Origin of the sequence: Labedaea rhizosphaerae (assembly GCF_004362825.1) — a bacterium.
Lineage (GTDB): Bacteria > Actinomycetota > Actinomycetes > Mycobacteriales > Pseudonocardiaceae > Labedaea > Labedaea rhizosphaerae.
Window position 1 is genome coordinate 1410420 of sequence record NZ_SNXZ01000002.1, and the last position, 112374, is coordinate 1522793.

At 70.4% G+C, this 112374-nt stretch carries 112 protein-coding genes and 1 pseudogene (2 of these 113 running past the window's edge); 43 read left to right on the forward strand and 70 right to left on the reverse strand.

What is annotated here, in order from left to right; translation table 11 throughout:
- The 6 genes from EV186_RS15945 to EV186_RS15970 all read right to left on the reverse strand — a co-directional run.
- Nucleotides 1–579: the 5' end (the start) of a chitinase gene (locus EV186_RS15945; RefSeq protein WP_133849986.1), read on the reverse strand. Its footprint begins 816 nt before the window's first position; only the first 579 of its 1395 coding nucleotides appear in the window; it begins with the start codon at nt 577–579; the stop codon falls past the left edge of the window.
- A gap of 426 nt (nt 580–1005) precedes the next feature.
- Nucleotides 1006–1485, reverse strand: coding sequence for a hypothetical protein (locus EV186_RS15950; RefSeq protein ID WP_133849987.1), 480 nt, complete (start codon nt 1483–1485; stop codon nt 1006–1008).
- Between the two features lie 82 nt (nt 1486–1567).
- Nucleotides 1568–4615: a DNA gyrase subunit A gene (locus tag EV186_RS15955; protein ID WP_133849988.1), complete on the reverse strand. Its 3048-nt coding sequence runs from the start codon at nt 4613–4615 to the stop codon at nt 1568–1570.
- A 28-nt stretch (nt 4616–4643) separates the two neighbouring features.
- Complete coding sequence (locus tag EV186_RS15960) at nt 4644–6695, reverse strand: DNA gyrase/topoisomerase IV subunit B (RefSeq protein ID WP_133849989.1); 2052 nt, start codon at nt 6693–6695, stop codon at nt 4644–4646.
- 120 nt (nt 6696–6815) lie between these two features.
- A complete protein-coding gene (mgrA, locus tag EV186_RS15965) occupies nt 6816–7844 on the reverse strand; it encodes an L-glyceraldehyde 3-phosphate reductase (protein WP_133849990.1) in 1029 nt (342 codons plus the stop codon).
- 31 nt (nt 7845–7875) lie between these two features.
- Nucleotides 7876–8574: a hypothetical protein gene (locus tag EV186_RS15970; protein ID WP_133849991.1), complete on the reverse strand. Its 699-nt coding sequence runs from the start codon at nt 8572–8574 to the stop codon at nt 7876–7878.
- Between the two features lie 115 nt (nt 8575–8689).
- Here EV186_RS15970 and EV186_RS15975 point away from each other — a divergent pair, with 115 nt between their 5' ends.
- Entirely contained in the window at nt 8690–9178 is a 489-nt protein-coding gene (locus EV186_RS15975; RefSeq protein ID WP_133849992.1) for a hypothetical protein, read from the forward strand.
- Here EV186_RS15975 and EV186_RS15980 read toward each other — a convergent pair.
- The 3 genes from EV186_RS15980 to pcaH all read right to left on the reverse strand — a co-directional run bounded on the left by EV186_RS15980 (nt 9156) and on the right by pcaH (nt 11351).
- Nucleotides 9156–10076, reverse strand: coding sequence for an NAD-dependent epimerase/dehydratase family protein (locus EV186_RS15980; protein WP_133849993.1), 921 nt, complete (start codon nt 10074–10076; stop codon nt 9156–9158). The two genes, EV186_RS15975 and EV186_RS15980, sit on opposite strands and share 23 nt — an antisense overlap.
- A gap of 61 nt (nt 10077–10137) precedes the next feature.
- Nucleotides 10138–10659 carry a protocatechuate 3,4-dioxygenase subunit alpha gene (gene pcaG, locus EV186_RS15985; RefSeq protein WP_133849994.1) on the reverse strand — a complete coding sequence of 174 codons (522 nt, stop codon included), beginning with the start codon at nt 10657–10659 and terminating at the stop codon, nt 10138–10140.
- Nucleotides 10659–11351 (reverse strand): protocatechuate 3,4-dioxygenase subunit beta, encoded by a 693-nt coding sequence (gene pcaH, locus EV186_RS15990; RefSeq protein ID WP_243754057.1) that lies wholly within the window; start codon nt 11349–11351, stop codon nt 10659–10661. Before pcaH ends, pcaG begins: the two co-directional genes overlap by 1 nt.
- 289 nt (nt 11352–11640) lie before the next feature.
- Here pcaH and EV186_RS15995 point away from each other — a divergent pair, with 289 nt between their 5' ends.
- Nucleotides 11641–12864: an MFS transporter gene (locus EV186_RS15995; protein ID WP_133849996.1), complete on the forward strand. Its 1224-nt coding sequence runs from the start codon at nt 11641–11643 to the stop codon at nt 12862–12864.
- On the opposite strand, the gene EV186_RS16000 is transcribed toward EV186_RS15995, so the two are convergent.
- A complete protein-coding gene (locus tag EV186_RS16000) occupies nt 12818–13576 on the reverse strand; it encodes an IclR family transcriptional regulator (RefSeq protein ID WP_243754097.1) in 759 nt (252 codons plus the stop codon). The genes EV186_RS15995 and EV186_RS16000 overlap by 47 nt on opposite strands.
- Nucleotides 13577–13685: 109 nt before the next feature.
- Between EV186_RS16000 and EV186_RS16005 the strand changes: the two genes are divergently transcribed.
- Nucleotides 13686–14417: a DUF6973 domain-containing protein gene (locus tag EV186_RS16005; RefSeq protein WP_133849998.1), complete on the forward strand. Its 732-nt coding sequence runs from the start codon at nt 13686–13688 to the stop codon at nt 14415–14417.
- A gap of 52 nt (nt 14418–14469) precedes the next feature.
- On the opposite strand, the gene EV186_RS16010 is transcribed toward EV186_RS16005, so the two are convergent.
- On the reverse strand, nt 14470–14955 hold the full coding sequence (locus EV186_RS16010) for a MarR family winged helix-turn-helix transcriptional regulator (RefSeq protein WP_133849999.1): 486 nt from the start codon (nt 14953–14955) through the stop codon (nt 14470–14472).
- A 50-nt stretch (nt 14956–15005) separates the two neighbouring features.
- Between EV186_RS16010 and EV186_RS16015 the strand changes: the two genes are divergently transcribed.
- Nucleotides 15006–15506: a cupin domain-containing protein gene (locus EV186_RS16015; RefSeq protein ID WP_133850000.1), complete on the forward strand. Its 501-nt coding sequence runs from the start codon at nt 15006–15008 to the stop codon at nt 15504–15506.
- Here EV186_RS16015 and EV186_RS16020 read toward each other — a convergent pair.
- The 3 genes from EV186_RS16020 to EV186_RS16030 form a co-directional block, all read right to left on the reverse strand.
- Nucleotides 15503–16345 (reverse strand): TIGR04222 domain-containing membrane protein, encoded by an 843-nt coding sequence (locus EV186_RS16020; protein WP_133850001.1) that lies wholly within the window; start codon nt 16343–16345, stop codon nt 15503–15505. The two genes, EV186_RS16015 and EV186_RS16020, sit on opposite strands and share 4 nt — an antisense overlap.
- Nucleotides 16346–16429: 84 nt before the next feature.
- Nucleotides 16430–17266 carry a hypothetical protein gene (locus EV186_RS16025; RefSeq protein ID WP_133850002.1) on the reverse strand — a complete coding sequence of 279 codons (837 nt, stop codon included), beginning with the start codon at nt 17264–17266 and terminating at the stop codon, nt 16430–16432.
- Nucleotides 17267–17271: 5 nt separating this feature from the next.
- Nucleotides 17272–17883 (reverse strand): papain-like cysteine protease family protein, encoded by a 612-nt coding sequence (locus EV186_RS16030; protein WP_133850003.1) that lies wholly within the window; start codon nt 17881–17883, stop codon nt 17272–17274.
- Between the two features lie 251 nt (nt 17884–18134).
- On the opposite strand from EV186_RS16030, the gene EV186_RS16035 reads away from it, so the two are divergent.
- Nucleotides 18135–19079 (forward strand): hypothetical protein, encoded by a 945-nt coding sequence (locus tag EV186_RS16035; RefSeq protein ID WP_133850004.1) that lies wholly within the window; start codon nt 18135–18137, stop codon nt 19077–19079.
- 31 nt (nt 19080–19110) lie between these two features.
- Here the strand turns inward: EV186_RS16035 and EV186_RS16040 are convergent, their stop codons facing one another.
- The 6 genes from EV186_RS16040 to EV186_RS16065 all read right to left on the reverse strand — a co-directional run bounded on the left by EV186_RS16040 (nt 19111) and on the right by EV186_RS16065 (nt 23426).
- A complete protein-coding gene (locus EV186_RS16040) occupies nt 19111–19434 on the reverse strand; it encodes a hypothetical protein (protein ID WP_133850005.1) in 324 nt (107 codons plus the stop codon).
- 44 nt (nt 19435–19478) lie between these two features.
- Nucleotides 19479–19811 (reverse strand): hypothetical protein, encoded by a 333-nt coding sequence (locus EV186_RS16045; RefSeq protein ID WP_133850006.1) that lies wholly within the window; start codon nt 19809–19811, stop codon nt 19479–19481.
- 104 nt (nt 19812–19915) lie between these two features.
- Complete coding sequence (locus EV186_RS16050) at nt 19916–21121, reverse strand: acyl-CoA dehydrogenase family protein (protein WP_133850007.1); 1206 nt, start codon at nt 21119–21121, stop codon at nt 19916–19918.
- A gap of 3 nt (nt 21122–21124) precedes the next feature.
- Nucleotides 21125–22132 (reverse strand): phosphotransferase family protein, encoded by a 1008-nt coding sequence (locus tag EV186_RS16055; protein WP_208115615.1) that lies wholly within the window; start codon nt 22130–22132, stop codon nt 21125–21127.
- A complete protein-coding gene (locus EV186_RS16060) occupies nt 22129–22875 on the reverse strand; it encodes an SDR family NAD(P)-dependent oxidoreductase (protein ID WP_133850008.1) in 747 nt (248 codons plus the stop codon). Before EV186_RS16060 ends, EV186_RS16055 begins: the two co-directional genes overlap by 4 nt.
- Nucleotides 22872–23426, reverse strand: coding sequence for an AMP-binding protein (locus EV186_RS16065; protein ID WP_133850009.1), 555 nt, complete (start codon nt 23424–23426; stop codon nt 22872–22874). The genes EV186_RS16060 and EV186_RS16065 overlap by 4 nt, the downstream gene beginning before the upstream one ends.
- Before the next feature lie 108 nt (nt 23427–23534).
- Between EV186_RS16065 and EV186_RS16070 the strand changes: the two genes are divergently transcribed.
- The 3 genes and pseudogenes from EV186_RS16070 to EV186_RS16080 all read left to right on the forward strand — a co-directional run.
- The gene (locus EV186_RS16070) at nt 23535–24380 is read left to right on the forward strand and encodes a TetR-type transcription factor C-terminal domain-containing protein (protein WP_133850010.1); all 846 of its coding nucleotides are present in this window, start codon (nt 23535–23537) and stop codon (nt 24378–24380) included.
- A gap of 16 nt (nt 24381–24396) precedes the next feature.
- Entirely contained in the window at nt 24397–24606 is a 210-nt protein-coding gene (locus EV186_RS16075; protein ID WP_133850011.1) for a type II toxin-antitoxin system HicB family antitoxin, read from the forward strand.
- Between the two features lie 19 nt (nt 24607–24625).
- Nucleotides 24626–24838 (forward strand): annotated as a pseudogene (locus tag EV186_RS16080) (TetR-type transcription factor C-terminal domain-containing protein); the annotation flags it as partial.
- Here EV186_RS16080 and EV186_RS16085 read toward each other — a convergent pair.
- The 13 genes from EV186_RS16085 to EV186_RS16145 all read right to left on the reverse strand — a co-directional run bounded on the left by EV186_RS16085 (nt 24835) and on the right by EV186_RS16145 (nt 34850).
- Entirely contained in the window at nt 24835–25542 is a 708-nt protein-coding gene (locus EV186_RS16085) for a 2OG-Fe(II) oxygenase (protein WP_133850012.1), read from the reverse strand. The pseudogene EV186_RS16080 and the gene EV186_RS16085 overlap by 4 nt on opposite strands.
- Nucleotides 25539–26132 carry a methylated-DNA--[protein]-cysteine S-methyltransferase gene (locus tag EV186_RS16090; protein ID WP_133850013.1) on the reverse strand — a complete coding sequence of 198 codons (594 nt, stop codon included), beginning with the start codon at nt 26130–26132 and terminating at the stop codon, nt 25539–25541. Before EV186_RS16090 ends, EV186_RS16085 begins: the two co-directional genes overlap by 4 nt.
- Entirely contained in the window at nt 26125–26607 is a 483-nt protein-coding gene (locus EV186_RS16095; RefSeq protein WP_133850014.1) for an RNA polymerase sigma factor, read from the reverse strand. The genes EV186_RS16090 and EV186_RS16095 overlap by 8 nt, the downstream gene beginning before the upstream one ends.
- Complete coding sequence (locus EV186_RS16100; RefSeq protein ID WP_133850015.1) at nt 26608–27105, reverse strand: methylated-DNA--[protein]-cysteine S-methyltransferase; 498 nt, start codon at nt 27103–27105, stop codon at nt 26608–26610.
- Between the two features lie 35 nt (nt 27106–27140).
- Nucleotides 27141–27524, reverse strand: coding sequence for a VOC family protein (locus tag EV186_RS16105; protein ID WP_133850016.1), 384 nt, complete (start codon nt 27522–27524; stop codon nt 27141–27143).
- On the reverse strand, nt 27521–28351 hold the full coding sequence (locus EV186_RS16110) for a helix-turn-helix transcriptional regulator (protein ID WP_133850017.1): 831 nt from the start codon (nt 28349–28351) through the stop codon (nt 27521–27523). The genes EV186_RS16105 and EV186_RS16110 overlap by 4 nt, the downstream gene beginning before the upstream one ends.
- Nucleotides 28352–28385: 34 nt before the next feature.
- Nucleotides 28386–29174, reverse strand: coding sequence for an IclR family transcriptional regulator (locus EV186_RS16115; RefSeq protein WP_243754058.1), 789 nt, complete (start codon nt 29172–29174; stop codon nt 28386–28388).
- A complete protein-coding gene (locus EV186_RS16120) occupies nt 29167–29520 on the reverse strand; it encodes a carboxymuconolactone decarboxylase family protein (RefSeq protein WP_133850293.1) in 354 nt (117 codons plus the stop codon). The genes EV186_RS16115 and EV186_RS16120 overlap by 8 nt, the downstream gene beginning before the upstream one ends.
- A gap of 17 nt (nt 29521–29537) precedes the next feature.
- On the reverse strand, nt 29538–30311 hold the full coding sequence (gene pcaD / locus EV186_RS16125) for a 3-oxoadipate enol-lactonase (RefSeq protein WP_133850019.1): 774 nt from the start codon (nt 30309–30311) through the stop codon (nt 29538–29540).
- A 211-nt stretch (nt 30312–30522) separates the two neighbouring features.
- Nucleotides 30523–31812: a lyase family protein gene (locus tag EV186_RS16130; protein ID WP_243754060.1), complete on the reverse strand. Its 1290-nt coding sequence runs from the start codon at nt 31810–31812 to the stop codon at nt 30523–30525.
- A gap of 1 nt (nt 31813) precedes the next feature.
- Nucleotides 31814–32560, reverse strand: a complete 747-nt coding sequence (locus EV186_RS16135) for a CoA-transferase subunit beta (RefSeq protein ID WP_133850020.1) — start codon at nt 32558–32560, stop codon at nt 31814–31816.
- Entirely contained in the window at nt 32557–33366 is an 810-nt protein-coding gene (locus EV186_RS16140; RefSeq protein ID WP_133850021.1) for a CoA transferase subunit A, read from the reverse strand. The genes EV186_RS16135 and EV186_RS16140 overlap by 4 nt, the downstream gene beginning before the upstream one ends.
- Nucleotides 33367–33413: 47 nt before the next feature.
- On the reverse strand, nt 33414–34850 hold the full coding sequence (locus EV186_RS16145; protein WP_133850022.1) for an MFS transporter: 1437 nt from the start codon (nt 34848–34850) through the stop codon (nt 33414–33416).
- A gap of 91 nt (nt 34851–34941) precedes the next feature.
- Here EV186_RS16145 and EV186_RS16150 point away from each other — a divergent pair, with 91 nt between their 5' ends.
- Entirely contained in the window at nt 34942–35586 is a 645-nt protein-coding gene (locus EV186_RS16150; protein WP_133850023.1) for a TetR/AcrR family transcriptional regulator, read from the forward strand.
- 109 nt (nt 35587–35695) lie between these two features.
- Here the strand turns inward: EV186_RS16150 and EV186_RS16155 are convergent, their stop codons facing one another.
- The gene (locus EV186_RS16155) at nt 35696–36307 is read right to left on the reverse strand and encodes a hypothetical protein (protein WP_133850024.1); all 612 of its coding nucleotides are present in this window, start codon (nt 36305–36307) and stop codon (nt 35696–35698) included.
- A gap of 284 nt (nt 36308–36591) precedes the next feature.
- Here EV186_RS16155 and EV186_RS16160 point away from each other — a divergent pair, with 284 nt between their 5' ends.
- Nucleotides 36592–37182 carry a dihydrofolate reductase family protein gene (locus tag EV186_RS16160; RefSeq protein WP_133850025.1) on the forward strand — a complete coding sequence of 197 codons (591 nt, stop codon included), beginning with the start codon at nt 36592–36594 and terminating at the stop codon, nt 37180–37182.
- A gap of 30 nt (nt 37183–37212) precedes the next feature.
- Nucleotides 37213–37950, forward strand: a complete 738-nt coding sequence (locus EV186_RS16165) for an alpha/beta fold hydrolase (RefSeq protein WP_133850026.1) — start codon at nt 37213–37215, stop codon at nt 37948–37950.
- 13 nt (nt 37951–37963) lie between these two features.
- Here EV186_RS16165 and EV186_RS16170 read toward each other — a convergent pair whose 3' ends face one another.
- Both EV186_RS16170 and EV186_RS16175 read right to left on the reverse strand, forming a co-directional pair.
- Nucleotides 37964–38860 (reverse strand): hydroxymethylglutaryl-CoA lyase, encoded by an 897-nt coding sequence (locus EV186_RS16170; RefSeq protein ID WP_133850027.1) that lies wholly within the window; start codon nt 38858–38860, stop codon nt 37964–37966.
- Complete coding sequence (locus EV186_RS16175; RefSeq protein ID WP_133850028.1) at nt 38861–40090, reverse strand: CaiB/BaiF CoA transferase family protein; 1230 nt, start codon at nt 40088–40090, stop codon at nt 38861–38863. It abuts the gene before it with no gap.
- A 93-nt stretch (nt 40091–40183) separates the two neighbouring features.
- Here EV186_RS16175 and EV186_RS16180 point away from each other — a divergent pair, with 93 nt between their 5' ends.
- The 7 genes from EV186_RS16180 to EV186_RS38930 all read left to right on the forward strand — a co-directional run bounded on the left by EV186_RS16180 (nt 40184) and on the right by EV186_RS38930 (nt 46560).
- On the forward strand, nt 40184–41026 hold the full coding sequence (locus tag EV186_RS16180) for an IclR family transcriptional regulator (RefSeq protein ID WP_133850029.1): 843 nt from the start codon (nt 40184–40186) through the stop codon (nt 41024–41026).
- Nucleotides 41027–41252: 226 nt separating this feature from the next.
- A complete protein-coding gene (locus EV186_RS16185; RefSeq protein WP_133850030.1) occupies nt 41253–42638 on the forward strand; it encodes an MFS transporter in 1386 nt (461 codons plus the stop codon).
- A gap of 24 nt (nt 42639–42662) precedes the next feature.
- Nucleotides 42663–43838: a 4-hydroxybenzoate 3-monooxygenase gene (locus EV186_RS16190; RefSeq protein ID WP_133850031.1), complete on the forward strand. Its 1176-nt coding sequence runs from the start codon at nt 42663–42665 to the stop codon at nt 43836–43838.
- A gap of 63 nt (nt 43839–43901) precedes the next feature.
- Nucleotides 43902–45206, forward strand: coding sequence for an NAD(P)/FAD-dependent oxidoreductase (locus tag EV186_RS16195; protein ID WP_133850032.1), 1305 nt, complete (start codon nt 43902–43904; stop codon nt 45204–45206).
- Nucleotides 45207–45363: 157 nt separating this feature from the next.
- Entirely contained in the window at nt 45364–46104 is a 741-nt protein-coding gene (locus EV186_RS16200; protein ID WP_133850033.1) for a dienelactone hydrolase family protein, read from the forward strand.
- 100 nt (nt 46105–46204) lie between these two features.
- Complete coding sequence (locus EV186_RS16205) at nt 46205–46393, forward strand: hypothetical protein (protein WP_133850034.1); 189 nt, start codon at nt 46205–46207, stop codon at nt 46391–46393.
- Nucleotides 46393–46560 carry a hypothetical protein gene (locus EV186_RS38930; RefSeq protein WP_166659192.1) on the forward strand — a complete coding sequence of 56 codons (168 nt, stop codon included), beginning with the start codon at nt 46393–46395 and terminating at the stop codon, nt 46558–46560. Before EV186_RS16205 ends, EV186_RS38930 begins: the two co-directional genes overlap by 1 nt.
- Nucleotides 46561–46620: 60 nt before the next feature.
- On the opposite strand, the gene EV186_RS16210 is transcribed toward EV186_RS38930, so the two are convergent.
- The 4 genes from EV186_RS16210 to EV186_RS16225 are packed head-to-tail and all read right to left on the reverse strand — an operon-like array spanning nt 46621 to nt 51096.
- Nucleotides 46621–47967, reverse strand: a complete 1347-nt coding sequence (locus EV186_RS16210; protein ID WP_133850035.1) for a GH1 family beta-glucosidase — start codon at nt 47965–47967, stop codon at nt 46621–46623.
- Entirely contained in the window at nt 47964–48788 is an 825-nt protein-coding gene (locus EV186_RS16215; RefSeq protein ID WP_133850036.1) for a carbohydrate ABC transporter permease, read from the reverse strand. Before EV186_RS16215 ends, EV186_RS16210 begins: the two co-directional genes overlap by 4 nt.
- Nucleotides 48785–49795, reverse strand: a complete 1011-nt coding sequence (locus EV186_RS16220) for a carbohydrate ABC transporter permease (protein ID WP_133850037.1) — start codon at nt 49793–49795, stop codon at nt 48785–48787. Before EV186_RS16220 ends, EV186_RS16215 begins: the two co-directional genes overlap by 4 nt.
- Complete coding sequence (locus EV186_RS16225) at nt 49792–51096, reverse strand: ABC transporter substrate-binding protein (RefSeq protein ID WP_481808309.1); 1305 nt, start codon at nt 51094–51096, stop codon at nt 49792–49794. Before EV186_RS16225 ends, EV186_RS16220 begins: the two co-directional genes overlap by 4 nt.
- Before the next feature lie 163 nt (nt 51097–51259).
- On the opposite strand from EV186_RS16225, the gene EV186_RS16230 reads away from it, so the two are divergent.
- The 7 genes from EV186_RS16230 to EV186_RS16260 all read left to right on the forward strand — a co-directional run bounded on the left by EV186_RS16230 (nt 51260) and on the right by EV186_RS16260 (nt 58065).
- Nucleotides 51260–52285 (forward strand): LacI family DNA-binding transcriptional regulator, encoded by a 1026-nt coding sequence (locus tag EV186_RS16230; protein ID WP_243754098.1) that lies wholly within the window; start codon nt 51260–51262, stop codon nt 52283–52285.
- 228 nt (nt 52286–52513) lie between these two features.
- Nucleotides 52514–53245 carry a sulfite exporter TauE/SafE family protein gene (locus EV186_RS16235; protein ID WP_133850039.1) on the forward strand — a complete coding sequence of 244 codons (732 nt, stop codon included), beginning with the start codon at nt 52514–52516 and terminating at the stop codon, nt 53243–53245.
- Between the two features lie 42 nt (nt 53246–53287).
- Nucleotides 53288–53893 carry a TetR/AcrR family transcriptional regulator gene (locus EV186_RS16240; RefSeq protein WP_133850040.1) on the forward strand — a complete coding sequence of 202 codons (606 nt, stop codon included), beginning with the start codon at nt 53288–53290 and terminating at the stop codon, nt 53891–53893.
- The gene (locus EV186_RS16245; protein WP_133850041.1) at nt 53877–55511 is read left to right on the forward strand and encodes an acyl-CoA dehydrogenase family protein; all 1635 of its coding nucleotides are present in this window, start codon (nt 53877–53879) and stop codon (nt 55509–55511) included. The genes EV186_RS16240 and EV186_RS16245 overlap by 17 nt, the downstream gene beginning before the upstream one ends.
- Nucleotides 55508–56350, forward strand: coding sequence for a crotonase/enoyl-CoA hydratase family protein (locus EV186_RS16250; protein ID WP_133850042.1), 843 nt, complete (start codon nt 55508–55510; stop codon nt 56348–56350). Before EV186_RS16245 ends, EV186_RS16250 begins: the two co-directional genes overlap by 4 nt.
- Complete coding sequence (locus EV186_RS16255) at nt 56347–57099, forward strand: crotonase/enoyl-CoA hydratase family protein (protein WP_133850043.1); 753 nt, start codon at nt 56347–56349, stop codon at nt 57097–57099. The genes EV186_RS16250 and EV186_RS16255 overlap by 4 nt, the downstream gene beginning before the upstream one ends.
- Nucleotides 57100–57159: 60 nt before the next feature.
- Nucleotides 57160–58065, forward strand: a complete 906-nt coding sequence (locus EV186_RS16260) for a haloalkane dehalogenase (protein WP_133850044.1) — start codon at nt 57160–57162, stop codon at nt 58063–58065.
- Nucleotides 58066–58122: 57 nt separating this feature from the next.
- Here the strand turns inward: EV186_RS16260 and EV186_RS16265 are convergent, their stop codons facing one another.
- Nucleotides 58123–58932, reverse strand: a complete 810-nt coding sequence (locus EV186_RS16265; RefSeq protein ID WP_166659193.1) for a phosphotransferase family protein — start codon at nt 58930–58932, stop codon at nt 58123–58125.
- Between the two features lie 108 nt (nt 58933–59040).
- Here EV186_RS16265 and EV186_RS16270 point away from each other — a divergent pair, with 108 nt between their 5' ends.
- Both EV186_RS16270 and EV186_RS16275 read left to right on the forward strand, forming a co-directional pair.
- Nucleotides 59041–59646: an acyl-CoA-like ligand-binding transcription factor gene (locus tag EV186_RS16270; RefSeq protein ID WP_133850046.1), complete on the forward strand. Its 606-nt coding sequence runs from the start codon at nt 59041–59043 to the stop codon at nt 59644–59646.
- A gap of 59 nt (nt 59647–59705) precedes the next feature.
- A complete protein-coding gene (locus tag EV186_RS16275) occupies nt 59706–61241 on the forward strand; it encodes an FAD-dependent monooxygenase (protein ID WP_133850047.1) in 1536 nt (511 codons plus the stop codon).
- Here the strand turns inward: EV186_RS16275 and EV186_RS16280 are convergent.
- On the reverse strand, nt 61201–62316 hold the full coding sequence (locus tag EV186_RS16280; RefSeq protein ID WP_133850048.1) for an amidohydrolase family protein: 1116 nt from the start codon (nt 62314–62316) through the stop codon (nt 61201–61203). The genes EV186_RS16275 and EV186_RS16280 overlap by 41 nt on opposite strands.
- 56 nt (nt 62317–62372) lie before the next feature.
- Between EV186_RS16280 and EV186_RS16285 the strand changes: the two genes are divergently transcribed.
- Nucleotides 62373–63758, forward strand: a complete 1386-nt coding sequence (locus tag EV186_RS16285; protein ID WP_133850049.1) for a type I glutamate--ammonia ligase — start codon at nt 62373–62375, stop codon at nt 63756–63758.
- Here EV186_RS16285 and EV186_RS16290 read toward each other — a convergent pair.
- From EV186_RS16290 to EV186_RS16300, 3 genes are read right to left on the reverse strand one after another with little or no spacing between them, the layout of a single operon-like run.
- Complete coding sequence (locus tag EV186_RS16290) at nt 63752–64264, reverse strand: DUF6817 domain-containing protein (RefSeq protein ID WP_133850050.1); 513 nt, start codon at nt 64262–64264, stop codon at nt 63752–63754. The two genes, EV186_RS16285 and EV186_RS16290, sit on opposite strands and share 7 nt — an antisense overlap.
- Nucleotides 64261–65328: an ATP-dependent DNA ligase gene (locus tag EV186_RS16295; protein ID WP_133850051.1), complete on the reverse strand. Its 1068-nt coding sequence runs from the start codon at nt 65326–65328 to the stop codon at nt 64261–64263. The genes EV186_RS16290 and EV186_RS16295 overlap by 4 nt, the downstream gene beginning before the upstream one ends.
- A gap of 27 nt (nt 65329–65355) precedes the next feature.
- On the reverse strand, nt 65356–65724 hold the full coding sequence (locus EV186_RS16300) for a hypothetical protein (RefSeq protein ID WP_133850052.1): 369 nt from the start codon (nt 65722–65724) through the stop codon (nt 65356–65358).
- A gap of 61 nt (nt 65725–65785) precedes the next feature.
- On the opposite strand from EV186_RS16300, the gene EV186_RS16305 reads away from it, so the two are divergent.
- Nucleotides 65786–66199 carry a MarR family winged helix-turn-helix transcriptional regulator gene (locus EV186_RS16305; RefSeq protein ID WP_133850053.1) on the forward strand — a complete coding sequence of 138 codons (414 nt, stop codon included), beginning with the start codon at nt 65786–65788 and terminating at the stop codon, nt 66197–66199.
- Nucleotides 66200–66202: 3 nt separating this feature from the next.
- Here EV186_RS16305 and EV186_RS16310 read toward each other — a convergent pair whose 3' ends face one another.
- Together EV186_RS16310 and EV186_RS16315 are read right to left on the reverse strand one after the other, a co-directional pair.
- Complete coding sequence (locus EV186_RS16310) at nt 66203–66505, reverse strand: hypothetical protein (RefSeq protein ID WP_133850054.1); 303 nt, start codon at nt 66503–66505, stop codon at nt 66203–66205.
- Between the two features lie 58 nt (nt 66506–66563).
- On the reverse strand, nt 66564–67724 hold the full coding sequence (locus tag EV186_RS16315) for a pyridoxal phosphate-dependent aminotransferase (RefSeq protein ID WP_133850055.1): 1161 nt from the start codon (nt 67722–67724) through the stop codon (nt 66564–66566).
- Nucleotides 67725–67794: 70 nt separating this feature from the next.
- Between EV186_RS16315 and EV186_RS16320 the strand changes: the two genes are divergently transcribed.
- Nucleotides 67795–68661, forward strand: a complete 867-nt coding sequence (locus tag EV186_RS16320; RefSeq protein WP_133850056.1) for a LysR family transcriptional regulator — start codon at nt 67795–67797, stop codon at nt 68659–68661.
- A 264-nt stretch (nt 68662–68925) separates the two neighbouring features.
- On the opposite strand, the gene EV186_RS16325 is transcribed toward EV186_RS16320, so the two are convergent.
- The 6 genes from EV186_RS16325 to EV186_RS16350 are packed head-to-tail and all read right to left on the reverse strand — an operon-like array spanning nt 68926 to nt 76064.
- Nucleotides 68926–70332, reverse strand: coding sequence for a GH1 family beta-glucosidase (locus EV186_RS16325; RefSeq protein ID WP_133850296.1), 1407 nt, complete (start codon nt 70330–70332; stop codon nt 68926–68928).
- Nucleotides 70333–70359: 27 nt separating this feature from the next.
- The gene (locus tag EV186_RS16330; RefSeq protein WP_166659194.1) at nt 70360–71394 is read right to left on the reverse strand and encodes an ABC transporter ATP-binding protein; all 1035 of its coding nucleotides are present in this window, start codon (nt 71392–71394) and stop codon (nt 70360–70362) included.
- Nucleotides 71391–72335 carry an ABC transporter permease gene (locus tag EV186_RS16335; protein WP_133850057.1) on the reverse strand — a complete coding sequence of 315 codons (945 nt, stop codon included), beginning with the start codon at nt 72333–72335 and terminating at the stop codon, nt 71391–71393. The genes EV186_RS16330 and EV186_RS16335 overlap by 4 nt, the downstream gene beginning before the upstream one ends.
- Before the next feature lie 3 nt (nt 72336–72338).
- Nucleotides 72339–73319, reverse strand: coding sequence for an ABC transporter permease (locus tag EV186_RS16340; RefSeq protein ID WP_133850058.1), 981 nt, complete (start codon nt 73317–73319; stop codon nt 72339–72341).
- The gene (locus EV186_RS40790) at nt 73316–74386 is read right to left on the reverse strand and encodes an ABC transporter ATP-binding protein (RefSeq protein WP_133850059.1); all 1071 of its coding nucleotides are present in this window, start codon (nt 74384–74386) and stop codon (nt 73316–73318) included. Before EV186_RS40790 ends, EV186_RS16340 begins: the two co-directional genes overlap by 4 nt.
- A gap of 1 nt (nt 74387) precedes the next feature.
- The gene (locus EV186_RS16350) at nt 74388–76064 is read right to left on the reverse strand and encodes an ABC transporter substrate-binding protein (RefSeq protein ID WP_133850060.1); all 1677 of its coding nucleotides are present in this window, start codon (nt 76062–76064) and stop codon (nt 74388–74390) included.
- Between the two features lie 179 nt (nt 76065–76243).
- On the opposite strand from EV186_RS16350, the gene EV186_RS16355 reads away from it, so the two are divergent.
- Together EV186_RS16355 and EV186_RS16360 are read left to right on the forward strand one after the other, a co-directional pair.
- On the forward strand, nt 76244–77452 hold the full coding sequence (locus EV186_RS16355; RefSeq protein WP_133850061.1) for an ROK family protein: 1209 nt from the start codon (nt 76244–76246) through the stop codon (nt 77450–77452).
- Nucleotides 77453–77583: 131 nt separating this feature from the next.
- Nucleotides 77584–78414, forward strand: coding sequence for a lysozyme (locus tag EV186_RS16360; protein ID WP_133850062.1), 831 nt, complete (start codon nt 77584–77586; stop codon nt 78412–78414).
- A 61-nt stretch (nt 78415–78475) separates the two neighbouring features.
- On the opposite strand, the gene EV186_RS16365 is transcribed toward EV186_RS16360, so the two are convergent.
- Nucleotides 78476–78886: a hypothetical protein gene (locus EV186_RS16365; protein WP_133850063.1), complete on the reverse strand. Its 411-nt coding sequence runs from the start codon at nt 78884–78886 to the stop codon at nt 78476–78478.
- Between the two features lie 215 nt (nt 78887–79101).
- Here EV186_RS16365 and EV186_RS16370 point away from each other — a divergent pair, with 215 nt between their 5' ends.
- Together EV186_RS16370 and EV186_RS16375 are read left to right on the forward strand one after the other, a co-directional pair.
- Entirely contained in the window at nt 79102–80787 is a 1686-nt protein-coding gene (locus EV186_RS16370; protein WP_133850064.1) for a coagulation factor 5/8 type domain-containing protein, read from the forward strand.
- Nucleotides 80784–81701, forward strand: a complete 918-nt coding sequence (locus EV186_RS16375) for an LLM class flavin-dependent oxidoreductase (RefSeq protein ID WP_133850065.1) — start codon at nt 80784–80786, stop codon at nt 81699–81701. Before EV186_RS16370 ends, EV186_RS16375 begins: the two co-directional genes overlap by 4 nt.
- A 73-nt stretch (nt 81702–81774) precedes the next feature.
- Here the strand turns inward: EV186_RS16375 and EV186_RS16380 are convergent, their stop codons facing one another.
- From EV186_RS16380 to EV186_RS16415, 8 genes are all read right to left on the reverse strand, one after another.
- On the reverse strand, nt 81775–84042 hold the full coding sequence (locus tag EV186_RS16380) for a M4 family metallopeptidase (protein ID WP_243754061.1): 2268 nt from the start codon (nt 84040–84042) through the stop codon (nt 81775–81777).
- A gap of 312 nt (nt 84043–84354) precedes the next feature.
- A complete protein-coding gene (locus EV186_RS16385; RefSeq protein WP_208115617.1) occupies nt 84355–84759 on the reverse strand; it encodes a DnaJ family domain-containing protein in 405 nt (134 codons plus the stop codon).
- A complete protein-coding gene (locus tag EV186_RS16390; protein WP_133850066.1) occupies nt 84752–86104 on the reverse strand; it encodes a pyridoxal phosphate-dependent decarboxylase family protein in 1353 nt (450 codons plus the stop codon). The genes EV186_RS16385 and EV186_RS16390 overlap by 8 nt, the downstream gene beginning before the upstream one ends.
- Nucleotides 86105–86663: 559 nt before the next feature.
- On the reverse strand, nt 86664–87785 hold the full coding sequence (locus EV186_RS16395) for an HNH endonuclease signature motif containing protein (RefSeq protein ID WP_166659195.1): 1122 nt from the start codon (nt 87783–87785) through the stop codon (nt 86664–86666).
- A 246-nt stretch (nt 87786–88031) separates the two neighbouring features.
- On the reverse strand, nt 88032–88988 hold the full coding sequence (locus EV186_RS16400) for a hypothetical protein (RefSeq protein ID WP_133850068.1): 957 nt from the start codon (nt 88986–88988) through the stop codon (nt 88032–88034).
- Entirely contained in the window at nt 88985–91423 is a 2439-nt protein-coding gene (locus EV186_RS16405) for an AAA family ATPase (RefSeq protein ID WP_133850069.1), read from the reverse strand. Before EV186_RS16405 ends, EV186_RS16400 begins: the two co-directional genes overlap by 4 nt.
- On the reverse strand, nt 91423–92586 hold the full coding sequence (locus EV186_RS16410) for an exonuclease SbcCD subunit D (RefSeq protein WP_133850070.1): 1164 nt from the start codon (nt 92584–92586) through the stop codon (nt 91423–91425). Before EV186_RS16410 ends, EV186_RS16405 begins: the two co-directional genes overlap by 1 nt.
- Nucleotides 92587–92595: 9 nt before the next feature.
- Nucleotides 92596–94386, reverse strand: coding sequence for an ATP-binding protein (locus EV186_RS16415; RefSeq protein ID WP_243754062.1), 1791 nt, complete (start codon nt 94384–94386; stop codon nt 92596–92598).
- A 279-nt stretch (nt 94387–94665) separates the two neighbouring features.
- Between EV186_RS16415 and EV186_RS16420 the strand changes: the two genes are divergently transcribed.
- Together EV186_RS16420 and EV186_RS16425 are read left to right on the forward strand one after the other, a co-directional pair.
- Nucleotides 94666–94965, forward strand: a complete 300-nt coding sequence (locus EV186_RS16420) for a helix-turn-helix domain-containing protein (RefSeq protein ID WP_133850071.1) — start codon at nt 94666–94668, stop codon at nt 94963–94965.
- 46 nt (nt 94966–95011) lie between these two features.
- Complete coding sequence (locus tag EV186_RS16425) at nt 95012–95635, forward strand: L-threonylcarbamoyladenylate synthase (RefSeq protein WP_133850072.1); 624 nt, start codon at nt 95012–95014, stop codon at nt 95633–95635.
- On the opposite strand, the gene EV186_RS16430 is transcribed toward EV186_RS16425, so the two are convergent.
- The 8 genes from EV186_RS16430 to EV186_RS16465 all read right to left on the reverse strand — a co-directional run bounded on the left by EV186_RS16430 (nt 95625) and on the right by EV186_RS16465 (nt 105958).
- The gene (locus tag EV186_RS16430; RefSeq protein ID WP_133850073.1) at nt 95625–96377 is read right to left on the reverse strand and encodes a hypothetical protein; all 753 of its coding nucleotides are present in this window, start codon (nt 96375–96377) and stop codon (nt 95625–95627) included. The genes EV186_RS16425 and EV186_RS16430 overlap by 11 nt on opposite strands.
- 48 nt (nt 96378–96425) lie before the next feature.
- Entirely contained in the window at nt 96426–96860 is a 435-nt protein-coding gene (locus EV186_RS16435; RefSeq protein WP_133850074.1) for a DUF1203 domain-containing protein, read from the reverse strand.
- Nucleotides 96861–96883: 23 nt separating this feature from the next.
- Complete coding sequence (locus tag EV186_RS16440; RefSeq protein ID WP_133850075.1) at nt 96884–97609, reverse strand: putative protein N(5)-glutamine methyltransferase; 726 nt, start codon at nt 97607–97609, stop codon at nt 96884–96886.
- A complete protein-coding gene (locus tag EV186_RS16445) occupies nt 97606–98781 on the reverse strand; it encodes an ROK family protein (RefSeq protein WP_133850076.1) in 1176 nt (391 codons plus the stop codon). Before EV186_RS16445 ends, EV186_RS16440 begins: the two co-directional genes overlap by 4 nt.
- Before the next feature lie 8 nt (nt 98782–98789).
- Entirely contained in the window at nt 98790–100280 is a 1491-nt protein-coding gene (locus EV186_RS16450) for a sugar ABC transporter permease (RefSeq protein WP_133850077.1), read from the reverse strand.
- A gap of 22 nt (nt 100281–100302) precedes the next feature.
- Nucleotides 100303–101076: an ATP-binding cassette domain-containing protein gene (locus tag EV186_RS16455; RefSeq protein WP_133850078.1), complete on the reverse strand. Its 774-nt coding sequence runs from the start codon at nt 101074–101076 to the stop codon at nt 100303–100305.
- Between the two features lie 102 nt (nt 101077–101178).
- Entirely contained in the window at nt 101179–102321 is a 1143-nt protein-coding gene (locus tag EV186_RS16460) for a sugar ABC transporter substrate-binding protein (RefSeq protein ID WP_133850079.1), read from the reverse strand.
- Nucleotides 102322–102526: 205 nt separating this feature from the next.
- Nucleotides 102527–105958 (reverse strand): AAA family ATPase, encoded by a 3432-nt coding sequence (locus EV186_RS16465; protein WP_133850080.1) that lies wholly within the window; start codon nt 105956–105958, stop codon nt 102527–102529.
- A gap of 338 nt (nt 105959–106296) precedes the next feature.
- On the opposite strand from EV186_RS16465, the gene EV186_RS16470 reads away from it, so the two are divergent.
- The 7 genes in view from EV186_RS16470 to EV186_RS16500 are tightly spaced (at most 4 nt apart) and all read left to right on the forward strand, a layout consistent with a single transcriptional unit that may run on beyond the window.
- Nucleotides 106297–107394 carry a nitrilase-related carbon-nitrogen hydrolase gene (locus EV186_RS16470; protein WP_166659196.1) on the forward strand — a complete coding sequence of 366 codons (1098 nt, stop codon included), beginning with the start codon at nt 106297–106299 and terminating at the stop codon, nt 107392–107394.
- Complete coding sequence (locus EV186_RS16475) at nt 107387–108298, forward strand: ABC transporter ATP-binding protein (RefSeq protein WP_133850082.1); 912 nt, start codon at nt 107387–107389, stop codon at nt 108296–108298. Before EV186_RS16470 ends, EV186_RS16475 begins: the two co-directional genes overlap by 8 nt.
- A 4-nt stretch (nt 108299–108302) precedes the next feature.
- Nucleotides 108303–109040, forward strand: a complete 738-nt coding sequence (locus tag EV186_RS16480; RefSeq protein WP_166659197.1) for an ABC transporter permease — start codon at nt 108303–108305, stop codon at nt 109038–109040.
- Nucleotides 109037–110017, forward strand: coding sequence for an ABC transporter substrate-binding protein (locus EV186_RS16485; RefSeq protein WP_133850084.1), 981 nt, complete (start codon nt 109037–109039; stop codon nt 110015–110017). Before EV186_RS16480 ends, EV186_RS16485 begins: the two co-directional genes overlap by 4 nt.
- Complete coding sequence (locus EV186_RS16490; protein ID WP_166659198.1) at nt 110014–110709, forward strand: isochorismatase family protein; 696 nt, start codon at nt 110014–110016, stop codon at nt 110707–110709. Before EV186_RS16485 ends, EV186_RS16490 begins: the two co-directional genes overlap by 4 nt.
- Complete coding sequence (locus EV186_RS16495) at nt 110706–112139, forward strand: UbiD family decarboxylase (protein ID WP_133850086.1); 1434 nt, start codon at nt 110706–110708, stop codon at nt 112137–112139. The genes EV186_RS16490 and EV186_RS16495 overlap by 4 nt, the downstream gene beginning before the upstream one ends.
- A protein-coding gene (locus EV186_RS16500) for a GntR family transcriptional regulator (RefSeq protein ID WP_133850087.1) crosses the window boundary here: on the forward strand, nt 112139–112374 show its beginning. The gene runs 490 nt beyond the window's last position; only the first 236 of its 726 coding nucleotides appear in the window; it begins with the start codon at nt 112139–112141; the stop codon falls past the right edge of the window. The genes EV186_RS16495 and EV186_RS16500 overlap by 1 nt, the downstream gene beginning before the upstream one ends.

A 112374-nucleotide genomic window follows, 5' to 3' on the forward strand; every position in this document is an offset into this window, starting at 1 on the left:
GCCCGGCATGGTGACCGAGACGTAGAGGCCGGGGTTGTTGCGCTGCAACGTCTGCGCGGCGCCCAGCTCGTTGGCGATGGCGGCGTCGTTCTCGTACTCGGGTTCCTCGAGGTCGAAGTCGATCGCCTTGAGGCCGTACTTGTCGACCACCTGCTGGTAGGCCGCGGCGGTCGCCGAGACGGTGCCGCAGGTCTGGCCGAGCTTGGTGCCGCCGTAACCGCCGACCGACACCGAGACGTCGCCGCCGTTGCCGCGGATCCGGTTGATCACCCCGGCGACGGCCGTGTCGCTGCTGACCGGCGACGTCCCGTCCCACGTCGGGGAACAGCCGCCGCCGTTGGGCGCGAGGATGAACGCGAGCTGGAACGCCTTCTGCCCGGTCGCGTTCATGACCGTGATCGGGTCGGGCGGGTTGTTGCTCTGCGGCATCAGGTACGGCGCGGAGGCGTACCAGTTGCTGCTCAGCGAATTGACCTGCGCTTGCGGGGTCGCGGCGCCCGCCGCGCTGAGCCCGGTGATAGCGGCTGCGGTGAGTGTGACCGCGGCCAGCAAGCCGGCGGCCAGGGTGGGTCTGCGCATCTGCCCTCCTCACGGACAGTGACCGTCAGAACCTAAACAGGAAAGCTTGTTTCTGGAAACTTCCTTTACTGTGACGCAGGGCACCCCGCGAAGTCAACTGTTGGCCTAGACCAATCTGTCCGACCCGGGTGTGTCCCCCACTCCGGCAGGGTGTGTCCCCCACTCCGACCGGGTGTGTCCCCCGTTCCGGCAGGGTGTGTCCCCCACTCCGACCGGGTGTGTCCCCCGTTCCGACCCGGCGTGTCCCCCACTCCGGCAGGGTGTGTCCCCCGTTCCGGCAGGGTGTGTCCCCCGTTCCAGCCGGGTGTGTCCCCCGTTGCGGTTGGTCGTGTGGTCCGGAAGTGCATGGGGTGGGTTCTGAGGCAGGTCCCTGTGAGACCGAGGCTCAGCCGCGCGCCGCGATCACTCGCTCCCTGCGCCAACCGGTCAGAGGTTCGGGGACATGGGCGAGCCCATCAGCACCAGCAGCGAAGCGATCACCAGGGCCATCCCGCCGAGGAAGACGAAGCCCGCGTAGCGATACACCTTCACCACCACATCCGGGCGGCCACCGATCGCGATCACACCCAGCATCGCGGCCAAACCCAGCAGCGGCACGGCAAGCGCGCACAGCATCGGCGCCAGTTCCGCCGTCGCTATGTCCTCAATGGACACGGCCGTATCGCCGTCGTAGCGGACCGGGAACGACCGGCCTACCTCGTGTTCATAGGTGTCCTCTAAGACCACGCCGCGGCGCACCAAGCCGTCCTCGCCTCGGAAGTCGCCGTGGCACTCGAACTTGCGGTGCTTCGGACCGCCGTACTGGTGGCATTCGGTGACGGTCGCCGTGCCCGCGGCACCGGCTATGCCGGCACTGCGGGCCACCCGGCCCGCGTTGAACGCCAGCAGAACGATCGCGCCTGCCACCAAGACCGCGGCCAGGGCTCCCCATTTGCGGCGCTGTGCGGCGGTTGCCCCGTCGGGACGGGGCAACCGGAAACCCGGCACCTCAGCCGCGTTCGATCAGGTGTCCGACCACGTCCGGACCCGGGTGCGCATGCCCGGAACCATCCCGGCGCAAGTCCACGTCCGGCAGCTCCACCGGCGAGCCGCCGCTGGTGACGCCGGCCGGGCGCGGGCCGATCCAGGCCAGCGCGAGTGCGTTCTCCCCCTTGAGGAAGCGCTGCGTGCGGACGCCACCGGTGGCGCGCCCCTTCGCCGGGTACTCGCTGAACGGCGTCACCTTCACCGACTGGCCGGTCGACGTGACCACCATCGGCTCGCCGTGCTCGTCGTCGTCGGTGCGGATGGCGCCGAAGAACACCGCGCGCTGACCGGCGGCCAGCTTGATGCCCGCCATGCCACCGCCCTTGAGCCCTTGCGCGCGCACCAGGTTCGCGTCGTAGCGCAGCAGCGACGAGTCCGCCGACACGAACGCCAGCGTCTCCGTGCCGTCCCGCAGCCAGACCGCGCCGATCACCTCGTCATCGTCCTTGAGGCCGATCACCTCGAACTCCTCCGAGCGCACCGGCCACTCCGGCGAACACACCTTCACCACGCCGTTGCGGGTGCCCATGGCCAGACCGGGCGACTCCTCGTTCGGCACCAGCGGCGCGATGCCGACGACCTTCTCCCCCGCGGGCAACGCGGCGACCTCGCTGGCCGCCATGCCACCGCGCAACGACACCGTGCCGACGGCTTCGGGCAGCACGGGCAGTGGCAGCACGTCGGTCTTGATCGCGCGGCCCTTGTTGGTGATCACCAGCACCTGGCCGCGCGCGGTCGTGTGCACGATCGCGGCCACGGCGTCGTGGCGGGCCCGGCCGCTGCGCTTGCGCGCCTCGGGCACCTCCTCCGACTCCGCGCCGGTGCGGGCCAGCAACCCGGTGGCCGACAGGATCACCTGGCAGGGGTCGTCGGCGACCTCCAGCGGGCCTGCCGGCTTCGATGCCTCGAGCACCTCCTTCAGGTCGCCGTCGATCAGCGACGTGCGGCGCTCCTGGGTGTGCTCCTTGGCCACGGCGGCCAGCTCGCGGGAGACGACCTTCTTCAGCTCGCCCTCGTCGTCGAGGATCTTGGCCAGCTCGGCGATCTCCTCGATGAGCTTGTCCTGTTCGGACTCCAGCTCCAGCTTGTCGTACTTGGTCAGGCGCCGCAGCGGGGTGTCCAAGATGTACGTCGCCTGGATCTCGGAGAGCTTGAACCGCTTCATGAGGCCGTCCTTGGCATCCTGAGCGTTCTCGCTGCCGCGGATCAGGCGGATCACCTTGTCGATGTCCAGCAACGCCTTCAGCAGGCCCTCGACCAGGTGCAGGCGGTCCTCGCGCTTGCGCTTGCGGAAGCGGGTCCGCCGCGTCACCACCTCGTAGCGGTGGGCGAGGAACACCTCGAGCAACGGCTTGAGCCCCAGCGTCTGCGGTTGCCCGTCGACCAGCACGAGGTTGTTGATGCCGAACGACTGCTCCATCGGCGTCAGCCGGTAGAGGTCGGCCAGCAGCGCCTGCGGGTTCACCCCGACCTTGCACTCGATCACCAGCCGGGTGCCGTTCTCCCGGTCGGTCAGGTCCTTGACGTCGGCGATCCCGGTCAGCCGCTTGGACTTGTTCACCTCGTCGGTGATCTTCTCGATGATCTTCTCCGAGCCCACCTGGTAGGGCAGCTCGGTGACGGTGATGGCCTGGCGGCCGCGGCTGCCCTCCAACAGGCCGATCTCGACCTTGGCCCGCATGCGCACCACGCCGCGGCCGGTCTCGTAGGCGCGCCGGACCTCGTCCAGGCCCAGCAGCATGCCGCCGGTCGGCAGGTCGGGGCCGGGCACGAACTCCATCAGCTTGTCGAGGTCGGCGTTCGGGTGGTGGATGAGCCACCGCGCCGCCCCGACGATCTCGCCGAGGTTGTGCGGGATCATGTTGGTCGCCATGCCGACCGCGATGCCGGAGGTGCCGTTGACCAGCAGGTTCGGGAACGCCGCGGGCAACACGACCGGCTCCTGCAGCGACCCGTCGTAGTTGGGCCGGAAGTCGACGGTGTCCTCGCCCAGCTCCCCCACCAGCAGCATCGCCTCAGGCGACATGCGGGCCTCGGTGTTGTGGTTGACGAACCCACCGGCGAGGAACGAGTGGTCCTCGCTGTCCACCCGCACCGAGTAGACCTCTTCGGGCGCCCCGGATTCGATCGAGGTCACCCGTTCGAACCGGTACGCCGACTCCACGATCGGCGCGATGGTGGACCGCACCTCGGTGTCCTCGACCTGGCGCCAGTCGTCGAGCCCGGTCTCGAAGAACACGTACTCGTCGATGAACGGGATCCGGTCGCCCGCGCGGCGCGGCACGTCGGCGGTGCACACGATCGAGTCCGTGGTCAGCTCGTCGAGCCGGTGCCACATGAGCAGCGGCACGCCGGCCGGTGCCTCCAGGCACAGCACGAGGTGGTTCTCGCTGCCCCGCAACGAAAGCCCGGACGCCGACGTGATCTTGACCGTCGGGTGGACGCCGGAGTTGAAGACCTTGCTGACGTGGACGGCCTTGCCGTTCTTGTCCAGCACCTCGAAGTCGGCGTCGGCCTCGGCGTCGGCAGGCAGGTTCACCACGTCGGCGATCCGCGGCGTGCTGCCGTCGGCCAGCTTGATGCGCGTGTCACCGACCACGCAGTACCGGCTCGCGGCCGGGCCGTCGTCGGGTGAGCCGAAGTTGCCGTGCCCGTCGATCAGCGGCGCGTTGAGCGAGAAGTCCTGCGCCATGCGCACCATGGCGTCGTAGATCGCCATGTCGCCGTGCGGGTGGTAGCGGCCCATGCAGTCACCGACCACGCGGGAGGACTTCACGTAGGCGTGCGACGGGCGATACCCGTTCTCGGACATGGAGAACAGGATGCGGCGGTGCACCGGCTTGAGGCCGTCCCGCGCGTCGGGCAACGCCCGCGAGTGGATCACCGAGTAGGCGTACTCCAGGTAGGAGTCCTCGATCTCGGTCTTCACCGGGTTGTCGTAGACGTGCGCGCCCGCGGCGTCGAACGCGGACGGATCGACCTTGGTGGTGGTGCCCTTGCGGCGTGCCATCGGTAAGCGCTCTTTCCGTGTGCTCAGCTCAGATGTCGATCGCTGCCTGGTCGACGCGGGCGGACGAGGCGACGAGCCAGTTGCGGCGCGGCTCGACCTTCTCCCCCATCAGCAGCTCGAGCGCCTCTTCGGCGGCGGCCGCGTCGTCCAGGGTGATCCGGCGCACCGAACGGCTTGCCGGATTCATCGTGGTGTCCCAAAGTTCGTCGGCGTCCATCTCACCGAGACCCTTGAACCGGGGCACCGGCGTGACGACCTGCTTGCCCTGCTTCTCGAACGCGGCGATCGTCGCTTCCATCTCGCGCTGCGTGAAGGTGAACTTGGTCTCCGGGTTGCGGCCGCGGGTGGTGACCTTGTGCAGCGGCGGCATGGCCGCGAACAGGCGGCCGTCCTCGATCACCGGGCGCATGTAGCGGGCGAAGAGCGTGATCAGCAGGGTGCGGATGTGCGAGCCGTCGACGTCGGCGTCGGCCATCAGGATGACGCGGCCGTAGCGCATCTGGCTCAGCTCGAAGGTCCGCCCGCTGCCCGCGCCGAGCACCTGCACGATGGCGGCGATCTCGGCGTTGCGCAGGGTGTCGGCCAGCGACGCCTTCTGCACGTTCAAGATCTTGCCGCGCAAGGGAAGCAGCGCCTGGTACTCCGACACCCGGGCCATTCTGGCCGAGCCCAATGCGCTGTCGCCTTCCACGAGAAATAGCTCACTGCGGGAGATCCCGGTGGTGCGGCAGTCGACCAGTTTCGGGGGCATTGCCGCGCCTTCCAGCGCGGTCTTGCGGCGGGCGGCGTCCTTCTGCTGCTTCTGGGTCAGCCGCACGCGGGCGGCGTCGACCACCTTCTGCAGGACGATCTTGGCCTCGGACTTGGTCTTGCGGTCCTCGGCCCACGCCTTGACGTGCTTGTCGACGATGCCCTGCAGCACCTTGGTGATGCCGGCGGTGGACAGCTCGTCCTTGGTCTGCGAGGTGAACTGCGGCTCGGGGATCCGCACGTGCACGACCGCCGTCATGCCTTCGAGCACGTCGTCGAGGACGGGCATGTCCTCCTTGGGCTTCAACAACCCCCGGGTGCGGGAGATCGCGTCCTGGATCGACTTGACCATCGCGCGCTCGAAGCCCTTGCGGTGCGTGCCGCCGTGCACGTTGCGGATGGTGTTGGTGAAGCACTCCACGGTGCGCTCGTAGCCGGTGCCCCAGCGCAGCGCCACCTCGACCTCGGCCCGTCGCTCCACTTTGGACCGCATGACGCCGTTCTCGTCGGCGGCGTTCTCCAGGTAGGTGCCCTCGCCGGTGATCATCAGCGTGCCCGAGACGGCCTTTTCCCCGTCCGGGGCGAGGAATTCCACCATGTCCATCAGGCCGTTGGGGAACTCGAACTTCTCCTCGGCGATGGCGCCCTCGGTGGCATCACGCAGGATGTAGGAGACGCCGGGGACCAGGAACGCGGTGTTGCGCAGCTTTTGGCGCACCAGCTCGTGGTCGAGCACGGCGCCGTTCTCGAAGTAGCGCGCGTCGTGCCAGTAGCGGATCGAACAGCCGGTCTTCTCGCCGCGCTTCATCTTGCGCACGACCTTGAGCCCGGGGCTCGGCGTGAACTTCGCCTTCGGGCCGGGCCCGTCGAACTCGGCCGGAACGCCGTGCGCGAACGACATCTCGTGCACCTTGCCGTCGCGCTTGACGGTGATGTCGAAGCGCAACGACAGCGCGTTGACCGCGGACGCGCCGACGCCGTGCAGGCCGCCGGAGGTCTTGTAGCCGGAGCCGCCGAACTTGCCACCCGCGTGCAGCCGGGTGAGCACCAGCTCGACGCCGGAGAGGCCGGACTTGGCGTGCACCCCGGTCGGGATGCCGCGCCCGTCGTCGTCGACCTGGACGCTGCCGTCGGCGTGCAGGGTCACCACGACCTTGGTCGCGTGCCCGGCCACACCCTCGTCGGTGGAGTTGTCGACGATCTCGGTGAACAGGTGGTTGATGCCGCGGCTGTCGGTCGACCCGATGTACATGCCTGGCCGCTTGCGTACCGCTTCCAGACCTTCCAGATGGGTCAGGTCATCGGCCCCGTAGAGGGTCTCAGCAGTCACAGGACGGTCCTCGGTCGAGTTGTCGCTCCGGCGGGTTCAGTCCAGAAGACTATCCCCGTCGTACGACAACCCGGTGGACCCGGCCTCGATCAAGTGTTCATGTCGCCCGGTCGTCGCAGGTCAGCCCGCTTCACGAGACGACTGCCACAGGTCGATGCCCGCCTCGACGGCGTGCTTGTCGATCTCCGCGAGCTCCTCGGCGGTGAGCGCGGGGCCGGACACGGCGGCAAGGTTCTGCTCGAGCTGCCCGACCGAGCTCGCCCCGACCAGCGCCGAGGTGACCCGCGGATCCCGCAGCACCCAAGCGATCGCGAGCTGGGCCAGCGACTGGCCACGGCCCTTGGCGATCTCGTTGAGCGCCCGCACCCGGGCGAGGTTCTCCTCGGAGAGGAAGTCCTTCGACAGCGAGCCCGGGCGGCTGGCCCGCGAGCCCTCGGGCACGCCGTTGAGGTACTTGTCGGTGAGCATGCCCTGCCCCAGCGGCGAGAAGGCGATGCACCCGGCGCCGAGCTCCTCGAGGGTGTCGAGCAGCCCGCCCTCGATCCAGCGGTTGAGCAACGAGTACGACGGCTGGTGGATCAGCAGCGGCACGCCCGCGCCACGCAGGATCGCCTCGGCCTCGCGGGTCTTCGCCGGCGAGTACGAGGAGATGCCGACGTAGAGCGCTTTGCCTTGGTGCACCGCGGAGATCAGCGCGCTCATGGTCTCCTCGAGCGGCGTGTCCGGGTCGAACCGGTGGCTGTAGAAGATGTCGACGTAGTCCAGGCCCATCCGGCCCAGCGACTGGTCGAGCGACGCGAGCAGGTACTTGCGCGACCCGTGGTCGCCGTACGGGCCGGGCCACATGTCGTAGCCGGCCTTGGTGGAGATGACCAGTTCGTCGCGGTACGGGCGCAGGTCGTCGGCGATCATCCGGCCGAAGTTCTCCTCGGCGGAGCCGTAGGGCGGGCCGTAGTTGTTCGCCAGGTCGAAGTGCGTGACGCCGAGGTCGAACGCGCGGCGCACGATGGCCCGGCCCGTCTCGTACGGGGTGTCGCCGCCGAAGTTCTGCCAGAGGCCCAGCGAGACCGGCGGCAGCAGCAGGCCGCTGCGCCCGGTGCGGCGGTAGTTCGTGGCATCGTAACGGTTCGCGTCCGCGACATAGGTCATGGATCCATCCTCGCACGTCCCATCAGGACGGTCAGGGCGTCGAGACCGAGTCGCGCATCACGTCGAACACGGGGTCCAGCGCAGACCACTCCACGTCCGGCGCCGACAGGTAGATCAGGTACTCGGTGCCGCCCGTGCGCCAGTACAGGCCGTGCACGTGCCGGGTGACACCGTCCTTGACGAACGTGAACTGCCAGTCGACCGCCGCGACACCCTGGAAGGTGGTGGCGGACAACGAGATCCGCTGGTAACCGGAGCGGATCTTGGGGTTGCCGCGCTCGCCCGCGGTGATCTCGGCGAGCAGGCTCGTCCTCGTCGGCGGGTAACCGCCGAATCGGGCGAACGCGCCCGCCGGATCGGCCTCGCCGACCTGCCGGTAGGAGGCGCCGGCCGCACTGTCCCGCCACGTCGCCGGGACCGCCACGCTGATGCCGCCGGGGCCGGTGAGCCGCTGGTAGGCCTCTTCGGACGGCTCCGGTGTGGTCGCGTCTGGTGTGGTGGTGTCGGGTGTGCCTGGATCCGGCTGGGCTCGGCCGCCGATGGCCCCCTCGGGGACGGCTCTGGGGACGGCTTCGGGGACGGCTCCGCCCGGGTCGCCGCAGAGCCGGATGATCTGCGCGAAGGCCGAGCAGGCATCCGCTTCGGTGGCCGGGCGGCTGCCGCAGGCCGACACGCACGCGACGAGCGCAGCCGCGATCGCGGCGGAACGGAGAGCACGCAAGCCGGGCATGTGCTGGGGATCGGGGGTCGCCGGGCGGCCGATACGAAAACGGCGGAATTGTCGTGTTATTGGCGAGTTCGCCGAACGGCGCGCGGGCGGCAGCCGGTCTCCCTACGATGCCGGGGTGACCGAACAGGACAGGACCGACGCCAGGCTCAAGACGCTGCAGACCCAGCTCGACGAGCTCCGCGAGGCGCGGACGGGCGACCGCACGTACGCGGCGTTCGCCGGGATCGCGAGCGCACTGGCCGTGGCCGTGGTCGTGCTGTCGACGGGGACCTGGTTCACCTACAAGTCGCACACGTACAGCGCGTGGGAGCAGCCCGGCGACATCAACTGGTTCGGCTACGTCGCCGTGATCCTGCTGTTCGCGCTGGTCGCCGCCAGTATCGCGGTCGTGTGGCTCGACGGGCCGGGCCACCTCGGCCACTGGTTGCTCGCGTTCCTCGCCGGGCTCACCGCCGTGTGCGTGCTGGTGCTCGCGGCCCAGGTGCCCCGCCAAGGGGACCTGCACACGGCCCCGGCCTACTGGTTCACCATCGCGGCGGCCATCGGGCTGGCCCTGGCGCACGGCTACCGCGGCGACCGCCTCAGCAAGGCGCGCCGCTTCTAGCGAGCACTTCGGCCTCCTCCGCGGGCGTCAGCCCCGCCTTGCGGGGCCGGTCCGCACCGAGCTCCCGTTCGTGGGCCAGCGCCGCGACGGCGGTTTCCTCGACCGGCCGCAGGCGCAGACCCGCGGCCAACGACGGCGTGATGTCGTGGGCCCGCAACCGCTCGCCACGCATCGGCGCCCACAGCGGCAACGACCGTGGTCCCATGTAGTGGTTCACGCCCGCCGTGGCCTGGACGAGCTCGTGGGGTGGCGCGTCGATGCCGGCGGCGGTCCGCGCGAGGATCTCGCCGAGGGTCGACGCGGGCCCGATCGCGTCGTACACGCCGGTCAGGCGCTGTTCGGTGGCCAGCACGAGCCACGCCGCCAGGTCCTCGACGTCGATCAGCTGCGTGAGCTCGTCGAGCGGCGGGACCGCGACCCGCCCGCCCCGCGAGAGCCGCAGCGGCCAGTAGCCGTAGCGGTCGGACCGGTCACCCGCGCCCGCGACCAGACCGGGCCGCACCACGAATGCCTTCTCCCCCAGCGCTTCGCGCACCATGCGTTCCGCGATGACCTTGGCGCCACCGTAGGTCGCGGGATCGGGTGGCACGAGCGCGGCGGTGGTTGCCGTCTGGCCGTCGTGCAGGTGGTCGTCGTCGTAGACGCTCATCGACGACACGAACGTCCAGTGCGCGGCCGACACTGCCGCCAGCGCATCCGCCACCCACCCGGGCCCGCCCCACGCCACGTCCACGACGGCGTCGAACCGGGCGCCCTCGAGCGCCGCCAGCCCCTGGTCCCGGTCCACGGCGAGGTCGCCGTGCCGGCTCGCCGCCACCACCTCGTGCCCGCGGTCGGCGAACCGCCGCGACACCGCCCCCGACACGAAGCCCGATCCACCGAACACCAGCACACGCATGCCGCCACCTTGGCCCACCACGACCGGGCAAAGCCGGGGATTTCGCCCAGCGCGCAACGGGTCAGAGGTCGAAGAACACCGTCTCGTTCGGACCCTGCAGGTGGATGTCGAAGCGGTAGCCGTCGTCGGTGCGCTGGGCGATGAGGGTGTGCTGGCGGTCCTCGGGCACCGTGTCCAGCAGGGGGTCGCCGTCGTCGAGCAGGTGCGGGAAGTAGATCCGGGTGATCACGCGGTTGAGCAACCCGCGGGCGAACACCGACACGTCGATGTGCGGCGCCTGGCCGTCCACCGCGCCTGGGAGCAGCGTGCGGATCTCGTACTCGCCGTTGTCGTCGGTCGGGCACCGGCCGAAACCGCGGAACTCGCACCGCCCCGGCGAATCCGGGTGGTCGAAGGTGCCGTCCGGGTCGGCCTGCCAGGTCTCCACGAGCGCGTCCGGCACGAGTTCGCCCGCGCCGTCGTACACGGCACCCCGGATCCAGATCGCGTCCGGGGTGTCGCCCGCGACGACGTGCGCGCCGTCCGGCCACGGCAACCCGATGTGCAGGAACGGGCCGATGGTCTGCGAGGGGGTCGGCTCCATCACGCGTCCTCCGCTGGGGTCGCCTCGCGGCCACGCAACACGATGTCGAACCGGAAGCCCAGGGCCCAGTGGTCGGTGGTGCGGTCGTGGTCGTAGGCCGCGACCAGCCGTGAGCGCGCCGACTCGGGCACCGACTGGTAGATCGGGTCCTGGAAGAAGAGCGGGTCGTCCGGGAAGTACATCTGGGTGATCAGCCGCTGCGTGAACGACGTGCCGAACAGCGAGAAGTGGATGTGCGCGGGCCGCCACGCGTTGGCGTGGTTGCCCCACGGGTAGGCACCCGGGCGGATCGTCGTGAACTCGTAGTGCCCGTCCGCGTCGGTGAGGGCGCGCCCGACCCCCTCGAAGTTCGGGTCGAGCGGAGCGGCCCAGCGATCGGCCCGGTGCTTGTAGCGGCCGGCCGCGTTCGCTTGCCAGATCTCGACGAGCGAGCCTCGCACCGGCCTGCCGTCGCCGTCGAGCAGCCGGCCGTGCACCACGATCCGCTGGCCGATCGGCTCGCCGTCGTGCTGGACGGTCAAGTCGTTGTCGTGCTCGCCGAGCCGCCCCGGGCCGAGCAGCGGACCCGTCAGCTCGGTCAGCCGCTGCGGCATGAGCACCAGCGGCTGCTTCGGGTGGCGCAGCGCCGTGGACCGGTAACCGGGGTGGTCCAGCGGTGGGTGCGTTCCGTCGGGATCGCGGCGGAAGGTCATGGGCGGACCGCCTCCCCGCATTTCAATCCGCCGGTCACGTTGCGAGATGACGGCTCGGCTTGGTCCCGTGGTCGTGGCTGGCTTGCGTCACGTTCCCCTGAGGTGCGGCTGACAGCCCCGCGGCTTGATCTCGATCCAGCGGTCGGCGCACGAAGGGTCATGGGGTCAGCTTGATACGTGGCCGCCGGAATCGCAGGTGGTCTTCCGCTGAGCGGAAACCCGGCTGGCTCACGGCGCCCGTTGTGTCCGATGTTCGGGGTCACGCCCGTTCTCCCCCATGGAGGTGGACATGACCCCGACCGACCGTCGCTGGGTGCTCCCGTTGTGCTGGTCGGCCGTGCTGCTGGACGGCTTCGACCTCGTGGTGCTCGGCACCGTGATCCCCGTGTTGCTGACCGGGAAGGTGTGGGGCCTGACCCCCACCGGCGCGTCGGCGGTGTCAACGATCGGGCTGGTCGGCATGACCATCGGTGCGCTCGCGGTCGGCACGGTGACCGACGTGATCGGCCGGCGGCGGGCGCTGATCCTCGCGGTCTCGGCGTTCTCGGTGTGCACGCTGCTCTGCGCGTTCGCCCCGAACGCGGTGGTGTTCGGGGCGTTGCGGTTCCTCGCCGGGCTCGGCCTCGGCGGCTGCCTGCCGACGGCGATCACGCTGGTCACCGAGTACGCGAAGGGCCGGCTGAACGGGCGGGTCACCACCACGATCATGACCGGCTACCACGTCGGCGCCGTGCTCACCGCCTTGCTGGGGCTCGTCGTGATCTCCTCGCTCGGCTGGCGGTGGATGTTCGTGCTCGGCGCGCTGCCCGCCGTGGTGCTGGTGCCGTTGATGCTGCGCTTCCTGCCGGAGTCGCCGTCCTTCGGCCAGGAGGGCAAGGACTTGGGTGCGGCGCTGGAGGCCGTGCGGTCGCTCTTCCGGCCCGGGTACGTGCGCGCGACGCTCGCGTTCTGGGTGACCTCGTTCATGGGATTGTTGCTGGTGTACGGGCTGAACACGTGGCTGCCGCAGATCATGAAGGACGCGGGCTACCCGCTCGGCGCGGCGCTGGCCCTGTTGTTGACGTTGAACATCGGCGCGATCGCGGGGTTGCTCGCCGGTGGCCCGATCGCCGACCGGTGGTCGCTGCGGCCGGTGACCATAGCGTGGTTCGTCGGGGCCACGGCGTTCCTGGCCCTGCTGAGCGTCCGGTTGCCCGCCGTCCTGTTGTACCCGGTGGTGTTCCTCGCCGGCTGCTTCGTGTTCGCCTCGCAGGTGCTGGTGTACGCCTACGTCGGTCGCGTGTACCCGGCGGCGAACCGCGCGACCGGGCTCGGCTGGGCCGCGGGCGTCGGGCGGATCGGCGCGATCTGCGGGCCGCTGCTCGGCGGCGCGCTGGTCTCGGCCGGGATCGCTTTCCCTTGGGGCTTCTACGCTTTCGCCCTCGTCGGGGCGATCGGCGCGCTCGGCGTGGTGGCCGTCGGGTCCGCTAGTCGCCCTGCCACGACACCCGCCGCACCGACCGCGGCAGCGTGACCGGCGCGCCGAGGGCACGCGACACCCCGCGCGCGGCCGCCCGGACGGTGGGCACCAATGCCATCGGGTCGTGCTCGCCGTGCGGCACCACGACGGACAACGCGGCGACCACCGCGTCGTCCGGCCCGAACACCGGCGCGGCGACCGACATGCTGATCAACTCGATCTGCCGGTCGCTGATCGCGTGCCCGTCGCGCCGGACCGCGGCGAGCACGCGGCGCAGCACCGCGCCGTCGGTGATGGTGTGCTCGGTGAACCCCTTGAGCGGGCCCGCGATGACCTGCTCCTGCAGGTCCCGGTCGGCGTGGGCGAGCAGCACGAGCCCGACCCCGGTGGCGTGCGCGGGCAGTCGGCCGCCGACCCGGGTGAACACGTGCACGGCGTTGCGCCCGGAAATCCGTTCCAGGAACACGACTTCGGGCCCGTCGAGCACGGCGAGCTGCACGTGGTGGCGGGTCGCTTCGTAGAGGTCCTCGAGGAACGGCAGGGCGCTCTCGCGCAGCCCGACGCTGCGCGGTGCCAGCGAGGCGACCTCCCAGAGCCAGAGGCCGATCCGGTACCGGCCGTCCACGCCGCGTTCGAGCGCCCCGGTCGCGGTCAGGTCGCCGACGATGCGGTGGGTGGTGGTGAGCGGGAGTTCGGTGCGCCTGCTGATCTCGGACAGGGTCAGCAGCGGTGTCTGCGCGCTGAACGCGCCGAGCACCGCGAACATCCGCGCAGCCACGCTGGTCCCCACCCGGCAAGTGTGGAACACCGGACGGCGGCTCGCCGTGTATCGCCGGCGGATCGGGGCTGGACCAGGCCACGACACGGTGGTGGGCATGGACGCCGCGCAGCTGGTGCACAGCTATTCCGCCACCATCCAGAGGACGCACGACGACTTGGTCGCCAAGGCGGGCGCGCCAGGTGACGACGCGCGACAACGCCAGAACGAGTTGCTGGCGAAGTACCAGGTCAGACCGGACGAGACCACGAAATGGCCCGGCTGGCCGCTGTCGATGGCGCAGACTCCGGTGGAGCTCACCAAAGCCGAGGCGGCCATGCTCGACAACCTGTTCGCCCGCCAAGGCGTGTCGGGCCTGCAACGGTTCAAGAGCATCAAGGAGGAGGCCGAGCGGGCGGCCAAGGGCGCTTTTGGCGGCCAAGGGCGGCTTGACGGGCACGCGGACTCGTTCCGGCACGCCTACTGGAACGCCCTCATGACCCAGGAGTACGGCGAACCGTGGGCGAACCAGTTCGCCACCTCCCACGAGCGGTACCCGGACAACAACCCGATCCCGGTCGCGATGGACCTGCACAACAACGAGGTGGGCCGCCAGATCGCCCTCGCCCACCCGAACGCCACCACCGACGAGATGAAAGGGCTGATCGACCAGGCGGTCCGGGACGGCCGGATGCTGGTCATCGACAAGAACGACATGCTGGTGCCGTCCAACACCGTGGCGCCCGGCGACACCCGTGTCAGCGACGACGCCCACCCGTGGCCGACGGACAACCCGCAGCGCGGCGACGACACCGACCCGGGCGCGCCCAACGCGTCTCCTGGTTACTAGTGCCCCGCCGCAAAAGGTTCAGCGCGATGCACCAACCTTCCGCAGCGAGGCACTAGCTCACCGACTGCAGCAGGACGCGCAGGATCCGGTCCAGTGCTGCCTTGTCCTTGGCCGACAACGCCGACAGCATCCGGGCCTCGTTGGCGATGTGCTCGTCGACCGCCGCCTCGACCACCTGGACGCCGTGTTCGGTCAACGCCACCAGGAAGCTGCGCCGGTCGTCGGGGTCCAGCCGCCGCTCCACCAGGGCCGCCGACTCGAGCCGGTCCAGGCGGTTGGTCATCCCCGCCCGCGAGAGCATCAGCGTGGCCGACAGCACGGACGGCGTCAGCACGTAGGGCTTGCCGGAGCGCCGCAGCGCCGCCAGCACGTCGAACTCGCCGCTGCGCAGGCCGTGCTTGGCGAAGACCTCGTCCACCGCCTTGCCCGCCAGCAGGGCCACCCGGCCGAAGCGGCCGAAGATGCTCATCGCCGTCAGGTCGAGGCCGGGCCGTTCGCGGGCCCACTGGTCGCAGATCACGTCGATCTCGTCTGGCATGCGCACATCTTATTAGACATCTGATAGTTCGACGTCGTACTATTCGATGCATGACCTTCATCAAAGCGGACGACAAGGGTTCGATCATCGTCAAGGCCGGGGACCACGAGGTGCTCGGCGAAGGCGCGCCCACCACCGTGCGGTTGCTGGCCGACGCGAGCGCGACCGGCGGTGCGCTCAGCTGCCAGCGGGTCGTGCTCGGCGAGGGCGCGAACGGCGCCACACCACACCACCACGCCCACCGCAGCGAGTTCTTCTACGTGCTCGACGGCGCCCTGCAGGTGCTCACCGACGACAAGGTGCACGTCGCGCGCGAGGGCGACCTGCTCGTCGTCCCACCCGGCGCGACGCACGCGTTCGGCGCGGCTCAGGGCCAGCGGGCCGACGTGCTGATCGTGATCACGCCCGGCATCGAGCGGTTCGAGTACTTCCGGCTGCTCGCCCGCCTGCAGCAGGGCCACGCCACGATCCAGGACCTCCTGGACTCGCAAGAGTTGTACGACAACCACTTCAGCCAGAGCGAGGCGTGGGAGAAGGCGCGGGCGAACTAGTCGACCACGGGCCTGCCCACGAACGCCGACGCGATCTTCTTGTCGGGATAACCGACGATCCCGGCGATCGCCACCACGGCCGTGCCCTCGATCGTCAGCCCGCCGGGGCCAGGAGTACCGGCCCGCCAGCTAGCGATGGCCTCGAGGACGAAGTTGCGCCCAGCCCGCGTGATGTAGTCACGCTTGCCGCGCCACGCGAGGTACGCCCAGCTCAGGACCAGCAGGCCACCGAGGAACAACAGCGGGACCACCTGAGGAACCCCATGGATCGTCCCGGTCCTGGAGGCGCCGCCAGTCACCCATGTCACGCGGTGCACCTTGAGCTCAGCCGCCGCCCGCACGAACCCAAACAGCCAGATGGCCATGTAAACGACGAGAATCGTGCTTCGGTACGCGACGACCGCGCGCTCCCGCAAGGCGAGGCCGCGCTCGGCGAGGTCGTCGGAGAGCTTGGCCAGGGCGGGCCGGACCTCGATCGGGAGCTCGGCGATCCGGATGCCACTGCGCACGCGCGCGAACACCGCCCGCTCGAACGGATCCGCGGGCTCGGCCTTGCCGATCCGGGACAACCTGGCCTCGGCATCGACCCGCAGCCGACCGGCGTGGAGCAGAGCCGCGACCGCCGACTCCACCGCCCGCACCGCACCGCCGACGACCAGCGGGCTGGCCGACAGGTAGGCCAGGTGGTGCGCGGTGAGGCCAGATCGCACCGGCCCGTCCGGCTTCCTGCGATTCTGCAACCACCCGCGCACGAGCGGGGCCGCGATCGCCGGCGCCACCAGCAGGCCGAGGTGGATCCAGAAGAACCGCGACTCCGAGATACCCCAAGCTTCGTTCACCGGTCCCCCTCCGGAATTCCCGGGAGACTCTACGCGATGCGGCCCGGCGTCCGAAGTGGACGCCGGGCCGTCACGCGGTGGAACTCAGGCGTGCCGCTTGCGTGCGTAGAACGCGGCACCACCGATGACACCGATCCCGGCCACCGTGCCCAGCACGACGATCAGCGTGGGATCCGAACCGGCGGGCTGCGCCGGGGCGGCGGCCGCGATCATGCGGGGCGTGCCCGCAACGCCGGGCTCGGTGTTGATGCCGCCGATCATGTGGTTCTTGCCGTACGGCGTGTTCGGCATCTTGTCGGCGTACCGCACGTTCACGATGTGCTGGTACTCGGCGACGGACACCGACTGGGCGCCGATGGCCTTGGTCGCGTCGCTGTTGAGCGCGACCACCTTGTCACCGGAGAGCGCATACCACGCGTGGATCTGCGGCTCGTAGAACGCCTTGCCCGACACCGCGTTCGCCTTGTCCGCGTACACGAACTCGGTGTCCCCGGACGCGATGTTGACCTCGACCCAGGCGTTGCCCTGGCGAGCGGTCCACACCGACGCCTTCGTGCCGTCGGGCGCGGTCGCCTCGGTGGCCAGGAACGCTTGCGTGGCCACAGGAACCGAGGCCGACGTGGCGGTCACGAACGCCGGGTTCAGGTAGTACACCGCGACCGTGCGGCCCATCTTCGGGGTCACGGTGGCGTTCGGGGCGATCCCGGCCTTGCCGGCCCCCGCCAGGAACCGCCCGGCGGTGGCCTGCACGGACGGTGTGGTGGCGGCGGCATGGGCGCCGTTCACGTCCGCTGTGGACGGTGCGGCCAGGCTGGGCACCGAAGCGGGTGCGGCGGTCGCGAGCCCGCTGCCCAGCAGCAACCCGGCGCCCGCGGCGAGCACGGCCCCCGCGAGCCGGAACCGGTTGAGGGACTTGCTCATGATCGTCACGCTCCGATGTTGTAGAGGGTGTCGTCCCAGTAGAACTGGCCGTTGCTGCGGTAGGCGTTGTAGGACATCAGGTTGTAGCGGTTGTCGCTCGGCCACGGGTCGCCGAAGTAGATCGACTGGCTGCCGGAGTCGTAGCCGTAGATGACCTCCGCGTGCCCACCGCCGGAGGTCCAGCTGATCCCGGTCTCCATCGGGTGGCCGGCGTCGATGTTGGACACGATCGTGCTCCACGACACCGCGCCGCTCTCGTACCCGGGCGACACACCGAGCGCCGAGAACGCCCGCTGGTCCCAGGACAGGTAGCCCGGCTGGTTGGGGCACTGGTAGCTGGTCGGGTAGCCGCGAGCCAGGTCGCAGAACGTGTTCTGGCTGGTTCCGTGGCCGAGGTAGGTGGCGATGGTGTTCCCCGACGCCACCCAGCACCACTGGTCGTACTGCTGGACCTGCATGCTGATACCGAGGTTGCGGGCCGCGAACGCGGGGCTCGCGGTTTGCGCTTCGGCGGGAGCGGCCGACGCTGGTGCGGCCGCGAACAAGGCGGCGCACGCGGCCGCGGCGAACCCGGCGGCCAGCCGGATCGACGCGGAAACCCGCTTGGGTTGGGTCATTTCTGCTCCTTCACTGTGCCCCGATGACACCGGCGAGCCGAGAGTAAGGAACATTTACGAGGCCGTTGAGCGGTCACGATCACGGCCAGTAACTCTGTGAATACTTCACACCTGGTGTGAACGCACAGGTCAGAGGCTTGCTGCGGAAATCCGGCCTGTCGGTCGATCACACGCGGCCATAGCATGGATTTTCACATCACACGGAATTGCCGCGAACAGAGTCAGCCAAGTCACCTGTCGGGGAGTGACCCATGACCATCGCATCGATACCGTTGGCGCACGCCGACCCGGGATTGCTGGACCGGGCCCTGCGCCACGGTCCGTTCGATGCCGCGTTGCGTGCGGCCATCGTCGCGTCCGGGTTGTCGCTCGACCGCTTGCGCACCAAGCTCGCCGAGCGCGGGATGCCGGTCGGGATAACGACTTTGAGCTACTGGCAGCGTGGTTTACGCAGACCCGAAAGACCGGAGTCGTTGCGCGCCGTCGCCATGCTGGAGCAGATCCTGGGCCTGCCGGACCGGTCGTTGATCGTGCTGCTCGGGCCACCCCGGCCCCGCGGCGGACCGAGCCGCGGCGTGCCCCGGTTCACCGAGCTGATCAAGGCGCCGGACGCGCTCGACGCGCTGCTCGCGGACCTGGACTCCCCCGCCGCGGGGCGGCTGCGCGTGGTGAGCCAGTACGACAAGGTGACGGTGAACGCCGCCGGCGCGATCGACCGCATCGACACGACGTCGGTGGTCAGCGCGCCGTCCGGGGACGTGGACCGGGCGCTGGTGATCTACACCGTCGAGACCGGCGAGCGTGCGCAGGACGTGACGATCGTGCCCGGCGACAGCTGCCGGCTGGGCCGCACGGTGGCGTGCCCGATCGCGCGGGCGCGGGTCGCGGAGGTGCTGTTCGACCGCAGGCTCGGGGTCAACGACACGCACATGATGAGCTACCGGATCCAGGTCGGCGAGGACACCCGCGCCCACGAGCACGTCACCGGATTCCGGTTGCCCGCAGGGCATTACGTGCTGCGCGTGGCGTTCGACCCGCGCACGCTCCCGGTGCGGATGCGCCGGTTCACCGCCCGGGACTCGGGGTCGCCGGAGGAGGACATCGCGGAGCTGACCCTCGACAGCCACCACTCGGTGCACTTGGTGGCCGATGACGTCCGGCCGGGCGTGGTCGGCATCCGGTGGGACTGGAGCTGACCACGCCCAGACCGGCATCGAGGTCAGGCGCTCAGCGCCAGCAGGTCAGGTTCATCGCGGGGACCCAGCCGTCGGTCCAGCCGCCGTTGGGGTGCCCGTACATCCAGACCAAACCGTCCGAGGTCAACGGGCCGCTGACGAGCCGGAAGCCCGACCCGGCGGCGACGGTGTACATGACCTCGCTGTGGTCGAGCTTCGGGTCGACCCGGACCCAGGTGTTCTGGTTGGTCAGCGGCACCGAGCCGAGGGTGCAGTACTCGGCCCCGGCGAACGCGGACGGCGCCGCGATGACGGTGACGGCGGCAAGCGACGCGGTGGCAGCACCCACGGCGAGGGCGCGGCGCAATGCGGGCATCAGTGGTTCCTCCTACAGGAATGGGGCGTGCGAAAGGGTTGCGGTCAGGAGTAGCAGGTCAGGTTCTGCGCCGGGACCCAGCCGTCGATCCAGCCGTTGCGGTGCCCGGCCATCCAGACGACCCCGATCCCGTCGGTGACCGGACCGCCGACGATCCGGAAGCCGTACCCGGCGGGCGTGGTGTACATGACGCCACTGGTGGTCCAATTCGGCGCGTCGCGGACCCAGGTGTTCTGGTTGGTCAGCGGCACCGAGCCGATGGTGCAGGCTTCGGCACCGGCGAACGCGGCGGGAGCGGCGACGACGGTGACAGCAGCCAGCGACGCGGTGGCGACGCCCACGGCAACGACCCGGCGCACGGCGGATAAAGCGGACACGTGTGGTTTCCCTCCTGGGAACGAAGGCGCGTGAAAGCCGCTTCCCAGAAGGGGTTCCGGCCGCCACGCGTGATCAACAGCGGCGGCACGCTACCACCTCGCGCTCAGCCTGAGTAGGGGCGTTCTCGCGCCAATTCCTGCCTGGCCACCGTCCTGCGGTGCACGGCATCGGGCCCGTCCACGATCCGCAACACCCGCGCCCAGCTGGCGAAGTAGGCCAACGGGGTGTCATCCGAAACGCCGGCCGCGCCGAAGACCTCGATCGCCCGATCCACCACCGCGCAGGCCATCGCGGGGGCCGCGACCTTGATCGCCGCGATCTCCGTCGCGGCGCCCTTCGCACCGTGGTTGTCGATCAGCCACGCCGTCTTGAGCACCAGCAGGCGCGCCTGCTCGATCTCGATGCGCGACGTCGCGATCAGGTCGCGGACCACGCCCTGATCGGCCAGCGCCTGGCCGAACGCCGTCCGTTCCTGAGCGCGACGAACCATCAGGGCGACCGCGCGCTCGGCCATCCCGATCGCACGCATGGCGTGGTGGATGCGGCCAGGACCCAGACGCGCCTGGGCGATCATGAAGCCGTCGCCTTCGCCGGCCAGCAGGTTCGCCGCGGGCACGCGCACGTCGTCGAACACGATCTCCGAGTGGCCGTGCTGGTCCTGGTAGCCGAAGATCGGCAGGTGCCGCTCGATGGTCATGCCGGGCGTGCCCCGCGGCACCAGGATCATCGACTGCTGGCGGTGCGGCTCGGCGTCGGGATCGGTCTTGCCCATGACGATGAAGATCTTGCAGCGCTCGTCGGCACTGCCGCTGATCCACCACTTGCGGCCGTTGATCACGTACTCGTCGCCGTCGCGGACGATCGAGGTGGCGATGTTGCGGGCGTCGGAGCTCGCCACAGCGGGCTCGGTCATCGCGAACGCGGAGCGGATCTTCCCGTCCAGCAACGGTTCCAGCCACCGCTCGCGTTGCTCGTCGGTGGCGAAGAGCTCCAAGGTCTCCATGTTGCCGGTGTCCGGCGCGGCGCAGTTGACCGCCTCGGGCGCGATCGTCGGCGACCAGCCGGTGATCTCCGCGACCGCCGCGTAGTCCACATTGGACAGACCGGAGACCTTGGGCAGGAACAGGTTCCACAGGCCACGCTTGCGGGCCTCGGCCTTCAGGTCCTCCAGCACCGGCGGGTGCGCGTGCGGGTCGTGCGTGGCACGCCACTGCCGGTAGACCGGTTCGGCCGGGAACACGTGCTCACGCATGAAGTCCCACATGCGGCCGCAGACCTCCTCGGCCTGGGCGCTCGGCGCGAAGTCCATGACCTATCCCTTCCTCAGCAAGTCCAGTCCCGCCTCGGCAATGCGCACGGCCTCGCCGTCGAGCGCACCGAAGTCCTGTCCGGCCATCGCGCCCGACGCGACCCGCGCCGCGATGCCCTCCGCGATCACCGCGAACTTCAGGTGCGCGAACGCCCGGTAGAACGCGATGTCACCGGGATCGCGCCCCGAGCGCGTGGCGTACCGCTCGACCAGGTGCTCGCGGCCCGGGAAACCCGGCAACGCCGTCACCGTCGGCACGAGGTCGCTCTGCGGTTCCCCCGGCTCGCGCCAGTAGAACAGCAGCAACCCGAGGTCGGTCAGCGGGTCGCCGACCGTGGCGAGCTCCCAGTCGAGCACGGCGGCGATGCGGCCCGGGTCGTCGGGGTCGGTGATGCAGTTGTCCAGCCGCAGGTCGCCGTGGATCACCGACGGCGGCGGGCTTTGCGGTATGCGCTCGGCCAGCGCAGCTCCCAAGGCGGTGATCGAGGGCGCACGTCCGCGCTTGCCCCACCGGTCGACCTGGCGAGCCATGAACCCGGCGGGTCTGCCGAGGTCGCCGAGCCCGACGGCAACGGGGTCGAGCGCGTGCAGGCCGACCAGGACGTCGACCAGCGCGTCGGACATGGCCACGCGCTGCGCCGGAGTGTCCGCATAGGACGGTGGCAGCTCGCCGCGGATGACGTGCCCGGCCACCTTTTCCATCACGTAGAACGGGACGCCGAGCGGCTCGGGTTCCGGGTGCCACAACACGATCCGCGCCACCGGCACGGCCGTCGGGGCGAGCGCGCGCTGGACGGCGACCTCGCGGCCCATGTCGTGCGCGCCGGACGGCAGGTCACCGGTCGGCGGCCGGCGCAGCACCAGCGCCCCCGCAGGACTGGTCAGCTCGAAGGTCAGGTTGGACTTGCCCCCGGAGATCAGCGACGCCGACAGCTCACGCCACCGCGGCTCCCCGGTCGCGGCCGCGAGCAACCGGCCGAGTTCGGCCGGCCGGACCAGCTCACCGATCACGCGCCGTCCCAGAGGAAGCCGGCGACGCTGCCGTCCGGACGCCGCGCGCCGGGCACGCCGCGGAACTCGTACGGCGCGGGCTCGCGGCCGGGCTGCACCAGCCAGCACGCCCCGCTCTCGCCCTCGGCGGCCCGCAACACCACCGATGCCACCTCGTCGGCTTGCAGCAGCGGGAAGTCCTTGAAGATCTCCCGCCACGGGTCGATCAACGGCGTGTCCACGAAGCCCGGGCAGATGGCCGCGATCCGCACGCCGTCGGCGGCCAGCACCGGGCCGAGCGAACGCACGAGGCCGACGACCGCGAACTTGGTCATCGAGTAGAACGGGTTGGTCGGCATCGGGGTGAGCCCGCCCAGCGACGCGAGCACCACGACCGAGCCGCCGGTCGCCTTCAGGTGGGGCAGCGCCACGGTGATCGAGCGGACGACGGCGGTGATGTTGATGTCCACGATCCGCTGGTAGCCGCTCGGGTCAACACTGTCCCAGGTCGTCGGCCCCGAGTCGCCGACCCCGGCGCAGACCACCGCGAGGTCCAGGCCGCCGAACGCCTCGGCCGCCCCGTCGCAGGAGGCTCGCAGCGCGGCGTCGTCGCGCACGTCGAGCATGTCCGAACTGGTGGCGGGCACGCCCTCGGGCACCGGCAGGAGGTCCGCGACGTGCACCTGCCGGCCGCGTTCGGCGAGCTGACGCACGACGGCCGCGCCGATTCCCGACGCGCCACCGGTGATCCATGCACCGCTCATCGTTGGTCCCCTCCTGGTGCGGTCATCGCGAACGCGAGCCGGCCGATCCGGTCCGCGCGGTTGGCTGTGGCAGCGGACGCCATGGCGCCCTGGGTCGTGGTGTCCACGGCGATCGCCTCGGCGTCGGGCGCGCTGGCCAGCGGCTGCTCCCCCGCGTGCAGGACGAGCAGGTCGCGGAGGTGGTCGGCACCGGCGATGACGGTGTGCACGTCGGTGTGGGCCACGACAGCGTCGTGGGCACCATCGTGCTCGCTGAAGAGCACCGTCGCGTGCGACTCGGTCAGCAGGCCGATCAGCTCGGCGGTGCTCGCGGCGGGATCGGCGAGCACGGCGGAGCCGCCCGCCTTCCACGCGCCGACGACCGCGATCACGAGGTTCGGACCGTCGGGTGCGGCGATGGCCAGCCGGTCACCGAACAGGAACCCGCGGTCGAGCAAGGCGGCGGCGAACGCGTCGGACGCAGCGTCGAGCTCGGCCATGCTTGCCCCGAACACCTCGGTGCCCGGCGCCCGCGCGACCGCGTCGCGGAACACGTCCAGCATCGTGCGCATGTTCTCCCTGCTGTTTCCCCCTGCGCCGACCAACCGCTCGGATTGTCGCCCCACCTTGGCAGAACAGGGCCGTACCGTCAATGTCAGCGTTCAGCTAGGCTGAACAGCATGGGAGTCGACGTCGGGGCGGCCATCCGCGCGGCCCGGGCCGCTCGCGGCCTCTCGGTGCGCGAGCTGGCGCGGCGCATCGACGTCAGCCCGGCGACCGTGAGCGCCATCGAGAACGGCCACACCGAGGTGACGGTCAGCAGGCTCCAGACGATCGCGGCGGCGCTGTCGGTGAGCGCGGGCGAACTGCTGGACGGCTTCGACCCGCCCTCGCCGGCCCAGCCCGCTCCGACCGACGCGGCCTGGCGCCGGTACGGCCCGCTCGACCTCGACCCGGTCCTGCGCGCGGCCGTCGACGAGTTCGTCGCCACCGGCTACCACGGCGCGACGATGCGCTCGATCGCCGCGCGCGCCGGGATGAGCGTGCCCGGCCTGTACCACCACTACGCCCGCAAGCAGGACCTGCTGGTGCGCATGTTCGACCTGACCATGGCGGAGCTGCACTGGCGCGTGCGCGCGGCCCGCGACGAGGGGACGTCCAGCGCGCAGCGGGTTCAGCTGGTGGTGCAGAGCCTGGTGTTGTTCCACACCCACCGGCGGGAGCTGGCTTTCCTCGGCTCCAGTGAGATGCGTGGCCTCGAACCGGCCAACCGGCGCCGGATCGCGGGGCTGCGCACCGGTATCCAACGGTTGCTGGACGCCGAGATCGCGGCCGGGCTGGCCGACGGCACGTTCACCACCCCGCACGCCCAGGACGCCGGCCGCGCGATCGCAACCATGTGCACGTCACTCGCGCAGTGGTTCCACGCAGACGGTCCACGTAGCCCCGAACAGGTGGCCACTGAGTACGCACGTTTCGCACTGGCGATGCTGGGCTGTTCCGCCTCCCCGGAATCCGCGCGATGAGCCTTATCGTTGACACATGTCAACCAGTCGTGAGGTGCGCGTGCCCTACGTCCTCGAGCAGGACGACGACGGTGTTTGGTGTGCGCACACGCAGCTGCAACCGCACGTCGGTGCGCACGGTGAGGGAGACACCCCCGAGGCTGCTGTGGAGGACCTGCGTGAGGCACTGAGCGGGCTGGTGGCGGAGTTCGGTATCCCGCAAGAACTGACGACGACATCGGCCTGAGCGTGGACGACCTGCGCGAGCTCCTTTGAGCCGAACCATTCAGCGCTTGATCGACGCCCAGGTTGCCGACGGCACGTTCACCACCCCGCACGCCCAGGACGCCGGCCGCGCGATCGCAACCATGTGCACGTCACTCGCGCAGTGGTTCCACGCAGACGGTCCACGTAGCCCCGAACAGGTGGCCACTGAGTACGCACGTTTCGCACTGGCGATGCTGGAACCGGGAAACTAAGCCGCGTCGTGGAAGACCAAGCCAAGGGTGTGCCTCCTGCCGGAGCGGATGACCGAAACGCCGTGGCGCACCGGCGATTTCGACCAACCGCGGGCTGACTGGACCGGGCGGTCTCGGGTGGTGAACACCAGACCGTGTCCGAAGGGGATGGTGGTGGCCGTGGCGCGCGACTGCGCCCTGGGCCGTTGCTCGACGAGCAGGAACTCGCCGCCGGTGTGGTCGACTCCCGGCTCGTTGAGGTTGATCACCACTTGGAGCGGGAAGACCTTGTCCCCGTACAAATCCCGGTGCAGCGCATTCCAGTCGCCCTCCTCGTACCGCAGCAAGATCGGCGTCGGCCGAGTTTGTCCCGCGGCATGGCACTCGTCAAGCCATTTGTCCAGGCTGTCCGGCCACGTGTCGGTCCAGCCCAGCCGCTCGGCCCAACTGCGGGCGATGGGCAGCAACCGCGGGTACAGGGTTTCGCGCAACCCTTGCACCACTTCCGGGAACGGCGCCGCGAAGTACCGGTACTCCCCCTTGCCGAACCGGTGGCGGGCCATGGTGATGGTGGCGCGGAAGCGTTCCGGCGAGTCGTAGAGCGCGGTCAACTCCTTGGCTTCGGTCGGGGTGACGAGCTGCGGCAGCAACGCGCAGCCGTACTCGTCGACTTCCTCGGTGACCGCGGCCCAGTCCGCCGCGGCCACCCGCTCCCGGTAGTTCACGCGGCCTCCAGGGTCAGCAGCGTGCGCTTGGCGTCCGGGCCGCCGGCGTAGCCGCCCATCGAGCCGTCCGAGCGGACGACGCGGTGGCACGGCACGACGACCGGCACGGGGTTGAGCGCGCACGCGGTACCCACGGCCCGCACCGCCTTGGGGCTGCCCGCGGCGGCGGCCACCTGGGCGTAGCTTTCCGTTCCGCCGTACCGGATGTGGGGCAGGTGCTCGACCACCGCACGGCGGAAACCGGTGGCCAGCCGCAGGTCCAGCGGCACGGTGAACCGGTCGCGCTTGCCGCCGAAGTACTCGTCGAGCTGGTGCGCGACCTGGTCGAGCCGGGCGGGGGCCTCGAGCACCCGCGGGCTCACCGCGGTCGCGAGCTTGACCAGCACGGCCTCGTGGTCCTGGACCGAGAACGCCACGCGCACCAGACCCTGCTCGGTCGCGGCCAGCAACAGCGAGCCGACCGGGGTGTCGAGCGTGCGGTAGGCGACGTCCAGGACGCCTTCTCGTTCGGCGGTGGCGGCCAGCCGCGCGTGCAACCGCGCCAGCGTGCCGTCTTCTTCCGCCAAGGGGGCGAAGATGTTGTCAGACATGGGATTTCCCTGCGGTGTCGTAGCGGGCGCGCAATGCCTTCATGCCGTCGGCGGCGGCACGGCGCGCGGCGTCGGTGCTGCCACCGGTGATCTCCGCGATCTCCTTGTACGGCAACCCGGCCAGGTAGTGGTAGGCGACGGCGGCACGCTGCTTGTCCGGGAGGGACTCCAGCGCGTGCCACAGGTCGGCGTCCCAGTCGTCGGGCCGCCCGGTGCGGCTGGGCCGCTCGGGCAGCTGCGCGGACGGCATCGGCGCGCGGGCGCGGGCCCGGGTCACGTCGATCGCCTTGCGGTGGGCGATGGTGACGAGCCACGCTTCGACGTTCGCGGAGTCATCCAAGTCCGGGTACGCCCGCATGGCCGCGAGGAAGGTCTCCGACCACGCGTCCTCGGCGTCGACCGGGCCTAGCACGGCCCGCACCACGCGCAGGACCATCGCGCCGTGGCGCTCGACGACCCGCTCGAAGGGTTCCACTCAGAACAGCCTGCCAGCCAGGGCCGGGCTCGGCTCCTCCAAGGCGAGCAACGCCCACTTGCGATCGAGCCCGCCGGCGTACCCGGTCAGCGACCCGTCGGCGCCGATGACCCGGTGGCACGGGATCACGATCATGATCGGGTTGCGCGCGATGGCGCCGCCGACCTCCTGCGGGAGTGCGCCGAGTTCGCGGGCGAGTTCGCCGTAGGTACGGGTCCGGCCGTACGGGATGGCACGCAGCAGAGCCCAGACGCGGTGCTGGAAGTCGTCACCGCGCGGGGCCAGCGGCAGGTCGAACTCGGTGCGTGCGCCCGCGAAGTACTCGTCGAGCTGGGGCTTCACCTGGGCGAATGCCCTGTCGTCCCGGTCCCCCAGCGCGGCCGGTCCGCCCTTGTGCCCGGTGAAGTAGATGCCGCTCAGCGCGCCGTCGTGATTGTTCGCGGCAACGAGGGTGAGCACGCCGAGCGGCGAGTCCATCGTGGTGTGGTTGGTGCTCATGTCCGGTAGACGCTCACGCGCCCCGGAACGTGAGATCAGGCGCCTTGATATGTCCCGAAGGTCCAGACGTTGCCTTCCGGGTCGGCGATGCCGACGTTGAGCGAGCCGTAGTCGGTCTTGCCGAGCTCGGCAACGACCTTGGCCCCCGCCGCGACCGCGCGGTCGTGCACGGCCTTCGGGTCCTCCGTGGACACGTACAGCCATTGGGTGCCGGGCTCCGGCTGCGGGTAGTCCGTGTGGTTGCCACCGGAGCCGTACATGACGCCGCCTCCTTCGGGCCAGGTCAGTTCGGCGTGCACGATGCGGTTCGGGTCCTCGTCGTCGCGCACGGTCAGGGCCTCGGCGAAGCCGAAGACCTCGGTCAGGAACACGCGCGCCGCCTCGGCGTCGCGATAGATCAATCCAGGCCAAACGCTCATGGCCCCGAGTCTGCGTCCGGCCCCGTCGCGACGTCTTGGAGAAACGGGAGCTCCTCGCGGATCCACTCGCTGGGCGTGCACCCGGCCATGGCGCGCCATTCGTTGGTCAGGTGCGCCTGGTCGTAGTAGCCCGCATCGAGCGCCACCTCGGCGAGCGGACGCGGCCCGCGGCGCAGCAACGCACCCGCCCGCTCGAACCGCATGAGCCGGGCGACCTGCTTGGGCGCCAGCCCGACCTCGCGGCCGAACCGCGCGGTGAAGTGCCGCCTGCTCCAGCCGATCTCGTCCGCCAGCTCGGCGACCGGCGCGGTGCCGTGCCCCGCGGCCATCCGCCGCCACGCCCACTGCACCTCGGTCACCAATGTCACCGGTCGAAGCGTGCGCGCCAGCTCGGTGTCGAGCAGGGCGAACCGGCTCGGCCAGTCCGGCAAGCCGGCGAGCCGGTCGGGCAGCACCCGGGCCCACGAGGTCGGCAGGTCGGCCAGGTCGACGATGTCCGAGGTCAGCTCCGCCGCCGGCACGCCGAGCAACGCACGCAGCCCGATCGGGTTGAGCTCGACGTGCAGGCCGTGCTGGAAGCTGTCCTGCGCGATCAGCACCGGGCCCAGGTGCAGCCCGCCGACGGCCGCCTGCATGGTGGCCGGGCTGCCCGGCCCGTCGAGCATCCGCATCGGGCCGGCGAGGCTGATGACCAACGTGATGGTGCCCGAGGGCAGGCCACGATGCACCGGCAACGTGACGTCGTGCTGCGTGTACCCGATGTAGCGGCGCACGAACGGGCGTAGCGCGGGATGCGGTTCCCGTGCCGCCCAGCTCGGTTGGCCCATGTCGTCAGGGTAAGGCGAGACCAGCCGGTGCGCGCTAGCCGGAGCGGCGGGCCGGGTGGGCAACGGCGAGGTCGGCCTCGATGCGCGCCGCGGTGGCCTGGAGTTCGGGCAGCACGTCGCGGCGCACGGCCGCCGGGGTGCCGCGGCTTGCCTGGGTGGACACGTTCATCGCGGCCACCACCTGGCCGTCGCGGTCGTGCAGGGGCACGGCGATCGAGCGCAGCCCGGACTCCAGCTCCTGGTCGACCAACGCCCAGCCCTGCGCACGCACCCGCGCGAGCTCGGCGCGCAGTGCCTCCGGCGAGGTGATCGTGTGTTCGGTGAACGTGTCCAGTTCGGCCGCACTCAGGTACGCCTCCAAGTCCACATCGGACAGTCCGGCCAGCAGGACGTGGCCCATCGACGTGGCGTGCGCCGGGAACCGGGTGCCGACGTTGATCGCCACGGTCATGATCCGCGAGACCATCACGCGGGCGACGTAGACGATGTCGGTGCCGTCCAGGACGCTGACCGAACTGGACTCGCGCACCTGCGCGGAAAGCCGTTCCAGGTGGGGCTGCGCGACCTCCGGCAGCGAAACGCTGGAGAGGTAGGCGTAGCCGAGTTCGAGGACGCGGGGCGTCAGCGCGAACAGCTTGCCGTCGGTGCGCACGTAACCGAGATCGGTGAGGGTCAGCAGGAACCGCCGGGCCGCCGCCCTGGTCAGGCCGGTCGCCCGGGCCACGTCGGACAGGGTCAGCTCGGGGGTGTCCGGGCCGAACGCGCGGATCACGGCGAGCCCCCGGTCGAGGGACTGCACGTGGTGCGGAGCCCGGTCAGTCACCGGCCACCTCGTCGAGCACCCGCTTGGCCACGGCGAGGGCCGAGTTCGCCTGCGGCACCCCGGCATACGCGCCCGTGTGCAGGATGACCTCGACGATCTCGGCCTCGCTGAGCCCGTTGCGCAGCGCGCCACGCACGTGCAGCGCGAGTTCGTCGTGGGCGCGCAACGCGGTCAGCACGGCCAGGGTGACGCAGCTGCGGGTGCGCCGGTCGAGCCCCGGCCGGGTCCAGATGCCGCCCCACACCGCGCTGGTGATGTAGTCCTGGAACGGCTTGGTCAGCTCGGTCGTGCCCGCGATCGACCGGTCGACGTGCTCGTCGCCGAGCACGTCGCGGCGCACGGCCATCCCGTCGTCGTACTCGGTCACGTCAGGTCTCCCAGGTGGTCGATGATCAGCTCGGTCACCCGGTCCGCCCGCTCCACGGCGACCAGGTGGGCGCCCGGGTCGAGCACCTTGAGGCGTGCGCCGGGCACCGCGCTGGTGATCCGCTCGGCGTGGTCGGGCGGGGTCGACTTGTCCTGCGCGCCCGCGATGACGAGTGTCGGTGCGCCGATCGAGGGCAGACCCTGGGTGAGGTCCATGTCGCGGATGGCGGCGCAGCAGCCGAGGTAGCCCTCGTCCGGCGTGCCGGTGACCATGTCCTGCGCCAGCGCGACGACGTCGGGGTTCGCTGTGCGGAAATCCTTGGTGAACCACCGTTCCACAGCCGGTCCGGCTTGGCCGGCGGTGCCGCCGGCACGCACCGCCGCGATGCGGTCCTCCCACATCTCCCGCGGGCCGAACTTCGCCGAGGTGCAGCAGAGGACGAGCCGGGCGAGGCGTTCCGGCGCCTGTTCGGCCAGCCACATGCCGACCATGCCGCCGAGCGAGAGCCCGACCCAGTGCACGCGGGCGGCGCCTAGCCGGTCGAGCAGGGCGAGCGCGTCGGCCCCCAGTTCGTCCAAAGTGTACGGACCGGGTGGTACCGGCGAGCCGCCGTGGCCGCGGTGGTCGTAGCGGACAACCCGGTAGCCGACGTCGGCGAGCGCCGAGGCCTGGGCGCGCCACATGCGCAGATCGCTGCCCAGCGACGCGGAGAGGACGACGAGCGGACCGTCGTCCGGCCCCTCGGCCACGTGGTGGACTTCGACCGTCATCCCCGCTCCCCTTCCAACGCACGACGCGTACCCAGCGCGGAACTCACCCGGACACCAACGGATTCGCGTGCTTTCGTCGCGCCACGCGTAACGCAGCCCCCACCCGTCCCGGGGGCGCCCCGTGTCCCAGTCTATCGGTTCGCAAGCCTCGAAACGGGGCCCGGCGGGATCTGTGGACAACCGGCGGCCTGTGGAAAACTCCGGCGGCGGGTCAGGTGTCATTGCTCGTCCGTCCGCCGTGGGCGGCCAGGGCCCGGCGCACGAACTCCGGTGCGTTGCCAACGTATCCGGCCGGGTCCAACAGGTCGGCGATCGCCGCCTTGTCCAGGTGGGCGGTGAGGGCTTCGGTGAAGTCGTCGGCGGCCGCGCACTCGGTGACCGCGGCCCGCGCCGCCGTCATGCCGAGCTTGTCCGCCAGCGCCACCGTGACCCGTTCGGCGAACACCGTGCCGCCCGCGGCCGTCAGGTTCGCCCGCATCCGGTCCGCGTCCACGACGAGCCGGCTCAGGCTGGTCGAGAGCCAGTGCACGGCGGAACCCGTTGCCACCAGCAGGTCCTGCACGGCGGGCCACTCGGCGTGCCACGCACCAGCGGAGCGCTGATGTTCGTGCGCCATCGACGCGTACACGGTCGACGCGAGGCCGGGCACCCGCCGCGCGCACGCCGACGCGCAGATTGCCGCCACCGGGTTGTGCTTGTGCGGCATGGCGGTCGAGCCACCCGATCCCGGTGGACCATCCTCGCGCAGCTCCCCGATGTCGCTGCCACACAACCGGACGATCTCCTGGGCGACCGACCCCACGGCGCCGGCGGTCAGGGCGAGCGCTCCGGCCAGCTCGGCGACCCGCGTCCGCTCGGTGTGCCACGGGAGCACCGGTTCCGGGAGCCCGAGCCGCCGGGCCAGTGCCTCCCGAACCGCGAGCCCTTGTGTCCCAAGCGAAGACAACGTCCCGACCGCGCCGCCGAACTGGAGGGCCAGCCGGGAACGCGCCCCGGCCAGCCGGTCGGCCGCGGCGTCGAGGCCCGTGAGCCAGCCGGCGGCGACCAGCCCGAAGGTGACCGGCGGGGCGTACTGGGACAACGTCCGTCCTACTTGGACAGTCTCGGCGTGGGCCGAGGCCAGCTCCGCCACCCGATCGGCCGCCGCGGCCAACGAACCCAGCAGCGCGTCCAGTGATTGGGCCGCGACCAGCACCATCGCGGTGTCCAGCACGTCCTGGCTGGTCGCGCCGCGGTGCACGGCATCGCCCGCCTGCTCGGTCAGCGCCCGCACCAACGGCCCGGCCGGGTTGCCGATCGCCGCGGCCCGCTCCCCCACGTCGTCCACATCGGTCACCGTGGCGGCCAGCACGGCGTCCGCCTCGGCCGCGGAGATCAGGCCGACGTCCGCGCACGCCAACGCCAGCGCGTGCTCGAAGTCCACCATGGCCCGCAGCCACGCGGCGTCGCCGGCGAGCGCGGCGACCGGTCCGGCCGCGTGCACGCCGTCGAACAACCCCACGTCAGGCCGCCTTCAACGCACGCAACGCGGCCAGCTCCGGCTCCGTCGGCGCGGCCGTATGCTCGAGCTCCGGCGCGACCTTCAGGTCCCAGCCGGTGGCCGCGCGCACTTGTTCCAGCGTCACGCCGGGGTGCACGGAGGTCAGGGTCAGCTCGAAGGTCTCCGGGTCCGGGCGCAGGATCCCGAGGTCGGTGATCACCAGCGTCGGCCCGGCACCCCGCAGGCCGAGCCGCGCCCGATCGCCCGGGCCGGACCCGTGCCCGACCGAGGTGACGAAGTCGACCTTCTCCACGAACGCCCGCGGGGTCTGCCGCACGATGATGAACACCTCCCGGCACGACGCCGCGATCTCCGGCGCGCCACCGGCACCGGGCAACCGCACCTTCGGGTCGGTGTAGTCGCCGATCACCGTCGTGTTGATGTTGCCGAACCGGTCGAGCTGGGCCGCGCTGAGGAACCCGACGTCGATCCGGCCGGGCTGCAGCCAGTAGTTGAACACCTCGGCCACGCCGATCACCGCATCCGCGGTCTCGGCCAGCACGCCGTCCCCAATGGACAGTGGCAGCCGGTCCGGTTTCGCGCCGAGACAACCGGATTCGTAGATCAGCACCAGGTCCGGCGCGTGGCCGCGGCGGGCGAGGTTGGCCGCGGTGGACGGCAACCCGATGCCCACGAAACAGGTCTGGCCATCGCGCAACGCCCGCGCGGCGGCGATCGACATCATCTCGTCGGGGGTGTGGTCGGTCATCGCGCGCTCCCCACCAGGTCGCCGAGCCAGCCGGTGAACGCGTCGCGGTCCTTGCTGATCGCGTCCCACTGCTTGTAGTAGTCGTTGTCGCGCTCGTAGAAACCGTGCGCGTACGAAGGATGCGCGCCGCGCGGCGCCGGCGCCACCGCCGTCACCGCCCAGCCGGGCAACACCACGCCGCCGGGCACCGGGGTCAGCTCGTCGACCACTTCCTCGACGGTGACGAGGCTGCGCTTCGCGGCCAGCACGGCTTCCTTCTGCATGCCGGTGATGCCCCAGAGCTGGACGTTGCCGGCCCGGTCGGCGCGCTGGGCGTGGATGACCGTGACGTCCGGGTTGAGCGCGGGCACCGCGGCCAGCCGCTCGCCGGTGAACGGGCACGTGACGAACTTGATCGTCTCGGTGACCGTCGGCAGGTCCGTGCCCGCGTAGCCGCGCAGGATGGCGAACGGCAGCCCGGAAGCCCCGGCCACGTAACGGTTCGCCATCCCCGCGTGGCTGTGCTCGACCAGTTCCAGCGGCACCGGCCAGGCGTGCGTGACCGCGTCCCGGAACCGGTGCAGCGAACCGACGCCGGGGTTGCCGCCCCACGAGAACACCAGCTTGCGCGCGCACCCCGCACCGATCAGCTGGTCGTAGACGATGTCGGGCGTCATGCGGACCAGCGTGAGGTCCCGGCGGCCCTGGCGGATGATCTCCTGCCCGGCGGCGACGGGGATGAGGTGGGTGAAGCCCTCGAGCGCCACCTCGTCCCCGTCGTGCACCAGCTCCGCGATCCCGTCGGCCAGTGAGACGATCCGCGCCACTTCTCACCTCGTTCGCATCGCGCACACTTGTTCTACTAGAGAACAGATTACGAGGCGAACTGACCCTCGGCAACCGGCTCCCGCGACTCGGCTACCCGCCGGCGCGGCAACAACACGCACGCGGCCAACGCCAGCGCGAACAGCCCGAGCCCCAGGTAGAGGCTGTTCCTGGTCGCCTCGACGATGTCCCCACCACCAGTGAGCGTGCCGAAGAACACGGTCCCGATCGTCGCCGGACCGGCCGCCATCCCGAGCTGGATCACCGTGTTCACCACGCCGGAGGCCGCACCGGCATCGGCCGCGCCCGCCCCGCTCAACGTCATCAGCATCAGCGACGACGACCCCATGCCGAGCCCGGCGCCGTAGAGGATCACCGGAACCACCAGCTGCCACGGCGTCAGCCCGGCGCCCGCGCCCGTGACCACCCAGATCATCGCCGCGCTCCCGGCGAGCAGGATCGCGAGCCCGATCATGGTCGCCACGCGGCCGAGCTTGGGGCCCATCGACATGCCCGCGCCGTTGCCCACGACGATGCCGACGGTCGCGGGCAGCATGGCCAGCGCGGTCTTCAGCGGCGAGTAGTGCAGGCCGTCCTGCAGGTGCAGGGTCAGCACGAAGAACGCGCCCATGCCGCAGTAGAAGATCAGCATCACCAGCAGCCCGACCGCCATCGCGCGGTGGCGCACCATGCCGACACGCACCAGCGGCTCCCGGCCCCGGCGTTCCCGGTTGCGTTGCAGCACAACGAAAAGCACGGCCAGCGGAAGCGCGGCCACCAACAGCACGAACGACCACACCGGCCAACCGAGCTCACGCCCCTGCACCAACGGGACCAACGCGGCAAGCAGCGCGGCGAGCAGGACGACCAGCCCGATCGGGTCGATACCGGCCTTGACCCGGCGCCGCGGGGCGGGCATCACCAGGGCGGCGCCGACGGCCGCGACCAGCGCGATCGGCACGTTGACGAAGAAGATCGTCCGCCACTGCCAGCCGAACAGGTCGGCCTGGGTGAGCACCCCACCGAGCAACGGCCCGGCGAGCCCGCCGAGCGGGAACGTCATGCCGTAGAAGCCCATGGCCTTGCCCTGCTCGGACCGCGGGAACTCCGCGTGCAGGAACGCCAGCACCTGCGGCACCATCAACCCGGCGAAGATCCCTTGGGCGGCGCGCGCGGCCAGCAGCGTGTCGACGTTCTGCGCGAGGCCCGCCCCCAGCGACGCCACCCCGAACCCGGCCGTCCCCGCGACGAACAACGCGCGGTGCCCGAACCGGTCCCCCAGCCGCCCGCCGACGATCAGCGTGACCGCGAACGCCAGCGTGTAGGCGGTCGCCGTCCACTGCAGTGCCGCCGGCGTCGCGCCCAGGTCGTGCTGGATGGTCGGCAGCGCGATCGTCACGATCTGGTTGTCGACCATGTCCATGAAGATCGCGGTCAGCAGCAGGGCCAGCGCCGCCCACCGCCTGCGATAGGGCTCGTCCGTCATCTCTGAAACTCCTTCCCCTCATCCGTTCCGGAAGGATGTTCAACCATCGATATGTCTTTGTCAATAAGATGATTGATTAGCTCATGGCAGGATGAAGGACATGACGACCCAACGCCGCTCCCGCCGCTCCCCCGCTCCGGGCGAGCGGCAGCGCGATCCCGAGCGCACGAAGGCGCGGATCATCGAGGCGGCCATCGAGGAGTTCTCGGCGAAGGGCTTCGCGGGCGCGCGCGTGTCGGAGATAGCGGCGAAGGCCGGCGTCAACCAGCAACTGATCGCCTACTACTTCGACGGCAAGGAAGGCCTGTACCTGGAGATCGGCCGGCGCTGGCGTGCATACGAAGCCGAAATGCTGCCCGACGACCTGGGCTTCCCGGAGATGATCAAACGCTACGTCCGCGCCAGCGTCGACAAGCGCATGGGCGGCAAGATGCTCGCCTGGGCCGGCCTGGCCGACACCGGCGAAGACCCCGACGACGCCGAAGCGAAGGAAAGCAGCGCCCGCCTCCGCCACGAAGTCGAGGCCATGCGCGAACGCCAGAAGACCGGCGACCTGGACCCCGACGTCGACCCAGCGGCGATGATGCTCATCGCCATGAGCGCGGGCAACGCGCTCGCGGTGTACCCGCAGATCGCCCGAGCACTGTTCGGCAAGGACGGAAGCTCACCGGAACTGGTGGAGCACTACGCGAACGAACTGGCCAAGATCCTGACCGCCCTTACCCGCAAGCCCTGAATGGCCCATTCGAGACACCCAACGCCCCGAATGGGCCATTCAGGGCTTTGAACCAGCCAGAGAAGCTCGGAACTCGGCAGACCAACCCAACCCACGCCGCACAGTCCGCTCAACGACGCCCGTCATACCCGCGGGGATCCTGCCGAGGTTGCGGCCGCGGCCGAGCCCCCGGCTGCCGAGCGGGCTGCGGCTGCCGACCAGGCTGTCGCGCTGCACCCTGCCCCTGCCGAGCCGCAGGAGGCTGCTGCCGCCCGTTGGCCGGCGGCTGCTGGCGCCCGTTCGGCGGCAACGGCTGCCGGTCTCCCGGCTGCGGCCGCATCCCGGGCTGCTGACGCGGCGCACCCGGTTGCTGACGCGGCTGACGCGCCCCCGCCGGGCGAGGCCGGCCACCGGGATCACGCGGGCCGGCCGCCGGCTGCCGGCCGGTTCCGCCGCGCGGGCGGTTGGCCGGTGGCGGCGTCTGCTGACGATCGCGGCCGGGCCGCTGCGCCCGTGCCGGGCGACCGGGCTTGCGCGGGTCCTCCCCCGGCATCGGCCGGTTGGACCACATGTCGAACAGCACCAGCATCCCGGCGATGACCAGCAGGGCGACCGCGATGATGACCAGTCCGCCGAAGATCGACATCACGGCGATACCGACCAGCGGCACGAGCGCGACCCACGACATGGGGTCGAGTCGCCCGAGCTTCTTGCGGCCGGGTCCAGCGGTGTCGCGGGGCATGGTGTGCGCGGGGGTCCTTCCTCGGATGAGCGGGCTGCTCGAGCCATCATCCCATCGCCGGGCTCGCCGTGGGTCAGGAGCCCGGTATCCGACCGCGACACGAGTCACACCCGAGCGGTGGTGCAGTACAAAGAGGGCATCACTGAACGTGACACACGCCGACGGTGACGCGTGGCCGACGACGTGCGACCGACCTGGGCAAACCCCAGCGCCGCGGGTGAATCTCGGCCACCCGCGGCGCCTGGCTCACGGTCCGATCCGCCCCACCGAAACGGAGAATGCCGATGGCGTCCGTGATCGCGAACATGTCGATGTCCCTCGACGGCTTCGTCGCCGACCCGTCGGACAGCGTCGACCTGCTCTTCGGCTGGTACTTCACCGGCTCGGTGCCGGTGCCGACGGCCGACGAGCGGCTGACGTTCCAGCTCTCCGACGCGAGCGCCAAGCACATGCGCAAGGTGCAGGAGTCCGTCGGGGCCGTGATCTGCGGCCGGCGCCTGTTCGACGTGGCCGGTGGCTGGGGCGGGCGGCATCCCATGGGCGTGCCCGCGTTCGTGGTGACGCACGAGGCGCCGCGCGACTGGAACCGCCCGGACGCACCGATCACGTTCGTGACCGACGGCGTGGCGAGCGCCGTGGCGAAGGCCAAGGCGACCGCGGGCGACAAGACCGTGGCGATCGCCAGCGCCGACATCACCCGGCAGTGCCTGGACGAGGGCCTCGTCGACGCGATCCAGGTCGACCTCGTGCCGGTGCTGATGGGCGAGGGCATCCGGTTCTTCGACAAGCTCTCGAAGATGCCGGTGACCCTCGACGACCCGGACGTGGTCGCGGGCACGGGCGTGCTGCACCTCTACTACCCGGTGCTCAAGTAGACCGCGAGCGTTCGCCGGTACGTTGCGACGATGCGCGAGCTTCCACTGGCGTTTGTGCAGGCCAGGGTCCGGTGGCTGGAGTTCCCCGGCGACGGCCGGCCGACGCTGTTCCTGCACGGGCTCGGCTGCACCGGCGCCTCGGATTTCGCGCACGTCGCGGCGCGCCTGCCCGGCCGGCGGTCGGTCCTGCTCGACCACCTCGGCTTCGGCCTTTCCGACCGGCCTGCCGATTTCGACTACCGGATCGAGTCGCACGCCCGCGTCGCGGCCGCGGTGCTCGACCACCTCGAACTGTCCGATGTGGACGTCGTGGCCCACTCGATGGGCGGCGCCATCGCCATCCTGCTCGCCGCACACCGCCCGGAACTCGTGCGCCGGCTCGTGTTGTCCGAGCCCAACCTCGACGTGGGCGGGGGCCAGTTCAGCACGCTGCTCGCCGGCCGCGACCCGGCGGGCATCGACCGGATCGTCAAGCTGACCAGCACGCCGGCGTTCGCGGCCCGGGCTCGGCTGGCCGACCCGGTGGCGCTGGTCCGCAGCGCCGAGGGCCTCGTCGCCTCGACCGACCCGACCCCGTTCGAGCTGCTGGCCAAGCTGGTGTGCCCGGTCCGTTTCCTGGTCGGCGAGCGCAGCCTGCCCGACGCCGACGCCGAACGGGTGGCCGCGCTGGGCATCCCGGTGTCGATCGTCCCGCGAGCCGGGCACGACATGAGCATCGACAACCCGGACGACTTCACCGCCGCCGTCGCCGCCGCTTTGGTGAGTTAGGACCGCTCCCGGGTCAGGCGAGCGCGGCCGGGACCGCCGGCACCGCGGCCAGCGCCGACCCCAGCCGGTGCCCCACGGCGATCGCCACCTCGTCGCGCAAGGCGGCCAGCTTCGCCACGTCGATCCCCGTCGCGATGCCCTCGCGGTGCAACAGGTGGACCAAGTCGTCGGTGGCGATGTTGCCCGAGGCACCCGGCGCGAACGGACACCCACCGATGCCGCCCAGGGCCGCGTCAAAGCGGCGGATGCCCAACCCCAGCGCCTCCCACACGTTCGCGGCCGCCGCGCCGTAGGTGTTGTGCAGGTGCAGCCCGAGCTCCACACCGCACGCCGACCGCACCGCGGAAACGGTGCGGCGCAACCGCCCGGGGGTCGCCGCGCCGATCGTGTCGGCCAGGTGCACCAGGCCGATGCCCATCGACTGCAACCGCCGCACCACCGACACCACCCGCGAGACCGGGGTGTCGCCGTCGAACGGGCACACGAACGCCGTCGCCACCGACGCCTCCACCGCCACCCCGGCCGCCGACAACACCAACACGCAGGAAGCCAAGCGCGCCAACGCTTCCTCGGTCGGCACGCCCGCGTTCGCCGTGCTGTGCCCGTCCGAGGCCGACACGACCAACCGCACCGAGCGCGCACCGGCGGCCACCGCCAGCTCCGCCCCGCGTTCGGTGAACACCAGCGCGTGGATCGTCGCGGGCGTGCCCGCCAGCGCGGCCACGACCTCGTCCGTGTCGGCCATCCGCGGCACCCGCCGCTTCGAGACGAACGAGCCGACCTCGAGCGAGCGGACGCCCGCGTCGACCAGGCCCCGCGCCAGCCGCAGCTTCTCGTGCGTCGGCACGGTCAACTGCTCGTCCTGCAGCCCGTCGCGCAGCACGACCTCCGTGATGTGCACCTGGTCCATTCAGATCACGCCCTTCGTGCGCAGCTCGGCGATCGCCGGCGCGCCGTAGCCCAGCTCCGCCAGCACTTCCGCCGTGTGTTCGCCGAGGTCGGGCCCCAGCGCACGCGTCCGGCCGGGTCGGTGCGCGAGCTTCGGCACGATGCCCGGGAACGCCACCTCGCGGTGGTCCCCCGGCCCGATCCGCACGGCGTGGCGCTCGTGCATGCCGCGCGCCGCGAAGTGCGGGTCCTTCGCGATCTCCTCGGCGGTCAGGATCGGCCCGCACGGCACGCCCGCGGCGACCAGAGCCGCCTCGGCCTCCTCCTGCGTGCGCTCGGCCGCCCACGCCGCGATCGCCGCGTCCAGCCGGGCCACGTGCCGGACCCGGCCCGCGTTGTCGGCCAGCGACGGGTCCGCGGCCAGGTCACCGCGCTCGATCACGGCCATCAACCGCCGGAAGATCGCGTCGCCGTTGCCGCTGATCACCACGTACTTGCCGTCCAGGCACCGGTAGGTGTTGGACGGCGCGACCCCCGGCAACGACGCCCCGGACGGCGCGCGCACCACGTCGAACGCCTCGTAGTCCGGCACCAGCGACTCCATCAGCGAGTACACGGCCTCGTAGAGCGCGACATCGACATCCTCGCCGTTCTCGCCGTTCTCGCCGTTCTTGCCGTCCTTGCCGTCCTCGCACGCCCGGCTCAGCAGGCCGAGCAACGCACCGATCACCGCGTAGAGCCCGGCAACGGAGTCGGCCAGGCTGATCCCCACCCGGGTCGGCGCGCGGCCGGGCTCCCCGGTCAACGCCCGCAACCCGCCGACCGCCTCGGCCACGCCGCCAAACCCCGGCCGGTCGCGGTAGGGGCCGGTCTGGCCGTATCCCGAGATCCGGACCACGACCAGGCGCGGGTTCGCCGCACGCAGGACGTCCGGGCCGATGCCCCACTTCTCCAGCGTGCCGGGCCGGAAGTTCTCCAGCAGCACGTCCGAACGGGCGGCGAGCTTGCGCACGATGTCCTGGCCCTCGGGGGTGCGCAGGTCCGCGGTCACCGAGCGCTTGTTGCGCCCCAGCGTGCGGAAGAGCAGCGAGGTGTCCCCCGCGTGCAGCCGCCACCGGCGCAGCTCGTCGCCGCTGCCGGGCCGCTCGACCTTCACCACGTCGGCACCGAAGTCGCCGAGCAGCCTGCCCGCGGTGGGCGCCGCGATGAAGTTGCCGAGCTCGAGCACGCGCACTCCGTCCAAAGGCCCCATGACCACGCTCCAAACCACATAGTGAGTTCGCAACCCAGAATACGGGCGAGCGGGTCACGGTCAAGGTCCGAGTGGCTGACTACACTCCGGCACATGACCGAGGATCGCGGCGGCACGGCGCCGGTGCTGGTGCTGCGCAAGTTCAAGCAGATCCTCGAGTCCTTCACCATCGAGCAGCCCGAACTGACCCTGCAGCAGATCACCCGCAGCACCGGCCTGCCGGCCAGCACGTGCCAGCGGCTGGTCCACAACCTGGTGCGCGAGGGTTTCCTCGACCGGTACGACGACGTCTACCGGGTCGGGCTCGGGCTCGTGCGCTGGGCCGCCCCCGGCACGTTCGGCCTAGACCTGGTCCGGCTCACCCGCCCGGTGCTGCAGCAACTGCGCGACGACACCGGTGAGACGGCCTGCCTCTACGTGCGCGACGGCGCGTTCCGCACCGTCGTCTCGCTGGCCGAATCGCGCCACCCCGTCATCCGGCTGTTCGTGGTCGGCATGGTCATGCCCCTGCACGCGGGCTCGGCGGGCAAGGTGTTCCTCGCCTGGGACCGGCTGGCGTTGAAGGACGCGATCGGCCACGGCCTCGGCCGGTTCACCCCGCGCACGGTCACCGACATCGACCTGCTCAACGAGCAGCTCGCCCGGATCCGCGAGGACGGCTACGCCAGCACGTTCGAGGAACGCGACCTCGGCGCCGCCTCCTTGAGCGCCCCGGTGTTCGACCGCAACGGCGACCTCGCCGCGGCCGTCGGCATCGGCGCGCCGACCCAGCGGATGTCGCCGGCCGACGTGCCCGCGCTCGCGCCGGTCGTCATCGCCGCCGCCGAACGCGCGTCAGAACGCCTCGGTTACCGCCCCGGTACTCGCAGCAGTTCCGCCTCCCCGGATTTCCCGAATATGGTTGCTGCGCGTCGTCGGCCTGCGGATGGGCTGTGACCGTGGCTGAGTTGCGTCCCGTTCCCCTTAGGTGCGGTTGACAGCCCACGACGAATCGATCCTGACCCCAATCCTCCTTGTTCCCGCCGTAAATCACGGCAAACTGCCGCAAATCGGCCACGGGGTTCCCGCATGCCTGGACACCCCTTGACGGCGCAACAATCACCGTCACATGATGAGTCTTCGACTTACATCGTGGTGAGCTGATGTCGAGGGAGACGAGCCGATGACGAAACCCACGAGCACCGTGACGGGGTCCGCGAGCGGACCCGCGGGTGACTCGATCACGGCCCGGCTGGACCGGTTACCGATCACCCGCACGCACCGCAGGGCGACCGTGGCCGTGGGGCTCGGCCTGTTCTTCGAGTTCTACGAGGTGTTCCTGGCCGGCGTGCTGAGTTCGGTGCTGGTCAGCGAGTTCTCGCTGAGCAAGGGGCAACTGCCGCCGCTGCTGGCGTCCTCGTTCGTGGGCATGTTCCTGGGCGCGCTGCTGCTCGGCCGGTTCGCCGACCGGTTCGGCCGGCGCGGCGCGTTCCTGCTGAACCTCGGCACCTACTCGGTGTTCTCGTTCCTGGGCGCGTTCAGCCCGAACGCGGTGATGCTGCTGGTGACCCGCTTCTTCGCCGGCATCGGTCTGGGCGCCGAGCCGCCGCTCGCGGACACCTACCTGACCGACCTGCTGCCGGCCCGCAAGCGCGGCAAGGTCATCGCCGCGGCCTACACGCTGGCGTTCTGCGGTGTGCCGGTCGTGGGCTTCCTGGCCAAGGGCTTGACCGAGCACGAGATCGCGGGCATCCCCGGCTGGCGCTGGCTCTTCGTGTTCGGCGCGCTGGGCGCGGTCGTCGTGTTCTTCCTGCGCCGCAGCCTGCCCGAGTCGCCGCGCTGGCTGCAGTCGGTCGGGCGCACGGAGGAGGCCGAGCAGGTCGTGGCGGCGTTCGAGGCCGAAGCCGGCAGCGACCGGGTGGCGGTGCCCGCGACCACCGAGCAGCGCGAGCCGACGTCGGCCGCGCCGGTGCGTGAGCTCTTCGGGCCCAAGCACGGCAAGCGCACCGTGATGATGGTGATCTTCCACCTGCTGCAGACGTTCGGCTACTACGGCTTCGGCACGATGGTGCCGCTGGTCCTGCTCGCGAAGGGTCACGACGTCAAGGAGTCGCTGCTCTACACGGCGCTGACCTACATCGGCTACCCGGTCGGCTCGGCGCTGTCGATGCCGCTGGTGGAGCGGTTCGAGCGCAAGTTCCTGGTGATCGGGTCGCTGCTGACGATGGGCGTGTTCGGCCTGGCGTTCGGCTACTCGGACTCGATGGTGCTCATCGTGGTCTTCGGCTTCGGCTACACCGCGGTCAGCAACCTGTTCTCCAACGCCTACCACATCTACCAGGCGGAGATCTTCCCGACGGCGTTGCGTTCGACGGCGGCGAGCGGCACGTATTCGTTGTCCCGGCTGACCACCGCGGCCATGCCGTTCGTGCTGGTGCCGCTGCTCGACCACACCAACCCGACCACGCTGTTCCTGGTGGTCGCCGGGGCCATGGCCCTGGTCGCCATCGACGTCGCCCTGCTCGGGCCGCGCACCACGGGCCGGACGGTGGAGAGCCTGTCGCAGTGACGAGGTTGGGAGCAGACTGGCCGGGTGCGTACGCGGGTTGCGATCATCGGCGCGGGTCCGGCCGGTCTGCTCCTGTCCCACCTGCTGGGGCTCGCGGGCGTCGACTCGGTGCTCGTCGAACGGCAGAGCGCCGAGCACGTCCGCTCGCGCATCCGCGCGGGCATCCTCGAGTCGTCCACTGTGGAGCTGCTGACCGAAGTCGGACTCGGTGACCGGCTCGCCCGCGAATCCCTTGCGCACCAAGGGATCTACCTGCAGTGGCCGGGCCACCGGCACCACCTGGACTTCCACGACCTCGTCGGCCGCTCGGTGTGCGTGTACGGCCAGACCGAGGTCACCCTCGACCTGATGCGGGCGCTCGCGGCCGCCGGGCGGACGGCGTTCTACGAAGCGAGCGACGTCCAGCCGCACGACGTCGAGTCCGATCGGCCGTTCGTCACGTTCACCGACGCCGACGGCACGCCGCAACGCCTGGACGCCGAGGTGATCGCCGGCTGCGACGGCTTCCACGGCCCGAGCCGCACGGCGATTCCCGACTCCGTGCGCCAGACGTGGGAACGCACCTATCCCTTCGCGTGGCTCGGTGTGCTGGCCGACGTGGCACCGTCCACCGATGACCTGATCTACGCGTGGCACCCCGACGGCTTCGCGTTGCACAGCATGCGCTCGCACCACGTCAGCCGCCTCTACCTGCAGGTGCGCCCGGACGAGGACCTCAGTGAGTGGAGCGACGACCGGATCTGGACGGCGCTGGCCACCCGGTTCGGCGCGGGGATCGACGGCTGGGAGCTCAAGACCGGCCCGATCACCGAGAAGAGCGTGCTGCCGATGCGCAGCTTCGTCGCCACGCCCATGCGCCACGGCAACCTGTTCCTGGCCGGCGACGCGGCGCACATCGTGCCGCCGACCGGCGCGAAAGGGCTGAACCTGGCGGTCGCCGACGTGGCGCTGCTGGCCCGCGCGCTCACCGCCTTGCTCACCGAAGGCCGCACCGAACTGGCCGACGCCTATTCGGACACCGCCCTGCGCCGGGTCTGGCGCTGCACGCACTTCTCGTGGTGGATGACCATGATGTTGCACCGCCACGGCGACGACTTCGACGCGCGGTTGCAACTGTCCCAACTCGAACGGGTGATCAACTCCCGGGCCGCTGCCCGCGAGCTGGCCGAGAACTACGCTGGGCTTGCCATCGGGTATTGACCAGCGGTTTCCGCCTCACCGGCATCGGGTAGACCACATCGAGATTCCGACGGAAGGGTGGGTATGGCGCAACGACCGGAACGAATCGTCATCGTGGGCGGCGGGTTCGCGGGGTACGAGACCGCGCGTGGCCTCATCCACGACGAGCGCGACATCGAGGTCGTGCTGATCAACGCCACCGACTACTTCCTCTACCTGCCGCTGCTGCCCGAGGTCGCGGCCGGCATCCTCGACCCGCAGCGGATCGCGATCTCGCTCGCCGTGGTGCTGCCCGGGGTCCGGCTCGTGCGGGGCGAGGTCACCGGCGTCGACCTGGACGCGAAGACCGTCAGCTACCTCAACCCCGAGGACACCGAGGCGTCGCTGAGCTACGACAAGCTCGTGCTCGCGGCCGGCAGCGTGAACAAGCTGCTCCCGGTGCCCGGGGTGGCCGACTACGCGCACGGGTTCCGCGGCATCCCCGAGGCCTTGTACCTGCGCGACCACATCATCCGGCAGATCGAACTCGCCGCGTCCACCGACGACCCGGCCGAACGCGACGCGCGCTGCACGTTCGTGGTGGTCGGCGCCGGTTACACCGGGACGGAGGTCGCGGCCCAGGGCCCCGGGTTCACCAAGCGCCTGGCCGCGCGGCACCCCGAGCTGCGTGACCAGCCGATCCGCTGGATGCTGCTCGACGTCGCCCCACACGTGCTGCCTGAGCTGGACAAACGCCTGGCGGCCACGTCCGATCGCGTGCTGCGCGAACGCGGTGTCGACGTGCGGATGAAGACGTCGATCGACGAGGCCATGGCCGACGGGGTGAAGCTGACCACCGGTGAACGGGTGCCGACCCGCACGCTGGTGTGGTGCGTCGGCGTGCGGCCGGACCCGTTGATCGAGTCGATCGGGTTGCCCACCGAGAAGGGTCGGCTCTGCGTCGACACCACCTTGCAGGTGCTCGACCACCCGGAGGTGTTCGCCTGTGGTGACGTGGCCGCGGTACCGGACCTGACCCGGCCGGGCCAGGTGTGCGGGATGACCGCGCAACACGCTGTGCGCCAAGGGAAACTGGCCGGGCGCAACGTGCTCGCCGCGCTGGACGGCAAGCCGCTGCGCCGCTACAAGCACCACGACCTCGGCTTCGTCGTCGACCTCGGCGGCAAGCAGGCGGCGGCCAACCCGCTGCACGTGCCGTTGTCGGGGTTGGCGGCCAAGGCCGTCACCCGCGGCTACCACCTGATGTCCATGCCGGGCAACCGCCTGCGCACGGCGATCGACTGGGCCGTGGATGCCGTGTCGCCGCGGCAGAGCGTCGAGTTCGGCCTGGTCCGCGGGGCGTCGGTGCCGCTGGACACGGCCTCGCCGGAACTCGCTCGACGCCGTTAGCCACCGTCGGCTAGCCTCTGCCTCGCCGTGATCCGACCCGAGGGGGTGAGACCCGTGAACGTTGTCCAGACGTGGGTGCTCACCCTGTTCGTCGCGGCGGGGCGGGAGACGACATAGGTCTCCTCGGGAGCGCCTGACCTCCCGAAAGGCATGACCTGTGCACTTCACAGCCCAATCCACGACCGACGGCATCGTCGAGCGCGACTTCACCCTCGGTGACATCACCGGCGTCCTCTGGTCGCCCGAAGGCGGCAGCGGCCGCGCTCCCCTGGTCCTGCTGGGCCACGGCGGCGGCAACCACAAGAAGCACCCGGCCATGGCCGGCCGGGCCCGGCTCCTGGTGTTGGGCGGCGGTTTCCACGTCGCCTGCATCGACGCACCCGGGCACGGCGACCGGCCGCCGTTCACCAAGGCCGACGAGCGGGAGATCGCCGAGATGCTGGCGGCCCGGGAAGCGGGCCGACCGGAAGGTCCGATCGTGGAGCGGTTCAACGGTCACCTCGCCGAGCGGGCTGTGCCCGAGTGGCAGGCGACCCTGGACGCCTTGCAGGAACTACCCGAGATCGGTCCGGACGGGCCGGTCGGCTACTTCGGGCTGAACATGGGCACCGCCTTCGGCGTCCGGCTGGCGGCGATCGACCGGCGGATCACGGCGGCGGTCTTCGGCCTGTTCTGGCACGGCTCGCTCGAGGAGGCGGCCCGGCGGATCACCATCCCGGTCGAGTTCGCGATGCAGTGGGACGACGAGCACATCCCGCGTGAGTCCGGCCTGGCGCTGTTCGACGCGTTCGCCTCGGCGGACAAGTCGTTGCACGTCAACTCGGGCAAGCACAAGGAACTGCCCCGGTTCGAGTCCGACAGCGCGGTCCGGTTCTTCGTCCGGCACCTGACGGTCTGACCGACCCGGACATCGGCGCCCGGCTGCGAGTCGGGCGCCGATGTGTTCGCAAGCGGCGCCGTGGGTATCCCCGGCCACACGAACCGGGAGGAGCGAAGACGTGACCGCACCCCACGACATCGAGTTCGACCAGGTCGCACCGCCCGAGCAGCGACGCAAGGCAGCGCGGGCGGTCGCCACGCTCGCGACCGACGCCGAGGACTGCGCGCAACTGCTGGCCATGCTGGGCCTGACCGCCGCCGACGGACTCTCGAAGGGCCGGCCGGCACGCAAGCGCAGGGCGGCCTGATGCATCCGGACGGGCCCAGCGAACACGCCGAGTACACCGAGACCTCCGACCAGGTCGTGCGTGACGAGGAAACGGAGGCGATCCCACCGGCCGCCGCCGCGCGGGCCGCGGCGGCCGAAGAGGTGGGTGGCGACGTGGACGACGAGATCCGCGTGCCGCCCGAGTGAGCCCCAGGCGCTGTCCTGCAAATCCGTGGTCGTAGTCGACCGAGATTCACAGGACAGCGACTAGAACCCGTTCTCGCGGATCACGTCGGCGTACCAGCGCGCGCTCTGTTTCAACGTGCGCTCCTGCGTCGCGAAGTCCACGTGCACCAGGCCGAACCGCTTCGCATAGCCCTCGGCCCACTCGAAGTTGTCCAGCAACGACCAGTAGAAGTAGCCCCGCAGGTCGACGCCCTGGTCGATCGCCGCGTGCGCGGCCCGCAGGTGCGCCTCGACGAACGCCACCCGGTCCTCGTCGGCCACACCAGGGTAGGCCGCCCCGTTCTCGGTGATCACCAGCGGCACCTCCGGGTAGTCGCGTTGCACCTGTACCAGCAAATCGGTCAGCTCGTCGGGCTGCACGTCCCAGCCCGAGTCCGTGACCGGCGCGCCGGTGGGGTGGAAACCCACGTGTTCCGAGCCGACCCACGTCAGGTCCGGCGTCTCGCCGCGGTCGCTGACCTGGTAGCCGCGGTAGTAGTTGATGCCCAGCACGTCGATGGGAGCGGCGATCGTGTCGAGGTCGCCGTCGCGGACCAGGTCGTCCGGCCACCACCGCCGGACGTCGGCGAGCACGTCGTTGGGGTAGCCGCGGCCGAAGACCGGGTCCATGAAGATCCGGTTCTGCAGGCCGTCGACGCGTCGCACGGCGTCCGCGTCGCCCGCCACCGGGTAGAGGTTCAGGGCCAGCCCCGCGACAGCGGCGGGCACCCGCTCGCGGATCGCGCGCATCCCCAGTCCGTGCGCGAGCAGCAAGTGGTGCACCGCCGCCAGCGCGGCCGTCCGGTCCTGCCTGCCCGGTGCGTGCCTTCCCGAGGCGTAGCCGAGGAACGCCGAGCACCACGGCTCGTTGATGGTGTGCCACTGGACCACGCGGTCGCCGAGCCGGTCGAGCACGGCCAGGGCGTAGTCGGCGAACCGGAAGGCGGTGTCCCGGTTGGCCCAGCCGCCCTGGTCCTCCAGCGCCTGGGGCAGGTCCCAGTGGTAGAGGGTCAGGCACGGCGTGATCCCGTTGTCCAGCAGGCGGTCCACGAGCCGGTCGTAGAACCCGAGCCCCTTCGAGTTGACCGTGCCGTCGGCGTGCAGCACCCGTGGCCACGCCACCGAGAACCGGTATGCGTCGAGGCCCAGCTCGGTCATCAAGGCGACGTCACGGTCCATCAGCCGGTAGTGGTCGGCCCCCGGGTCGCCGGTGTCGCCGTTCACGACGGCACCGGGCGTCGCGCAGAACCGGTCCCAGATGGACTCGACGCGACCGTCCACAGTGGTCGAACCCTCGATCTGGAAGGCCGAGGTGGCCGAACCCCAGGTGAATCCGGCCGGAAAGCGGAGCCGGGCCCTGGTTGCCTGGGTTTCAGTGGACACGATCATCCTTTCACCGCGCCCGCCATGATGCCGGCCACGATCTGGCGGCCGAGCAGCACGAAGACGACGAGAATCGGGATGGTGGCCAGGGTGGTACCGGCCAACACCAGGGAGTAGTCGACGTAGTAACCGCTTTGCAGGCGTTCCAGCGCCAGCTGCACGGTGGGGTTCTCGGGGTCGAGCACGACCAGCGGCCACAGGAAGTCGTTCCACGACATCATGAACGTGAACATGCCGAGGAACGCCGCGGCCGGGCGGGACGCGGGCAGGGCGACGTGCCAGAAGACGCGCAGCATCGAGCAGCCGTCCATCCGGGCCGCCTCGATCAGCTCGTCGGGCAGCGCCGACACCAGGTACTGGCGCATCCAGAACACGCCGATCGCGCTGACCAGGTTCGGGATGATCACCGCGGGCAGGTGCCCGGCCCAGCCGAAGTCCGCCATCGCGATGTAGAGCGGGATGATGCCGAGTTGCGTCGGCACCGCGAGCGTCGCGATGACGAACAGGAAGAGCCCGTTGCGACCGCGGAAGCGCAGCTTGGCGAAGGCGAACCCGGCCAGCGTGCACAGCAGGACGGTCGAGATGGTCACCGTGCCGGACACGATCACGCTGTTGCCCAGCGCCCGCCAGAACGGCACGGTGTCGAACACCCGCGCCGCGTTGGCGAAGAAGTTCCCGCCGGGCAACAACGGCGGCACCTTCTGGGTCATCATCCCGCTGTCCCGGCTGGCCACCAGGAACGACCAGTAGAACGGGAAGACCGAGCCGATGATGAACGCGGCCAGCAGCCCGTAGACCCAGAAGCGCGCGCGTCGCAGTCCTGTCACTTCTTCTCCCCCGTCCCGGCCAGCCTGCGGGTGAGCAGGAAGTTGATCACCGCGATCACGATGATCACCAGGAACAGCACCCACGCGATGGCCGACGCGTAGCCGAGGTGCTGCGACTCGAAACCGGTCTGGTACAGGTAGAGCGTCACCGTCTGGAACTGGTTGGACGAGCCGCCGTTGTTCGACCCGGGCATCGAGTCGAAGAGCTTCGGCTCGGTGAACACCTGCAGACCACCGATCGTCGAGGTCATCACCACGAAGATCAGCGTGGGCCGCAGCAACGGAAGCGTGATGCTGACCAGCCGGCGGAACGCGCTCGCTCCGTCGATCAGCGCGGCCTCGTAGACGTCCTTGGGGATGGCCTGCATGGCGGCCAGCACGATCAGGGCGTTGTAGCCGGTCCACCGCCAGTTGATCATCACGGCGATGGCGATGTGGCTGGCGAACCGGCTGGCCTGCCAGTCGATCCGGTCGAGGCCCACGAGTTCCAGGAACCCGTTGACCAGTCCGTAGTTGGGGCCGAACAGGTTGGCGAAGATGATGCCGAGCGCGACGAGGCTCGCCACGTACGGCAGCAGCACGCCGATCCGCCAGCCGGTCGGGGCCCGCAGGTTAGTGTTGAGCAGCGCGGCGAGCAGCACCGCGATGATGATCTGCGGGACGCTGGAGAGCAGGAAGATGCTGAGCGTGTTGACCAGCGTCGTGTAGAACTGGTCGTCCTGGAACAGGTCGATGTAGTTGTTGAAGCCGATGAACTTGTGCGTCTCGTCGAGCAGGTCCCAATCGAACAGTGAGACGTATCCCGTGTACAGCAACGGGAACAGGCCCACCAGTCCGAAGAGGATGAAGAACGGTGCGATGTAGACGTACGGCGAGAACTTGACGTCCCAGCCGCTGATCCGGTCTCGCAGCGTCAGCTTCGGCGTCTGCGGCACCGGGCCCGGCACCTCTGGGTACCGGCCGGTCGGCCCGCGCTCGGCCAGTCGGGCCGACCGGCCGGAGCTCATTTGATGATCTTCTTCGCCGCGTCGACCGCCTGCTGCCAGCCGTCCTGCGGTGACTTGCCCTGTTCCACCGCCTGCAGCGCCGGGCTGACCGCGTTCTCCTTGATCTTGCCGTCACCGGGGCCCTTGTACTGGGCCCGCTCGACCTTCTTGGCCTGCTCGGAGAAGATCTCGCCGGTCTTGGCGTTGCCGAAGTACGGGTCGGTGGTGCTCAGCAGGGCCGGATCGGTGAGCGCCTTGACCTGGCTCGGGAAGTTGCCGGTCTTCTGGAACGCCTTGATCTGCTGCTCCGGCGCCGTCAGCCAGGCGGCGAGCGCCGCGGCCTCGGTGGGGTGCTGGCTCTGCTTGGGCACTGCGAGGTACGAGCCACCCCAGTTGCCGCCGCCACCCGGGAACGCCGCGGTGACCGCCCACTTGCCGGAGTTCTTCGGACCGGCCTGCTCCTTGACCACACCGAGCATCCACGACGGACAGACGGTGGTGGCGAACGCGCCGGTCTTGAAGCCGTTGTTCCACTCCGGGCTGAACGCGGTCAGCTTGGCCGACTGGCCCCGCTCACCGGCCGCGGTGACGGTGTCCCAGTTGGCCCGGATCTGCGGGTTGGTCTCCATGGCCAGCGAGTCGTCGGTGTTGAGGAACCCGATCGGCAGCTGGTTGTGCATGGCGTTGAAGGTCTGGGAGTCCGAGTCGAACCACGCCTTGTGCGTGTGCGCGACGTACTGGTCGCCCGCGGCGAAGTACGACTGCCAGGTCGCGAAGAGCGGGGCCACCTTCTCCGGGTCGGTGGGCAGCCCGGCCGCCTTGAACAGGTCCGAGCGGTAGCACATGGCCTCGGGGCCGATGTCCGTGCCGTACCCGATCAGCGCGCCGTTCTTGGCCTTGCCACCCTCGTACTTCCAGGGCAGCCAGCGGTCCGGGGTGACGTCCTTCGGGCCGATCTTGGTCAGGTCGTTGAAGAGGTTGGGCCGGGCGAGCACGTCGGAGATGTAGCCCTCCTCGACGGCGACCACGTCCTCGAGCCCGTGACCGGCGGCGAGCTTGGTGAACAGGTTCTGGTGGTACGGGCCGCCCTCGCCGGTCTTGTGCTGGGTGATCTTGATGTTGGGGTGCAGCCGCATGTACTCCGTCAGCAGGTCCTCGTAGCCGAACTCGGTGAAGGTGCCGATCGTCAGCTCGACCTTGCCGCCGGACGTGCCGGTGCTGCCACCGGAGGCGCCGTCGGAACTGCCGCACGCGGTGACGGCTACCGAAGCCGCCAGCACGGCGATCGCGAGGGTGCCGACCCTCGATAACTGGTGTCGCACGTCAAACCCCTTGCCGCTGGGTTTTCTGGGAGCGCTCCCAGAACGAATGTCGAGAGTGTGGCGGGTTCGCTGTTGTTACGTCAAGATGTCTACGGTACTTCTTCCGGGAGCGCTCCCAATCCGGTTCCGGCATGAGAGGCTGTGCCCCGTGGACGATCAGACGGTGGACCTCCAGGACGGCGCACGTCCGACGCTCGAGGACGTCGCCGCGCACGCCGGCGTCTCCCGCTCGACCGCGTCGCGGGCGCTCAACGGAGACACCTACGTCAGCGCGCGCGCCCGGGAGAAGGTCCTCGCCTCGGCCGCGGCGCTGGGCTACTCCCCCAACCAAGCGGCGCGCTCGCTGGTCACCCGGCGCACCGGCGCGGTGGCCGTCGTGCTCTCCGAGGCGGAGGCCACCGTCCTCGACGACCCGTACTTCGCGATAGTGGTGCGCGCGGCGTTTCGGGCCCTGGCCGACGCGGGCAGCCAGATGCTGTTGATGTTCGTCGACAGCGCCGACGACGTCCCGCGCACCGTGCGCTTCCTGGACGGCGGCCACGTCGACGGCGCCCTGGTCTTCGCCTCCCACCAGAAGGACCCGTTACCCGCGGCCGTGCAGCAACTGCGGTTGCCGGTGGTGTTCGGCGGGCCCGCCGGGAACCTGACCAGCGGCGTGCACGCGGTCGACTTCGACAACCGGGCCGGCGCGGCCGCGGCGGTCGAGCACCTGATCGCGTCCGGCCGCAAGCAGATCGCGATGGTCTCCGGGCCGCCCGATCACCGGGCCGCCGCCGACCGCCTGACCGGCTGGCGGTCGGCGTTGACGGCCCACAAGATCCGCGGCACCCGCCTGTTCGAGCAGGGCGACTTCACCATCGAGGGCGGCCGCTCGGCGATGGCGAAGTTGCTGGCGCGCAAACCCGATCTGGACGCGGTGTTCGCGGCCAGCGACCTGATGGCGGCGGGGGCGATCCGCGAACTGGAAGCGGCCGGGCGCCGCATCCCCGATGACGTCGCCGTGATCGGCTTCGACGACAACCCGGTGCTCGCGCCCGTGATGAAACCGCCGCTGTCGTCGGTCCACCAGGACCCGCGGCTGCAGGTGCGCCGGATGGTGGAGACGTTGACCGCGTTGCTGGCCGGCGAGGAGGTGACCCCGGCACGGCACATGCTGGGCGTGTCGCTGACCCTGCGCGAGTCCGGCTGACCCCGAAGCTGAACCCCGCGCGCGGGCAACGTGACCTGCTAATGTCGGCTTGCAGTGTCTAGGGTTCCGCCGTTCCACCCTCTCCGTTCTTCGAGCGGAGGACAGGGAAAGCGGGTCTGGTCCGAGCGACACCACCGGGTGCCACCGGACGGCAGTCGGTCATCTCAAGGGACAAAAGCCTGGAGGACCCCGGTTTCCGCGTGCGCGGGAGCCCGAGAGGTCCTGCTGATGTCGCCCGAATTGCTCGTGACCCTGCTGCTTGCCTCGATCCTCGCCTTCGGCCTCGCGTGGCTGTCGTCGGTGGGCGGCATGGGCGGCACCGTGGTGATGATGGTCGTGTTCACCGCGTTGTTCGGCCTCCAGGTGGCGGTGCCCCTGCTGACCCTGACCCAACTCGCGAGCAACGGTGGCCGGGCGTGGTTCAACCGCGCCGAGGTCCAGTGGCGGATCATCCGGTGGCACGCCCTCGGCGCGATCCCCTTCGCCCTCGGCGGCGGGTTGCTGTTCGCCTACGCCCCCGTGGAGCTGCTCAAGCGCTTGCTCGGCGCCTCGCTGATGGCCACGGTCGTCTGGCGGCGGCTGCGCCCATCCGTCGCCAAGCCCGGCGAGAGGACGTTCATCGCCATCGGCGGTGCGGCCGGGCTCAGCTCGTCGCTCCTCGGCGCGGCCGGTCCCCTGACCGCCCCGTTCTTCCTCGCCTACAGCCTGAGCGGTGGCGCGTACGTGGGGACCGAGGCCGCGGCGTCGCTCGTCATCCACCTCACCAAGATCACGGCCTACGCCACCGGAAGCCTGGTCTCGCCGCAGGTCCTCCTGCTGGGTGCGGCCCTCGCCCCAGCGGTCACCGCGGGCACCTGGGCCGGCAAGAAGACGCTGCAGCACATGAGCAAACGCCTCTTCGTGGCGGTGACCGAGGTCGGAATCCTCATCGCCGGAGTCCTGCTCGTCGTCGGCATCTGAACACCCTTGCCGAAGCTGTGAATCAGTGCTTCACTTCTTCACGTGCCCTACCGCCGGACGCCAGCCGTGCAAGCGCGGCTCGATGCCCAGCGCAAGACGGTGCTGGACGCGGCCATCGCGCTGCTGAGCGAGCAGGGTTACGCGGGGTGCTCCATGGCCGCCGTCGCCGCCCGGGCCGGGGTCGCCACGGGCACCGTCTACAAGCACTTCACCAGCAAGTCCGAGCTCTCCGTCGAGCTCTTCCGCACCGTCGTCACGCGGGAAGTCGCCGCCGTCGAGGCGGCGGCCCACGGGCCGGGCGACCTCATCGAGCGGATCGTCGCGGTGATCGAGACGTTCGCGGGCCGCGCGCTCAAGGCGCCGCGGCTGGCCTACGCCCTGCTGGTCGAACCGGTCGAACCGGCCATCGACCAGGAACGGCTGGTGTTCCGGCGGGCCTTCCGGGACATCTTCGCCGAACGCATCGCCGAGGGCGTCGCGACCGGCGTCCTGCCTCCGCAAGACCCACAGCTGACCGCCGCCGCCCTGGTCGGCGCCGGGGCGGAAGCCCTGGTCGGACCGCTGACCGACGGCTCCACCGACGTCCTGCCGGGCCTGGCCCGGTTCACCCTGCGCGCCCTGGGAGGAACGCATGCCGAGCACCCATGAGGTCACCAACCAGGTCCCGCCGCTGGCCGGGCACGACATCGCGGGTTACCCCGCCTTGCTCGAAGGGTTGCACCGCGAAGGCGCGGGCGCAGCCGAGCCGGAGTTGCGGGAGCTGGGCACCCGCGCGGGCAGCGCGGAGGTCCAGGACTGGGCTCGCCTCGTCGAGGCCTACCCGCCGAAGCTGCGCACCCACGACCGCTACGGCCACCGCATCGACGAGGTCGAGTTCCACCCGCACTGGCACGACCTCATGACCGTCGCGGTCGAGCACGGCATCCACGCCGCGCCGTGGCGCAGCGCGGAACCCGGCGCCCACGTCGCCCGCGCCGCCAAGATGTTCGTGTGGGGGCAGACCGATCCCGGACACCTCTGCCCCATCTCCATGACCTACGCCGCCGTGCCCGCGCTGCGCACCTCACCGGAGCTGGCGAGCAAGTTCGAGGCGCTGCTGAGCTCGCCCGTCTACGACTTCGGGCTGCGGGAGCCGAGCACCAAGCGCGGCCTCATCGCCGGCATGTCGATGACCGAGAAGCAGGGCGGCTCCGACGTCCGCGCGAACACGACCAGGGCCACGCCCAACGCCGACGGCACCTACACCATCGTCGGGCACAAGTGGTTCACCTCGGCGCCGATGTCCGACGTGTTCCTGACCCTCGCGCAGGCGCCGAACGGGCTCTCCTGCTTCCTGCTCCCCCGCGTCCTGCCCGACGGCAGCCGCAACGCACTGCGGTTGCAGCGCCTCAAGGACAAGCTGGGCAACCGGTCGAACGCGTCCTCGGAGATCGAGTACGACGACGCGATCGGCTGGCTGGTCGGCGAGGAAGGCCGCGGCGTCCAGACGATCATCCAGATGGTCAACCTGACCCGGCTGGACTGCACGATCGCGTCGTCCGCGGGCATGCACCTCGGTGTCACGCAGGCGTTGCACCACGCGATGCACCGCAAGACCTTCGGCACCACGCTGATCGACCAGCCGTTGATGCGCAACGTCCTCGCCGACCTGGCCATCGAGGCGGAGGCCGCGACGCTGACCAGCATGCGCCTCGCCGGTGCGGTCGACCGCGCCCTCGGCGGGGACGAGCAGGAGGCGGCGTTCCGCCGGATCGGGATCGCCGTCAGCAAGTACTGGATCTGCAAGCGCGCGCCCATGCACGCCGGCGAGGCCCTGGAATGCCTGGGCGGCAACGGGTACGTCGAGGAGTCGGGCATGCCACGGCTCTACCGCGAGGCGCCGCTGCCGTCCATTTGGGAGGGTTCGGGCAACGTCGCCGCGCTGGACGCGTTGCGGGCCATGGCCAAGCAGCCCGACACCGTGCAGGCGTACTTCCGAGAGGTCGAGCTGGCCGCTGGCGCCGACGCGCGGCTGGACACCGCCGTCGCGCAGGTGCGCAAGGAACTGTCCGATCTGGACGACATCCAGTACCGGGCCCGGCGCGTCGTCGAGCTGATGGCGTTGGTGCTGCAGGCCTCCCTGCTGCACCGGCATGGCAACGCGGCCGTCGCCGACGCGTTCACGGCGTCCCGGTTGGACGGCGACAGCGGGCACGCGTTCGGCACGCTGCCCGCCGGGGTGGACACCGAGGCCATCCTCGAGCGCGCCCGGCCGGTGTTCTCGTGACGGCGGTCCGCACCGAGACCGCGGCCGGCGTGCGGTCGATCATCCTGTGCCGGGCCGACGAGTACAACACGATCACGCCCGAACTACGGGACGAGCTCGCGGCCGCGATCGACGAGGCCGACAACGACCCGGACGTGCACGTGATGCTCCTGCGCGCCGACGGTCCGGCGTTCTGCGCCGGCTACGGCCTCGACTGGTCGACGCAGATGCAGGCCGCCGAGTCCGAATCGGACCGGGTGTGGGACTCCGTCGCCGACATGCGGGTGTTGTCCACGTTCATCGACGTGTACATGAAGCTCTGGTACGCGAGCAAACCCACCATCGCGGCGGTGAACGGCTGGTGCATCGCGGGCGGCACGGACATGGTGCTGTGCGCCGACATCGTGGTCGCGGGCGAGGGCGCCTCGTTCGGCTACCCGCCCGCCCGGGTGTGGGGCACGCCGACGACCGCGATGTGGGTGTACCGCCTGGGTTTCGAGAAGGCCAAGCGCTACCTGCTCACCGGCGACGAGATCCCCGCGCCCAAGGCGGCCGAGATAGGGCTGATCCTGGAGTGCGTGCCGGACGACCAACTGGCCGACCACGCGATGGCGCTGGCCAAGCGGATGGCACAGGTGCCGGTGAACCAGCTGCGCATGCTCAAGCTGTTGTGCAACCAGACCGCGGAGAACATGGGGCTGTCGTCCAGCCGCACGCTGGGCACGCTGCTCGACGGCGTCGCCCGGCACACCCAGGAAGGGCGCGACTTCGTGGCCCGATCCGCACAGGCGGGCATCCGCCAGGCGGTCCGCGAGCGTGACGACCCGTTCGGCGACTACGGATCACGGGGCCGCTCATGACCGTGCGGATCGACCACGACGGCCCGGTCACGATCATCACCATCGACCGGCCGGACCGGCGCAACGCCGTCGACCGCCGCACGGCCGAAGAACTCGCCAAGGCGTTCCGGGACTTCGAGGCCTCCGATGCGTCGGTCGCCGTGCTGACCGGCGCGAACGGCACGTTCTGCGCGGGCGCCGACCTCAAGGCGATCAGCACCGGCGACGGCAACCGGGTCGCGCCGGACGGCGACGGTCCGATGGGGATCTCGCGGCTGCGCCTGACCAAGCCGGTCATCGCGGCGGTCAGCGGGCACGCCGTGGCCGGCGGGCTCGAACTGGCGTTGTGGGCCGACCTGCGGGTGGCCGACGAAACGGCGGTGTTCGGGGTGTTCTGCCGCCGGTGGGGCGTGCCGCTGATCGACGGCGGCACGGTGCGGCTGCCCCGGCTGATCGGCACGAGCGTGGCCATGGACCTGATCCTGACCGGCCGCGCCGTCGAGGCCGAGGAGGCGCTGCGGATCGGCCTGGCCAACCGGCTCGTGCCCGCGGGCCAGGCCCGGGCCGCCGCTGTCGAACTGGGCAAGCAGCTGGCCGCGCTCCCCCAGACCTGCCTGCGCCACGACCGGTTGTCCGTCCTGGAGCAGGACGGCCTCGACGAGGAAGCGGCCGTGGCGAACGAGTTCCGGCACGGCATGATCTCGCTGGCCGACGGCGCGGTCGCCGGGGCCACGCGGTTCGCCGAGGGGGCCGGGCGCCACGGCGCTTGACGCCTCATACCGTGGTCGCGTCCTACCCCGTGCGACCGGCCCGCGGGTAGGGTCGGGCGCATGCGGACACTGCGCACGCCGGACGACCGGTTCGCCGCCCTGCCTGGTTTCGACCTCGAACCGCACTACGCCGAAGTGTCCGATCAGGACGGTGGCACGCTGCGGATGGCCTACGTCGAAGCCGGTCCCGCCGACGGTCCGGTGGCGGTGCTGCTGCACGGCGAGCCGAGCTGGTCGTTCCTGTACCGCACGGTGATCCCGGTGCTGACCGACGCCGGGATCCGGTCGGTGGTACCGGATCTAGTCGGGTTCGGCCGCTCCGACAAGCCGGCCGAGCCAGGCGACCACAGCTACGCACGCCACGTCGAATGGGTGCGTGCCTTGCTCTTCGACGCCCTCGACCTGCGGGGCGTGACCGTCGTCGGCCAGGACTGGGGTGGGCTGATCGGGCTGCGCCTGGTCGGCGAGCACCCGGACCGGTTCGCCCGCGTGGTCGCGGCCAACACCGGCCTGCCCACCGGCGACACCGACATGCCCGAGGTGTGGTGGCAGTTCCGCACCGCCGTGGAGAAGGCGCCCACGCTGGACATCGGCCGCTTCGTGCAGGCGGGCTGCCGCAAACCGATGCCCGACGACGTGCGTGCCGCCTACGACGCGCCGTTCCCGGACGAGTCCTACAAGGCCGGCCCGAAGGCCATGCCCGGCCTCGTGCCGACCCGGCCCGACGACCCGGCGAGCGCGGCGAACCGGGCCGCGTGGCAGCGGCTGACCGAGCTGGACCTGCCGTTCCTGGTCGCGTTCAGCGACGGCGACCCGATCACCGGTGGCATGGCGCCGATCCTGGGCCGGGCGATGCCGGGGGCCGCCGGGCGCGAGCATCCGACGATCGCGGGCGCCGGTCACTTCCTGCAGGAGGACGCCGGGCCCGAGCTCGGCGCGGCGATCGCGGCGTTCGTCCGCGGCTAGGCACCGTCCTGCGGATCCGTGGTCGCGGTCTTCGCGCCGAGATCCACAGGACAGCGCCTAAAACAGCCAGGTCAACGCGCGCAGGGCCTTCTCGTGGTACTTCGGCTGGCCTTCGCGCAGCGCGAAAGCCATGTCCTCCAAGGCATAGCAGCGCGCGTAGAACACGGCCCGCGCCCGGACGTCGGCCGCTTGCTTGCCCAGCAGACGGTCCACGACAGGCCCGCCGAGGTCGCGGTAGAGCGCGGCGAAGTCGTGCGCCGGATCGGTCAGCTCCGCGTCCGACCAGTCGATGATCCCGGTGATCTTGGTGCCGTCGACCAGGATGTGCTCGATCCCGAGGTCGTTGTGCGCGAACACCCGTTCCGGGCTCGGCTGGGGCGGTGAGTCGGCCAGGAACGCCTCCACCATGGGCTTGTGCAGCACCGGCACGTGGTCGCGGATCTCGCGGTAGGTCTCGACGGACTCGTCACGCCACTGCGCGGGTGAGTAGTTGTCGACCGTCGCGAGCCCGGCCATCTCCGCGGTGTGGGTGCACTCGATGAACTCCGCGAGCTGGTCGAGCACGAAGGGCCCGACGGCCGGGACGTCGATCAACGGCGTGCCGGGCAGCTTCCGGTAGGCCAGACAGCCGTGCTCGTGGTCGACGAACACCACTTCGGGCACCGGCACCGGCGAGATGGCGGCGACCGCGGTCAGCAACCGCGCCTCGTGCCCGAGCTTCTCCCGGTCCGGCACCTTGGCCACCCGCACCACCAGGTCGCCGACCAGGAAGGCGTCGTTGTCGTACCCGGATCCCAGCACCCGCGCCTCACCGCGGTGACCGGACAGGTGCCGGCGCACAAGATCACGAACCTCGCGAAGCTCCACCCGGCAAGGTAACCACGACGGCCGTGCTCGGCAGTTCGATTTGCCGGTTCCCATAAATTGCGGTGTCCGCAAAGTTGCGGGACACGCAAGTTCGTGTACGGTGGAGCCATGGGGACCGAAGGCCTGCGTGAGCGGAAGAAGGAGCAGACCAGGGCGGCGCTCAGCTGGGCCGCCCTGCGCCTGTCGGTCGAACGCGGTTACCGCAACGTCCTCGTCGAGGACATCGCCGCCGACGCGGGCGTGTCGCCCCGCACGTTCAACAACTACTTCGCGAGCAAAGCCGAAGCCATCGTCTGGCGGCACATCAACCGGGCCAAGGCCATGTCCGGCCTGCTGCGGGACCGGCCCCGCGACGAGCCACTGTGGACGGCTCTGGCCGAGGCTTCAGCCAGCCTGGTCGACGACGGCGGCGTCCCGCCCGACCCGGACTGGGTGGCGGGCGTCCGGCTGATGCTCACCGAACCCGAGGTGCTCGGCGAGGTGTTGCGCCGCACCGTCGAAGCCGAACGCACGCTCGCGGAAGCCATCGCCGAGCGCACCGGCATGGACGCCGGCAAGGACCTCTACCCGCGCCTCGTCGCCGCCGCCCTGAGCGCGGCCCAGCGAGTCGCGTCCGAGCAGTGGATGCAGGAGGGCAACGACTTGTCGATGGCCGCCTGCCTGCGCGAGGCCATCGGCCAGCTCGCCGCGGGCCTGCCCGAACCACCGCACTAACCCCGAAACACCACCAAGCCTGGACGGCCCGCGTGCCGCCCGGGGGAAGAAGGCTTGCCATGAACGCGGATGTGATCATCACCGGCGCGGGACCCAACGGGCTTTTGCTGGCCGGCGAACTGGCGCAGGCGGGCCTGCGACCGGTCCTGCTCGAAGCGTTGCCCGAACGCCCGGCCGAACCGAAGGCCAACGGCCTGGTCGGCCGGGTCGTGCAGGCCATGGACTACCGCGGCCTGCACGAGCGGCTCGCCGGCACGGCGCGGCTGACCAGGATGGACGGCTTCCAGTTCGGCGCGCTTCCCCTTGACCTGCAACGCCTTGCGGAACACTCGATGTTCGCCCTGCCGATCCAGCAGCGCCTCCTGGAGGCCCGCCTCGAAGAATGGGCGCGGGAACTCGGCGTCACCGTCCGGCATGGACACGAAGTCGTCGACGTGCGCCCGGACGCCGACCAGGTCACGGTCGACGTCGCCGGGCCGGCGGGCACCTACTCGATGAGCGCGCGCTACCTCGTCGGCGCCGACGGCGCGCACAGCGTGGTGCGCAAGCGATCCGGCATCGGCTTCCCCGGCTTCACCGACACGGGCTTCGTCGGGCGGATGGGGCAGGTCGGCATCGACGCGTCGGTCGCCGACCACAAGACCGGCGTGCTGACCGTGCCCGGCGCCGGCACGTTCCGCCCGGCCACGTTCACCCGCACCGAGCACGGTTTGTTCGCGTACGGCATGTTCGTCCCCGGCGTCTTCCGGGTCGCGGTCCACGAGTGGGACCAGACGGTGGACGAGTCGGCTCCGATGACGCTCGCCGAACTGCAGGAGTCGCTGGAACGGGTGCTCGGCGGTCCGGTCCCGCTCACCGCGCCGCCGAACGGGGCGGAGCTCGGGTTGCGCCGCAGCACCGACGCGAACTCCCGGCTGGCCGACAAGTACCGCGCCGGACGGGTTTTCCTGGTCGGCGACGCCGCCCACGTCCAATCGGGATTCGGCGGTCCGGGGCTCAACCTCGGCATGCAGGACGTGCTGAACCTGGGCTGGAAGCTCGCCGGTGTGCTGAATGGCTGGGCGGACGAGTCCCTTTTGGACACCTACGAGGCCGAGCGCCGGCCGGTGGCCGCCCGCGTCCAGGCCCAGACCAGGGCGCAGACCGCCTTGGTCGGCGCCGGCCCGAACATCACCGGCCTGCGCGACGTCATGACCGAGCTGCTGCAGGACGAACCCGCCATCCAGCGGATCGCCGACCTGATGGCGGGCGCGGACATCCGTTATCCCGCACCAGGTTGCGATCACCCACTGGCCGGGCGGTGGATGCCGGACCTGCCGCTGCGCGAGCACGGCCGGGTGGCCGAACTGATGCGATCCGGCCGGCCGGTGCTGCTCGACTTCACTGGCACGCTTGCGGAAACCGCGCAGCCGTGGCGTGATCGCGTGGACGTCTACACAGACCACACCGACACCGCGCCGGCCGACGCGGTGCTGATCCGTCCGGACGGTTACGTCGCCTGGGCGGGCTCCGACGGGCTCGTCGAGGCGCTGACCACCTGGTTCGGCGACGCGCTCATGCCAGCCGGTACGCCCGGTGGGCATTTGCTGAGCTGATCATCGTCACGATCCGCTCGGCGTCGGCGGTGTCCCGCAGGAACTCCGCGAGCCCGAGGCGGAACAACACGGCGCCGAGCAAGTAGAACTCGGCCAGCCCGAACGCGTCGCTGGAGTAGAGCACCCGCCCGAACGGCGCCAGCTCCAGCAATTCGGCGAGCACCGCCGGCGCCCGGGAGCCGACCGCGTGCGTTGCCAGGCCGACGTCGACGTACACGTGCGGGAAGACCTGCGCCAGGTAACCGGCGTTGCGGTGGAACGGGTAGTTGTGCAGCAGCATCACCGGCACCCCGCTCGATGCCGTGGCACGCAACAGGTTCGTGAGCAGCAGCGGGTCGGCGCGGTGCAGGTCGAGGTCCGGGTCACCGTAGCCGCAGTGCAACTGGACCGGCAGCCCGCGGTCGATGCCGCACCAGATCAGGAACCGGTGCAGCACCGGATCGGCGAGCCGCCTTGGTCCAGCCCGACCTGGTTCAGCCCGCCCTGGTCCAGTACTGCGCAGCCAGCGGTCGGCGGCGGCTCGCACCTCGGCGTCGGTCGGCCGCTCCCCGGCCAGGTCGAGCCCGACCCGGTACGCGGCGATCGACTTCACCGCGACCGCGTCCCGCTCGGCCAGCGCGGACCGGAAGTCGTCGGCGAAGCCCGCGGCAGTGGTGGTGAGCTGCTCGGCGAGGTGCTCCAAGCGGACGACCGTGCCGACCTCGGCACCGGACAACGCGGCGAGCTCGGCTTCCGTGGTCAGCTCGTCCGGGCGGAACCCGCCGTCCACCAACAGCCGCGACACGCCCGCGGCGCGCAGCATCCGCCGGTTGACCTCGTCGGCGCCCAGCTCGCGGCGGCGCTCGAGGTAGTCGGCGGCGGGTGCGTCGGCCGGCAGGTCGAGCACCGGTGCGCACCAACGGCGAACGGCCAGCCCGACCTGGGAATCGAAGCGCGACTCGCCCGGGCCGGGTGGCGTTCCGGCCTCGGTCAGCAACGCCTCGAACGCGTCCCGGTCCAGGTCGGCGCGCACCACGCCGTGGCAGTGGTGGTCCACAAGGGGGACAGCATCGGCAAACTCAAGCGGCTCTCGCATCTCCCTCGGTAGCCTCGCAGGCCTGCAAGCGGTGGGGCAAGCAGGCAGGAGGACCGGTGGACGAGCACGATCGCCAGGCGCGGGGCGCCGCGGCGCGGGACAAGCTGCCCGAGCTCGCCGCGCGGGGGGTCGAGCTGGTCGCGGTGACCTTCGTCGACAACAGCGGCGTGACCAGGGTCAAGGCCGTTCCGCTGGCCCGGCTCGAGTCGGCGGCGGCCTGGGGCATCGGCGCGGCGCCGTGCTTCGACGGGTTCACCTTCCACGACCTGCCCGGCAACGTGCCCGGCCCGGACGCCCCCGGCGCGGTCGGCGACCTGCGCCTGCACCCGGACCTCGCCCGCGTCGTCCCGCTCGCCGCGCGGCCCGGCTGGGCGTGGGCACCCGGCGACCGCTACGGCCAGGACGGCACACCGCACCCGATCGACGCGCGGATCATGGCCGGCGCCGCCGTGACCGCGCTGGCCGACGCCGGGTACACGGCGAAGGCGGCGTTCGAGGTCGAGTGGATGGTCGGCAAGGACACCGAAGACGGTTCGTGGGTGCCCGCCGTGCGTGGCTCGGCCTACGGGATGGGGCGGGTGGTCGAGCTGGCGGACTACCTGCGTGCGGTGGTCGCGGCGCTGATCGAGCAGGGCGTGGCCGTGCAGCAGATCCACCCGGAGTACGCCCGCGGCCAGTTCGAGCTGTCGGTCGGGCACGAGGACCCGGTCGGTGCCGCGGACACGCTGGTGCTGGTGCGCGAGACGATCCGCGCGGTCACGCTCACGCACGGGCTGCGCGCGTCGTTCGCGCCGAAGGTCCAGCCCGACGGCCTCGGCACGGGCGGGCACGTGCACCTGAGCGTGTGGGACGGTGAGCAGAACATCTTCGCGGGCGGCGACCAGGCGTTCGGCCTGACCACGACGGCGACCCGGTTCACCGCGGGAATCCTGCACCGGCTGCCGGCGCTGGCCGCGATCGGCGCGCCGTCGGTGGCGAGCTACCTGCGCCTCGTGCCGAAGTACTGGGCGGGCGCGTTCGTCGGCTGGGGCCTGGAGAACCGCGAGACCGCGATCCGCGTGATCGCCGGCCCGGCGGGCAGCCGCGCGTGGGCGGCGAACATCGAGGTCAAGTGCTTCGACCAGTCGGCCAACCCGTACCTGGTGGTGGCGGCGCTGCTGCGTGCCGGCCTGGCCGGCCTGGCGGAGGCGGCCGAACTGCCTGACCCGGTCGACGTCGACCCCATGACCCTGGACGAGCCCGAACGCGCGGCCCGCGGCATCACCCAGCTGCCCACGACCCTCGCCGACGCCATCGACGAACTCGAAGCCGACGAAGCCCTCGAAGAGGCGCTCGGCGAACGGTTCCTGCGCACGTTCATCGGCGTGCGGCGCACGGAGATGTTCTCGCTGACCGGCCTGACCCCGGAGCAGGTCGTCGACGCTTACCGCTGGGTCTACTGACCGGCCACGCGGGCCACCGCGGGCGACAGGATCGGTTGCCACCGCACGAAAAGCGCGCGCAACGCGGCACCGTGCTCGCGTTCGATCTCGGCGGAGTGGGCGAGCACGTCCAGCTCGTTGATCGCGGTCAGGTCGGCGAACTCGGTCAGCTCGGCGCCGGCCAGCCGCTCGCTCGTCCCGGTGAACCGGTCCCAGACGACGCCGGTCGAGGCCAGGTCCCGCCACGTCCGCGACCGGTCGCACGCGCCGTAGCGGTAGACCAGCTTCTCCGCGTCCGCGCCGATCATGCCGGCCAGCACCGAACGCTCCCCCAGCTCGAGCAGCGTCACGTCGAAGCCGTCGGTGCCGTACACGGCGTGGGTCAGCCCGGCCTGGCACACGTGCTCCGGCTCGCCGAGCTCCTCGAGCCAGTCGTGCACCCGCACCAGGTGGGCGAGCAGCGTGCCACCGGGGTGGGGCAGCTCCGGCGCGACCGTGCCGCGCAGGAATTCCAGCGCGGTACTCACTCGGTGCCCAGCACGTCGGCGATGTGGAAGCTCACCGGGCGTTCGAGCTGCTCGTAGGTGCAGCTCTCCGGGGTGCGGTCGTCGCGCCAGCGCACGAACTGCGCGGTGTGCCGGAACCGCACGCCTTCCATGTAGTCGTACCGGACCTCGACCACGCGCTCGGGCCGCAGCGGCACGAACGACAGGTCCTTGCCCGCGTTCCACCGGCTGCCCTCGCCCTTGCGCGGCGTGCGTTCGCCCTCCTCCTGCTTCGCCCACGCCCACGGGTGGTCGTCGAACGAGGTGACCAGGGGCTGCATCTCCTGGAACAGCTCCTTGCGCCGCTCCATCGGGAACGCGCCGATCACCCCGACCGACGCCAGCTTGCCGCGGTCGTCGTAGAGGCCGAGCAGCAGCGAGCCGATCCGGTCCTCGCCCGACTTGTGCACGCGGTAACCCGCGACCACGCAGTCCGCGGTCCGCTCGTGCTTGATCTTGGTCATCACGCGCTTGTCCGGCTGGTACACCAGGTCCGGCTTCTTGGCGATCAGCCCGTCCAGGCCCGCGCCCTCGAACTGCTCGAACCACTGCCGGGCCACGTCGAGGTCCTGCGTGAGCGGCGTGATGTGGATGGGCGGCTTCGCGTCGGCGAGCACCTTCTCCAGCATGCCACGCCGCTCGGCCATGGGACGCTCGGTGAGGTCCTCGTCGCCGAGGGCGAGCAGGTCGAAGGCGACGAAGCTGGCCGGAGTCTCCACGCTGAGCAGGTTCACCCGGCTCGCCGCGGGGTGGATGCGCTGGGCGAGCGCCTCGAAGTCGAGGGTGTTGCGCTCGGTGTTGGCCACCACGACCTCGCCGTCGATGACCGCGCGCGACGGGAAGTTCGCCTTCACCGCCTCGACCACCTCGGGGAAGTACCGCGTCATCGGCTTCTCGTTGCGGCTGCCGATCTCCACCTCGTCGCCGTCGCGGAAGATGATGCTGCGGAAGCCGTCCCACTTGGGCTCGTACAGCTGACCGGCGGGGATCTCCGGCGCCGGCTTGGCGAGCATCGGCTTGACTGGGGGCATCAGGGGCAGGTCCACACCGCCAGTCTGGCAGGTTTGGCCCGGTCAGCGGGGCACCGACGCCAGATCGTCGCGTCCGAGCAGCCTGGCCGCGACGAGCAGCGCTACCGCGAACACCGCGGGCCCGACGACCTGCGGGGCGTGCAGGAAGACCAGCCCGGGGACTGTGTCCAGCAGTTGGACCACGCCGTTGAGCAGCAGCATCAACCGCAGCGCCGCCCAGCGCCGGAGCACCAGGAACCACACCAGCGGCGCGAGCAGCACGACGGCCCGCACCGTCGTGTAGGCGCCGAACACGCGCGCGGACGCCGAAGTCCCCGGAACCAGGGACGCCGGGTCGGCGACCTCGGCCACGGCGAAGTAGACCCCGGCAAGCACCGTCGCCGCGACGACGACAACCACGTACCAGCGCACGCTCAATAAGGGTGCCTTATCGTTCGGTATCCGAATCATAAGGCCACGCTAGCATGTGGTCATGGCGCAGACGACGAATGTGGCGCACTTGCTCAAGAGGCTCGGTGATCACGCCCATCGCCGGCTCGCAGTGTTGCTGGAGCCATTGGGTTTGCGCCCGCGCCACCTCGGCCTGCTGGCCTTGGTCGAAGAGGCGCCGATGGCCCAGCTCGACCTGGCCCGGGCCGTCGGCGTGGCGCCGAGCGTGGTGGTCGACATGCTCGACGAACTGGACGCGCTCGGCGCGGTCCGGCGCGTGCGCGACCGCGCGGACCGGCGCCGTCAACTGGTCGAGCTGACCGACGCGGGCCGGGCGCTGCACCGCAAGGCCAACGCCCGGCTCGCCGACGTGGAGACCGAGATGATCGCGCCGCTCTCGCCGAGCGCCGCGAACGCGCTGCGCAAGGCGCTCACGACGCTCGCCGCACAGCTCTGAGCGTCAGCTCGACGCGACCAGGGCGAAACGCAGGTCGCCCTCGACCGTGTCCTCGACGTCGAGGGTCCGCTCGTCGACGAACTCCGCGCTCAGCGGGTCCATGAACACGTGTGCACCGCTGTTCTCCTCGGTGGCGGTCACGTCGGTGTCCTCGGCGAGCGCCGCGACGGTCAGCATGACCTGGCCCGTGCCGTCGCCCTCCGTGGTGGCCACCCGCTCCAGGCGGATGCCGCCACCATCGGACACGCCTTCCGATTCGGTCAGCTCGGCAATGGCCACGCCAGCTTCCGGCGTGATGTGCAACATGAGGTCACTCCTCTCGCGTGAACGGGTCGGCTACCCACCGGCTCCGCGGGCTGAAACGTCACCCGCCGACACCGGCCGCGAGCCGGTCGAGGTGCTCGGCGATCCAGGGCAGCGCGAGCGGGTCCTCGGCCGCGAGGGCCTGCTCACGCTGGGCATCGGTCTCGCCGTACAGCAGGCTCGTCGCGACCCGCAGGCGCAGGGCGGCCGGGTCGTCGCCGAACGCGGAACCCGGCAAGGTGGCGATCCCGTGGTCGTCGAGCAGGGTCCGGGCGAGGTCCACATCGGAGTCCGCACGACCGGGCAGGGCCGGGTAGAGGTAGAACGCGGCCTGCGGGCGTGGCGTGGCGAAGATGTCCGCCACCGCGGCGGCAACGCGGGCGTGCAGGCGACGGCTGGCCGCGATCCGCTCGACCAGCGGCGCGGGCTCGTCGAACGCGAACGCCGCCGCGTGCTGCACCGGCTGGGCAGGCGCCGACCACACCTCGCTCGCCGCGTGCAGCACCTTGTCGCGCAGGCCGGCCGAGGGGAACCGGGCGACGCCGAGGCGCCAGCCGCCGACGGCGAGGTTCTTGCTCAGCCCGGTCGTGACGACCGTGCGGTGCGGCACCAGGTCGGCCGGGCTGAGGAAGGGCGTGGCCGGGTCGTGCACGAGGTCGCGGTAGATCTCGTCGGAGACCACCAGCAGGTCGTGCCGCTCGGCGACCTCGCACAGCGCGGTGATCACGGCTGGATCAGCGAGCGTGCCGGTCGGGTTGTCCGGCAGCGTGACGACCACTGTGGACAGTCTGGTGCGCCGGGCGAGGGCGTCGAGCCGGTCCGGGTCGGGCACGCCGTAACCGGGTACCCGGTGCACCGCCAACCCGTGCAACGCGGCCTGCGCCGCGTAGCTGACCCAGCTCGGCTTGGCCAGCGCCACCGCTCCCCCGCGAGCGCCGAGCACCGCCCACAGCAAAGGTTTGCTCCCCGGCCCGGCCACCACGAGCTCGGGATCGGTGGGCAGCCCGCGTCGTGCCCAGTAGCCGGCGGCGGCCGCTCGCAGCGACGGAATCCCCGCCACCGGACCGTAACCGGCTTTCCCGGCGGCTTCGGCCAGCTTCTCGACCAGCAGCGGGTGCACCGGCACACCCGCCTCACCGAAGCCGAGTGGGACGGTGGGCAGGCCCGCGGCCTGCCTGCGACGAACTTCCTCGTTGATGGCCAGCGTGGCGGAAACGGTCATGCGTCCACCGTCGCGTCGACCCAGCATCAAGTAAAGTGCGAGATCACGTTGCTGAACGCAAGGAAAGCCGATGCTCGACCTGCACCGCCTGGCCCTCCTGCGCGAGTTCGCCGAGCGGGGCAGCATCGCCGCCACGGCCGTCGCGACGGGCTACTCCGCGTCCGCGGTGTCGCAGCACTTGTCGGCCCTGGAACGCGAAGCGGGCACGACCTTGCTCGACCGCACGGCCCGCAGCGCCACCCTCACCGAGGCCGGCGTTCTGCTCGCCGAGCACGCGGTGACGGTGCTGGCCGCGGTCGAAGCGGCGGAGTCGGACGTCGCGGCCCTGACCGGCGAGGTCACCGGGCGCGTGGTCGTGAGCGTCTTCCCCACCGCCGCGACCGCCTTCGCACCCGTGCTGGCGGGACTGCGCACCACCTACCCGCGCCTGGAGATCGCCCTGCGCCAGCACGGCCCGCGCGAGGCGCTGCCCCGGCTGCGCAACCGCGAGGCCGACCTCGCCGTCGTCGACGACTGGGGTACGCGCAAACCGCCACTCGACCCCGACTTGCACCGTGTTCCGCTCCTGCGTGACCCCCTCTACCTGGCCGGCGACCGGGCCAGCCACACGTGGTTGTGCGCGCCGCCGGACCAGCCGTCGCGGGTGGCGACCGACCGGGTGCTGGCCCGCGAGGGCATCGAGCCGGTGCTGCGCTGGGAATTCGAGGGCCTGGCGACGATCGCCGAGCTGGTGGCGAACGGCACCGGCGCGGCCGTGCTGCCCGGCCTGGCCCTGCTCACCGCGGACCCGCCGAGGATCCGCGTGCGCGGCGCTCGCCGGATCGACGCCCTGGTCCGCACCGCAAGCCGCACCCGTCCCGCGGTCGCGGTCACGCTGGAAGCCTTGCGCCACCGAGCCAAGGAGCTTTCCACCCCCGGCAAGACGCCGACCCCGTAACTCCACGCGCGGGCCCGGAGCGTGGAACACACCCGGCCGGAACAAGGGACACACCCGGTCGGAACGAGGGACACGCCCAGCCGGAACGAGCGACACGCCCAGCCGGAACGAGGGACACACCCAGCGGGAACGGGGGACACACCCGGCTGGACGAGGGGACACACCGGGTCGGAAGAGGGGACACACCCGGTCGGAGCGGGGGGACACGCCGGGAGGGCGGCTCGGCTGGGGTGGAGGAGGGCCACCCCAGCCGAGCGCCGGGTCCTACTCGTGCGCCGCCCGTGCGCGCCGGATGGTGTCCCGGTACCAGTAGGCGCTGGCCTTGGGCGTGCGGACCTGCGTCTCGAAGTCCACGTGCACGAGGCCGAACCGCTTGGCGTAGCCGTAGGACCATTCCAAGTTGTCCATCAGCGACCACGCGAAGTACCCGCGCACATCGGCGCCCGCCCGCACCGCGGCCGACACGGCGGCGATGTGGTCGGCGAAGTACTCCGTGCGGTCGTTGTCCTTGACGAAGCCTTGCTCGTCGGGTTCGTCGGCCCAGGCCGAGCCGTTCTCGGTGATCACCATCGGCAAACCCGGGTAGTCGCGGGCCAGGCGGGTAAGCAACGCCGTGAAGCCCTCCGGCACGATCTCCCAGTCCATTTCGGTCACCCGGCGGCCCAGGCGCACCTCGCGGCTCACCGGGTTGCCGTCGGAGTCCACAGTGGAACCGTCCTCGGCCACACCGGAGGTGAGGCTGGTGAAGTAGTAGTTGACGCCGAGGGTGTCGATGGGCGTCGAAATGATCTCCAGGTCGCCGTCCTGCACGGGCAGCACGACGTTGCGGGCGGCCAGGTCCTCGACGACGTCCGCGGGGTACCGGCCGTGCACCAACGGGTCCAGGTAGATCCGCACGGCCAGGCCGTCCTCGCGGCGCGCGGCCTCCCGGTCCGCGAGGCTGTCGGTGGCCGGCTCGTGCTGGCTCATGTTCAGCGTGATGCAGAAGTCCGCGTCGGGGTCGGCCGCACGCATCCGTTGCGTGGCAAGGCCGTGACCGAGCAGCAGGTGGTGCACGGCGTGCATCGCGGCGCCGAAGTCCTGCCGACCCGGCGCCTGGCGACCCTGGTGGTAGCCGAGCATGGCCGAGCACCACGGCTCGTTGAGCGTCGTCCAGTGCCGCACGCGGTCGTGCAGGGCGTCGAAGACCAGCATCGCGTAGTCGGCGAAGCGGTACGCGGTGTCGCGGGCCGGCCAGCCGCCCGCGTCCTCCAGCTCCTGCGGCAGGTCCCAGTGGTAGAGGGTGAGCCACGGGTCGATGCCGCCCGCCAGCAGCTCGTCCACGAGCCGGTCGTAGAACCCGATGCCCTTGGGGTTCACCGGTCCACCGCCGTGCGGCTGGATCCGTGGCCACGCCACCGAGAACCGGTATGTGTCCACCTCGAGGGACTTGATCAACTGCACGTCCTCGGGCATCCGGTGGTAGTGGTCGCAGGCCACGTCACCGTTGTCGCCGTTGTGCACCATGCCCGGAACGCGGCAGTAGGTGTCCCAAATGGACGGTGTGCGGCCGTCCTCGGTCGCGGCGCCCTCGATCTGGTACGACGACGTGGCCACGCCCCAGCGGAACCCCGCGGGCAGCCCGGCGAGCAGCTCCGGTCCGGCCCCGATTTCGGGCAGGGTGTTCCCCAGTGTCACGATCCCCTCCAGGGTGTCGGGTCAGGAACGAGCAGTGGTGCTGCTCGTGGAGTTCTCCGCGGTCCGCCCCGCGCCGGGGACGTGCAGCCAGCAGGCCACGGACCGGGTCTTGTCCTCGGGCGCCGCGAGGACGGGGTCGCGATCGGCGCACGGCTCGAACGCCCGCGGGCAGCGCGGGTGGAACGCGCACCCCGACGGCATGGCCCGCAGGTCCGGCGGCGAGCCGGGGATGCCGGTGAGCTCGCGGCGTTCGCCCCGCAGGGCGGGGAACGACTTGAGCAGGCCCAAGCTGTAGGGGTGCAACGGTTCCCGGTAGAGCTGCCTGGCGTTCGCCTCCTCGACGATCCGCCCGCCGTACATGATCGCGATCCGGTCGGAGAGCTCGACGAGCAGCGACAGGTCGTGGGTGATGAACAGCACCGCGAACCCGAGGCGCTCACGCAGTTCGGCCAGCTGGGTGAGGATCTGCCGCTGCATCACGACATCCAGCGCGGTGGTCGGCTCGTCCATGATCACGACGCTGGGCTCCAGGGCGAGCGCCATCGCGATCATCACACGCTGGCGCATGCCGCCGGAGAGCTGGTGCGGGTAGCTGTCGAGCCGGTCGGTGTTGATGCCGACCAGCTTCATCAGCTCCGCGGCCCGCGCACGGCGTGACGCCGGCGTCGACCGCTTGTCGTGCGCCTTGATCACGTCGCAGAGCTGCGTGACGACCTTGTGCACGGGGTTCAGCGAGTTCATCGCGCCCTGGAACACGATGGAGATCTCCGACCACCGCAGCTTGCGCAGCTGCGGCCGGTTGAGCCCGAGGATGTCCACCGGCGCGCCGTCCTGCGGGTGGTAGACGACCTCGCCCCCGCTGACCACGCCGGGTGGCGGCAGCAGCCGCGTCATCCCGTAGGCCAAAGTGGACTTCCCGCTGCCGCTCTCCCCCGCCAGGCCCAGCACCTCACCGCGGTGCAGGGTCAGCGAGACGTCCCGCACGGCCTGCACGGCGTCCGGGCCCATGCCGTAGTCCACCGACAGGTTCTTGATCTCCAGCACGGGTTCGCTCACCGGTCGCCTCCCCGCACCACCGGGGTGAAGCCGGCGCGCATCCTTCCCCCGGTCCGCAGACGGGGGTTGACGAACTCGTCGATGCCGAAGTTCACCAACGACAACGACGTGCCGAGGATCGCGATCGCGAGCCCGGCCGGCACGAACCACCACCAAGCGCCCTGGTCGAGCGCCTGCTGGCTCTGGGCCCAGAACAGGATCGTGCCCCAGTTCCACTCGGCCCCACCGGAGACGCCGATGAACGCCAGCGTGATCTCGGACAGCACGGCGAAGATCACCGTGCCCACGAAGCTGGACGCGATCACGGCGGTCAGGTTCGGCAGGATCTCCACGCCGATGATCCGCCACGTGGACTCGCCGGTCGCCCGTGCCGCCTCGACGTAGTCCCTGCGCCGCAACGACAACGTTTGCGCACGCAGCACCCGCGCACCCCACGCCCACGACGTGCAGCCGATGATCAGCGCGATGCCCAGGGTGGACACCTCGGGCACGATCGAGGCGATGATCACGATCAGCGGCAGCGCCGGGATCACCAGGAACACGTTGGACACCGCGGACAGGCCCTCGCCGCCGAGTCCGCTGAGGTAACCGGAGGTGACGCCGATGACCACCGCGAGGATGGTCGCCACCAGCCCGGAAACCAGGCCCACCACCATCACGCTGCGGGTGCCGACCAGCAACTGGCTCAGGATGTCCTGACCGAGGTGGGTGGTGCCGAGCCAGTGCCTGCCCGACGGTCCTTCCAGCAGGTCGCTGCTGCGCGCCGACGGGTCGTACGGCGCGATCCACTCGCCGATCACGGAGAGCACCACGAGCACGCCGATGATCACCAGGCCGGTGATCGCCTTGCCCGTGGCGAGGAAGCGGAACGCCTGCCTGCGCTTGCCGGCCGGTTCCTCGACCGGGACGGCGGCGGCGACGTCTGCCGCGGGTACGGCCATCGCTCAGCCCTCCCTGCGGGTGCGCGGGTCGAGGGCGAGGTACGCCACGTCGGCGAGCAGGTTCGCCACCAGCACCGACAACGTGATGACCAGGAAGATGCCCTGCATGAGCGGGTAGTCCTTCGCGCCGAGCGCCTGGAAGAGCTCGTAGCCGACGCCGGGGTAGGAGAACACGATCTCCATCAGCAGGGTGCCGCCGACGATCAGGCCGAGGGACATCGCGAACCCGGACACGTTGGGCAGCAACGCGTTGCGCGCGGCGTAGCTGACCATTACGCGCCGTTCGGACAGGCCCTTGGCGTGCGCGACGGTGATGTAGTCCTCTTGGGACACCGTGACCATCATGTTGCGCATCGACATGATCCAGCCGCTCATCGACGTGATCAGGATCGTGACCGCGGGCAGCACGCTGTGCAGGACCGCGCTGCTGATGAAGTCCCAGGTGAAGCTCGGCGTGACGCCGGGGTCGTAGCCACCCGACGACGGGAACGCACCGCCGTCGCCCGCGAACAGCGTGATCGCGATCAGGCCGAGCCAGAAGTACGGGATCGACGACAGGAACGTGGTGACCGGCAGCACGAGGTCGGCCCAGCCGCCGCGGCGCCAGCCGACCAGCACGCCGAGCCCGGTCCCGAGCACGAAGCTGACGATCGTGGTCAGCCCGACCAGCGCGATCGTCCACGGCAGACTGTCACCGAGCACTTCGGACACCGGCGTCGGGAAGAACGTGAACGACAGCCCCAGGTCACCGCGCAGCAACTGGCCGAGGTATTCGAAGTACTGGCTGAAGATGCTCTGATCGGTGTCCATCCCGAACAGCACGTACAGCGAGTGGATCGCGTTGGAGTCGATCTGGCCCTGCGCCCGGTTGACCATCGACTGCACCGGGTCGCCGGGGATGGCGCGTGGGATGAAGAAGTTGATGGTGATCGCGGCCCACGCCGTGAACAGGTAGAACCCGATGCGCCGCAGGAGGTAGCTCATGAGGCCGCCTCCACCGAAGGCGTGTCGAACAGCCAGCACGCCGCCCAGTGACCGGGCTGGTCGCCGACCTCCAGACGCGGCGGGGATGCCACCGAGCAACGGTCCATCGCGAACGGGCAGCGCGGGTGGAACCGGCAGCCCGACGGCGGCGAGATCAGGCTCGGCGGCTCGCCCTGGGCGCTGTCCTCGGGGGCATCGGTGCGCCCGGTGAGCCGGTCCGGGTCGGGCGCGGACTCGACCAGCAGCCGGGTGTACGGGTGGGCGGGTGACTGCGTGACCGTCTCGCTGTCCCCGCCCTCGACCACCTGACCCGCGTACATCACCTGGATGTCGTCGGCGAAGTAGCGGGCCGAGGCGATGTCGTGGGTGATGTAGAGGATCGCCAGGCGCAATCGGTCCTTCAGGTCCCGCAACAGGTTCAGCACGCCGAGCCGGATCGAGACGTCCAACATGGACACCGGCTCGTCGGCCAGCAGCACCTCCGGGTCGGCGGCCAGCGCCCGGGCGATCGCCACGCGCTGGCGCTGCCCGCCGGAGAGCTCGTGCGGGAACTTGTCCAGGTAGTTGCGCGCCGGCGTCAGCTGCACGCTGGCCAGCAGGTCCTCCAGCGCGGCCTCGCGTTCGGCCCGGGTGCGCCCGGCGTTGCCGTGGATGCGCAACGCGCGCGTGAGGTGGTAGCGCACGGTGTGGATCGGGTTGAGCGAGGCGAACGGGTCCTGGAAGACCATCTGGACCGCGCGGCAGTACGCCCGGAACCGCCGCCCGCCGCGGACGTCCACCGGCTCGCCGTGCAGCCGGATCGTGCCCGCCGTCTGCCGGTGCAGCTGGGCCATCACCCGGGCCACGGTGGACTTGCCGGAACCGGATTCGCCGACCATCGCGGTCACGTGCCCACGCCGCAGCGCGAAGCTCACGTCGTCGACCGCGTGCACGTGGTGGGTGGTGCGCTTGACCACGTCCCGGCCGGTGCGCCGGACCGGGAAGTGCTTGGACACGCCCTCCGCCTCGAGCACCACGTCGCTGTCGTCCGTGGTGCCCGAGGCGGGGGCGTCGAGCTCTGCCGTCATGTCACGCGGCCGGCTGCAGGTGCAGCAGGATGTCCAGCGCGTTGATCAGCGTCGGCTGGGCGGGGGCGTACGGGTTCTGCTCGTCCGGCCAGCCGACCCAGTGCCGGGTGGAGTACTCGCCACCGGCGTTCGCGGCCATCAGCGGGATCACCGGCATCTGGTCGACCATGATCTGCTGGACCTGGTCGAGGGCGGCCTTGCGGCCCGCGTCGTCGGTCGCGTCGGCGTACCTGGCGATGGCGTCGGTGGCCTGCTGGTTCTTGAAGCGGCCGTAGTTGCCGCTCACGCCACCGGTGCCGACCGGCTTGTACAGCGTGCCGTCCATCATGTTCTGGTACATGTCGTACGGCGTGTAGCCGTTGTTCGTCCAGTGCAGCACGCCCTGGAAGTTGCCGGTCTCCACGTTGGTGGTCCAGGCGTCCTCGTTGGCCTTGTCCACCTTGGCTTCGATGCCGATCTGGGACAGGTTGTCCTTGATGATCTCGAGGTCGGTCTGGTAGTCCGACCAGCCGGCCGGGTCCGACAGCGTGATGGTGACGGGCTTGCCGGACGGGTCGACCAGCTTGTCGCCGTTGTAGGTGAAACCGTTGCCGGTCAACAGGGCCTTCGCGCCGGCGACGTCCACGGTGGCGTTCTTGCCCTTGAACGCGTCGGCGATGTAGGGCTCGCCCGCCGGGGTGGGGATGCCGGTGATCGAGTCGACCTTCGGGTAGAAGTAGCCGGCCTCGCCCTGCTGGACGACGTCCTCGCGGTTGATCGCCATGTTCATCGCGCGGCGCAGCACCGGGTTGTCGAACGGCTTGCGCTCGGTGTTGAGCCACAGGCCGTGCACCGCGAGCACCGATGGGAACCAGAGCTTGAAGTGCTGCGGGTCCTTGTTGGTGTAGACCGCCTTGTAGTTCGGGATGAAGACGAAGCTCCACTCGGCCGAACCGTTGGCCAGGGCCGTGGTCTGCGCGTTGTTGTCCGTGTAGGAGGTGTAGCGCAGCTCGGTGACCTTCGGCGGCGCCTGCCAGTAGCCGTCGCGGCGGACCAGCGTGACGGTCTGCGGCGTGAAGGTCTTCAACGTGTAGGGGCCGGTGCCGACCGGGTTCTTCACCGGGTCCGTGGTCGGGTCCTTCATCTTCGACCAGATGTGCTTGGGCACCACCGGCGTGTTCAGGATCTTGTTCTGGTTGACGTACTGCGACTTCGGGAAGATCAGCGTGACCTGGTTGCCCGACGCCGCGATGTCGCCGAACGGGATCGAGTTGATGTTCAGCGCCGACTTGTCCTTCAGCAGCTGGAACGTGTACGCCACGTCGTCGGCGGTCATCTTCTGCCCGTCGGAGAAGGTGACGCCGTCGCGGATGGTGATGGCGACCTTCTTGAAGTTGTCCGACCACTCCCACTTCGTGGCCAGCCACGGCTTGCCGGGATCGGTCGGCTTGACCACGTTGGTCATCACGAGCGGCTCGAAGATCACCCGGCGGTAGCCCAGCGAGGCACCGGCGGACGACTCCAGGAACGGGTTGCTGTTGTTGGTCTGCGGCCCGTTCGGCATGCCGATGGTCAGCACGCCGTTCGACGGCGTCTTGGCCGCGGAGCTGCCCCCACCGCACGCGGCCAGGCAGGACAACGACAAGACGCCCGCGACGACTAACGCGACGGCCGACGAACCGCGACGCTTGGCTCGCATGGGTCCTCCTCGGGGTGGTTCGGCGCGGCAGAGTCAACTCGTTTGTTCGCCCGCACGTCAATAACGACCAGGTGACGGCCCTCGCCTAAATTCAAGATGTGAACGAAAGGGCAGACTTGGCCCGGGCAGACTGGGCTCGCCTCTCGTCAAGCGGTATGGCGCTGTAGTAAGGACCACACATGACCTCCAAGCACGCGACGGTCCGTGACCTGCGTCGGACCAACCGGGCCACGGTGCTGTCCCGGTTGTACTTCGACGGGCCGCTCAGCCGCTTCGAGCTCAGCGGGATCACGGGCCTGTCGGCAGCCACGGTCAGCAACGTGACCGCCGAACTGGTGCGCGAGCGGCTGGTGGTGGAGGCGGGCCAGGTCGAGTCGGACGGCGGGCGCCCGCGCGTGCTGCTGCGCGTCGACCCCGGGTACGCGATGGTCGCCGGGGTCGACATCGGCGAGACCGGCGTCAAGGCGGAGCTGTTCGACCTGGCCATGAACCGGCTCGCCGCGGTGGATCTGCCGCTGCCGTCGAAGCGGGGGAACTCGAAGCAGGCGGAGCCCGCCGCCGTCGTGGCGCAGGCGGCGGCCGGGCTGCGCGAGGTGCTGGCCGGGGTCGACGAGGACAAGGTGCTGGGCGTCGGTGTGGGCGTGCCGGGCACCGTCGAGCAGGAACCGGTGCGGGTGCACGCGCAGACCATCGGCTGGCACGACGTCCCGCTCGCCGACCTGTTGTGCGAGGCGGGTGTGTCCGTGCCCGTGTTCGTGGAGAACGGCGCGAAGACCCAGGGTCAGGCCGAGATGTGGTTCGGCGCGGGCCGCGGCGCCCGGCACGCGGTGATCCTGTTGATCGGGTCCGGTGTCGGCGCCTCGGTGATCACCGACGGGACGATCTACCGCGGCAGCGCGAGCAGCGCCGGCGAGTGGGGCCACACGATCATCCAGTACGGCGGGCGCCGGTGTCGTTGTGGCGCAAGCGGTTGCCTGGAGGCCTACGTCGGCGGTGAGGCCATTGTGGAGCGTTATCGGGCGGTGCGCCGGGGCAAGGCGGTGGCGGGCGCCGACGAGCAGGCGAACCTCGCGACCCTGCTGGTCGCGGCCGAGAAGTCCAAGACCGCGGCCCGCGTGCTGGACGAGGCCGCCGACCACCTCGGCGCGGGCATCGCGAACCTGGTGAACCTCTTCAACCCCGAGCGCATCGTGCTGGGCGGCTGGGCTGGGCTGGCCATCGGGGCCCGCCTGTTACCCCGCATCACCGAAGCGGTCCGCACCCAGGCCCTGCGCCGCCCGTTCGAACAACTCACCATCGAGCTGGGCAAACTGGGCCCGGACGCGGTGGCGGTAGGCGCCGCAACCCTTCCCGTAGCCGCCTTGCTGGACCAACGCGGCACCCGCTGACCCGCCCTGAATGTCCCATTCGAGACACCCAACGCCCCCAATGGGCCATTCAAGGCTTTCGTTGCTACCGACCCAACTGGACCGTGTGGGAGTGTCTTTTTCACCACTTGCCACACGGAAGAGGTCGGGGCATGAAGAAACTCTCCAAGCGCGCGAAACTCGGCGCCTGCGCGACGGTGCTGGTGGCCGCCGCCGCGGGCATCTCGGTCAACACGGCATCGGCGGAAGCGCCGCAAGCCCATCCGTCGGTCGCGCACCCGGAGCGGGACTACATGGGTTCGCAGGTCCGGCTGCACATGCCGAAGGTCAAGTCCATCCCACCGCACCTGCAGGACACCGTGCCGGGTCTGGACGTCAGCGGCTGGCAGGGCAACGTCGACTGGGGCACGGTCGCGGCCAACGGCGCGAAGTTCGCCTACGTCAAGGCGACCGAGAGCATCGACTACACCAGCGACTACTTCTCCCAGCAGTACGACGGCTCGTACGGCGCCGGCATCATCCGCGGGGCCTACCACTTCGCCACACCGAACACGTCCAGCGGCGCCGATCAGGCCAACTTCTTCGTCGACCACGGGGGCGGCTGGTCGCAGGACGGCATGACGCTGCCGGGCATGCTCGACATCGAGTGGAACCCGTACGGCGACACCTGCTACGGCCTTGACCAGGCGAGCATGGCCGGGTGGATCGCCGACTTCAGCAACACCTACCAGGCCCGCACCGGCCGCTGGCCCGCCATCTACACCGCGACGAGCTGGTGGAACCAGTGCGTGGGCGACGCGGGCAGCGGCTTCGGCGCCAACAGCCCGCTGGTGATCGCCAACTACAACGGCAGCCCGGGTGCGTTGCCGGCCGGCTGGGACTTCCAGACCATCTGGCAGTTCGCCGACTCCGGCACCTTCCCCGGTGACCAGGACCAGTTCAACGGGGACATCACCCGCGTGCAGGCCCTCGCCAACGGCTGACGAGCACGGACCAAGGAAGCGGGGCCCCGCGCTGCGAGGCCCCGCTTCCGTCGTCGTGGGGTCAGCCCGTCGCGTCGAGTTCCTGGCGGATGGCGGCCGCCGTCGCGGCGAAGTGTCTGGAGACGGCGCAGTTGTGGCCCAGCGTCCGGGTGGCGCGCACCGTGATCTTGTGACCGAGCAGGTCGAACGACGGGAGCCGGTCCGGGCACGTCGTCCGGTACAGCACGGCGTTGGTGACGTCGCCGTGTTCGAGGCGGGTGGCCGCCTCGTCGGAACCGGCGAGGTCCCTCACGTAGGCCACCACCTCGTGCGGGTGGGGGCCACCGGCCCAGTCTAGGAAGAAGCCGCCATGGCTCTCCCAGAACCGGAATCTGTCGGCGCCGGTCATGATCCCCGGTCGCCCGGAGTCGAACAGCACCGACATCAGCCTGCCCAGCACCTCGTAGCGCTGGGCCGTCCTGCGGTTGGTCATGCCGAACGATAAACCGTGGCGTTAAGCACGTGTGACGGCACGCCGACATTCGCATGAAGCTGCCACCGCGGTTCACCCGATACCGCAGGTCAAGGGAAGTTCGCGCCCAAGATCGGAGAGATTCGGGCACGCCGCTCCACCGGCTGTCGACACGCGCTCCAGCGCCTGGCTAGTTTCGCCCGGCCGGTACAAGCACGACCCGGGGGTAGGCCGAGGTGCGCAGCACAGATCCGTACGAACCGGACCTCGGCAAGCACACCGTGGTGTTCGAACCGGACACCCCGGCCGCCGTGGTGCAGCAGACGTTGGACCGCATCGCCGCCGAGCAGCACACCAACCAGTTCGGCCCGCAGCGCCACGCCCTGCTCTTCGCGCCCGGCGAGTACAAGGCCGACCTGAACCTCGGCTTCTACACCCAGGTGGCCGGGCTCGGGCTGCTCCCGGACGACACCAGCATCGCCGGGCACATTCGCGTGGAGGCCGATTGGCTCGCCCAGGACGGCGATCCGGGCAATACGGGCAACGGCACCCAAAACTTCTGGCGGGCCGCGGAAAACCTCGCGGTGACCGTGCCCGACGGCGAGGTCGAGCGGTGGGCGGTCTCGCAGGCCTCGCCGTACCGGCGGATGCACCTGCGCGGTCCGATCCAGCTGTGGAACGGCAGCGACGGCTGGGCCAGTGGCGGCCTGATCGCCGACTCGCGCATCGACGGCGTCGTGGAGTCCGGTACCCAGCAACAGTTCCTGACCCGCAACAGCGAGCTGACCCAGGGCTGGTCGGGCGCGAACTGGAACATGGTGTTCGTCGGCACCGAAGGCGCGCCGCCGCACCGGTTCCCCGATCCGGCGCACACCACGATCGACCGCACGCCGTTGATCCGGGAGAAGCCGTTCCTGCACCGGGCGGACGACGGCGAGTACCGGGTGTTCGTGCCGGGCCTGCGCTCGGCGACCCGCGGGCCGAGCTGGACCAGGGGCGAGCAGCCCGGCCGTTCGGTGTCGTTGCGGGAGTTCTTCGTCGCCAAGCCCGAAGATCCGGCGTCGTCGATCAACGCGGCCCTCGCCGCAGGCAGGCATGTCCTTTTCACACCAGGGATCTACGAACTCAGCGAGCCCGTCGTCGTGACCCGGCCGGGCACCGTCCTCTTGGGACTGGGCCTGGCGACGCTGATCCCGGTCCACGGCACGGCAGCGCTGCGTGTGTCCGATGTGGACGGAGTGACCATTGCCGGCCTCCTGGTCGACGCCGGCCCCTCGCGTTCCCCCGTGCTGGTCGAGGTCGGCACACCCGGCTGCACCGCGCGGCACACGGCCGATCCGGTCCTGCTTTCCGACCTGTTCGTCCGTGTCGGCGGTGCGGGGGCCGGTGCCGCGGACGTGAGCCTGGCGATCCACAGCAACGACGTGCTCGCCGATCACCTCTGGCTCTGGCGGGCCGATCACGGCGACGGCGTCGGCTGGGAGGTCAACCCCGCCGACCACGGGCTGGTCGTGCACGGGCACGACGTGACCGTCTACGGGTTGTTCGTCGAGCACTACCAGCGCGAGAACGTGTTGTGGCACGGCGAACGCGGCCGCACCTACTTCTTCCAGAACGAGCTGCCCTACGACCCGCCGGACAACACGACGTGGCCGGGTTTCCCGGCGTACGCGGTGGCCGACTCGGTGCGTGATCACCGCGGCTGGGGTCTGGGCAGCTACTGCTACTTCCTGACCAATCCGCGGGTGAGCACCGACCGCGCCTTCGCGGTGCCGGACGCCCCCGAGGTCGCGCTGCACGGCGTGGTCACGGTGTCGCTGGGCGGCGGCGTCGGCGCGATCCGGCACATGGTCAACGATGTGGGCCCGCAGGTCGACCAGGCACGACCGGTGAGCCACCTCGCGTCCTACCCTCAGGCATGACCGTTGGTGTGATGCTCCCCCGGGACCTGGCCCCGGAACAGGTTCTGTCGTTCGCCGAAGCGGCGGAGCAGCTCGGCTTCGCGCAGCTGTGGGTGGTGGAGGACTGGGGCTTCCGCGGCGGGATCGCGCAGGCCGCGGCCGTGCTCGCGGCGACCGGGCGGATCACCGTCGGCGTCGGCATCCTGCCCGCGGCCGCGCGCAACGCCGCGTTCACGGCGATGGAGCTGGCGACCCTCGCCGAGCTGTTCCCGGGCCGGGTGATCGCGGGCATCGGGCACGGGATGCCGGACTGGATGCGGCAGGTCGGCGCCCGGGTCGCGTCACCGCTGACCCTGCTCGCCGAGCACCTGGCCGCCGTGCGGGCGCTGCTGCGCGGCGAGCGCGTGAGCACCGAGGGCCGGTACGTCCGGCTGACCGACGCCGTGCTGACCAGCCCGCCGTCGGTCGTCCCGCCGGTGCTCGCCGGCGTGCGCGGCCCGAAATCGCTTGCGGTGTCCGGCAAGCACGCCGACGGCACCTTGCTCGCCGAGCCGGTCACGCCGGAATACTTGGCGTCGGCCAAGCAGCACATCGCGGCCGGCGGCCCGCACCAGCTCGTGGCGTACGCCGTGGCGGCGGTCGGGCCGGACTCCTACGACATGGTGCGACCCGCGCTGGAGTGGATCGGGGAGCCGGACTGGGCCCCGCACCTGGCGCCGACGCCGTTCGCCGACGAGGTCGCCCGGCTGCGCGCCGCCGCCTCGAGCCGAGCGGAGTTCGCCGCGTCCTTGCCTGACGATCTGGTGGCCAAGCTCGCGATCGCGGGTCCGCTCGACGTGGCCCGCCGCCGGATCGGCGAACTGCACGAGGCCGGCGCCGACGTGGTCGTGCTCGTGCCGGCCGGGCCGCTACCCGACCTGGCGCAGCTGGTCTGAACGACCCCGGACAGGCCGGTGGCCGGGCGCATCAGCGCCCGGCCACCGGTCTTCCTTCATCGCAGGGAAAGGATCAGCTGGTCGACACGTCGTCGATCACGAAGCTCGTCTGCAGCGACGAGTCCTCGGTAGCCGTCCACTTCAGGGTCACGGACTGGCCCGCGTAAGCCGCGAGGCTGGAGGTCCGCAGGGTGTAGCCCGAGGCGGCGTTGACGTTGGTGAAGGTCGCCAAGGTCGTGCCGTTGGCGGTCAACGTGATCTTGTCGTACGCCGTCGAGCCGGACTCGCTGGTGTCGATGTGCAGGTAGTAGCTCAGCGTCGAGCTGCACCCGGCCGGGATCGAGATGACCTGCTGCAGCGTGTCGGTGTGGGTCGTCCCGTAGCCGTCCAGCCACGCGAAGTACGAGCCGCCGTGCGACGTCTCACCACTGCCGTTGGCATTGCCGAGCACACCGGAGGTGGCCGTCCAGCCGGTGCTGCCGCTCTCGAACCCACCGTTGGTGATCTTGTTGCCGCAGGTGCCGCCACCACCGCTGACGGTGAAGGTGAACGACGTCGAGCCGCTCTTCACCGGGCTGGAGCTGTCGGTCACGTTCACGGTCACGTTGTACGTGCCGCCGCTGGTCGGGGTGCCCGACACCTGGCCGCTCGTCGCGTTGATCGTGACACCGGCCGGCAGGCCGGTCGCCGAGAAGTGGTACGGCGAGGTGCCGCCGCTGGCCGTGATGGTGAACGGCGTGATCGCGGTGCCCACGGTGCCGGTCTTGTTGCCCGGGTTGCCGACGGTCAGCGTGCCGGTCGAGCCACAGGTCGGGTCGGCGGTCTGGGCCGGAACGCTCACGGCGTTCCACGCGGCCTTGGTGGCGTTGAAGAGACCACAGGTGGAGTCGAGGTTCTTCGCCGCGGTCAGCGTCCAGGTGCGGTACTTCAGGTACGAGCTGCTGCTCGTCTTCATCAGCATCGCGTTGTACATGATCTTGATGGCGTTCTGGATGCCGACACCGGTCACGGTGCTGCTGTTGCAGGTCGTGCTGGTGGGCTGGCCGTTGGTCGGGTTGGTGCCCTCAGCCAGCAGGTAGAACCAGTGGTTGCCGGGACCGGCCGCCGCGTGCACTTCCTCGTTCGGGATGGAGCTGGAGTAGCAGTTGTCGTCACCCAGCGCCGACGGGTTGTACATGTTGCGGATCGGGCCGCTGCCGACCAGGTTGACCTGCTCGCCGACCAGGAAGTCGGGGTGGTCGACCGAGTTGTTGGCGTACCACTCGGTGGCGGCACCCCACGTGTCGGCGACGAACTCCTGGGTGTTGCCACCGGAGATACCACCGGGGGTGGTGTCGTCGATGCCGTGACCCTGCTCGTGGCCCACGACGTCCATCGAGCCGATCCAGCCGCCGCCCTGGTTGTGGCCGATCTGCACCTGGCTGCCGTCGTAGTAGGCGTTGAGGTCCTGCAGGCCGACGCGGATCGGCCACGCGCCACCGCTGCCGTTGGGCGCGTTGCGACCGACCCAGGCGGACAGCATCTTGGTCTCCGTCTGCGACGCGTACAGCGCGTCGGCGCAGCCCGTTTCCTTGTTGGAAGCGGTGCCGTTGCCCCACACGTTGTCCGGTCCGGAGAACGTCGTGTTGTTGGCCGCGTCCTGGCAGCTGAGGTTGGTCTCGACCGGGTCCTTCATCGAGTAGGTGGACCCGGAGTGCGTGGTGTCGAGCTGGACCGTGCCGGCCCAGGCGGTGTTGCCCGTGCCGAGCTCATGCATGACGCGCTCGCGGGACTCGAGCACCTTGCCGGTTGTCGCGTCGACGGTCACGGCGAGCTTGCTGTAGCCCTCGGTGCCGGTGCCGGTGACGACCGTCTGGTAGGCCAGCTTGGCGGTTCCGTGTGCGTAGACGACGAGTTGGGGGGCCGTCGCCGACGTCACGGACTTCAGCTGCTTGCGGGCCGTCGCCTCGGCCTGCGCGGCCGAGAGCTTCGGGGTGAGCGACGCCAGGTTGATGGTCTTGTCCTGGGCGACCGAGGTGTCCATGACCTGGCCCGCGGAGTTGCTGACGACGACGAAGTCGCCGCCCACCACGGGGAGGTTCTTGTAGGTGCGGTCGAACGGCACGTACTGCAGGCCGCCGGAGGTGACGACGGAGTGCTGCACGAACTTGTCGCTCGCACTGGCGTGCAGAGCTGCGGGCTTCGCGGCAACGAAGGAAGTCGCCGCGGTAGCGGCAAGCGACTGCGCACTCGGTGCCGCGTTCGGCGCCGGTTGCGCTTCGGCCGTGGACGCCGCGACGGCCGCGACACCCGCGACCAGCACGCCGGCCGAGGCCATGACGACAACGCGTCTCAATGACATGAAGGGAACTCCTCTGTGCAGGGCGCAACGCCCCCGAGCCCTCGACCGGGGGTCTTTTGCGTGAAGAGGTGATCTGGTTCGCGCGAACCGTCGTCAAGAATCAAGTGCCGCCCAGCCCCGCACAAGGGCCGTTGTCCATCAACGTATAAACAGATAGTCATGTGACCGCTTTTCCCAAGCTCGCTGCGTCGCCACTACGGCAACTGGGAACCCCAAGGGGCGCAACGGATCGGCCGTCCGGGTCGATGGGCGGTCACAGAGAAGAATGTGCTGTGGCTAAGTAACGAGTCGCAAGTGGACCGGTCAAACGACTTACGAGCGGCCGTCTCGCCACTGCGCGACGACCGCGTCGGCGTCGACCGGCGCCACCGGAACCCGTGGTCCGCCGCCCGCGCGCAGGTGCGCGACGATGCGGTGGTTCAACTCGCGGACGACGTCACGCACCTGCTCCTCGGTCCTGAGCGGGCGCACGGTTTCGGGCAACCGGTGCACCTCTCGGCGCAACCGCAGCGGCTCGGGCAGCATCATGTCGACGGGGACGTTCTCGCGTTCGAGGTAGCCGCGCAGCCACCAGTCCTCGTCGTAGCGCTTGCCGTAGCCCGGCAGCGGCTTCCCCTTGCCGGGCAGGTCCTCGAAGGCACCGCGTTCCTCGGCCTCGCGGATCTGCTTGTCGACCCACGACTCGTAGGGCATGCCGGCCGGCTTGCGCTCAGTCACCTGCCCGATTGTAGCTGGCGCAACGGAGGATGGCCGCCGCGCTTTCGTCCACATCGGACTCATCGGTGGCCCAGCCCGACACGCTGATCCGCATCGCGGTTTCCCCGTGCCACGTCGTCGGCCCGCACCAGCACGTGCCGTCGCGCTGCACCGCGGCGATGAGCGCGGCGTCCGCGCGCACCATGACCTGGTTCAGCACGACATCGTTGAGCACGGTCAGCCCGCCCGCGGCCAGCCGATCGGCCATCCGACGGGCCAGCTCGCACGACCGGTGCACCAACCGGGCGACGCCCGCGCGGCCCAGGCTGCGCAACACCGCCCACACCTCGAGCTGCCGCGCCCGCTGGGAGGACTGCGGGGTGTGGTGCATGGCCTCGTACGCGTTGTCGGGCGGCAGGTACCCCGCGACGGACGCGAAGGATCGTCGCAGCGCCACCGGGTCGCGCACGAACGCGATGCCGCTGTCGTAGCTGACGTTGAGCCATTTGTGTGCATCCGTGGCCCACGAGTCCGCGGTGCCCAGGCCGCCGGTCAGCGGCCACAACGCCGGGTCGGCCGCGGCCCATAGGCCGAACGCGCCGTCGACGTGCACCCAGGCGTCGCGTTCGCGGGCCCAGTCGACGATCGTCGGGAACGGGTCGAACGCGCCCGTGTTCACCTCACCGGCCTGCGCGCACACGATCAGCGGTCCACGCAGGTCCGGGAGCCGGTCGGCGAGCATCCGGCCCTGGTCGTCGGCGGGGACGGTGATGACGCGCTGGCGGCCCAGCCCGATCAGGCCGAGCGCCTTGCCCAGCGTCGAGTGCGCCTGCTCCCCCACCACGACCGTCAGCGGCGGCGCGCCGAAGAGCCCGTCGGCCTGCACGTCCCAGCCCGCCTTGGCCAGCTGGTCGTCGCGCGCGGCGGTCAGGGCGGTGGCGTTGGCCATGGTGGCGCCGCTGACGAACGCGATCTCGGTGGTGGTAGGCAGTCCCAGCAACTCCACCAGCCAGCTCCGCGTGACCCGGTGCAGCTTGGCGGCGACCGGACTCATGACGGGCAGAGCGGAGTTCTGGTCCCACGCTAGCCCCAGCACGCCCGCGGCGAGCGCGGCCGGCAGGGTGCCGCCGGTGACGAACCCGAAGTACCGGCTCCCCGCCGAGGCCACCGTGGCCGCCGACCCGGCATCGTCGAGCAACGCGATCGTCTCGGCGGCGTCGGTGGTTTGTTCGGGCAGGGCCTCGTCGAACCGCTTCAGGTTGTCCTGCGCCTCGGCGTCGGGCGCCACCCGCCGCTTGTCGACCGTGCTGAGGTAGCGCCGGGCGCGAGCGGCGGCGTCGGCGAACAGGTGGTCGCGATCGGTCATACGCTCAGTGTGCTCTCCAGGTGGACCACGCGGCGGCGCCGGCGATCGCGGCTGCGCTGGCGAACCAGGTTGGCGGTGACCCGGGTGAGGACCAGGATCAGCAGGAAGCTGCGCATCGGACGGTGTGACATCGCCACCCTCCCCTCGTTTCGGCGGTTGACCACGAGGGTGCCGGGTGCGGGGCGCCCTGCCATCCGCCTGGGGTCGTGCTTTGCGGGTACGTCTGGGTACGTAGGAGGGATCGCATCTCGGGGCCGGGTGGATACGGGGTTTTAGGTTTTTTGGTCTGCGGGCGCTAGGTGTCCCAGTGCGGGTCGGGACGGCGGGCGTCCCAGCCGTCCGTCATTGATGGTTGTTGTTGGCGGCCTTGTGGGGTGGGTTCGGTTTGACACGGGGACCCCACGGCGGCCAGCAAGCGCGAAACAAGGGGCAGACGGAGCTGCCCTTGCTTGCCGGACCAGCGTACGGCCGCCGTGCCCCGTGTAAAACCGAACCCAGCACGCCGCGTTGACTTGGCCTCGCTGGCGGCCAGCCGCGGGCGGCGACCGCCGCCTGAGGGTCAGGCGGCGGTTTGCGCCCAGGGTGGTTTGGTGAAGACGGGCAGGCCGTTGTCCATGCGGACTTGCCACCCGGCATGGTGAATCAGGCGATGGTGGAATTGGCACACCAACACCATGTTGTCCAGCCTCGTCGGACCGCCATCAGCCCAATGTTGAATATGATGGGCGTGACATTGGTTCGGTGTTCGCTCACACCCCGGGACCGCGCAACCTTGATCCCGGATCGCTAGCGCTCTACGCAATCGCTTGTCGGCCAGGCGTTTCGATTCGCCGATATCGATCGGCTGCGAGTTCGTGCCGAGCACGACCGGGATGATTTCGGCGTCGCAAGCGAAACGGCGGGCCTGCTCCGGAGTCATCCACCGAGCGTCGTCGAGAGTGGCCTTGCCGATCGCCGTCTGCAAGGTCTCCAGGGAGACCGTGACCGCGATATGCGGACGCTCGCCACCCTCCACCGGAGCCTTGCCGGAATCGGCGGCGAAACGGATCACCTCCGCCAGCGCATCACCCTGGCGCTCGACCAGGGTGCGGTCATCACCCGGCTGCGGCGCAGTCAGCGACGACAACAGAGGGCGCAGGACCGCAGCCGTCTCGGCACCCAGCTTGAACCGGCCCTCCAGCGAGCCATCCTCGCGCTCCTGCAGGTCCAGGATGTTCTGCGCTTCGACCACGGTCGGATCGTCGGGTTCTTCACCGTCGGGGTTCAGAACATCCACCATGCGCTTACCCAGCCGGGCAAGCTGAGCGGGATTGAACTCCCGCGCCAACTCGGCCAGATCAGCCTCGACCTGATCGGCGTGCTCAGCGGGCACCGCCGCAACCGTCTTCGCAATCCGAGTGACGTGCTCCGCAGAGATCGCACCCTCGGCCATCGCCGCCCGGGCGGCGGGCAGCTTCGCTGGAATCGTCTGTCCGGTGATCCCCACCTTCGGGCACAGCAACGAAACCTGAGTCTCCAACAGCTTGGCTTCGCGTCGACCCACCCGTAGCGCGTCCATCAGGAACTGCCACAAATGCAGATACCCGGACTCACGCCAATCCACCCGAGAAATCGAATCCAGGATCGCCAAATCAAGCCGCCGACGTTCGGCGACAAGCGACTGAAGATCCCCCAGATCCATAACCCAATCATACCACAACATACCGCCAAATGGCGCAGCCGAAAACCCCGCCAACAACGCAACCGTCGTCCGGCAACGCAACCCAAAGAAAGGGCGAACACCAGACCGCCCCCTCAACCTCGTCCGGGCGCCCTTTAGCACGAGGGTTCCAGGGTCAAGGGTTGCGAAGCAATCGGCGAAGCCGACGCCGAAGGCGCCCTTGACGCTGGAAGCCTCGTGTTAAACAATCAAGCCAGAGGTTGAGACCTAATCCCGCAAAGCAGAACGCAAAGACCGATACAAAACATTCACATCCCCCAACCGATGCCGCAACTGCCGCTCCAACCCCCCAATAGGCACCAGGTTCTGCGGCGCCCGAGGATCCTTGTGCGCCAAGGAAGACAACGGCGGCAACACCCGAGCAGTCAAATCGGCCAACGCAACCGCCTCAGCCGCAGGCAGATCAGCCGAACACTCCAGCCGAACAATGGCCGACCAAGGCGACCGAGAAGCCCCAGGCAACCGCAAATACCAGGACCGCCGCTGCCAAGAAGTCCCCATCGTGAAAACGGGGCTCCGCTCCCCCGACCCCAAGGCACCCACAACGCGCATCTGCGCCTCAGGCAGGTAAGACGTCTGGTGGGTCTTCACATACCCCACAGTCCGAGCCAGGTTGGTCCGCCCCCGCAACGGCCCATCGCACACCAGCAGGTCATCCAGCGCTGAACTCTGGCGCCGCCAAGCTCCGGCCAGTTCCACCTCGACCTCCGACAACCGCCGCTGGACACCGAGGGTCAATTCATCCAAGCCGGCCCGCGTGGGCCGGAATCGATAGGTGGCGTGCCGGGTCTTCAAGTCCGTCGCGTTCGGTGCGGCCGTGTAGAGGCTCCGGTCGAGTTGCATCCCGACGACACTGGCCGCGCCGTCGCAGCAGACCAGGCCGGCGGCGAGCGACGCGACGATCCCGGGCACCGGCTGCGCTGACTCGCCGTGCACCCAGACCCGTGCGTCGATCCGCCGCACGCCGTCCAAGAACAACACCGCGGACGGAAGCGCCGCCGACCGTTCCGGTGTCACCGGACGCCACCGGGCCGCGGGCAGTTCCACGTCGAGGTCGAGCCGGGCCGACGACTCGCGGCCATCCAGGTCGTCGCCCACCGCGATCCCGTAGCTCGGGTCCCACGGATCGACCGTGTACGAGGCGGGAGTCAGCAGCGCGGTCATCCGGCCTCCACCCGCCGCAACCGCGACGTCGCCCCGTCGCGGCTCACCGCGAACTGCACCGGCACCCGCTCGGCCAACGCGGGCACGTGGGTCACGATCCCCACCACCCGGCCGCTTTCGGTCGCCAGGCGTTCCAATGTAGACGCCACGACGTCCAGTGTGGACTCGTCGAGGGTGCCGAAGCCCTCGTCGAGGAACATGGAGTTGAGGTCACGCTTGCCGCCGGAAAGCCCGACCACCTGCCGCGACAGGGCCAACGCGAGGGCGAGCGAGGCCTGGAACGTCTCCCCACCGGACAAGGTGTTGACCGGCCGGATCGTCCCGGCGTCGTTGTGGTCGACGACGACCAGTTCGTTGCGCTCACCGCGGTGCAGCTCGAACTGCCCACCGGAGAGCTGCAGCAAGGTGTGCGACGCCTCCAACACCAGCGAGTCCAACGCCTCCGCACACAGCCAGCGCTCGAAGTTGTTGGACCGCAACAGGTTGCCCAGCATGTCGGCGACCTCGGCCTCGCCGCGGTAGCGGGTGACCTCCTCGGTCAGCCGCGCGGACTCCTTGCCGCGGCGGAGAAGGTCGGCGAGGTCGCGCTCGGCGTCCTTGGTCGCCGCGGCCAGGGCCACCGGGGCGTCCTTCACGTTCGCGGCGCGGACGCCGTGCTCGGCGAGCAACCCGGTGAGCGCGCCCGCCGCGTCGACGCCCTGCTGCTTGAGCGCGGTCTCGGCGGCGCTCAGCTCGGCCGCGGTCGCGGTCAGCGCCGCGCGCTGCTCGCCGGCCCAGTCCAGCAGCGACTGCCAGGCGGTGGCGAGGTCGGGGCCGTCCACGGCCGGCGCGTGCAACGCGACGAACCGGTCGCGCCCGGCCCGCAGCTCCGACCACGCCGCTTTCTCCTTGTCCTGCAAGGAGACGCGTTCGCTCATGGCGGCGTCGAGGGCACGCTGGGCGGCGCGGGCCGCCTCTCGTGCGCGGGCCATCGCGGCGTCGGCCGCGTCCCGCGCCGCGATGCTCTTCTCCATTTCGGCCGGCTCGGGTGCGCCAGTCAGCACGGCCACGAGCTCGGTCAGCGCGTGTTCGGTCGAGGCCACTCGCGCGGCCGCGTCGGCGCTGCCGCGCCCCGCCTTGACCGCACGCTTGCGCGCCGAGTCCAGTTCGGCGGTCGCGGTCTTCACCGCCGCCCGCGTCCGGTCGAGGTCCGCGGGCACGTCGTGGTGCGGCAACTCGTGCACCTGCTGCAGGCACACCGGGCACGGCTCGCCCTCGTGCAGGTCGGCGGCGAGCGTGACGGCCCGGTGCTCCCGCTCGGTCGTGGTGACTGCGGCCTGGGCCTCGGCGAGGGCCTGCTCGGCGGCGGTCACCGCGGCCGTCGCGTCGCGTTCGGCCTTGTCGGCCGCATCGCGTTGCGCGACAAGGGATTCGAGGTTCTCCCGCAAGCTCTGCTGGCGCGCGTAGGCGTCGCGCCAGCGCAGCAGTTCGGCGCGGTCGGGCCCGGTCACCGCCTGTTCGGCCGCGGTCTCGGCGAGATCGGCCTCGTCCCGCGCGACGGTGCGCACCCGGACCAGCTCGTCGGCCTGTGCCAGCTTCTCGGCCAGCTCGGCGGTGCCTGCGGGCATCGACAGCGCGGCGAGGTCGTCGACCTGCTTGCGTGCCAGCCCGGCCTGCTCGTTCGCTTCCTTCCAGCGCCCGCGCAACTCGTCGGTCTCGGTGACCGCGGCCTCGACCCGGGGCACCAGCTCGCCGAGCGTGCGCACGCGTTGCTGTGCCTGTGCCAGCTCGTCCTCGGTCACCGCGCCGATCTCGGCGAGGCGCCGCTCGGCCTGCTGGCGCCGGTCGAGGGTGAGCTTGGCCCGCTCCCGCGCCTTCTTGCCCACCTCCTCGTAGACCCCGTACGCGAGCAGTTCGATCAGCAGGTTCTGCCGGTCACTCGGCTTGGCGTGCAGGAACTCCGCGAACCGGCCCTGGGGCAGCAACACGCACTGGGTGAAGTGCTCGTAACCGATCCCCAGCAGCGACGTCACGTGTTCGCGCACCGGGTCCGGCCCCTCGGCGACCGACTCGACCACGGCCTCGAGCACCTTGGCCAGGTCGGCGTTCGCCGGCACGGACGGGTCCAGCCGGTCGAGCCGGGCTTCCTTGGTCTGGACCTGGCCGCGGGCGTCGCGGCGCAGCTGCCGGGCCGCGGCATAGCGCTGGCCCGCGGCCTCGAACACCAGCAGCACCCGGCACTCCGCGGTGGACGGCGCCAGCGCGCTGCGGATGGAGTTCGTCTTGCCCCAGCGGGGCACCGTGCCGTAGAGGGCGAAGCACAACGCGTCGATCACCGTGCTCTTGCCGGAGCCGGTCGGCCCGGTGAGCACGAAGAAGTCCACATCGGACAGATCGACGTCGGTCGCCTCGCGGTAGCTGCCGAACCCGTCGATCAGCAGGCGCAACGGCCGCATCAGGCACCTCCCCCGGTGGCGTCCTCCAGCAGCTCGGCGAACATCGCGCCGACGCGCGGGTCCTCGATGTTCTGCTCGGCCAGGAAGTCGGCGAAGAGCTCGGCCGGCGGCCGGTCGAGCCGGGTCCCGCCGGACAGGCCCTCGGATTCGGGGCGGACGCGGTACTTCTCGTCGAGCTGAACGTCGAGCGCGTTGGGCAGGGCATCGCGCACCAGGTCGGCGAGACCAGCGCGGGCCTTCTCCTCCAGGATCACCCGCAGGAAGGCGTCACCCGCTTCTTCTCCTTGCGCTATCACGTAGTCCAGGCTGCCTTTCAGTGTCCGCAGTGGACGGCCGCCGGTCACCGGCACCGGTCGCACGTGCGCGCGGGTGCCGGGAGTCGCGGTCACCACCAACGCCATGGACTCGTTCGCCTCCTCGCCGAAGTCCAGCGCCAGCGGCGAGCCGGAGTAGGCGATCGGGCAGGGGCCGTCGATTTCCTGGTAGCGGTGCAGGTGCCCGAGCGCGGCGTAGTGCGCGGTCGACGGGAACACCTGCGCGGGCAGCTCGTAGCCCAGCAGCTGCACCTCGCGTTCACCGCCGCCGCGCCGCCCGCCGAGCACCGTGCAGTGCGTGGTGACGACGTTGACCGTGTCACCGCCGAAGTCCTTGGCCAGCGCACCGATGATCGCGCCGACCCGGCGCGCGTAGTCCATCGAGTGCTCGGCCGACTCGTGCAGGACGACCTCGGCCGCACGCACCGCGAACCTGGTGGAGACAAAGGGAAGCACGGCGATCTTCGCGGTTTCACCGGTGCGCGTGGTGAGCGTCAGCAGTCCGCCCTGCTCGGCCGGGCTCGGCTGCCCGACCACGTGGATGCCCGCCTCGCCGAGCACCGGGCGGTAGACCCGCTGCACGAGCTGCTGGTTGTCGTGGTTGCCGGCCAGCACGACGACCTGGCGACCATCGGCCCGCAGCCGCAGCAGGGTCCGCATCACCAGGCCTTGCGCCTGCGGGTTCGGCGTCGTGGTCTCGAAGAGGTCGCCCGCGACGAGCACCGCGTCCACGTCCTCCGCGTCGGCGATGCGCACCAGATCGGCCAGCACCGCACGGTGCTCGTCGAACCGGGGCTGGTTCTTGAGCACCTTGCCCACGTGCCAGTCGGCGGTGTGCAGGAACTTCATACAGCTCCTCTAGAACGGGGGCGGGTCATCGTCGTCGTCGAGCGCGGATGGCATGCCTGCGAACGGGTCCTTCGGTGCGGCCGGTCCGGTGTCCACGCCCTGCCACGAGCCCTTCTCCTGCGGGCGGGTGGCCCACGCGGGGAACGGGAACTCGACCGCGAGCGGCACCGGGATGTCCGGCTGCGCGACGAACATCGTGCCGGGCTTGGCCAGCGTTGCGCGTTGGCGCTGTGCGGGTGGCAGGTAGCCGTACTCCGGGCGGGACGCCTCCGCCGAGTCGAGCCGGCCGGCGACCCGGATCGAGCAGTTGGCGACGATGCGGCGTTCGACCTCGCTCGCGGTCTGCTGCGCGCCGATCAGGATCACGCCCAGCGACCGGCCGCGCTCGGCGACGTCGAGCAGGATCTGCTTGATCGGGCTGTCGCCGTCGCGTGGGGCGTACTTGTTCAGCTCGTCGAGCACCACGAACATCAACGGCCGCGCGGAACCCTGCTGCTCCTTGCGCTGGAACTCCTGGCGCAGCGTGACACCGACGACGAAGCGTTGCGCGCGGTCGGGCAGGTTGTGCAGGTCGACCACCGTGACCTGTGCCTTCGACGTGGTCAGCGACCGGTCGCCGCGGTGGCCGAGGTCGCCGCGGACCAGGCGCTCCAGCGGGCGCACGGCGGAGCGCAGCCGGCGCAGGAACGCGTTCACGCTGCCGGTGGACGTGCTGCCCGCGACCCAGTCGCGCCGGGTGTCCTCGTCGCCGAGTTCGTCCTCGATCAGGCCGACGAGCTGTTCGAAACTGCGCAGCGGGCCGCCGCGTCCGGCCTCGACACCGCGCACCTGGATCGCGCCGTCCTTGCCGACGGGCTCGGCGTCGCGCTTGAGCCGGGCCGCGACCTGGCCGATCAGCATCGTGTACTGGCTGCGTTCGTCCTCGCCGTCGGCGAACACGAACGGCATCAGCTCCTGCGCGCAGAACTCGGCGAGTGTCCAGTAGAAGGGGCTGACGGCCTTGTCGCGGGCGCGGACGTCCGGTGTGCCGCTGGGGTCGCCGGGGCGCGGCGGCGCGAACACCTGGACGTTGCCGAACGCCTGCGGCGGCAGGCCGAGCTGGGCGTACTTGGCGCGTTGTTCCTCGGTGAGCCGGGAGTTGGCATAGTCGAGGAAGAGCAGGTCCTCGCCCTTGACGGAGAAGATCAACGCCTTGGTGTTGGCGGCCTCGCCGTGCAACACGCCCGAGGTGAAGATCGAGTGCAGCATGAACGTGGCGAACGACGTCTTGGTCGCGATGCCGGACACGCCGGAGATCGAGACGTGGCCGCCGCGCGTGCCGTCGACGAACTCGAAGTTGAGGAACACCGGGTTGCCGTCGCGCCCGAGCCCGATGGGCAGCTTGGCGTCGGCCATGGTGTCGAAGTAGAGGGCGCTGTCGCGTTCCTCCCCCGCCGCCCGGTGCACGACGGCGCCCGGCCGGGGCGGGACGTAGACCTCGGGTTCGACGCGGGTGACCGTGACCTCGGCGACCTCGGCCACGTCGGCGGGCAGCGCGCCGTCGGCGATGAGGAAGACGTCGCTGGCGAAGCGCGCGCCCTCGTGGGCGGCCTCGACGTTGGTGACCACGCCGGCGATCGCGACCTCGGTGCCGTCGGGCAACGGACGCTTGGTGACCACGACGTCGTCGAGCTGCAAGAACTGGTCGGGCGCGACCCCGACGGAGAACTCCAGCGGGCTCGCGGCCACCGTGCCCGCCACCAGCCCGACCGGCGCCCGACCGGCCGCGATGTCTGCTCTGGCCTGGTCGGCCTGTGTCACCCGCGCTCCCTCGTTCGGCTCAGGCCCCGCAGTCTAAGGCGCGGGTCCGACGATCCCGGGGAGGCACGGCGAGGCGCGGACGGAGGCGAGGTGCCCCAGGCGCAACCGAGTCACCTGATAGGGCCCTGAGCAGCGTCTATAGCATCGAACTCGATGGAAGTCCGAGACTGGCTGGAAACTGCCCGCTACCCATTTTGCGCAGCTCTCTGTGGCCTACTCGCCCGATGTGAGCCGTTGAGTGAGCCATGCTCAGGTCGAGGGCGACGAAGAGTGACAAAGATGATCGAGCGCACCGATTGGCAGCAGCTGCGCGACCGGCGGATGAGCGAACCCGGCGCTGAAGAAGCCTATGAAGCCACTCGCCTGGCTTTCGAGCTCGGCAAGGCGGTCCGTGAAATGCGCGAAGCAAGCGGCTGGACCCAAGTCCAGCTTGCGGAGGCGGCGGGAATGACCCAACCCGCGATCGCCCGTTTCGAGGCGGGCGGCACGGTACCGACGATCCCGGTACTCGAGCGCCTTGCCCACGCACTCGGCGCCGAGCTGGTCGTGCGGCTGGTCGCGGCCACCTCGGCGGCCTGACCACCCGGACCGGCGGACACGTGTGGTGATCCCTAAGCTGCCGTAGGTGGCCAGGTACTTCGACGTGCACCCGGACAACCCGCAGAAGCGCAGCATCGGCCAGGTCGTGGACCTGGTGCGCGGCGGCGGGCTGATCGCCTACCCGACCGACTCCTGCTACGCCTTGGGCTGCCAGCTGGGCAACGCGGACGGGATGGCGCGCATCAAGACCATCCGCCACCTCGACGACCGGCACCACTTCACCTTGGTGTGCCGCGACTTCCAGCAGCTGGGCCAGTTCGTCTACCTGGACAACGCGGTCTTCCGCGCGATCAAGGCGGCCACGCCGGGCAGCTACACGTTCATCCTTCCCGCCACCAAAGAAGTGCCGCGCAAGCTGCAGCACGCCAAGAAGAAGACCGTGGGCGTGCGGATCCCGGAGCACACGGTCACGCAGGCGATCGTCGAGGAGCTGGGCGAGCCGATCGTGTCGAGCACGCTGCTGCTGCCCGACGACGAAGAGCCGATGACCGTCGGCTGGGAGATCAAGGAACGCCTCGACCACGTCGTCGACGCGGTGATCGACTCCGGCGACTGCGGCACGGAGCCGACCACCGTCATCGACTTCTCCGATGGGACCGCCGAACTCGTGCGCGAGGGCGCCGGCGACCCGTCGCGCTTCATCGGGTGACCGGGTTGAGCAACGCTTCCTGCCGCGCCTGGAGCACGCCGGCCAGCTGAGCGTGCCGGGCCGTGTCCACCGGCAACCGGTCCAGCAGCGCGCGAAGCTGTGCGACAACGGGTTCCGGGACGGCGGACACGTCCGTCTGCTCCACCAGCACGGCCACCGTGCGGATCGCCCAGTACTGGACGACCGGTGACCGTTCCTCGACGGCGGCCGCCACGACGTCGGTCAGCCGAGCGGGATCGGGCCGGCCGTAGACGTAGGCGAAGGCGGTCAGCCGGGCACCGTCGGCCGGTGACCCGAAGGCTCGATCGACGTCGAAGTCCGGCACCTTGGGCACGACCGCGACCATGGCGCCGAACAACCGGTCGAACTCGGCGCTGCCCGTGCGCTGCCGCGGCAACGCCCACAGCCGGTCGTACTCCTCGACCATCTGGCGGACGGTGTCCATCGTCGGCGAGTCGTCCACCTGGGCCGCGCCGAAAGCGGCCTGCGCGGTGCTCGTGGCGTCGGTGGCCACCTGCTCCACGGAATCCTGGCGCTGCTCGAGGGACCGGTATTTCACCTTCCACCCGCCTGGCATCTCGATGCTGTCCAGCAGGTGCCCCAGCCACGGCAGCAGCGCCACGACGAGCAGCACCACCGTGATCGTGTCGATCTCGAGGTTCGGCCACACGACGTGGGCCACCGCGGCGGCGACGGCCACGGTGGTGACAGCGACACCACCCCATTGACGCTTACCTGCCACAGGAATCCCCTTCGCAGCCAAGCAATCGAGCATAGCCGCGGTCAGGGCCTACCGGGTTGCGGCGAACATGAAGCAGCCGTAGACGATGTTGCGGCTGTGGACCTCCACGACACCGGGTTCGGCGAGCACGGCCTCGATGGCGGCGACCGGGTCGGTGCCGTCGTGGGTGCGGGACGCGGGGTGGATCCAGCCCCGCTCGTCGTAGGCGCGCAGCACTTGGGAACGGCCGTACCAATCCGCCGGGTACTCGGCCAGCGACTTCGGGCCGTCGCACGGCTCCGCGTGCACGAACACCGCCCCGATCTCCTGGTACGGGCTGTCCGCGGGCAGCGGCGGCCGGTAGTTCGCCAGCAGCAACGATTCGCCCGGCAGGGCGTCGCGCAGGCAGCAGCGGATCGGTTCGCCGCCGGTCGCGGTCCAGGGGGCCGCGCCCTCGGTGACGACGTCGCCCTTGTGCACCGGGTGCAGCGTGAATGCGTTCATGCCCAGTAGACGACGGGCGGCGCTCAAACGTGAGATCGGATCACGACCGTCGATTCCCACTCGTCGGAGTACACGACCCGCACGTCCGACAGCGATGCCGCCTGGGCGGGCGACGCCTCGAACAGCACGACGCCACCCGGCGCCAGCCAGGCGGGCGCCGCGGCCAGCACGCGCCGGGCCACCGCCAGCCCGTCCGGGCCGCCGTCCAACGCCACCCGTGGCTCGTGCTCGCGCGCTTCCGGCGGCATCGTCGAGATCGCCTCGGTCGGCACGTACGGCACGTTCGCCATGACCACGGAAACCTTGCCCTGCAAGGACAACGGCAACGCGTCGAACAAGTCGCCCTGGTACACCCGGGGGACGTTGCGGCGCGCGCACGCCACCGCGGCCGGGTCGATGTCCGCCGCGTACAACGAAACGGACGGCACCGCGGCCAGCACCGCCGCCCCCAGCGCACCGCACCCGCAGCACAGGTCCACGACGACCGAATCCGGGCGCACATAGGTCAAAGCCTGATCCACCAAGAACTCCGTGCGCCGCCGTGGCACGAACACCCCGGGCGACACGGCAACCCGCAGCCCGTGGAACTCGACCCAGCCGAGCAGGTGCTCCAGCGGCACGCCGGACACCCGCTGCGCGACCAACGATTCCAGCTCGTCAGGCGAGGGAGCCGCCGACGCGAGCAACTCCGCTTCCTCTTCGGCGAACACGCAGCCGGCCGCACGCAGGCGACCCACCAGATCGTTCATCGGGTGGCGAGCACCTGCTCGAACGCCAGCTCGGCGGCCCCGAGCAGCTTGACGTCGTTGCGCAGCGAGGACGTCACGATCCGGACCCCGCCCAGCGCACGGCTCACCATGCTGCGCTTGCGCACCAGGTCCGTCACGTGCTCGATCAGCTTCGGCGGCAGCTCGGTGAAGAGGTCGCCGAGCACGACGAGCCTGGGGCACAACAGGTTTACGAGGTTGCACAGCCCGATCGCCAGCCACTGGGCGAACTCGCCGAGCCGCTGCATCAGCTCCGCGGGCTGGGTGGCCAGCTGGTGCAGCTCGGCCGCGATCACGCCGCGTGGCGCGTCGTCGGGCAGGCCGAGCGCGCGGATCAGGGCCGCCTCGCCCACCTCGGTCTCCCAGCAGCCCTGGCTGCCGCAGTAACACGGCAGCCCGTCGGGCCGCACGACCATGTGCCCGATCTCCCCGACGTAGCCGTCCGTTCCCCGCAACGGCGCGTTGCTGGAGATCACGCCGCCGCCGACGCCGACGTCAGCGCCGATGTAGACGACGTCGTCGATGCCGCGGGCCGCACCACGCAGGTGCTCGGCCAGCGCACCGAGTTCGGCGTCGTTGGCGACGTAGGCGGGCAGGTCGAGCGCCTTGCCCAGCCAGGCACCCAACGGCACGTTGGTCCACTGCAGGTTCGGTGCCTCGTGCACCAGGCCGTCGGCGCGGCGCACGACCCCCGGGGCCGACGCGCCGACCGCCGCGACCTCGACGCCCGCTTCCTCGATCAGCAACTCGCAGTTGTCGACGATCTTGGTCAGCGTCTCGCGGGGCACGCGGGTCTCGGCTCGCAGGCCCCAGCTGCACCGGCCGAGGATCTGCCCGCCGAGCCCCACCAACGCCATCGCGACCTGGTCCACCCGGATGTCCACGGCCAGCACCACGACCGCGTTCGGCTGGGGCAGCACCAGCAGCGACGGGCGCCCGGCACCGGTGCGCCGGGTCGGCACCCGCTCGGCGACCACGCCGTTCTCGGCCAGATCATCGACGAGCGCCTTGATCGTGCTGCGGTTGAGCCCGGTCTCGGCGGCCAGCGCGGCCCGGGTGCTCGGCCCGCTGACGTGCAGTCGGCGGAGCACGAGCGCCCGGTTGTGCCTGCGCAGGTCGTCGGGCCGAGCGGCAGAGGTGGGGGTGGTGGTCACCGGCCGGGCTAGCGAGCTGCCGCTCGCCGCCGGGAGAGCGCGTCGACACTCGCCGCGAGCAGCAGCACGAGACCGGTGATGATGTTGACCGGGGCAGCCTGGAAACCGAGCAGGTTCAGTCCGTTCTGGACGGTGGCGAGGACGAGACCACCGAGCACCGCGTCGCGGACCCGGCCCTTGCCACCGAACAGCGACGTCCCGCCGATCACCGCGGCACCGACGGCGAACAGCAGCGTGTTGCCGTTGCCGGCGTTGCCGTCGACCGAGCCGACCTTGGAGGTGTAGACGATGGCACCGATCGCCGCGACCGCCGAGCAGATGATGAACACGCTCATCCGGATCTTCGGCACGTTCACACCGGCCCGGCGCGCGGCCTCCGTGTTGCCGCCGACGGCGTAGATGTGCCTGCCGTAGCGGGTGCGGTCGAGCACGAACGTGCCCACCACGAACAGCACCAGCACGATCGGCACCACGTAGGGCACGCCGCTGATGTCGGTCAGCGCGGGGTTGGGCGAGCGGTTGAGCGTGAGCAGCCAGGTCGCCACCGCGCCGAGCACGACGACACCGACGATCTTGGCCAGGACCAGCGGCGTGGGCTGCGCGACGAGGCCCTTGCGCAACCGCGCCGCGTGCCGCAGGCCGACCACGGCCGCGTACCCACCGCAGGCGACGACGAACAGGATCCAGCTGCCCACCACGCTGAGGCTGTCGTTGGCGACGTTGAACAACACGTCGCTCTGGCGCACCGACACGGTGCCCGCGGCCCCGATCAGCTGCAGGATGACGCCGTACCAGGCGATGAACAGGCCCAGGGTCACCACGAACGACGGGATGCCGACCTTCGCGACGAGGAAGCCGGTGAAGCAGCCGATGCCGACGCCGACCAGGATCGCGAGCAGCATCTCCAGGTACGGGTTGGCGGGCACGCCGAGCAGCAGCACCGCGACGGCGCCGAGCGAGCCGACGACACCGATCCACAGCCGCAGCAGCGCGGCGAGCAACGCCGCGAGGACCAGGCCGACCACGAAGCCGTAGAACATCGAGTCGCCCATGGCGCCGAGCAGGTTGCCGTGGTCTCGGAAGTGCAGTGCGAGCAGCGTCGCGGCCACGCCGGATGCGGTGCCCGCCGACAGGTCGATCTCGCCGAGCAGCAGCACCGGCACGATGCCCATCGCGATGATCATCGGACCCGCGCCCTGCTGCAGCAGGTTCGCCAGGTTGTTGATGCTGACGAAGTCGCCGGACGCGATCGCGAAGATGACCACCAGCACGGTGAGGCCCAGCAGCGCGGGAACCGCGCCGAGTTCACCGCCACGCAACCGGTTCCAGTAGTCGCCGATGGCCTCGTAGGTGGTCCTCGACGTCGTGTCGATGCCGAAGTCGGTGATGGCCGTGTCGGCCGCGGCGTGCGCCTCGAGCGCCTCGGCGACCGGGCCCGAGTCCGCGGGCGTCGGTTCGGTCGGCTTGGGGCCGGCCGGCTGGGTTGGGCTTTCCGTCATTGGGCTGGTCTTCCTCGCGGCGTTAGATGGTGACGACATCGGGTCGGGCGAGGCCGAGGTCCCCGGAGCGCCCGGCGGTGATCAGCTCGACCACCTGGCTGTGGTTCAGTTCGCGGGTGGGCAGCTCGGCGGCCATCCGGCCGAGGTACAGCGTCGCGATCCGGTCGGAGACCTCGAGCACGTCGTTCATGTTGTGGCTGATCAGCACCACGCCGAGGCCCTGTTCGGCCAGCCGGCGCACCAGGTCGAGCACCTGGCGGGTCTGCGCGACGCCCAGCGCCGCGGTCGGCTCGTCGAGCAGCACGACCTTGCTGTCCCACAACACGGCCTTGGCGATCGCCACGGTCTGGCGCTGCCCGCCCGACAGCGACGACACGGGGGTGCGCACGGACTTCACCGTGCGCACGGAGAGCGAGGCGAGGGTGCGGCGCGCGGCCAGCTCCATCTCGGCCTCGTCGAGCAGGAAGCCGGAAAGCCGCTCCCGGCCGAGGAACATGTTCTGCACGACGTCGAGGTTGTCCGCGAGCGCCAGGTCCTGGTAGACGACCTCGATGCCGAGCGCGGCCGCGTCGCGCGGGCCGTGGATGTGGACCGGCTTGCCGTCGAAGAGGATCTCGCCGCTGTCCACCGGGTGGATGCCCGCGATGCACTTGACCAGGGTCGACTTCCCGGCCCCGTTGTCACCCACGAGCGCGGTGACCTCACCGGCCCGGACGGTGAAGTCGATGTCGTGCAGCACGTGGACCGGTCCGAACGATTTGTTCACGCCGCGCAGCGACAGGATCGGCTCGCTCACCGTGAACCTCCATGGGTCACGTAGGTGTTCGTTGCTTGGGGAGAGTGGGGACCGCGGCGGGGCGGGGTGCTTCCCCGCCCCGCCGCGGTGCTTTCGGGGGTGTTACTTGATGCCCGCGCTGTCGCAGGCGGCCTTGGCGGCGCCGGTGCAGACCTCGGAGGCCTTCACGTAGCCCTTGTCGATGACGAGCTTGACGTTGTCCTTGGTGATCGGCTGCGGGGTGAGCAGCACGGACTTGACGTCGCGGTTGCCGGTCGGGTCGTGCGAGGTCGCGGTGGCGACCTTGTCGGCCTCGCCGGTGCTGCCCTTGACCAGGGCGGCGGCCAGCTGCGCGGCGGCGTCGGCCTCTTCCTGGATCGGCTTGAACACCGTGGAGTACTGCTGGCCCGAGAGGATCGCCCGGAGGCCGTCAGCGGTGGCGTCCTGACCGGTCACCGGCACCTTGCCCGCCAAGTGGTACTTCTGCAGCACGGTGATCACCGCGCCGGCAAGGCCGTCGTTGGCCGCGAGCACGCCGTCGATCTTGCCCTTGTTGGCGGTGAGCAGCTGCTCGAAGACCTGGCCGCCGAGCTGGTTGTCCCACTTGTCGATGGCCCGGCTGTTGACCAGCTTCAGGCTGCCGTCGGCGTAGAGGGGCTTGACGACCTCTTCCTGGCCCTGCTTGAACAGGGTGGCGTTGTTGTCGGTCGGCGCGCCCTCGATCTCGATGACCTGGGCACCCTTCTTGTCCTTGAGCGAGTCCGCCAGGGCCTGACCCTGCAGGTGACCGACGCGGACGTTGTCGAAGCTGACGTAGTACTGCGCGCTGCCACCCAGGTTCAGCCGGTCGTAGTCGATGACGGGCACGCCCTGCTTGGCGGCGATCTGCTCGACGGCCGCACCGGAGTCGCCAGTGGGCGCCGCGACGATCAGCACCTTCACCTTCTGGCTGAGCATGGTGTCGGCGATCTGGGAGAACTTCTGGGTGTCGCCCTGCGCGTTCTCGATGATCGGGGTGAGGCCCTGGGCTTCGAGCGCCTTCTTCAGCATGGGCTCGTCGAACCCGGCCCACCGGGCCGAACTGGCGGTCTCGGGCAGGATCACGCCGACCTTGGCGCCGTTCCCGCCGCCGGCCGCGGCCGGTGCGCTGGACCCGCCGGAACCACCAGAGCCGCTTGAGTCGCCGGAGCTGTTGTTGCCACAGCCCGCGAGAACAAGCGCAAGGCTCGAGCCCACCGCGACGAAGGCAGCGACGCTCTTACGCATGGGATGTCCTTTCCTACCCGGCGGCCTCGATGCCGCAGACGAGTATGTTGTGCGCGACAACATAACCGGCCGGACGCGGGTCCGGAAGAGGTACTTAATCGATACAGAGTCGAAGGTCCAGGTGTCTTGCCCGTGACGAAGGGGTAAATCGCGACCGCTCGGCTATCAAACCGTGATGTTTGTTGAGCCGAACAACAAACACGGTTCAGAGGTACTGGCCCACTGCCGTGTCATCGATGTCATTCTCGGTGGGCTCGGGCAGGTCGTCCAGCAGCAACACCGTGATGTCCTGCCGGTCACCGGCGGTGATCCGGCGTGCCTGCAGCGAGACCATCCGGTCGAGCAGGTTGCGCATGGCGCGGCCGTTGCCGAAGGCCGGACCACGCGGGGCCGAGCGCAGCCGGCGGGCCACTTCTTCCAGCACACCGTCCTGCAGCGTGTACCCGGCGGCGGCGACCAGCGAGGCGAAGATGGCCAGCAGCTCGTCGTCGCGGTAGTCGGGGAAGCGCACGACCGTGGGGAACCGGGACGCGAGGCCGGGGTTGGCGCCGAGGAAGGCCAGCATCTCCTCGCCGTAGCCCGCGACGATCACGACAAGGTCGTCACGGTGGTCCTCCATCAGCTTCAGCAACTCGGCCAGCGCCTCCCCGCCGAAGTCGTCCTGACCCCGCGCGGCCAGGGCGTAGGCCTCGTCGATGAACAGCACGCCACCCAGCGCCCGGTCCACGGCGGCCCGCACCTTGGGGGCGGTCTGCCCGACGTAGGAGCCGACGAGGTCACCACGTGAGACCTCGACCAGGTGCCCGGAGGACAACAAACCCAGCTGCGCGTACACGGCGGCGATCAACCGCGCGACCGTGGTCTTCGCGGTGCCGGGCTTGCCGATGAACGCCAGGTGCCGCGACGGCGTCGTCACCGGCATGCCCGCGTCGCGGCGCAGCCGGTCGGCCTTGGCCTCGGCGACCATCAGCCGCACCTCGGCCTTCACCGCGTCCAGCCCGATCAGCTCGTCGATCTGGGCGAGCGGGTCGGCGGGCAGCTCCCCCGCCGCGTCCGACACGGTGGCCGGCACGTCCTCGGGCCGGATCTCGGCCAGCGACTCGTCCTCGTCCACCACGCCGTCCGCGAGGATCCGCCGTGCCTGCCGCGCGATCGTGCGCTCCAGCAGGTTCGTCACCACCCGCGGCGTGCGCGCGGTCCGCGAGCGCTCCAGCAGCTCGGTCACCCCGGCCCGCACGCCGTCGGCCAGCGTGAACCCGGCGGTGGTCGCCTTCACCTCGTAGAGCCGCACCAGGTCGGCGGCGGTCAACGCGGGCAGCCGCAACGTCTTCGGGAAGTGCGCGGCGAGCCCGGGCCGCGCCGCCAGCAGGCCCGCGATGCCGTGGTCGCTGCCGGTCAGCACCACAACGAGCTCGTCGCCGTGCTTGGCCAAGTTCACCTCGATCGCGTCGAGCGCCGCCTGCCGCACGGCCAGGTCCGGACCGGCGGTGGTCAGGTCGTGCGCGTTCTCCACGCACAGCACCCCGCCCAACGCACGCATGACGGCGGCCTTGACCGACGCGCCACCGTCGTCGGTGGTGAGGTCGGCGCGGTCGACCGAGACCAGGTGACCGCTGTCCAGCGCGCCCGACTGCGCGTACAACCGGCCGAGGAGCCCGGCCAGCATCGTCTTGCCGGTCCCGCGCTCGCCGGTGATCACCAGGTGGCGCGAGCGCTTCGGCGCGGTCATGCCCGCGTCGGTGCGCAGCCGCGCCGCCATCTCCTCGGCGAGCAACAACTCGAGCTCACGGCGGGCGGCATCAAGGCCGACGCACGCCCGCAGCTCGGCCAGCGGGTCGGCGTGCGGACCACCCGGCGTGAGCTGGGCGGGCAGGTCGATCCGGCTCACCTTCACCGGGCCGTCGGCCCGGTGCCGCGCCCGTGCCGCCCGGATCGCCTCGCCGGCCAGCCGTTCGACCAGCCGGGCACCGCGCAGGTTGAGCAACGGCGGTGTGCGCAGCAACAGGTCCGCGCCCGCGGCCACCGCCGCCGCGTCGATCTCCACCCCGCGCCGCGCCATGGCCGCGCGCAACAGCCGGCCGAACTGCTCGCCGGTGAAGTCCCGGGTCCGGGCCACGTGGAACTGCTGGCACAGCGCGGGATTCACCTCGAACAACCGCAGATCCCCGCCGTCGCGGCAGATCGCGAGCACGTGCAACGCCGGATCGCGGGCCAGGCACCGACGCAGCTCCTCGGCCAGCGCCGGGCCGCACGTCTCCTCGGCGGCCATCGCGTCCAGGCCGTCCAGCGCGAGCACCTTGCCCTGGGCGAGCGCCGCACGCGCGGTCTCGTTCAGGTACAGCACGGCCTGGCTCGGCGCGATGCCGGTGAACAAGTGGTCCGACACCCACACCACGCCCTGCGCCGGGGCCAAGGCGCCGAGCTGGTCGATCACCCGGCGCGCCGCCGTGCGCCGGCCGGTGCCCTCCGGACCGGCCAGCATCAGCCGGATGCCCGCGCCGGGCCCGGTGGCCGCGATGGCCTCGGCGAGGGTGTCGGCGAACTCCGGCGGGCCGATCAGCTCGTCGTCGGATAAGTCCTCAGTGGACAAATCGGCTCCCGGGAGCACGGTGGGGCGCTGGAAGATGTCGATGAAGTCCACGTGGAACAGGTCGACCGGCACCCGGCAGTCGAGCTCGATGCCGGACGCCCACTGCGCGGTCGAGGTGACCCGCACGGCCATGTCCAGCCACGCCCGGCAGGTGTCCGCCTCGCCCACGCGCAGGCCGTCGGCGAGCCAGGCCCGGGTTTCCGCGCGCCACTGCTCGAGCGACCACGTCGCCGCCGTCCGCTCGAACTCCGCGCGGACCGACCCGCCCGGGTCGTCGAGATCCGTTGGGACACCGGTCATCCGCGCCTGGCGCAGCACCGCGGCGAGCGCGGCCGCCGGGGCGCTGCCGCCGAGCGCGTCGGCCAGCCGCTCGTGCGCGGCGCTGAACCGCTCGACGCACCAGGCGAGGTAGGAGCGCGGGCCGGCGAACTCCGGCAGGGCGGCCCTGGTGGTCGCGTCAGCGTCCGCCCACCACTGGTCGAGCTCCTCGGCGAGGTCGCCGGTCCGCCACCGCACGGGGTTGCGCAAACCCAACTCGTGCAACGCTTTCAGCGCGTCCAGGCGATCGCGCACCGGGGCCAGCTCGGCGTAGACGTCGAGCAGTTCGGCGGCCATGGTGTAGGCCTGCTCCCGCTCGTCCGGCGCGGCGGCGAACACCAGCCACCGGCCGGGCACCGCCCACGTGGCCTGCTCGCGGATCCAGCCGATGCCGTCGCGGATGGGCGGTGCGGACCGGGCGAAGACCCGGCCGAAGAGTTCGTTGTCCAGATCGCGCCGATTGCCTGCGCGCACAGCGAATCCGCCGAAGAGCGTCTGCGCCTGGATCAGCAGTTCGGCCGCGGCCATCGTGGCGTCCGGCCGGAACAGGTCGGCGAGGCTGGCCACGGTCGGCGCCGCGCGGCGGTCGCGGTAGAGCCGCCCCACGCGCTCGGCAATGCGTTCGTACACGCCGTCGGGCACCCGCCACGGCCCTGCGGCGTAGAGATCGAGCACCGGCTCGTCGAGCAACAACAGCTCGAGGCGCTCGGGCACCTTCAGTGCGTTCACTCCCCCGACTTCCCTTCCCCGACGGTGTTCACCCCCCTCCCGATTGTCCTCCCCTACAAGGGTTTATCGGCACGCGACCGGCGCAAGTGCAGCCGTGGCAACCCATTCGGCCTAGTGCCACCGCCGCCGACCGCCTCCCGGAACTGTCGACACCAAGCCGCGACTGCCCCGTTGTGTCGACACTACGCTCCGAACACGCCCGACTTCACGAACGGCAACAGTGGGTGACACCAGCGAACATCCCAGGTAACGGACCCTTGACAGGGCCGTTACGCGGCATGAGACTCCCTGGCAAGTGTCGACACTATGGCGTCGGTGAAGCGGGCAAGGGAGCCAATGTGATCAAGCCGTACAAGGCAGCACTCATCCAGCAGGAGACGCGGGTGATCGTCGACCCGAAGGACCGGGACGACATCATCGACCAGAACCTCAACCGGATCTTCGAGCTGTTGCAGTGGACGTTCAACCGGGTCGGCGAGGTGCGGCTCGGCATGATCTCGGAGTACAGCATCATCGGCCAGTACCGGCCGCGCGACGTGGACGAGTGGCTCGCCCTCGCCGAGACCATCCCCGGCCCGGTCACCGACCGCATCGCCGAGCAGTGCCGCCGCCTGGGCGTCTACTTCATGGGCAACCTGTACGAGCGCGACGACAGCTGGCCCGGCCGCTTGTGGAACACGAACTTCATCATCGATCCCAACGGCGAGATCATCCTGAAGTACCGCAAGAACAACGGGCCCAACAACCTCAACACCGTCTACACCGGGCCCGGCGACGTCTACACCGAATACACCGAGCGGTACGGCAACCTCAGTATGTTCCCCGTCGTCGACACCGAGATCGGCGTCCTCGGCACCCTGACCTGCACCGACATCATCTTCCCGGAGATGTCCCGCGCGCTGGCCCTGCAGGGCGCCGAGGTGCTGCTGCACCCGACCGCCGAGCCGTGGTCCGATGTGGACGCGAAGTGGGACATCTTCCGGCGCAGCCGGGCCTACGAGAACCTGGCGTACTTCCTGTCCTGCTGCGCGGGCGCGTTCGTCGGCTCGGACCGGCCACGCAACGGCTACCGCGGCCATTCGCAGATCATCGACCACCTCGGCAACCAGGTGTCGGTGGCGGCGGGCTCGGGCGAGGCCGTCTGCGTCGGCACCATCGACGTCGACGCCATCCGCGAGATCCGCACCAAGAAGCCCACCGAGTCCGGCCACGAGTGGAACCAGCTGGTGGAGCTGCGCACCGACCTGTTCGCCGAGGTCTACCGCCAGGCCGGCCGCTGGCCCAACGACGGCTGGAAGGACAGCTTGCTGCGCTCCACCAAGGAAACCCGCCAGCTGGCCCGCGAGATCATCGACAAGCTGGTCGGCACGGGCAAGCTCAAGCAGTCCGGCTACGACGAGTTCGCGGCCTTGACCGAGAAGGCGTCCCATGGCTGACTGCCTCACCGCACGGGATCTGAACCTCGGTCACGTGGGTCGCCGCAGCGGCGGCTTCACCCTGGCCGTGGAGAACCTCCACCTGGACATCGCCGAGCACGAGTTCGTCGTGATCGTCGGTCCGTCCGGCTGCGGCAAGACGACGTTCCTGGAAGCGGTGGCCGGCCTCGTGCCGGTCACCTCGGGGACCCTCGAGCTGCACGGCAAGCAGATCAAGGGGCCCGGCCCGGAACGGTCGCTGGTCTTCCAGCAGGCCTCGCTCTACCCGTGGCGCACCGTGCTCTCCAATGTCCTGTTCGGACTCCAGATGCAGGGCCGGTTGACCGCGAAGTCCCGCGCCCACGCCCGCGACCTGCTCGAGGTCGCCGGGCTCGGTCACGTCGCCGACAAGTACCCCCACGAGCTTTCCGGTGGCATGCGCCAGCGGGCGAACCTCGCCCGCGCCCTGGCCACCGACCCCACCCTGCTGCTCCTCGACGAGCCGTTCAGCGCCCTGGACGCGCAGAACCGCGAGCTCCTGCAGGACGAACTGCTGCGGATCTGGCAGGCCGACGAGGTCAGCGCGAAGAAGACGGCGCTGTTCGTCACCCACGACGTGAACGAGGCCGTGCTGCTGGCCGACCGGGTGCTGGTGTTCTCGCCGTCACCCGCCAAGGTCGCGCTGGAACTGCGCATCGACGCGCCGCGACCGCGCGACGCCGTGTGGCGGCGCAGCGCCGAGTTCTTAGCCTACGGAGACACCATCTTGGAACAACTCCGTATCGAAGCCCTCCGGCACACCCCCACTCCCCTAGCGAGGACCCATGACGACAGCGACGCTCCCGCGCCCGGAGCGCACGGAGAAGTCAGCGACCAGGAGCGGGACGACGCCGGCGCCGTCCGGTTGGGCAGCGCGGCACAGTAGCGGCTTGCTCGGCCTCGCCGGCGGGCTGGTCGTCCTGGTGATCTGGCAGGCGGCGGCCGGCTTCGGCCTGGTCGACGTCACGTTCAGCAGCAGCCCCATCCGGACCGTGCGGGCCGGTGCGCACCTGTTCGCCACTGGCGAGATCTGGAGCCCGCTCGGCGCCACCGGCTACGAGCTGTTGTGGGGTCTCGGCATCACCTTCCTGCTCGGGATCCCGATCGGGCTGGTGCTCGGGCGCTACAAGGTCCTGCACGACATGACCGAGCCCATCGTCAACGTGCTGTACTCCGTGCCGTACGTGATGTTCCTGCCGATCATCATCTTCTGGTTCGGCCTGGACAACGTGTCCCGGGTGATCGTGATCGTGTGGGCGGGGATCCTGCCCCTGATCATCAACATCACCGCGGGCGTGCGGAACCTCGACACCGACTACACCCGCGTGGCGACGGTGTTCTGCACGCCCAGGCTGAAGTTCTTCACCAACATCGCCTTGCCGGCGACGCTGCCGTACATCCTCGCGGGCATCCGGCTCGCGGTCGGCCGCGGCCTCGTCGGCGCCATCGTCGCCGAGCTCTTCCTTGCCAGCAACGGACTCGGCTACTTCGTGCAGAACAAGACCTCGAACTTCGACGTCGACTCGGCCATGGCGGGCATCGTGCTGCTCGCGGCGGTGGCCCTGCTGCTCAACTGGGCAGTGCGGCTGATCGAGCGGCGCTTCACCCATTGGGCAGGTGCGAAATGAACCGCAAGCTCTTCACCTCGGTCGCCGCGGCGGCCTTGGGCCTCACAGTCCTTTCCGGGTGCGCGCAGAACGCGGGAACCAAGGTCGACGCCGACGCCAGCGGCAAGCTGCCGTTGAAGATCGGCTACACCGCGCCCGGCGCGGGTTACGCCGACCTTTACGTGGCCGCCGACTACGGCATCTTCGCCAAGCACGGCCTGAACGTGCAGCTGGTGCGGCTCAACGATTCCTCGCAGCTGGTGGCTTCCCTGTCGTCGAACTCCGTGCAGGTCGGCGTCGGCGTCGCGCAGGACACCGCGGCCGCGATCATGAAGGGCACGGACCTGCGTTACGTCGCGATGTCCGAGCCGCACTACAACCTGGAGATGTGGGCCAGCCCCGACATCAAGACCGTCCAGGACCTCAAGGGCAAGAAGGTCGCGATCACCTCGCCCGGCTCCGAGAGCGACTTCGGGCTGACCGACGTCATGGAGCGCAACGGGATGAAGCGCGGGGACGTCCAGGGCGTCTACGTCAAGGGCATCCCGGCCGAGGTCGCCGCGCTGGAAAGCGGTGCGGTGTCGGCGATCCTGACCCAGCCGCCGCAGGGCGCGCAGACCAAGGAGAAGGGCGCGCACCTGCTCGCGTCGCTGGCCGACATGCAGTTCCCGCTCGGCGCCTACACCGTGCAGGGCAAGTACCTGAACGTGAACCGCGACGTGGTGAAGCGGTTCGTCCAGGCCGAGGCCGAGGCGCTGCAGTTCCTGCGCACGCACGAGAAGGAGACCGAGGCCAGCATCATCAAGTACACCGGGGTGAAGAACCCGGAGCTGGCCAAGTACGCCTACGACTTCTTCCTCAAGGTGTGGTCGCAGACGCCGCAGGTGGACGAGAAGGTGATCCGCCAGGCGTTCGAGGAGGCGGCGCAGAACAACCACACGCAGGCGCCGCAGGACATCACCAAGTACATCGACAACAGCATGCTGGCGGCGGCGTGAGCGAGTCGTTCGCCCGGTCCTGGTCCGCCTACCTGACCGACCAGGACCGGGCGGTGCTCGGCGCGACCTCGTGGGCGAAGCGGGAACCGTTCGGTCTGGGCACGAAGGCCGCCGTGCTGGCCGTCGACCTCTACTACGCCGCGCTCGGTGCGCGCGGGGTCGACGTGGTGACGGCGGTTCGGGACTGGCCGAGCGCGTGCGGTCCACAGGGCTGGGACGCGGTCGACCGGACCGCTCCGGTGCTCGACGCGGCACGTGCCGCGGACGTTCCGGTCCTCTACTTCCACGCCGCGCCGCCGGAGCTCGGTCGCTGGAACCGCAAGCCGGCCAAGGGCGTCAACCCGGTGGATCCGGTGCGGGGCAACACGATCGTGGCCGAGGTGGCACCTGAGCCCGGTGACGTCGTGATCCGGAAGACCGGCCCGAGCGCGTTCCACGACACCCCGCTGGACACGGTGCTGCGCTCGCGTGGTGTCGACACCGTGCTGGTGTGCGGCGAGGCCACCAGCGGGTGCGTCCGGTCCACCGTGGTCGACGCGTGCAGCCGCGGCTACCGGGTCGGGGTGGTCGGCGACTGCTGCTTCGACCGGTTCGAGGCGTCGCACTGGGTGAGCCTGTTCGACATGGACCAGAAGTACGCCGACGTGCTCACCGCTTCGGAAACCATTGCCTGGCTGAAGGGGTCGTCATGACCGCCGACTTGCGTGCGTGGCTCGACGAGGCCGCCGCGGCGGGTGAGCTGCAGGACGTCCGCGGCGCGAGCTGGGACCTGGAGATCGGCGCGTTGTCGCAGGTCAACTACCGCCGCTCGGCGCCGAAGGCGTTGCTGTTCGACGAGGTGCCCGGTTACGCGGCGGGCCTGCGGGTGCTCAGCGGCAGCGTGAGCAACCCTCGGCTGCTCGGCGCGGTGCTCGGCATGGGCTGGGACCAGACCGACGACTCGCTCATGACGGCCCTGGCCACCGCGCCCGGCGAATGGGCGGAGCGGGCGCCGGAGTTCGCCGCCGTGACCGTCGAGGACGGCCCGCTGCTGTCCACTGTGGTCAGCAAGCCGGACATCGACCTGTTGTCGTTCCCCGTGCCGCGCTGGCACGAGGGCGACGGCGGGCGCTACATCGGCACCGGGTGCGCCGTGGTGACCCGCGACCACGACACCGGGCGGATCAACCTCGGCGCGTACCGGATGCAGGTGCAGGACGACGGCCGCACCGCGACGGTCAACATCGAGCAGGGCAAGCACGGCGCGCAACACCTGCGCCGGTGGTTCGAGGCCGAGGGCCGGGCGCCGATCGCGGTCACCTTGGGCATGCACCCGGCGTACCTCGTCGCCGCGGGCATCGAAGTCCCGGCGCACGTGTCGGAGTACGACTACGTCGGGGCCATGCTGGGTAGTCCGGTGCGTGTGGTCGCGGGCGAGGTCACCGGGTTGCCGCTGCCGTTCGACGCGGAGATCGCGTTGGAGGGCTGGGTGCGGCCCGGCGACACCCGTCCGGAGGGCCCGTTCGGCGAGTGGACCGGCTACTACTCGGGCTCGCGCGACCCGATCATCACCATCGACGTCGAGCGCGTCTACCACCGGCCCGATCCGATCCTGCTCGGTGCGCCGCCCGGCAAGCCGCCGCACGACTACTCGTACATGCGCACGGTGATGAAGTCCGCGATCATCACCGACACGTTGCGCAAGACGGGGTTGCAAGGCCTGCGCGGCGTGTGGGCGCACGAAGCGGGTGGCGGACGCTCGCTGCTGATCGTGTCGATCGAGCAGCGCTACCCCGGGCACGCGCGGCAGGCGGCGTACCTGGCGTCGCAACTGCCGAACGCGGCCTACATGAACCGCTTCACCGTCGTGGTGGACCACGACGTGAACCCGCGCGACCTCACCGAGGTCGTGTGGGCGATGTGCGGGCGCTGCGACCCGCAGTCCGACATCGAGGTGATGAAGCGGACCTGGGGCAGCCGGGTCGACCCGTTGACGCCGCCGGGCGCGCTGCCGTTCAACAGCCGGGCGGTGATCGACGCGTGCCGCCCGTACGAGCGCATCGCCGACTTCCCCGCCGTGGCCGAGTCGAGCACGGAGTTGGTGGCGTCGGTGTCGAAGCGCTGGCCCGAGGTGGCCGGCTGATGCCCCCGAGCCCGCCGGTGACCAACGGCGCGGACGTGGCGCGACTGCGCCAGGACCTGCTGTTCAGTGCGCTGCGCGGGATCGAGGGCAGCTCGTCGCTGACGTTCGCGATCTTCGAGGAGCTCGCCACGTCGATCGTGGAGGGCCGGTTGCCGCCCGGCCACGAGGTCAACTCGATGGACCTGGCGCGCCAGTTCAACACCAGCCGCACGCCGGTGCGGGAGGCGTTGTTGCT

What these genes read in the sequence shown, in the direction of transcription:
- EV186_RS16180 (WP_133850029.1), top strand. Translation starts at nt 40,184, where the DNA reads ATGACCGAGGATCGCGGCGGCACGGCGCCGGTGCTGGTGCTGCGCAAG.
- EV186_RS16155 (WP_133850024.1), bottom strand. Translation starts at nt 36,307, where the DNA reads ATGCCCCGCGACACCGCTGGACCCGGCCGCAAGAAGCTCGGGCGACTC.
- EV186_RS16255 (WP_133850043.1), top strand. Translation starts at nt 56,347, where the DNA reads ATGACCGTGCGGATCGACCACGACGGCCCGGTCACGATCATCACCATC.
- EV186_RS16305 (WP_133850053.1), top strand. Translation starts at nt 65,786, where the DNA reads ATGGCGCAGACGACGAATGTGGCGCACTTGCTCAAGAGGCTCGGTGAT.
- EV186_RS16280 (WP_133850048.1), bottom strand. Translation starts at nt 62,316, where the DNA reads ATGCGAGAGCCGCTTGAGTTTGCCGATGCTGTCCCCCTTGTGGACCAC.
- EV186_RS16110 (WP_133850017.1), bottom strand. Translation starts at nt 28,351, where the DNA reads ATGGGCCAACCGAGCTGGGCGGCACGGGAACCGCATCCCGCGCTACGC.
- EV186_RS16010 (WP_133849999.1), bottom strand. Translation starts at nt 14,955, where the DNA reads ATGCCAGACGAGATCGACGTGATCTGCGACCAGTGGGCCCGCGAACGG.
- EV186_RS16145 (WP_133850022.1), bottom strand. Translation starts at nt 34,850, where the DNA reads ATGACGGACGAGCCCTATCGCAGGCGGTGGGCGGCGCTGGCCCTGCTG.
- pcaD (WP_133850019.1), bottom strand. Translation starts at nt 30,311, where the DNA reads ATGACGGTCGAAGTCCACCACGTGGCCGAGGGGCCGGACGACGGTCCG.
- EV186_RS16275 (WP_133850047.1), top strand. Translation starts at nt 59,706, where the DNA reads ATGAACGCGGATGTGATCATCACCGGCGCGGGACCCAACGGGCTTTTG.
- EV186_RS16035 (WP_133850004.1), top strand. Translation starts at nt 18,135, where the DNA reads ATGACCATCGCATCGATACCGTTGGCGCACGCCGACCCGGGATTGCTG.
- EV186_RS16245 (WP_133850041.1), top strand. Translation starts at nt 53,877, where the DNA reads ATGCCGAGCACCCATGAGGTCACCAACCAGGTCCCGCCGCTGGCCGGG.
- EV186_RS16475 (WP_133850082.1), top strand. Translation starts at nt 107,387, where the DNA reads ATGGCTGACTGCCTCACCGCACGGGATCTGAACCTCGGTCACGTGGGT.
- EV186_RS16120 (WP_133850293.1), bottom strand. Translation starts at nt 29,520, where the DNA reads ATGGCCGTGCGCCGCGACGTGCTCGGCGACGAGCACGTCGACCGGTCG.
- EV186_RS16400 (WP_133850068.1), bottom strand. Translation starts at nt 88,988, where the DNA reads ATGACCGCGCTGCTGACTCCCGCCTCGTACACGGTCGATCCGTGGGAC.
- EV186_RS15995 (WP_133849996.1), top strand. Translation starts at nt 11,641, where the DNA reads ATGACCCCGACCGACCGTCGCTGGGTGCTCCCGTTGTGCTGGTCGGCC.
- EV186_RS16435 (WP_133850074.1), bottom strand. Translation starts at nt 96,860, where the DNA reads ATGAACGCATTCACGCTGCACCCGGTGCACAAGGGCGACGTCGTCACC.
- EV186_RS16375 (WP_133850065.1), top strand. Translation starts at nt 80,784, where the DNA reads ATGACCGTTGGTGTGATGCTCCCCCGGGACCTGGCCCCGGAACAGGTT.
- EV186_RS16170 (WP_133850027.1), bottom strand. Translation starts at nt 38,860, where the DNA reads ATGGACCAGGTGCACATCACGGAGGTCGTGCTGCGCGACGGGCTGCAG.
- EV186_RS38930 (WP_166659192.1), top strand. Translation starts at nt 46,393, where the DNA reads ATGCATCCGGACGGGCCCAGCGAACACGCCGAGTACACCGAGACCTCC.
- EV186_RS16090 (WP_133850013.1), bottom strand. Translation starts at nt 26,132, where the DNA reads ATGTCTGACAACATCTTCGCCCCCTTGGCGGAAGAAGACGGCACGCTG.
- pcaG (WP_133849994.1), bottom strand. Translation starts at nt 10,659, where the DNA reads ATGGAGCCGACCCCCTCGCAGACCATCGGCCCGTTCCTGCACATCGGG.
- EV186_RS16160 (WP_133850025.1), top strand. Translation starts at nt 36,592, where the DNA reads ATGGCGTCCGTGATCGCGAACATGTCGATGTCCCTCGACGGCTTCGTC.
- EV186_RS16175 (WP_133850028.1), bottom strand. Translation starts at nt 40,090, where the DNA reads ATGGGGCCTTTGGACGGAGTGCGCGTGCTCGAGCTCGGCAACTTCATC.
- EV186_RS16050 (WP_133850007.1), bottom strand. Translation starts at nt 21,121, where the DNA reads ATGGACTTCGCGCCGAGCGCCCAGGCCGAGGAGGTCTGCGGCCGCATG.
- EV186_RS16195 (WP_133850032.1), top strand. Translation starts at nt 43,902, where the DNA reads ATGGCGCAACGACCGGAACGAATCGTCATCGTGGGCGGCGGGTTCGCG.
- EV186_RS16165 (WP_133850026.1), top strand. Translation starts at nt 37,213, where the DNA reads ATGCGCGAGCTTCCACTGGCGTTTGTGCAGGCCAGGGTCCGGTGGCTG.
- EV186_RS40790 (WP_133850059.1), bottom strand. Translation starts at nt 74,386, where the DNA reads ATGACGGCAGAGCTCGACGCCCCCGCCTCGGGCACCACGGACGACAGC.
- EV186_RS16335 (WP_133850057.1), bottom strand. Translation starts at nt 72,335, where the DNA reads ATGGCCGTACCCGCGGCAGACGTCGCCGCCGCCGTCCCGGTCGAGGAA.
- EV186_RS16105 (WP_133850016.1), bottom strand. Translation starts at nt 27,524, where the DNA reads ATGAGCGTTTGGCCTGGATTGATCTATCGCGACGCCGAGGCGGCGCGC.
- EV186_RS16270 (WP_133850046.1), top strand. Translation starts at nt 59,041, where the DNA reads ATGGGGACCGAAGGCCTGCGTGAGCGGAAGAAGGAGCAGACCAGGGCG.
- EV186_RS16315 (WP_133850055.1), bottom strand. Translation starts at nt 67,724, where the DNA reads ATGACCGTTTCCGCCACGCTGGCCATCAACGAGGAAGTTCGTCGCAGG.
- EV186_RS16350 (WP_133850060.1), bottom strand. Translation starts at nt 76,064, where the DNA reads ATGCGAGCCAAGCGTCGCGGTTCGTCGGCCGTCGCGTTAGTCGTCGCG.
- EV186_RS16040 (WP_133850005.1), bottom strand. Translation starts at nt 19,434, where the DNA reads ATGCCCGCATTGCGCCGCGCCCTCGCCGTGGGTGCTGCCACCGCGTCG.
- EV186_RS16000 (WP_243754097.1), bottom strand. Translation starts at nt 13,576, where the DNA reads ATGTTCGCGGTGCTCGGCGCGTTCAGCGCGCAGACACCGCTGCTGACC.
- EV186_RS16070 (WP_133850010.1), top strand. Translation starts at nt 23,535, where the DNA reads ATGGGAGTCGACGTCGGGGCGGCCATCCGCGCGGCCCGGGCCGCTCGC.
- EV186_RS16075 (WP_133850011.1), top strand. Translation starts at nt 24,397, where the DNA reads ATGTCAACCAGTCGTGAGGTGCGCGTGCCCTACGTCCTCGAGCAGGAC.
- EV186_RS16015 (WP_133850000.1), top strand. Translation starts at nt 15,006, where the DNA reads ATGACCTTCATCAAAGCGGACGACAAGGGTTCGATCATCGTCAAGGCC.
- EV186_RS16440 (WP_133850075.1), bottom strand. Translation starts at nt 97,609, where the DNA reads ATGAACGATCTGGTGGGTCGCCTGCGTGCGGCCGGCTGCGTGTTCGCC.
- EV186_RS16220 (WP_133850037.1), bottom strand. Translation starts at nt 49,795, where the DNA reads ATGAGCTCCGGCCGGTCGGCCCGACTGGCCGAGCGCGGGCCGACCGGC.
- EV186_RS16005 (WP_133849998.1), top strand. Translation starts at nt 13,686, where the DNA reads ATGGACGCCGCGCAGCTGGTGCACAGCTATTCCGCCACCATCCAGAGG.
- EV186_RS16260 (WP_133850044.1), top strand. Translation starts at nt 57,160, where the DNA reads ATGCGGACACTGCGCACGCCGGACGACCGGTTCGCCGCCCTGCCTGGT.
- EV186_RS16495 (WP_133850086.1), top strand. Translation starts at nt 110,706, where the DNA reads ATGACCGCCGACTTGCGTGCGTGGCTCGACGAGGCCGCCGCGGCGGGT.
- EV186_RS16420 (WP_133850071.1), top strand. Translation starts at nt 94,666, where the DNA reads ATGATCGAGCGCACCGATTGGCAGCAGCTGCGCGACCGGCGGATGAGC.
- EV186_RS16320 (WP_133850056.1), top strand. Translation starts at nt 67,795, where the DNA reads ATGCTCGACCTGCACCGCCTGGCCCTCCTGCGCGAGTTCGCCGAGCGG.
- EV186_RS16395 (WP_166659195.1), bottom strand. Translation starts at nt 87,785, where the DNA reads ATGGATCTGGGGGATCTTCAGTCGCTTGTCGCCGAACGTCGGCGGCTT.
- EV186_RS16060 (WP_133850008.1), bottom strand. Translation starts at nt 22,875, where the DNA reads ATGAGCGGTGCATGGATCACCGGTGGCGCGTCGGGAATCGGCGCGGCC.
- EV186_RS16355 (WP_133850061.1), top strand. Translation starts at nt 76,244, where the DNA reads ATGACCTCCAAGCACGCGACGGTCCGTGACCTGCGTCGGACCAACCGG.
- mgrA (WP_133849990.1), bottom strand. Translation starts at nt 7,844, where the DNA reads ATGACCTATGTCGCGGACGCGAACCGTTACGATGCCACGAACTACCGC.
- EV186_RS16310 (WP_133850054.1), bottom strand. Translation starts at nt 66,505, where the DNA reads ATGTTGCACATCACGCCGGAAGCTGGCGTGGCCATTGCCGAGCTGACC.
- EV186_RS16030 (WP_133850003.1), bottom strand. Translation starts at nt 17,883, where the DNA reads ATGACCCAACCCAAGCGGGTTTCCGCGTCGATCCGGCTGGCCGCCGGG.
- EV186_RS15970 (WP_133849991.1), bottom strand. Translation starts at nt 8,574, where the DNA reads ATGCCCGGCTTGCGTGCTCTCCGTTCCGCCGCGATCGCGGCTGCGCTC.
- EV186_RS16450 (WP_133850077.1), bottom strand. Translation starts at nt 100,280, where the DNA reads ATGACGGAAAGCCCAACCCAGCCGGCCGGCCCCAAGCCGACCGAACCG.
- EV186_RS16380 (WP_243754061.1), bottom strand. Translation starts at nt 84,042, where the DNA reads ATGTCATTGAGACGCGTTGTCGTCATGGCCTCGGCCGGCGTGCTGGTC.
- EV186_RS15980 (WP_133849993.1), bottom strand. Translation starts at nt 10,076, where the DNA reads ATGCGTGTGCTGGTGTTCGGTGGATCGGGCTTCGTGTCGGGGGCGGTG.
- EV186_RS16235 (WP_133850039.1), top strand. Translation starts at nt 52,514, where the DNA reads ATGTCGCCCGAATTGCTCGTGACCCTGCTGCTTGCCTCGATCCTCGCC.
- EV186_RS16135 (WP_133850020.1), bottom strand. Translation starts at nt 32,560, where the DNA reads ATGACCGACCACACCCCCGACGAGATGATGTCGATCGCCGCCGCGCGG.
- EV186_RS16185 (WP_133850030.1), top strand. Translation starts at nt 41,253, where the DNA reads ATGACGAAACCCACGAGCACCGTGACGGGGTCCGCGAGCGGACCCGCG.
- EV186_RS16100 (WP_133850015.1), bottom strand. Translation starts at nt 27,105, where the DNA reads ATGAGCACCAACCACACCACGATGGACTCGCCGCTCGGCGTGCTCACC.
- EV186_RS16410 (WP_133850070.1), bottom strand. Translation starts at nt 92,586, where the DNA reads ATGAAGTTCCTGCACACCGCCGACTGGCACGTGGGCAAGGTGCTCAAG.
- EV186_RS16065 (WP_133850009.1), bottom strand. Translation starts at nt 23,426, where the DNA reads ATGCGCACGATGCTGGACGTGTTCCGCGACGCGGTCGCGCGGGCGCCG.
- EV186_RS16460 (WP_133850079.1), bottom strand. Translation starts at nt 102,321, where the DNA reads ATGCGTAAGAGCGTCGCTGCCTTCGTCGCGGTGGGCTCGAGCCTTGCG.
- EV186_RS16360 (WP_133850062.1), top strand. Translation starts at nt 77,584, where the DNA reads ATGAAGAAACTCTCCAAGCGCGCGAAACTCGGCGCCTGCGCGACGGTG.
- EV186_RS16485 (WP_133850084.1), top strand. Translation starts at nt 109,037, where the DNA reads ATGAACCGCAAGCTCTTCACCTCGGTCGCCGCGGCGGCCTTGGGCCTC.
- EV186_RS16025 (WP_133850002.1), bottom strand. Translation starts at nt 17,266, where the DNA reads ATGAGCAAGTCCCTCAACCGGTTCCGGCTCGCGGGGGCCGTGCTCGCC.
- EV186_RS16390 (WP_133850066.1), bottom strand. Translation starts at nt 86,104, where the DNA reads ATGACCGATCGCGACCACCTGTTCGCCGACGCCGCCGCTCGCGCCCGG.
- EV186_RS15955 (WP_133849988.1), bottom strand. Translation starts at nt 4,615, where the DNA reads ATGGCACGCCGCAAGGGCACCACCACCAAGGTCGATCCGTCCGCGTTC.
- pcaH (WP_243754057.1), bottom strand. Translation starts at nt 11,351, where the DNA reads ATGACCTTCCGCCGCGATCCCGACGGAACGCACCCACCGCTGGACCAC.
- EV186_RS16210 (WP_133850035.1), bottom strand. Translation starts at nt 47,967, where the DNA reads ATGATCGTGTCCACTGAAACCCAGGCAACCAGGGCCCGGCTCCGCTTT.
- EV186_RS16405 (WP_133850069.1), bottom strand. Translation starts at nt 91,423, where the DNA reads ATGCGGCCGTTGCGCCTGCTGATCGACGGGTTCGGCAGCTACCGCGAG.
- EV186_RS16365 (WP_133850063.1), bottom strand. Translation starts at nt 78,886, where the DNA reads ATGACCAACCGCAGGACGGCCCAGCGCTACGAGGTGCTGGGCAGGCTG.
- EV186_RS16150 (WP_133850023.1), top strand. Translation starts at nt 34,942, where the DNA reads ATGAAGGACATGACGACCCAACGCCGCTCCCGCCGCTCCCCCGCTCCG.
- EV186_RS16340 (WP_133850058.1), bottom strand. Translation starts at nt 73,319, where the DNA reads ATGAGCTACCTCCTGCGGCGCATCGGGTTCTACCTGTTCACGGCGTGG.